We start from the raw sequence: 98,558 nt of genomic DNA, 5'->3' as shown, positions 1-98,558 counted from the left end.
GACAAGATTAAGCCTCCTGCACGTTTCAATATCGTGGGTTACGGCGTAAATTGGGACTGGTGGTTTATACTTTGCAACTGCCAGAGCAGAAGCACCACTTCTTGTGAATGGAACAATCGCTTTTACTTTTACCTCTCTTGAGAGATTACAGGCAGACTTTGCAAGGGAATCCTGTAAGGTTTTAGCAGGCATATCCATGTAACGTTTGTATAGATAGATTTTCTCAGCTTCAGATGCGACTTTTGCCATAGTTCTTATAACTCTGACTGGATACTTTCCAACTGCTGTCTCTTCTGAAAGCATTAAAGCATCAGTTCCATCCAAAACGGCATTTGCTATGTCTGTAACTTCAGCTCTTGTTGGGGATGGAAGGTCAACCATCGATTTGAGCATCTGAGTTGCAGTTATAACAGGTTTTCCTGCTTCGTTCGCCTTTCTTATGAGCTGTTTCTGAATGACTGGAACTTTTTCAATAGGAAGCTCCACTCCCAAGTCTCCCCTTGCAACCATTATTCCATCTGCAACTTTCAGAATTGAATCAATGTTCTTAACTGCCTCAGGCTTCTCTATCTTTGCAATAATGGGAATGTTTTTCCCAAGACTTCTGATTAACTCCTTCAGCTCAACAACGTCTTCGGCTTTTCTAACAAAAGAGAGGGCAATGATATCAACACCGTTTTCAATCCCAAACTTTACGTCTTCTTTGTCCTTTTCAGTTAGGGCTGGAACTGAGAGTTTCGAATGGGGAAGATTCACTCCCTTGTGAGAAGTTAAAGGACCTCCAACCAGCACCTCGCAGATGATATCCTCTCCTCTGACTTCTTTCACCTTCAGCCTAAAAGCTCCATCTGCAAGGAGAATCGTCTCTCCCTTTCTGACCTCTCTGTGAAGATCGGGATAGTTAACGGTGATCTTGTTCTTAGCAGGTTTTCCTGTTGTCAGAACGATTCTATCCCCTCTGTGAAGGAAAAGTGGTTCTTTTGGAATCTTTCCAATTCTTATCTTTGGACCGCAGAGATCCATCAAAATTGGAATCGGTCTGCCGGTCTCCTTTTCGATTTCCCTAACAAGTTCTATCCTTGCTTTATGCTCATCGTGGGTGCCGTGGGACATGTTGAGTCTTACAACGTTTAAACCACTTTCAACCATCCTTTTTAAAATCTTTTTATCTGAAGAGGCTGGTCCCAGAGTTGCCACTATTTTTGTTCTCTTCTTCATCGCTCAATCCCCCAAACTGGTAGTTTATTCAAAAATTTGCTCTTATCCATTAAAAGATGTTTTTTTCTTACCCCCTAACCTCCTTACCAGGACGAAATATTCAGACTTTTTCTTTTCTCAAAGAAGCTGGAGGAAGTTTAACTCTCTACAGTTGATTATAATTAAATTCGTAGGAGGTCGGATGGCAAAGAAAAGACTTTTTGTTGGAACTCTTACCTCTGTTTCTGGAATAGAAATTGTGAGGGAGAAGATAGAGTCCTTAAAGATTTCAGGAAAGTGGGTTGAAAAGGAAAATATCCACTTTACCTACAGGTTTCTTGGAGACGTTGAAGAAGAGAAAATCTCCCAGATTGGACAGATGCTAAGGAACAGACTTAAAGGAGTAAAGGCCCCTGTAATCAGCTACAGAGGACTTGGAGTCTTCCCGAACCTGAAGTTTCCCAGAGTCCTCTGGGTCGGCATGGAATCTGAAGGAATCGAAGAGATAAAAAGGAAAATTGACCAGGCTCTAATGCCCTTTGGATTTCCACTTGAAGAGAACTTTAAACCCCATTTGACACTTTTAAGGATAAAGAAACTACGACATGCAACAAAATTTAAAAGCTATCTTTTTCAGATGAAAGAGTACCTCTTTGATGAAAAGATTGAACCAAAGGTATGTCTCATCGAGAGTAAACTAACCACAGAAGGCCCCATCTACAGAGTTTTAGAGGAGATAGTCCTTGATTGAGCTCTTTGTCCCTCCAATTGTCGGTGCAGCTATTGGATATTTCACAAACTACGTTGCTATTAAGATGCTCTTTAGACCCGTGAAGACTTACTACATCTTTGGCTGGAAGGTTCCTTTTACCCCCGGACTTATCCCATCAAAGAGAGAAAAGCTTGCAGAAGCCATTGCAAAAGTCGTTAAGGAAAACCTGCTGACAGAAGAAGTCTTGAGGAAAAGACTCAACGAAGAAAAGATAAGAGAAAACCTGAAACAGCTCGTTGAAAGATTACTTGATGAGTTTGTAAAAAGTGGAGATAGGTACATTGAAGAGTTTCTGGAAAACATTGGAGATGAAAGGCTTGAAGTCCTTGTAAATTTTAACCTCGTTGAAGAGAAGCTCTCTGAGCTCATTGATAAACTCTTTGAGTTTTTGAATGGAAAGAAAGTTGAAGAACTTCTGCCACATAACTTAAAGAAAGAACTGGAAAAATTCATTGATGAGAAGATAGACGAAATAACGGAGCAGATTTTAGAGCTAACAAGAAAGCCAGAGTTCAAAGATATCATCTACTACGGAGTGAAGAACAACCTCCTAAGGTTTAAGACATACTTCCCACTTTTAACAGAAAAGACTGTTGACAGCTTTTCAGAGAAAATCTCTGACGTGGTTATAAGGTTCATTGAGAATTCCACCTCCGATCCACAGTTCAAGATTAAGATCTCAAAGATTGTCTGGGAAAAGACAAGGGAGATCCTCAACAGAGAAATCAACTTTTCAGAAGAAAGAGGCGAAAATGTCAAAAGAATAGTCAAAGATTCAATTTTGGAGATTATCAACCCTTACAGAAAAAAGAGAATTTCAGAAATTTCTGGACTGAAGGAAGAGATTGTTCCCCAGATCATTAATCTGTTAAAGGAACTTGTTCAAAAGAAAAAAGACTACATATCAAAAGTTGCAACGGAAAAGCTTCTCCAGGTAATTGAGATTGAGCTCCCCGTGATAATGGAATCTGTTGACGTTGAAACTCTCGTTAAAGACAGAATCAACTCACTTCCCATTGAAGATCTTGAAGCAATAGTCCTAAAGCTGATAGAAGAGGAACTTCGCTACATCACCCTCTTGGGTGGAGTTCTAGGATTCATCATTGGTGGACTACAGGTTCTTTTCTTTATTTAACTTTCCATAGTGCCACTCAATCATCTTTTTAAAGAGAAAACAGACAAAGGGACCAATTAAATTCTGAACAACGCTGTAGGTAACTGCCGGAAGTGCTGCAACTGCTCCCCACTGAGAAAGGGCTAAAACAGTTGCAAGTCCAGAGTTCTGCATTGCCGTTTCAATGGAAATCGTTATCCTTTCTCTCTTCTCAATTCTAGAAAACCTCGAGATTACATATCCAAACCAGTAACCAAAGAGTAGATGAAATGTGGAAGCCAAGACAAGCATAAAGACAGAGCTCACCGGCAGTGAAAGGATCTTCTTGTGTCCGGCTGCAACAACAAATCCAACAATTAGAACAACTGCAACCGTTGAATAGACAGGAAGAATTGGCTTTATCCTTTCAACCTTATCGCTGAAATAGTAGTTAATTCCTATTCCAATCAGAACTGGAATCAGAGTGACCTGAATCATGTCAATAAAGAGCTTTAAAACATCAACGTGGACAATCTTTGAAACGAGAGCTCCCGTAAAAATCGGAGTTAAAACAGGAGAGACAAGTGTGTTGACTGCAGAAAGGGAAATTGAGAGTGCAACGTTTGCACCGGCAAGAAAATTATAGACGTTTGAAACAACACCGGTCGGACAGGAACCTGTGAGAACCTGACCAGCTATGAAGTCCTTCGGGAGACTTTTAAAGAAGAGCAGGCCAACGACAAGCCCCAGAATCGGCATTACAGTGTACTGAGAAAAGAGTCCGACAATTATCAGTTTTGGCTTTCTGAAAACAACTCTAAAATCTTCAAGTCGTAAAGTCATTCCCATTGCAAGTATCACAGTCCCGAGGAGTGGTTTGATATAGGGTTTCAGAGGATAGAAAAGCTCAGGCTGGTAGAGACCAACAGGAACGATTAAAAGTGTCCAGAGCCACAGGAAGTTGGGAAACCAGCTCATTCCTTTAACCTCTCAATCAACGAGAGAGCTCCGTTTATTCCATCAATCGCAGAGCTTGTTATACCACCTGCATAACCTGCTCCCTCTCCAATCGGAAAGAGGTTATCGGCAGAAATAGAGGAATAGTCCTCTCTTCTCACAATTCTCAGTGGAGAAGAGGTTCTTGTCTCAACCCCAACAAAGGTTGCATTTCCTGGAACGAAGAAAGGAATCTTTTTACTCCAGTAGAGGAAAGCCTCTTTTATGTGTTCGGCTATCGGTTCTGGAAGGAGTCTATCCAGCCGTGCACTCTTTATCTCAGGAATGTATCCACCTTCAATGAGCTTGCTTGAGCTCTGACCCTCTATGAAATCCCACACTTTCTGGGCTGGCATTGTGTAGTTGCTGCCCCCCATCACAAAGGCTGCTCTTTCAAGAGCTCTCTGAAAATCAATTGCTTTAAACGGATCGTTCTCAAAATCTTCAGGGAAAACCTGAACAACAATTGCACTGTTTGCGTAACCGCTGTCCCTCTTATAGTCACTCATTCCGTTACAGACAACACTGTTCTCTTCAGATGATGCACAGATGACGTAACCACCCGGACACATGCAAAAAGAGAAAACATTCCTTTCCCTACCTCTGTAGGTCAACGAGTAATCTGCTGGTGGAAGGTTGGGATGTTTGAAGAATTTCCCATACTGCATTCTATCTATTGTCCTCTGCCTGTGAACAACCCGGAGACCAACCGCAAAAGGCTTGGATTCTAAAGCAATTCCTTCTCTTCTTAACATCTCAAAAGTGTCCCTTGCACTGTTTCCTATGGCAAGGAAGATGTAGTCGAACTTCTCAACAGTTTCAATTCCTGTCTTCAAGTCCTTCAGATGAACCTCTTCAACCTTTCCATCCCTGATTTTTAGTCTTTCAAGCCTTGTCGAAAACCTAAGGACAACACCCAAATCCTGAAGTTTTTTTCTAAGATTCGGAATAACCTCCTGGAGTTTATCTGTTCCTATATGAGGTTTATTTTCATAAAGGATTTCAGGTGGTGCTCCACACTCAACGAAAACTCTGTAAACAAAGTGTTTCTTTTTATCCTTAACTCTTGTTGTTAGCTTTCCATCCGAAAATGTTCCTGCTCCACCCTCTCCAAACTGAACATTCGAGTTTTCATCAAGTTTTCTCTCCTTCCAGAAACGGGAAACGTCCTTAACCCTCTCTTCCACAGGTTTACCTCTCTCAACCACTGTAACATCAAAACCAGCCTCAGCAAGTATCAGTGCAGCAAAAAGTCCTGCCGGTCCCGTTCCAACAATTAAAACGCTCTTCTTAGTTGAAATAACAGGAATCGAAAGCTCTTCAACTCCTTTATACTCCCTTACCTTTCCCTCTTTTATCAGTTTCTCTGCAACCTCTTCTGGAAGGTCAATAACAATTCTGTAGAGATAGTATGGCTTCTTCCTCGCATCCAAGGATTTTCTAACTATCTCAAACTCCACCTCAATTCCTAACTTCTTCAGCTCCTCTTCAAGGGTGCTATCAATCGGAACTCTTACATCTAACTCCACTCTCATTGGGCAACTCCAGTTTTAATTTCTTTAAGAATTCAAAGAACTCTTTTGGAAGCTCTTCAACCTCTTTCTCATGAATCTTCCTGTCAGAATCCGAAAGTTCCTCAATCTCAATAATAACTATTTCATCAAATCCCTTTATACCGAGCCTCTTCTCCACCCTCTCCTTTACGTAAATCAGAGAATCCCTCTTCAAAACTTCTGCTTTTTCAAGGATATCTCCAACAAATTTTTCAGCATTATCTATGTCCCTCTGTTTTACCCGTCCGGAAAGGAGAAAAGAAATAGAAACCTTCACAGGTTTCTCTATCGGAAATTTCTCAATCCCGTAGGATAGTTTCTGAAGGTGAAGCTGATATATGGCTTCTTTCTGAGACGAAATGACTTGCGGATTGTTGATGATAAATGGCTTCATTTCACCTTTTATCCGCCTGTGAGAGATCTTCTTATAGTTTGCCTTGCTTGGAATTTTTCCGACAAAGAAAAACTTGAACTTCATCATCTGCTCCTATAATATATTCTGATAATGAAAACTCGTCAGTAAACGGAAAAAACTATGCTATTTTCTAAACATAAGAAAAAAACAGCAGAAGCAGAAACTATCAGAAAATTTACAAATATTCTTTCCTTTTTACTTCTCCTCATCACCTTTTCAACTGTCGGAATAGTGTACATAGAAGGCTGGTCCTTTCTGGATGCCCTATGGCACACAATAATAACTATCTCAACGGTAGGTTATGGAGAAGTCCATCCACTCTCTACTGCAGGAAAAATTTTTACAATGTTTGTAATTATTGTTGCTTTTGCCGTTTTTGCTTACGGTGCTTCTACAGTTGCAGCAATGATTTTTGAAGGGGAACTGCGGAAAATATTTATAATAAAGAGGATTGAAAAGATGGTTTCAAAGCTTAAGGACCATACGATTGTTTGCGGGCTTGGGAGAACGGGACAAGCTGCTATCAAAGAGCTGTGGAGAGAAAAAATTCCCTTTGTCGTTATTGAGAAAGACGAGTCAAGGATAGAAGAAGCTAAGGAAAAGTACCCTAACCTTATTTACATTCTCGGAGATGCAACTCAAGATGAAACTCTTATTAAGGCTGGTATAAAATCAGCAGCTAACTTGATTGTTGCAACAGCAGACGATGCAGACAACCTTTTCATAACGCTTTCTGCAAAGAACTTAAATCCCAATCTGAGAATTGTTACGAGAGCGAACAGAGAAGAAAACGTTCTTAAGCTTAAAAGGGCAGGAGCTACAGAGGTTATCCTTCCAAACGTTATAGGTGGCTTAAGAATGGCCTCACTTGCAATAAGGCCAAGTGTGGTAACGTTCCTCGACATTGTCACCCACCATGGAGAGATAGACCTGAGACTCGAGGAAGTAAAGGTACTAAAAGGATCTCCTTTCCACGGGAAACTCTTAAAAGACCTTGAAATACCTAAAAAAACTGGCGTTATTGTAATTGGTGTAAAGAGAAAAGACGGCTCGTTCATTTTAAATCCTACATCCACAACTATGATTCTTGAGGGTGATTCGCTAATCATAATCGGTACAAGAGAACAAGCTGAAAAGTTAAAAACTTTCGTAAAAGGCAAAGAGTCAGCATAAATTTATCTGTAGTCCTTTCTAAGGATGCTATTTATAGTCATTCTGGGAACGAAGTCCGAAGAATCTCAGTGGCTGGAACTGAGTGAGTAATTGAGCAGTTGAATGGAAAAATATGGGTTCAGAATTTAGAGGGAAAGTGAGATTAAGAAATGAATTGCGAGTAACTTAAACTCCTGAAACTCGGATGGAAACTCATGATTGAGTGTGGTGCGGGAGGCGGGATTTGAACCCGCACGCCCGTAAAGGGCACTGCCCCCTCAAGACAGCGCGTCTGCCGATTCCGCCACTCCCGCGCTAACCTGACGGGTCATAATATAGGACAACCGCTCATCATTGTCAACGGTGTTCGAGTTCAATACATGGTGGACACCTTGATAACTTCTAATATAGTCCTCAAACTTCTCAGCAGGAGTCTTATAATTCAAAGACTGATGGGGTCTTAGAAAGTTGTAAACCTTTAAATACTCAAAGAGTTTCTTATTCATCTCTTCAAGTGTTGGCTCTGTCCCTTCTATCATCCACAGTTCATTCTCTGTCGTCTGAATAAACCTTTCTACGTGTGCATTAGTCTTCGGGGACTTCGGATAACTAAAGTAGTGTTCTATCCCTCTTTTTCTAAGGTATTCATCCAGTTCTCCTAAAAATTCGCTTCCATTATCGGTCTGAACCCTCTCTATCTTAAAGAGAAGATATCCTTCAAGTTCCTGGAAAAACCTCCCTGTTGCCTCACGTAAGAATCTGTACGAAACCATATACGATACCTCATGTTAAAAACCTATACAAAATCATCATTCCACCCTCACAGCCAGATTAAACAATTTCCTCTGCAAAACAGCAATCTCTTTCCTTAACTGAGCAGGGTTCAGAGACTCGTAAACCCTGGTAAGCTCTCTCTTCACATCATCCGAAACTTCTGGACTCTCAAGAACCCTTTCAAAAGGAGTTTTAGGAGTGTCGTATTCTTACGCACTTTAGAACCTACTCTTCCCTTCTCTATGAGCTTCATAGAAGGCTGAAAAAAGTTATGTAAAGCCTAAGCCTCCTGTACAAATCGTTCAAAACCAAAAGAGAGTCAGACTCATACCTGAATGAAATAACCAGCGTACCTTCTGACTATAAACCAATTCTTCTGTTCTACGTGACAGTTATCGTTCTTTTTGTAAGGTCTTGAGCGAGTAAAAGTTATTTCCCTTTCCTCACACCACTTAGGGAGATGAACGTTTATGAATGCCGTGTCATTATCGTAGTCTATTCCGAGTATGGGAAATGGAAATCTCTTTACGGCTTCTTGAAGTGCTTTAAGAGTCCAGACTTGAACGCGATTTTGGATTGCTATGGGTTCTATCCATTGAGTCTTAACATCGGTCATCATGAAGGTATAACAGAAGTCTCCTTTGAGTTTTCCTCCGTCGTGCCCCACAAGTCTATCTCTATGAATCCAGCTCTGTTTTTTCCAATCGGCCAATGTTCTTATCGGTATCTGGTGCTTGATAGGTGTGCCGGGCTTTTCCTGCTTTTACATTTTAGGTTTATTTTCTTCTTCTCATCGGCAAGCATTCTGTTTATCGTTGCAGGAGAAATTCATATCAGTTTTTCTTTGATCTCTTCCTCAAAACGAGGTTTCCAGTTTCTATAAGTTTGGGAACTATTTTAGGAAGCACAGGAGCAAGTTTTGCTACAAAGGTAATCCATGATACGCCAGACCTTTACTAAAGCGAGGGTGTTTGAAAATTGCCAAGACAAATAAAAAAGCCTATCCTCTCTCCCTATGAGAGCAAAAAAACTAAACCCCAAGAAGATACTCAAAATAATCAAAGCATACCTCAAGGAGAGAGGACAGGCTCTAATAAATTTATGTTCAAAACCCAAAAGTATAGGAAGACCAGAGGAATGTCCAGGTGAAATCATCCTAACAATGCTATTCCTCCAGAAAGCCTGGAAACTTTCATTCAGAGAAATTGAAGACTTTGAAAAAGCTATCTTTGGAGAAGAAAGTATTCCAGACCATTCAACGTACTACTATGTCTAAAACAGCTTCCTTTCCTACTCCTTGAAGACCTGATTGACTACCTGTTCTGGAGGTGTATAAAGGGAAAAGAGAAAAACATCTCTTACTTCATCATTGACGGAACAGGCTTTAAGTATGAGGAGCTTTACCCTCTCAAAATACTGAGAGGAACAGAGATAGAGAAGATAAGGAATCACGTGAAAGTGGTAGCTCTCTCCGTTCATTTCAAAAATGGTAAAAGAGTTGTTGTCGGTGCAGTAGCTGGTAAAGGGTATTCAAATGAGATCAAGCTTGGGGGACAGATTATTCAATGGATAAGCTTTGAAGAAGCTTTCAGAAGAATAGTAGAAGGTAAAACTCTTTTAGCTGATAAGGGTTATGACAGTGAAGATTTTATCTGCCAGGTTCTTTCTGCTGGTTTTAAACCTTATGTGAAGATTAGGAATCAGGGAATTGTCAGGAGTGAGTTTAGGAAGGTTGCTCAGCAATTTGTTGATTCTGATGATCTTTACAAACAGAGAGACGGGATTGAGGTTCTGTTTGGTGAGGTGAAGCAGGCTCTTGGTAGTTATGAGAGAACTGAGAGTTTTCATATTGCTATGTTGTTTGTTCTTGCAAAGTTTATTCTGTTTAATCTATGTGCTGTGCTTGTTGTAATGATTTTTCAAACACCTACATTCGCTTTGTTTTCCTTTCTATCTCTTGCTGATAAAATAGAAAAAGAAACTACAAGTCAGGAGGGTACAATGGCTGTTCCATTTACAGCATACCTTTTAACAGCAAAAGAGGAGATTCCGCATCTTGATGACGATTTAATTCTTCTTCTCAACGAAATCGTTTCAGCTACGAAGGAAATTGCTGGAAAAGTTAGGAAAGCTGGACTTTTGAGCATTCTTGGAAGTACTGGTAAGACAAACATTCAGGGAGAAGAGGTTCAAAAGCTTGATGAGCTCGCAAATGAGATACTCCTTGAAAACCTGAAAAACTGCGGGAAAGCTTGTCAGATAGCCTCTGAGGAGATTGAGGATTGTTTGATAGTTTCTGAATCTGGGTACACTGTTGCATTTGATCCACTTGATGGTTCTTCAAACATTGACGTTAACGTTAGCATTGGAACGATTTTTTCCATTCATAAAGACTCTCTCATAAAGCCGGGAAGAGAACAGCTTGCGGCAGGATACGTTATCTACGGTCCAAGTACAATGCTTATAATGTCCCTTGGAAAAGGAGTTGTTGGATTCACATTCGATCCAGAATCTGGAAACTTTATCCTTTCCCATCCTGAGATTAAACTGCCAGAGAAAGGAAAGATTTACTCAATCAATGAAGCCAACAGGGATAAGTGGACAAGTGAAGGTCTGAGAAAGTTTGTAGATTCTCTGAAAGGAGAGAAATACACCCTCAGGTATGTTGGTTCAATGGTTGCAGATGTTCACAGAACTCTCCTGAAAGGGGGAATCTTCATCTATCCGGCAGATAAGAAGAATACAAATGGAAAGTTGAGACTACTCTACGAGGCAAGTCCAATGTCATTTCTCATAGAACAGGCAGGGGGAATTGGTACTACTGGAAGAGAGAGGATTCTCGATATTGTTCCAGAAGATCTTCATCAGAGAGTTCCGGTAATTATCGGAAGTAAATGGGAAGTTGAAAAGTGTCTTGAATTTTTAAAGGAGTATGATTCATAAAATTAAGCTCAATCTACACTTCTAATTTCTTTTCCTTAAAATGGGAGGGTGGGGGATGTAAACCAAATTTGAGGTAAGCCATGAAGAAGTTTGATGTTATTATTGTGGGAGGAGGACCTGCTGGATTTAATGCTGCTAAAACTATCAGAACTCTCTATCCCGAAAAAAGGATTCTTCTCATAAATGACAAGGAAAACTTTCAGATTCCCTGTTCTATCCCTTATATTGTAGGTGGGAGGATTCCTGCTGAGAAGAATGTTTATCCTCTTTCAAAGGTTAAAGATTTAGGAGTTGAGCTCCTTATTTCTAAAGTTACATCGATCAATCCTTCGGAATCACAGGTCTTTCTTGAAGATGGAAGTTCCTACCGTTACGAGAGGTTGATTCTGGCAACCGGCTGGATTCCAAATACGTTGATGGTTGAAAATAGTCATCTTGATGGAATCTACTACATCTCAACAGAGACAGAGTACATTCAGAAACTTGTTGATGAAGTAAGGAATGCTGAAAGAATTGTTCTTATCGGTGCAGGTTTCATAAGCCTCGGATTTGCGGATCAAATAAGCAAAGGATATCCAGACAAGGAAATAACTATCATTGAAGCCTCTGATCGTATAGCCTCTGGAATTTTCTCCGAAGATTTTGAGAGAGAGATTGAAAAGGAACTTAAAATCCAGAATGTAAGAATTGTAAAGAATACGAGAGTAGTTGGTTTTGAGGGGAATGGAAGAGTAAGAGAAGTTGTTTTTAAAGGTGGCGAGAAGATGGAAGCTGATCTTGTCTTCGTCTTCATAGGTTTTAAGCCCAACTCAAAGCTTGCAGTTGATGCTGGACTTTCAACTTCAGAAAGAGGAGAGATTATTGTTGATGAGTTCCTGAGAACCTCCGAGGACAACATCCTTGCAGCAGGAAACTGTATGCTTCACAGATCTGCAATAGACGGAGAGCCTGTTCCTGGAATGCTTGCTTTCATTTCGGCAAGGGATGGAAGGATAGCAGGTTTAAATGTTGTTGGTCCTGAAGTTAAAGATTCTGGAATTGTTCCGGCAGGTGTGACAGAGGCTGGCAGAAAGTATTTCGGTTTCTCTGGCTATACAGAAAAGGTCTTAAAGAGAAAAGGAATAGAGTTTGTAGTTTCAGAAATTGATACAACAGACGCCTACCCGGGAGCCATTGAAGGGTGTAAACCTTTAAAAATCAAACTCTACTTTTCAAAGTCTGGTAAAGTTCTAGGTGGAGAAATTATTGGAAGCAGTAAGTATGTGTCTCCGTTGGTTGATTTCATCTCAAGGCTAATAGCTGATAAATTGGATATTTCGCAGATTGCTGCCATTGAGACAGTGGCGTTTCCACCTGTTACACCACCACCTCTTCTTCAGCCCGTCCAGATGGCAGCCCTTGAGTTTTTTAAGTCAGGTAATCGGAAGTTGTAAATGATTTCTACCGTGCCGTTTGGGAATACCTTTATTTCTTTGATTAGGAGCTTGTAGATGCTTTTTCTGAGCTCGTAAGGGATAACTTCTCTATCCTGAACTATGTTTTTAAGATGCTGCAGGCTCTTCATTACGATTTCTACTAAATCTTGTTCTGAATGGTTTTGAGATAGGAGTTCCTTGAGAGTTCCTATCTCTTCTCTTAGTTTACTCTCTTGAATTTCAAGGTCAGCTATAATGTCCCGATAGGCTTTTTCTGTAAGGAATCCATTAATGAAAGTATAAGTTGCTCTTTCTTTTTTCTTCTCTAACGATTCAAGTTCTTTTTGAAGTTGCTGAAGTCTCTTAGCCTGCTCACTACTTTCTTTTAGGAGCTCCTTTTCTTTTTCTATTAGCTCGTTAACGGCTTCTTGTGGATTTTCCAGCCAATTCCGAATGTCCTCCCAGACTTTTTTATCTAAGAAAGTTTCTTGAATGATGGTTTTGTTAGAACAGCTTTTACCATAATGACGGTAGTTGTTCTTTACTTTGCACCTGTAGTATTTCTTTTCTCCTGATTTTGTTTTGTAAAAAGTTCCGATAAGAATGTGTCCACAATCTTGACATTTAATTAAACCGCTAAAGAGATAAGGGCGGTGGTCTTTTCTGTTGACGTTTCTGTTTTTCCTGATGTTCTCTATCGCTAACTGCCAAGTTTCAGGGTCAACTAAGGGAGGGACTTTTCTAAGAATTTCTCCTTTGCTCTTCTTTTCTTTCTTAGAGTTTCGTTTTCCCCAATAGTGAATCCCTTTATAGAATTCGTTTTTAACGAGCCTGCCTATGTGATTAGCTCTCCAAAAACAGGAAGGTTTTAGGCTTTTACCTTTTCTTAGCTCTCTTAGCTCGTAGCTTGTGGGAATTCCCATCTTTTCAAGTTTTTCTGCTATCCAGTAGAGGGTCTTATCTTCATAAGCAAGCCAATAGTAGATTTTTCTAACAACTTCGGCAGGCGATATGTCTAAGCCTGGTATGGGTTCTTCGTCTGGTTCATAGTAGCCTTGTTCATTTACCTTGTAGCCAAAAGGGATGACTCCCCCTGTATATTTCCCTTCCTTGGCTATTCTTTCCATTCCAGCTTTAGAGCGTTCAATAATCAATCCCCTTTCAAAACCTGCAAATACTCCTAAGAGCTCCATAAAGCTTTTTCCTAAGGTTGTAGATGTGTCAAAAGGTTCTGTTACGCTTTTAAATGCGATTTCGTATTTGGCTAAGGTGTCAAGAAAGTTTCGGATCACTACTATGTCTCTTCCTATTCTATCCAGCTTGTAAACCACTACTGTGGAAAACAAGCCTTTAGATGCATCTTCTAAGAGTCTTTTGCCAGCTGGTCTTTCTTCAAAAGGAGTTACTCCTGAAATTCCCTCGTCAAGATAGAAGTCGTAAATTTGGAGGTCGTGTAATTTGCAGAAGTCCTTAGCTTTTTCTATCTGAGTTTCTATTGTCTGCTTTTCCCTCTGTTCGTCCGTGCTTACTCTTCCATAGACTGCAACTTTCAAGCCCTTCATACCTGCCCCCTGAGCTACTCAAGAATCTCTAAAGCTATGTGATAGGGTTTAGGTTCTACTCCCTTAATGTTGGGGTTGTTGCTGTGGATTGTTTGATAGTAGAGAATATCAAGAAGTTTTCTTCTAACACGGCGGTTAATTTCCTCTGGAGGTAGTCCTTGTTTTCTGTATGGTCCACTAATTGATTTCAGGAGGTGGATAGCTTTTCTGGTATCTTTATCCTGACACTTCACAGCTCACCTCTTCCGTTTCAACTTCTGTAGTGAAGTCTGGAATGAGCTTAGAACATGCTTTTTCCATAGCCTCCTTTAGGAGCTCCTTGGCTTTTTCTTTATCCTTTTCGCTGCATTCAACGACAATCTCGTCATGTACAAGGTTGATTATTTGAGCGTCAATGCCTTCTTCTTTAACTGCCCTGCTGAAGAAAACAGAAGCCATTTTCAGCATGTCAGCCCCAGAACCCTGAACGGGGGAGTTAAGAGCATTGGTCAGCTTATTAACTGCTACAGGTCTTTTTAGGCGTGTCAAGACTGTTATCTGTCCTGTGTCTGATAGATTGAGTCTGTCAGCGGTTTTTCTATGCCATTCAGCTATTCCAGAGTAGGCTTCAAAGAATTTCCTTCTGAATTCCTCAGCTTCTTCTTTCGAGAGCTCTACGCCGTAGTTGGTGAAAGCGTATTCTCTAAAGGTTTCTGCACTCATGCCGTAGATAAATCCGAAGTTAAGGGCTTTAGCTCTCTGCCTTTCCTCTTTTGTTACTTCTTCTAAAGGCTTGCCAGAAATGAGACTTGCAGTAAACTTGTGTAGGTCTTTGCCTGCCTTGAATGCTTCAATCATTGTTTTGTCTGGAGCTACTACAGAGGCAAGCCTTAATTCGATTGCTGGGTAGTCAGCTTTTATAATTGCCCTGCCTTGAGGAGCTTTATAGAAATTCCCTTTTATGTCTCTTGGAACCTGCTGAACATTAGGATTACGGCAGGACATACGTCCGGAGTGAGCTTCAAGCTGGTTAAATTCAGGGTAAAGTCTGCCGTTGCGTAAGCTTAAATACTTCTCTATGAGGTCAGCCTTCTTCTTTGCTTTTCTAAGCTGGATAATCTTTTCTACTACTTCATTATCCTTGTGCTTTACGAGCTCCTTGTTTGAGGTGCTTTCAATCTCTAATCCCAACCTGTTTTTGAGGAATGAAAGAAGCTGCTTAGGACTCTGAGGATCAAACAGGTATTTTGTTTTGATCTCTGTGTAAAACTTCTCAAAGGTTTTCCTGTTCTTTTGAAGTTCCTCTTTTAAGTAGTCAGCATTTACAGGTATTCCCGCAAGTTCTATTTCCACTAAAACAGGGAGGAATGCCATTTCAAGTTTTACAACAGGAGCTCTCAGTCCAAATTCGTTAGGTTTAGGTGGATTCTTTGACTTTCCAATAATGAGGTCGTTTAGGATCTCTACCTGCTTTTTGGCTATCTCTGGAAGGACTCTGATATCTTCTAAAGCATAGGTGATCTGGGATTCTGTAAGGTCTTTCCCAAAGTCGGATGTCTGCTCAGTCTTATCAAGCTTCCTGCCTGTGTATTTTTCTGCTAAAGCAGATAGAGATAAAGCTCCTTTTGGAGGTCTTTGAGGATGCTTAGCGTTCCAGATAAGCCTCTCTGCTATGTAAGTATCAAAAGTTTTCTTGGGAAGTATCCAGGTGCCGTATTTAGCAGCTAAGGTTTTGAGGTCAAATTTGAGGTTGTGTCCTACTATGAGCTTTTCTGAAATAAGCTCTAAAACGGCATTAATGGTTTCAGAATTCAGCTTCTGAACGTCGAAAGTGTAGAAATGCTCTCCATCTCCCAAGGAGATTAACCTGACCTGATTCCTGAATGGATCTAAAGCAGGCTCGTCTTTTCTGTCTTTTGGGAGTTCTTCAGAATAGGTTTCTATGTCAAGATATAGAACAGGAGTTTTTTGGAGCTCCTCTATAGCTTTAACTGCTTCTGAATCGCTGAAAATGTAACCTTTTGGTGCATCAGCAGAGTTCTCTTCTTTTTCTCCTTCGAGCTCCTTCTCCAGCTCTTCCCATTCGCTAATCTCCTCATCAGAATTCCAGTTTCCTATGAAGTCAGCTTCTACTTCTGGAGGAATGTCACAGGTGTCACAGGTGTCACAGGTAGTTTGAGGTTGCTCCTTATATTCCTTAAAGCTTTGACCTTTACCTACTTGTGATACTTGTGACAAAGATAAAGAAGAAGTATTATTAGTATAAGTAACACAACGAGTTTCGCCTGTCACAAGATTGTCACAAGTTGTCACAGGTGTCACAAGTTTCGAATCATGTTTATCGTCTTTCCACTTAATTCCTATCCATGCCCAGTATCTTTTATTTTCTCCTCCAGCGGAAACTCTTATCTGTTTGGCTTCATAGCCTAAGTTCTTCATTCTTTTACCTATAACTTCATTACTAAGCTTCGTAAATCCTTTTTTCTCCAGCCATTCATTAAGCTTTTCAGCAAACTCATACTTCCAGATGTAACCCTCAGGGTCTTTTATGCAGAACTCATCTATGAACTGAGTAATTGGATTAGATAACCTTTCGTAGGTCTTTCTTATTTCCTCAGGATTAGGATCGTTGGTAAATGTGAAACCTCTGTTCAGGAGTTCTTTTAGTACCTGGATACTCTTATAAGCTAATCCCTCAAACTCTTCTGGACTGTTTTTTAGCTTCCATTCTAAGGTTTTATCTGCTTTGCTTCCTGTAAATTGGTAGGGAAACTCAATTAGGAAAACTCTCCTGAAAAAAGCGTAAGTTGTATCATGGGAAATGGGAACTTGATTAGTTAGAAAAATCAACTTGGCGTAATTCTGGAAAGAGATAGGCTCTTTGTTCTTGCGGTCTGCAAAGATATAGTCTTCTCCTGTTAGCTGCTTAATCAGTCGTGTATTCTTAAGGTCGTCATAGGAGACTTCTCCCGTAATGTTGGCAAGTTTCTTATAGAGGCTGATAGTGTAGAAGCCTCCTTTTTGGAGCTCCTCTAAAGAAACTTCTGAAATGTTATGCTTTCCGAGAAACGTTGTTAGAATCTTTCCATATAAGCTTTTACCGTTAGAACCTTTCCCGTAAATTATGAAAAACTTATGATAGGGGTAACCTCTCCATAAGCAGTAGGCTATTAGCTCGTAAAGGTCTATAACTCTTTCTTTAGGCACTAAGGAACAGAGAATAGAATCAATTAATGGACATTCAGCTTCTTCCTTGTAGCTCCAGGGAAGTTTGAAAGTGAAGTAATCTTCTTTTCGGAAGTCTCTAAAAATGTCATTTTCAAGGTCATATACACCGTTTTTAAACGGAATCAGGAAAGGAGAAGGTTCTGGTAAAGGTTTTCCTTTATGGAAAGAGGAATACTTGACATATTCAACTATCTCGTTGACTTGATGATTTTTCTTGATAGTAGGGTCTAAAAGCTTCTCTTTATAGAGGAAATCCCTGATGAAGTCCTTAGCTTTATTTTTCCAGATTCCTTCATCTTTATCATAAAACCAGAACTCCTGTTTTTCTCCCTCATACCAGAAACTAAACCTGTTTAAGATTTCTTTTGCAAAAGGCTCTGGGTAAAATTTTGACAGGGTTATTATCTGCCGTGGTTTATCTCTCTCTTTCAGCCTCTTGATAACCTCACAATCCCCATCACATACAGGAACAGCTACCGTTATCTCGGCGTTCTTTCCCTTTAGAATGGAGCATCCCGCTGGCTTATCCTGTTCATAAGTTCTGTAAACGGCAGTTTTCCTGAGCTTAAGCTCTTCATCTCCTTTAGCTTCTGCTATGGCAAGGATTATCTCTTCAGCTTCCTCTTCTGAGATATTAAGAATCTTCTTACAAACTCCAGCCAAACCGCAAGCGTATCCGTTTCTGCTACCTTCTTTCCAGTTTTCATAAGCTCTCAAAAAGCAGGGAGGAAGATTTTTTAGTTTTTCTAAAAGCTCTATTGTTTTAGTGTTTTCCACGGCGTACTCCTCAAATAGAGATGTCCAGTTTGAGAAATACTGATTGAAGTTTTCAGGCTTCAGGACGGCGTTTTTCTTTTCCCGTAGAAATTCCTTTTTTAGTGATTCATCAGGATTGAAGGAGTTAAACATTGGTAGGAATAAAGCAGTTCCTTTTGGGAATACTTCTAAAAGCCTTTTATTTGGATAGCTGGAAGTGTTAACTACATATTCAAGAATCCAGCGTAAGGTTTCTTTCTTGACGGGTTCACTAAAGAAAATCCAAACGTGGTAGCCTTTAGACTTGGATTTCTCTATGAATGGTCTGAATCCAAGCTTAACAAGCTTTTTATAGATTTCCAGAGTGTAAAACTGTCTTTTCTCTTCAGGCTCTTCTTTCAGGTCAAGGTCAACAGCTCCGAAGGTTATCTTTCCATTCTCTACTTCAGGATAGAGTCCTATACGAATTGAACCAGTAACATGGCGGTATGCAAGCTCTTTGGAAGGAAGTTTTAGGGATTTAACTTCTTTGGTGGTAATTCTGCCTGTTTTTACACTCTGAAGGTTTACTCGCTGGACTTTATCTATCAAGGAGGATATAATTTTAATAGCAGGATTTCCGCTCAAATTGAGCCTCCTATGTAGGATTTTTTAGGGATAGAAACCCGGGAGGAATCCCGGGCTTTTAAACTTCCAATTCTGCAGCTTCTGCCAGCTCTATCAATTGATGAGCCGTTTCGTCCCCCAGGGCGTAAAGTCCATCAAGACCGTTCCTGAGAAACGCCTGCCGATGAGTTGTGTGATGGTTCAAGAGGTTCCAGAAATGTTCCTCTGCCCGTTGAGCAGTCATTTTTGCTATTCTTTCTGTAGCATGCATGATTAAGCTCCTTAATTTTGTTCTCTTGTTGGGCCTCCTTTTGGAGGCTCTCTTTTTTCTTCTGCTCTGCCCACTTTAAAAGCCTGAGCAGTGCTTTAGCAGATTTAGATAGACCTTCTTCCTCGAGAGTACTAAGCATGTTTAGCCTCCTCTGGTATGGGATAACCCTTTTGCTTGAGGAATCTCTTAAGTCCTTTTTCATCTTTCACCAAATAGCGATACCGTAAGCCAACTCTTTTAACACTTATAAACTGCTGCATTTCAGGGAATTTCCAGACCCACGTAAACACTGACGTTTTGGCAATTCCCAACTCCTTACAGAATCCTGCTAAGGTCTTCATGACTACCTCCTGATAACTGTTTACTTTTAGTCTATTCGAATTTTGAACTCCTTTTTGTGAAAAAATAAAGATCCCAGCAAAAACCTCCTGTACGAGATGATAGCCAAAAAAATCCATTCCAGATGGAATAGTTGTTGAAGGTAGCTCTCATTCTTCAGGACTTCTCTGGCTTTTTAAAACTTTCCAGAAAAAGAATCCCCACGGGTCTTTAGGAGTCCAGTTCACTTTTACGGGAGGCTTGTATATACGCTCGTAGAAAAAGCGTATTTCTCTTTCTCTGCTTTTTTCTTCTCTCTTAAAGCCAGCATGGAGCGTTAAAAAGAATGTGAATATTTTTCTTCCCAAATGGGTTTTCAGTTTCTTTTGTAGTTCCCTTACTTTAGAACATTCAAAACAGCTCTGTCCTATCTGCAGGTTACAGGTTTGGCACTCCTTCTTGAACAGGTTGTGGAGCTCATTTATTACAGGCTTATCCTCAGGTGGTAGTTCTTCCAGGCGTGGAACGGAAAACTCTTTACTATAATCAACCTCAATACCGTTAGCCTTGCAGTAAGTTTCAGCTTTAACAAACTGGAGAATCTGATAAAGCACTCTTTTAGCGATCCAGAAGAAGTCTGAATGTTCTTTAGCTTTTGACAGAGTGTCTCTTAAAACTCTGCACCTTTTAAGACAATAGGCATAATCCACAACCTTGCACGGCTCACAAGCTTGAATCTGTTCTAAAAGCAGGTCTAACAATCTGCTTTCAGCTTTCAGATACTCTTTCTTAAACTCTTCATAAGTAGGCTTATGCATCGCTCCCCTCCTTCGGTAGAACATAGCCAGCCTGTTTTAGAGCTTTCTTAGCTTCTTCAGGATTAGTAACAAAGTAGTAAGTTCTCTTTCCCTTACGGACCACCCTCACGTGTCTGGCAAACTCAGGCTCTAAAAGCCAATTTTTGGCTCCAGACAGCGTAAATCCGAGACTTTTCGCAAACTGGTTTAAGCTCATTTCCTTAGCTTGTGTCATGGCATGCCTCCTTTAAAGTGGTTTTAAAGTGCTAAAGTCTGATAGATTTCATCTACAAGCTCAAAAGCTTCTCTCACCTGTCCTGCAAGATGCTCCAAACCCTTCACATAATCAGAAAAAAGGCATAAATCTCCATCGTGAGGAACGTCAGGAATGCTGAAAAGGAATGCTAAAGAGAATGCCGTAAAGTTTTTTACCTTCTTTCTTAGAAGTTCAACAGCTTCTTTATAGTTCCCTTTGAAAACAGGATAGTTCTCTACAACTTCTCCTAAACCAAGCTTTTTAGCCTCTTCTACAATCCTCTGATTATCCTTACCCGCAATAAGAAATTCTGCCCCACTTTTCTTTTCTTCATCCCATAACCTAACAAGGTTAGCCTGTAAGACTTGCTCAGCTCTGGCATTTACTTTATATTGAATTTGAAGAGGTGGTTCTTCATACCTGTTACTACGGGAAGCTCTCCTTTTAGCGGCTTCTCGTATCTCTTCCAGCATTTCAAGTTCTTTCTTTAGTTCTCTTACCCTCTCTTTAGCCCCTACCATCTTTGACCTCCTCAGGATTGTTTTGTATCCTTTTGGTGTTTATACAGTTGTTTGGTTCTCTACTCATCAATATAAACAATTGTTTAGAAAGTGTCAAGATTTACTATACAATTGTTGAGGTGTGCTATGGACAATAAGACAGAAATAGGTAAACGTATCAAGGAATTGCGGGAATACTTGGGACTTTCACAGAAAGAATTTGCTGAGGCTTTAGGCATACATCCTTTAAGTGTTTCCAGATATGAATTAGGGAAAAGTAACCCTTCACCTTCAATATTGAAACTTATAGAGGATAAGTTTGGCGTTAATTCTGAATGGTTAAAGAAAGGTAAGGGGAATCCTTTTAAAAGGCAGAGGGATTCAGACAATTTCAATTTTAAATTCAACAAACGTTGGAAAGAGGTAAAAGCCAATTTAGAGAATAGCGCTGAAATAATAGCTGACCTATGCTTAGAAATTTTCACTTCCAAGAAGCAAAAAGAGAAGCTAAATATTGAAGCTTTAAGAGCATATCTAAAAAACAAAGTTAGAAAACATTTGTTAAATGAGGTTAATAGGTCTCTTGAGGAGGTCTTAACTATACTTTCGTGCTTAGAGAATTCGCCTCCTTTTAACGAGTTTAAGGCTAAGTAAATAGGTTGTGATTCTAAAGAAAAGGATTTATATTTAGAATTGTCTTGACTATCAGCGTTCTCTTTGAGCGTTTGGAATGGGGCAGGGGAAAATCCCCGTCCCTCACCCTTAAGCTCCAACCCTAATCCTGACATCTCTTCTCTCCTTAGCTTTTTTCTGGATAGAAGCTCCAAGCTCCAAAGCCCTTACAATCTCCCCTGCCTCGGTGTCTGTATAGCTCCAGCTAACACTTCCGATTACTTCACCGTTCTTTCTAATCGGTCTCCAGGTGATTCTTTCCTCAGGTGGGAGCTCCACATCCGTATAAAGACAACCTAAACTGACCCCTTGTGTTAGAAGAAGATAGAGAGCTGTTATTGCCTTGTTTCCTTTAGCTGTTTTGCCGTTTGCCTTGACTTCCAGCGTTCTCATCAGTTATCCTCCTGATAAGTAATTCACTTACCTTGCACTTATGAATATAAGTAGTTTGCTTATAGGTGTCAAGATTAATTGAGTAACTTATAAGTAAAACGCTTACTTAACAGGAGAGGCTATGAGTGATAACCAAAAATCTGCAATAGGTGAAAGGCTGAAACAGGTAAGACGCAGGTTAGGGATGACTCAAAAGGAGTTTGCAGAAGCTTTAGGCGTTCATCCTATGACTTTATCCAAGTATGAATCAGGTAAATGGAATCCTTCTGAGAAGTTTCTAAGGCTTATAGAAGCCAAATTTGATGTTAACTACAATTGGCTTCTGAAGGGTGAAGGAACAATGTTTAATTTCGGTATTCAAGCCGTAAAAGAAAGGACAGCCACTATAAGCAAATTGCTTGATTTAGCGGAAACTGATGTTGCACTAAAAGTATTAACTGACAAACTTATAGAGTCTTTACAGCAAGAAGGAATTATAAGTAAGCAAGATAAGAAATTGGTTAAAGTTTTGAAGAGTTTTATATATCGTAGATTAGCGTTGAAAACTCTTGACATTTATACGGAAGTCTTGACTCAGTTGGCAATAACAAAAACCGATGCTATAGAGGAAGAAGACCTTATCTCAGGAGGGAATATAGCCAAAGAACTTTTGAAACATTCTGCTTTAATAATGCTGGAAATGCAAAAAGAGTTAGTTAAAAGGGAAAAGGAGAAAGAAGAAAACGAGGAAAACTAAAATTTGTAGTGTAGTTTGTAAGATGGAAGGTATAGGAAAAAGGCTAAAAGAGTTAAGAAAAGCCTTGAGGTTAAGCCAGCGGGAATTTGGTGAAAAGGAATCTTCATTGTTCTTAAAATTGGTTTACGGATACGGCACATTTCTACTCTCTAATAGTTATCGGTAACAATCCATAGCCATCAATAACAATCCATACTTTATGGTAACTGCTGATAACGATACATACTTTACACTATTTATAGTGATTGTTACCATAAGTTAAAGTAATGTATGGGTTGATATAGTAAGGTACTGTAGGTAATGGATAGTTATGGATACACGATTCTACCTGCCTTCAGTATACGCCATCTGGAACAGATGAAAGGACTTAAAACGATCCATATGGAATAGTGCCGTAGGAATCTCCGGGGAAATTTTGCACAGTCATACAAGTTTTCCTTTCTCGTTCAAGGATTCGGCTTCTGTGCAGGTTTTTGATGGTTGTTAATGGGGATAAATATGAGGTAATAATTGGCGTATTTTGAGATTTTAATGACTGGCAGGTGGGTTACGGAGTTGGAGGTGAGGAAAGGGTAAAGTCCCACTCAACAAGTAAGGCAGAACCGGGGATTACATCTTCCCAACATACTTCTATATGATGGTTGTCAATTGGTATCTCTCTATAGTTTTCAGAATTTCTTACATTCTTGAAAGAAATTGGATGAATCTGGATATGTTGCTGGATATCAGAAACAGTAAATCTTTCAAGGATGTTATTGTCAAATAGTAACTGTAATCTAAAAGATTTACAAAATGTCCTAAATAATGTGTAATAGCCATCTCGATTTTTATAAGTGTGCGACGTTTTCATTTTTAGGATTGGAACGCGGAATGATTCAAGTAATTTCTCTATCGGTATAGAAACAGTAAAGAAATATAAGAGAAAGTTTTTCTTTCTTTCCAAGCTCTCATTAAATATGGAGATAGTATTACTTTCGTTTAGGGTTATAACAACTTGTCTTTTGAGTTTCCTCAGTATATCTTCATCATTTTGATAAGTTTCTAAAATGTGTTTAATCGCTTCTTCTGGAAAGGATAACATAAAGTTTTTTATAATTTCTTTCCTACTCCGGGAAAGTAGTTTTAAGTGTTCTCTATCATATGAGGTTTGATAAATTGTAGTAATCTTAAGTAAGTCATGGGTATCATTATCTGCCAGCTCGAAACGAAGAACAAGTTCTCTGCTCCTTTCATAAGGTAAAGCAGAAGAATTCAGATGAGTTAGAAATTCTTTAACAGGTGCACGAACTTCTTCAAAGTTTGGTACCGTTATCTTGTGAAAATACTCATCAAGTTTGCTAAATAACGCTTCTCTTGTCTTGTTGTCAAAATAAACAGAGATGGCAACAATGGAGAAAAGAGTAAAAGCAGGATCTAAAACATAACCTGCTTTTATTCCAAAATATTCCAGCATATATTTACCGAAGAAAGAGAATAGTGCTAAAATAGTGCTACCAATGACTAAAATATTAGGTTTCATCCCCCTCCCTCAGAGTTAAAAAGCAGCTCCTCCTCCTCTCTTCATCTTATCCTCCTGTATCGCAAGATTTTAATCTTTGTATTAGCATTTGCTTTAACATCTGTATAACTAAATATATCAGGTATACTGTTTATGCGTCAATATGTATTCCTTTTTCAGATTTCTTTCTTTTTTATTATTTTCAAAATATTCATTCGATTTAGCAGCAAGTATAAAGTAAATCTTAGCTTTATGTCTAAAATGAACTGCTACTAAAAAAGATAAAGCAGTTATGTAGTTCAAAATAACCAGCAGATCGAAGATATACTGTTGAATAGAGAGAGCTCCGTCTTTTTCTACATTTAAAAAGCCTAAAACCCATTGTAATATACCGATAGCACCTATAAGGGACATAATTAGTAAACAAAACTTCACATAGATCTTGAATTGTTTTGTAAACCATGTTATTGTTTTGATAAGCTTATAGCCTCTAATCTTAAGTATGTACTCTCTAACTTCCCTTTTCTTCCAGAATCTATGATTCTGTAACCTTCGGTAAAGGAACTTAATGCCCCCAAATATCTCTAGAAGAATAAAAGGAAGAGCTAAATAAATTGCTAAAGAGAGCATAACCTTAGTAATATTACTGTTACAGGCAAAAATAGAAAAGAAGCTCTTGTTTTTAATATTAAACCCCTGAATCAATAGAAAGGTGAGTATTGAAAACCAAAAGGTTGAAAAGGAAGCTGCATAAAGTGCCCCAAAAAATAAGCTTAATCCAAGATACTTATTACTTTGATCTACCCAAACATTTTGATCCTTAGCATAGATAAAGTCAATTATTCTTATCCCTTTTTCTATTTCGAGAAAAAGTTGCTTTTTCTTTAACGCTTTAGATATTTCTTCCAAAGAAAAATTAGAATTTGTTTCTCGAGACAATATAGTTCCTGTAAAAGAATCACTCAAGGCATACGCAAAAGCACCTAAGATATAGAAGATGGCTAACAAAGGGAAAAGTAAAAGAACAAAAAAAGCAGTTATCATGATGCTGTGATATTTAATGAAATAGATGACCTGATTAACATAAAAAAGGAAGGTTTGGAATTTTTCTAATATCTGTTCTTTACCGAAAGGATTTACAATTAACAAAAGCAAAGCAAAATAAAAGAAAAGGAATAGAGTAGCCATTATACCTACAATAAAAAACTGAAAGAAAGTTCCACTTGGATGTTTTATACTAAAACTCATCTATTCTATCCGTTAAGTTTTCTTACTATTCTCAAATTCTGTTCTTGACTGCATCTTTACTTACTGATAAGTTTACATATAAACAACTACTCAATCAACAATATGCTTTCAATCTAATAGTGGGAACAGTCATGCAGAGGTATGATATAGAGAAAGTAGCTAATGCCATCATATTAGCCCTTGACTTAGGAGTTAAAAACTTAGGCAAAACCAAGTTAATGAAGCTCCTCTTCTTTGCTGATAGAGAACATCTCAGAAGATACGGTAGGCCTATTTTTTACGACAACTATATCAAGGAAAAAATGGGACCAGTACCTTCCATAACCTATGGCATTATCAGCTCATACAACGATAAAGAGCAAGATGACTTTAGGGAGGAGGTTAAGGAGCTCCTCCAGTGGGTTGAAATAGAGGAAAAGGACGTTGGACATTCCTGTCCGATGATGCAGTTTAGAAAGAAGAAAAAGTTTGATCCTGATATTTTCAGTAAATCAGAGCTAAGGATTCTTAGAGAAGTCTTTACCAGATTCAAGGAAACGACCGCTGGGGAGATTTCTGAACTATCTCATGAGCTCCCAGAATACCGTTTAGCTTTCATGTATGATCCTATCTCTTATGAGGATATGGCTGGAGATATGGCCGATTACGTTAAGTTCTGGGAAGAGGAAAAAGAAGCTTTTGAGAGGGTCTTGAGGGGTATGTAGCTTGTTCAAATATCTTCCGATATACCGCTGGGGTGTCTACCATTGGGAAGATTTCAGGTTCAAAGACGGAAACTCTAAAAACAAGTTTTGGATAGCTTTAGTTTGCCGTATCACAGACCCTAAGGACGGTTCAGAGAAAGAGCTCCCTTCATTACTGCCTACGTCTCAGTGGGAAAAGTATAAAGACAATCTAAAACAGCTTGTAGATACGGTTGTTCTGGAGCCCGGGGAATCACGATTCTTTTCAAAGAAAACAGTTCTGGACTTAAATAACATTCAGTGGGTTAAGGAAAAGGACATTTATGTAGCAATCCACTCAGGCCGTTTGACTTATAAGGGAAAGCTGGAGGACGAGATTTGTAAGAGAGTAGAATTAGCAATTGAACAGGCTGAAACTCTAAGCCCAAGGGATATTAGGATTCTTCTTTGTAGGGAGACGGAATGAGCAAGTTCATAGACTTCTAGAAGGAGCTCACTAAGAGAACTAAAGAGAAGGCTTTAGACGTTCTCTTAACCTGTGCAGAGTGTCCTAACGGCCCTATTAACCGCTCCTGCCGAGCCTGCCCCGTCTTTAGGGACTTCTTTAAGAGCCTGAGCAAGGAAGACCTGAACTTTCTTTTTGACGTTCTGGAAGAGGATACGCCATCGTGAACTTGAGGGTCCTTCTGGCCTTTCCTCTTGCGGGAGCAAGCCGCAGGAAACGAGCGAATTTTGTGCTGAGTTTTGCCGTGTCGTCGTCGGGTTCTAATGAACTCAGCGATAGCGTTCTATACGATGAAACATAGAACAGAATTTATACAGAATTGAACAATAAGTACACAGATATACACTATTAGTACTCTTCAAAACTCCCTTCTATTGCTATGATCTATTTCGTTGAACAGTTCCAAATCCAGCTTCAGAAATTTTCAAAGTCTAAATGGGTTATAGCATTAACTATATCTATTCCGTATTCTTGAGTAAAACCTACAAAGAGAGTTGTAAAATAATCTATTAGTACTTCTATACACTCGTTTCGGCGTTTGGGGAGAAGTTCCCTCTCTAGGGGAAAATGAACCTTTAAGATATAGTAAGGTTTGCCTAAATAAGTACTTTCATCAATCCAAGCAAATTTATATTTCTCCAATATCTGTAGTTCTTCTAATAAAGTCTTATCAGAAATTCCAAGCTTTCTCTGTAATATCATTAAGTCTATATTTACAACACCATCCCAAAGTTCAGGATTCGAAGAAAGCGCTACTCCTAAGAAGTTACGTGATACTCTGGGCAATTCCTTAAGCTTATGGGCAAACGCTTTAAATACTTGTTCTATGGCTTTTCTATCTCTCTTTCTTTTACAGTCATCATCCTGTCTTAAGTATCTTAGAAAGTTCTCGAAACTTCCCATTCTTTCATGGGGAATTTTCTCTAAGTATTTCCTATAGTCTTCAGAAAGCATTCCCATTTCATCAGGAACTTCCAGTTCTAATTTAACTTGTCTTGATTCCTTTTCTATAAACTCATATAAGTCTTTCAGTATGTCAAAATCTAAGTCCAAAATATCCTTAGCTATATCATTTAAATCAAGAACTTTGCAATGAAAGGGAATTTCAAGTTTTATATTTTTAGATGTTTGCCATCCAGCTATGCTTATAATCCAAAGTTCATTTAGAGTAATATTGGTATTTTCTACATTTTCAATAGTCTTCTTTATCTTTTTCTTATCGGTTCTTATGGTTATTTGAACACCTATATTGTTTTTTTCATCTATTAAATCGATACCAGGGTAGTTTACCTTTTCTTTGTTGAGGTTCCTGAAAGTATATCCTTTAGGAGAATAAACCCTATTTAAGAAATGCAACATGAAATCTTCTAAATGTCTAGCAATATCATAAAGTCCGAGCTTAGCTCTGAATTTAGCTTTACTTGAAATTTCCGATAAAATGTCTAAAACAGCTCCTATGTAATAGCCTCGAGTCATAAACCTTCCCTTCTACAGCTTGACCGCATCTTTACATCTTGGTAAGTTTACATATGAACATTCACATCTGCAATAACTAGAGCATCAATTATTTGTAGAAGCATATATAGTTTTAAGATAGGAGCTTTAGATGCCTGGAAGTGCTTTGACGTTGTTTAAGTTCGCTACTCTCGAGAACCACATAATTAAGAGTCCGAAAGCTAAGAGAAGGCTTATTGCCTTTGGATGGTATGGAGGTAAGTTTAGCCATTTAAATTGGATTCTGCCTTTATTACCTTATACACCACAGTACTGTGAACCATTTGGGGGTTCGGCTGCAATACTTATAAACAGATTGCCTGTTCCTATTGAAACTTATAACGATATAGATGGAGAAGTCGTTAACTTCTTTAGAGTTCTACGAGATAAGACAGAGGAACTTATAAAAGCTATTTCCCTAACTCCATTTTCCAGGGAAGAGTTTAGGAAGGCTATAGAAGAACCTACTGAGAATCTATCTGATGTAGAAAGAGCAAGGAGATTCTACATAAGGGCAAGGCAGGTTAGAACAGGATTAGCACAAACTGCTACTCCAGGAAGATGGGCATACTGTGTGAAAGCTAAAAGTAGTAGAAGAGGAATGGCTGGTGCAGTATCCCGGTGGCTGGGAGGAATAGAGGATTTAGAACTGATAGCTGAAAGGCTTTTGAGAGTTCAGATAGAAAATGATGATGCTTTTGAGGTTATCAAGCGATATGACGATGAGGATACCCTCTTTTATTGTGATCCTCCATATCCTCATTCATCAAGAAAGGATAAGAATGCTTATGCTTATGAGATGACAGAAGAGGAGCATGTAAAGCTTGCTGATTTATTACATTCTGTAAAAGGTAAGGTGGCTATTTCTGGTTATCATTGTGACTTGATGGATGAACTATACAAAGATTGGTATTGTGTTGAAGCTCCTGTTAAAAAATGTCATAGCAGTAAGGGGTTAAGACAGGAAGTATTGTGGATGAATTATGATCCAAGAGAAGTTTTAGATGGTAGGTTAGATTATGGCATTCAGGATAGATAAGAAGAAATGTTTAGAAGTCTTAGAACAACTTTATAAGAAAGCTGAAGAAATACAAGCTCCTGTTGCATTGCCTGAAGATATTGGCGAACAACTGGAGGTTTTGATAAGAAGTTCAGTAGGAGCTCCTCTCCGAGTTCTTTTAGCTTTACTTATGGCTAAAATAATCAATCCTCAGGTAAACATTCTTTATCCCTCGACAAATGCTAAGGAAGTTCCTGAGGCTTTTTCTGGAAGAACAGTAGATGAACACTGCATACAAGCTTTAATAGACATCTTCAAATTACCCCTTATGCAAACTACAGGATTTTTGACTCCGACTTTTAGAACTCCAGCTCTTCCTATACCTGAGAATCTGGGAGATGTTATCCAGAAGAATGTAACAATTTATAATGCTTTTTCTAACATTATTCATAGAATTCAAAATGGTGACCTAAAAGCTGAAGATGTTCTAATTGAAACTCTACGTAGACTTATTAACTTGAAAAAAGAAAGAGAAGCTGAGATAAAAGGAAAATTGAACCAGCTTAGTAAGGAAGATTTAGATTTTTCTGCAGAGGATATTGTATCTATTATCAGCCAACTTTTATCTATTCCTAAGCACAAAACAAGTCGTATTCCTGTTCTCGTTATAGCTGCTTTGCATAAAACGCTTGAGGAATGCTTGCAAGAAAGACTCAAACCTTTAGAAAATCACACAGCTGCTGATAGTAAAACTGGTGCTTTAGGAGATATAGAACTTGTTGTTGATGATGGATATGTAGTCAGAGTTTACGAGATAAAGGACAAAGTAATAACAGAAACTGATATTAATAAAGCTTTAAAGAAAATATTAAAATTGAATAACGATAAAAGAGCAAAATTAAGACAATATCTGTTTGTTACCACAAAGAGTATAGAAGATTCCATACTATCAAAGGCGCATGAAATTTATAAAGACTTAGGTGTTGAAATGACTATCTTAGACTGTCTTGGATTTACCCGTCACTTTCTACATTTATTTTTCCCGTTTAGATTGATGTTTATTAATAACTTAACAGAATTTGTGATGAGAGAACCAGACAGTTCAGTTAGTCATGCTCTTAAAGAGTATTACATAAGTTTACTTAATATTTACAAACATAAAGACCATTAGCATGAATCCTATTGCAGAAGCTAAATTTACATAAGACACGTCCTAAAAAAACGAAGAGAAGATACTGGAGTTTCTGGAAGTTCTGAATGATTCTAATGCTGGGATTACCATTGGTGAAGAAGAAGTAAGAAAGACTATGCAGGAGCTTTAGGAAGGGGAGGGGCTTATAGAAAAGTGGATAGATATACCAATACTTACGTTCCGAGGGGCTTTAAAGAGCTTAACCTTATAGAGATGGCTGATAAAAAACTTCTTAGGTTGTATCTTATTTTGCAACTGAAAATTAAGGAGATCTCTAATGGTTAAGATTATAAATTTTGAAGATGAATAGTTTAGAAAGGCAGTCCAGAGAACCTTTGAACTTATGGAGATTTGCAAGGAATGTCCTCACTTTGGAGTTCCTGATAAAGTCTGTAAAGCCTGCCCTCATATGCGGGAGTACCTTTCACATTCAAGTTTGAGCAAGGAAGATATTGATTTCTTTTTCAGTATTACGGAATAGGAGAAGAGAGCGGTGAGATTGCTTTTGACACTTATTCTTAGTTTTCTGCTGATTATTCCAGGATATGCTAAAGAGTGTTACAAGCTTCTTTACGTCATTGATGGAGACACTATAAAAATCCTTTATCACGGTAAAAAAACATCTGTAAGGCTTTTAGGTATTGATACCCCAGAAAGCAGGAAAAACAGAAGGGCTTATTACCAGGCAAGAAGGAATCATCAGGATGTAGAAACTATCGTCTATTTAGGGAAGCAAGCTAAAAGACACCTTAAAGAGCTCCTTGCTGGTTACAAGCAAGTCTGTCTTGTCTATGACCAGAACAATGTCTATCACAATCATAGAGACAGATACGGGCGGATCCTGGCTTATGTCTACACTCCAGATGGGAAGTTCATTAATAAGCTAATGTTAGAGGATGGTTGTGCCTACCTGTTTACTCGGTATCCTTTAGAGCCAAAATATGAGAAAACCCTAAGACAGGCTTTTAAAAAAGCGATTGAAGAAGGAAAATGACTTTGGAGATAAATTAGATGGAGGGGAGAGATGAAAATCCATATTAGACCTTTAGATGAAATTGGCATAAGGTATGATATTTTTCTTCATGTTAACGATGCTCAAAAAATTGTGGATGCTATTAACACAGGCAGGACAGAGCATATACCTTTAACAAAAACTGAGGAAAATGCTTGGGCTTGTGTAAATGGAAACAAAGTTGCCATAAGGATTCCCTCACAAGGAGGAGGAACGGGATATTTTAACAAGGATGAAGTTTTAGAACAGATTATAGAGAAGCTCAGTAATTTGGAAGATATAGATTATTAATCTTCAACTTAAGAACTTGCACTTAAACATCAGAGTTCTTTGTTGATGCGTAGAACAACGAAGAAAATTAAAGCAATTTTTATGATAAAGCACCCGTCTTTTGTGCGATTTAGCCTTGATCATGTTATCGTAAAGTATTCCTTTTATTTGTTCTTATATTAATTCAGGTGAAGTGTTATAATCGAAATAAAGATAAGGTAGAGGAGTTTATTAGTAAGCCGGTTACAAAGATAACTTTAAGCTAAGCTAATAGGGGGAGAGTAGTGGGTTTACGAATGAGGGAGGATTTTAAAGTTTTTAGAGATCCAATACATGATTTGATTTCTTTTGATAAGCAAGAAGAAAAAGTTTTACTGGACATTATTAATACCCCTACTTTCCAAAGATTGAGAAGGATAAAGCAATTAGGATTCTCCGAGTATACTTATCCCACAGCAACTCATAATAGATTTTCTCATTCTATAGGTGTATCTCATTTAATAGGGAAATTTTTTGATAATCTTGGATATGTACCTGAGAAAGTAAAATTTAAAGTAGTAGTTGATGAGGAAGAAAAAGAAGTTAATTTGGGGAAAGACGAACTCAAACTTATTTTGAAGATTGTCGGATTACTTCATGATATTGGACATGGGCCATTTTCTCATGCTTTTGAAAGACTAATGAAAGAAGGTTTTTCGCATGAGACTATGACTATCAGAATCATAGAAAACACAGAAATAAGAAGTCATATAGAGGAGTATTTTGGGGAAGATGGAAAGTTCATCGTTAAACTCATAACAGATATAATAGAAGGGAAAATATCCAGTGAACATTATTGGGTCAAGGAGATTATTTCAAGCCAGCTTGATGCAGATAGAATGGATTATTTACTGAGGGATGCCTATATGTGTGGTGTATCTTATGCTTCATTTGAGCCTGATTGGTTAATTATGCACATGGAAGTTAATGAAATACCTCAAGAAAACAACAGATTAGGGATAGTAATAAATGCGAAAAAAGGATTACATTCCGTAGAGTCTTTCATAATCTCCAGATATCATATGTACGAGCGTGTTTATTTCCATAAAACTACAAGGGCATTCGAAAGTGTTCTTGTCAAACTTTTTGAAAGATTGAAAGAACTAAAGGACGAGTGGGAAGATCTCTTTGTTGACGATTATTTAATAAGGTTTGTAGAAAATCCAGAGAAAAATCTTGAATATTTCTACTTTTTAGATGATGCGTATATGGTATCATACTTTAATAGATGGATTCAATGCAAAGATGAAATACTTTCAAAACTGTCCCAAGCTCTTGTCTATCGTATACCTCCAAAACTTAGAAAAGAAATATCTTTTGAGAACCATGATGAACTTCAGGAATATCATGAGCTTATAAAAAATCTTGAAGGAAACAGAGGAACATACTTTTTCTATGTAGATAATTACAAACTAGTAGCTTATAAGGATCCTTACCTGCTGGGGGAAAAATCCGCTGAAAGGGCAGAGCATATATGGGTGAAGTACAGGAATCAAATTCAGGACTTGGCAGAAGTTTCCCACCTGGTAAAAGGTTTAAGAAACAAAACTCTCAGAAGAACAAGAGTTTATGAATATAGAGAAGAGATAGCGTAAATTATTTGGATGCAAAAGGAGGTTGATAATGAATCTTGTTCTTTACGATAAGGATCTAAACAGGATAGCTTCTTTAGTAAAACTTTGTTCAGAAATAGTAGGAAGAAAAAAACTACAAAAGTTAGTTTTTGTACTAAAGTCATTAGATATTCCATTTACCGAAAGATTTAAACTGCACTATTTTGGTCCGTACTCTTCGGATCTTCAATTGGAACTAGATGAGTTAGTTTTGTTAGATGTACTAGAAGAAGATAAGAGAAACATGTCATATGTTTACACTGTCAAAGATGAATCAGTTATTGAAATTCCAGAGGATCTTAGGAAAGTAAAGGAAATTATACATTTACTAAACAGTCAGCCCGCGGATCTTCTAGAACTTCTGGCCACTTATCTATATTTACTCAAGACAGAAAGTAGCGAGTCAATAGCAAGAAAAAAATTAGGAATTTTAAAACCACACCTTATAGACAAACTTGAAGAGGCACTAAAACTTTGGGAAGAAATTAGATCGAAGTATCAAACTTAACTATCTGATATTCTTGCATTAACATATTTTCAGAGGGCTAAGACTCCCAGTCGGTCTTAGCCCTTATTTTATTTTGGAGTCTTTTACCCCTCCCAACGCCTTCAGGGTGGTTGTAGTAGTTGGTGTAGTCAATCAAGAAGAAGATTTTGATCCTGAAAAGCTTCTCTAATACCGATACGACTAAATCCATTCCTGCGTATATTTTGAGTAGTTATACTCATCTATTAGTTTTAACACTGGTTCTGTGTAAGGCAATTGGAGGGATTTCACGTATAGAGCAAACCGTTTCATAACTTTCATAAATTTAAGATATTTTTCTCCAGCTTTCTCTGCTTTATACCAAGTGCATTTGTAGGCTTTGCTTATCTTATCATCCCACAGAGGAAAGAAGTTAGGAGCCAACAAATGTAGAGCTTTAACAACTGATACCGGAGATCTTTTTTCTTTTCCATTTGAGCTGATTTTTGTGGCCTCTAAAAGGCTATCAAAGATTTCTTTCACTATTCTCTCATTATGAGGGGAGCAAAAAGTAATATCTTTTTCCCTAAATTCGTTTAATTTATCTAAGTTATTCCTTATAAATTCTTCTAAAGAATCAAAGTCAAGCTGACCATATCTATAAAAAGGTGAGTTCCAGGTGAGCAATAATACTCCTAGAGAATTTGCCATATTTTCTGCATCTCCCCAGAATTGCTTCATCAAACAAGAAGAGACTTTATACATTGCATTTCTTTTCTCATATTGTCTATAAGCTTCTATTCCTTTTATAAACTCATCTTTTGTAGGAAATGTACACATTTTCCCGCCTCCAAGTTTTATAAGATAAATGTATCATAGCTTATAAGACTCCCAGTTGTCTTATCATCGACAGTCCCAACCCGGTTTCTTAACCCCTTCCCCTCCCAACCTTTCCTGCCAAAGCCTTTAGTCTGATCATCTAAATTCCCTTAGGTTGAGTTTGTACCCTTAGGGGGAATCTCTCAATCATTAAGAACAGTTCTAACCTTATGATTGATCTCCAACTCAGGAGCCTGCACTAACCATTCCCAAGGCGTAACCCATACATAAGTTCTTTCGCATTTCCTTAAATCAACGTTAGCTCTCAGCCATTCTAAAGCCTTCTTCTCATTAGAAGCTATACGCCCTTCCATTTCTCTTTCAGAAAGCTCCTCTTCGGGCTCAAATTGGAGTTCCATATTATTGTTCTCCTCGTCTTCAAAGATTACCTGATCTGATTTGTGAAGAGGAGCTAAAAGCTGAATGATTACAATCTTTTCTTCTTCGTTAACTGGACTGGTGAGATTTTTAATCTCCTTTTCGAGACTTTCCAGCTTTCTCTTAAGATTCAACTTTTCCTCCTTTAGCCTACATTCCCACCGGAAAGGTCTATTTGACCTCTTCTAATGACTTTCTCTAATTCAACCGATAAGTTTTCTATATGCTTACGTATTTTGACGTCTATTGTTATCTCCTTAACCTCGTCAAGCTTTCGTTTTATCTTTTCTATAATTGGTGTAGCTTCATCTTTAGCCTTAATCTCAATAGTTTTTCCAGTAAGCTTGTTGAGCTTATCGGCTATATCTGAAAGCTCGGAAACATCTCCATCAATACTTAGAGTAATTCCTTGGTTTTTAAGTTCGTCTATTGCAAACTTTAGGTTGTTAATCTCGGTCTTTATCTGGTTGATAGTTTCAGTAGTCTTATTTACTACCTTAAGTTCTATGGGCATTAAAGCTTTGATATAGTTTATCTCTGTTTCGATGAACTGAAACTTTTCCTTTGCATCTCGGAAGTTTTGATCTGAAATCAGCTTATCAGACTTAGAACCACTAAGAAGTTTCTTCTTCTTTTCTTCAAAGTAGTCTGAGTTAAAAACTCTTGAGAGCTCTTCTAAGTCATCTCTAAATTGCTCTAAAACACTTTCCTTACCTTCAAATTGAGAGAGCAAATCAAGGTAATTCTGGAAGGTCTCTACATATTCCTCGGCAGCCTTGACATCTTCGTTGCTCCAAGCTTCGTTCCATAAATCCTGAAGTTTGTCTTTAACATAATTGTATTGTTGCTCTGGTGTCATTAATTGCCAGTTAACCTTTTCCATTATTCCTTGCAGTTCTTTCTGAAAGCTTTCAGCTGCCTTTTTCTGTTTATCCAGTGCAGAAAGCGTTTTCTGTAAAGCAGAGCTAAGATTATTCTGAGCATTGGCAAACTGATTAGTTGTATTCGTAGCTCCTGACATTGTTTGTTGAAAGACGTCAGTCTTTTTATAAGCTTCTTCAAGAATACTTTTAAGCTCGTTATAACCATTTTCTAACTTTTTTATAGTATTAGTGGTTTCCTGTATAGCTTGTTCAAACTCTTTAGATTTCCCCTCAAAAGCATTTAAAGCTTTAGCGGCTCCAAAGAGTGAAACAGCCATTCCAGGTTTTCTTGAAAGTAAAGCTACGGATCCCCCTATTCCAAGTAAGCCAGAGAGAGTTTTTCTATGGTCTGCAATAAACTTGGAGGTTTCCAAAAAGCTCAGCTTTGCCTGTTCCATTAGAATTGGAATTCTTGCAAGAGTAAGAGTAGCTCCTTCAAAAGCTGTGGTAATGGCTTCACCTGTTTTTTTCGCCCATTTATCAAAATCACCTGTCTTTTTTAATTGCTCTATCTTTTGCAGGGTTAATTCCAAAACATTTTCTAAATACTGGAAAACTCCGGACTGCATTACTTCGTTTTTGAATTGAGTCCAATAATCGGCAAGATTGGAAACCATGCCTTGGAATGTATGAGACAATCTTTCCATACCGCCTGCAAACTTATCGCTCCATATCTCCATAAGGGCCTTTTGAATTTCTTCAGCAGACTTCCGAACAGTTATAGATACTTCTTTTCCAGCCTTCATGTAGTAAAAGGTTATTTGATCAGCAGTAGTCTTAGCTCTTACACCAAATTCTTTCAGTCTCTCAAATTCACCGTTTATGGCGTCAGCTAAGGCTTCTACTGCCTGGTCAAGAGATTTACCCATTGCCGAGGCTGTATCACCAAGAACCCTCAGAGCTCCACTTGTTGGATCTATCCCGTAGGCTTGGAGCTTAATGAAGGCTTGTGTAACCTCTTCAAGCTCGTAAGGTGTCTTAGCGGTAAAATCCGAAATCCATCTCATAGCCATTTGGGCTTTTTGAATAGAACCGGTAGTTGTTTCCAACTGAACTCGGAACTGCTCAAAAGCAGAGGCAGTGTCAATAAAAGACTTAGCGAGCATTCCAAAGCCAGCAGTTCCACCAACAAAAGCAAGTGTTTTTTGTAGGGAATTAAAAGGATTAAGTACATCGAATGTCTTTTTTGTTAAAGAGGAGATTTCATTGGAAAGCTTTTTGAAGGTAGAGCTCGCTAAATCTTGAGCCTCTATAATGATTTTTAATTCCTGTTCACTAAACTGCATTATTTCCTCCCAAGTAACCTTTTAGTGAGTGGTATCCTCTTTTGAGGATTCTTTTACTCCCAGCTCAGGAATCTCAATTTCCCAGCCTTTAGGAGTAACCACGGCAATAACTATTTTGGCGTTGGGATATTCTTTTAACCTTTCAAGGAGCTCCTTTTCCTTCTGTTCTAAAGCTCTTTCCTCACTTTTAGAGAAAGTTGTTTCTCTAACAAGAACTACAAGCTTGTTATCATCTCCAGAGTGCTTTTTCAGTTCCTTTTCCAGCTTCTCAATTCTTCTCCTTAAGTCCATCCAATAACTCCTCTAACTGCTTTACTTTCTTTTCAAGTTCAAGGGTTTCGTGTGCTTTTAGAGCCGTTTGAATTGCGTAGACAATGGCATTAGCTTGTTGAGGTTTCATTCTTTCGTTCCTGACATCTTCAACTACTTGTTCCAGGATAAGGAAGATGTGCTTAGGTTTAGATAGCTTCAGCCTCTTAGGCTTGTAATTGCTCGGCATTTTCTACTCTCCTGACATCTCTCTACTTCTAAAGGTAACCCGGATTTCAGAATGCTTTTGTGAAAAAAGTGAAATAACACTTAATTTTTTACTCTGTTTTTCCCCGAAATTTCCCAATTTTTCCCTGTTCTGTATTAAAGATTTACCCTTGAAGCTTTTGGAATGGTATTAGTTGGCACTTCCAGGGGCTATCAGTCCCCCTCTCCCCTGCTGACCTCTTTTAATGTGGGTCCTTCTGACGGGTTTCAGGTGCGGGTGGGCGAGCCGCAAAAAGAGAGAGAATTTTGGTGTCGTCGTCGCCGTGTCGTCGTCAAGAACTTCAATGACTTTGTTAAGCCTAACAGAGAATTCAAAAGACTTTCCTCTTAGGGATAAGCCAATTTTTCCCATAGAATACAGCAGGTATCTTTCCTTCTTTGATGAGTTTTCTAACATATGCAACCTTGACCCCTTTTAGCTGGGCATATTCTGTGGTAGTGTAAAAGCAACTTTTCAGCTTCTTAGATATGTGATTACTTAGCGTCTTATAGTTAACTCCTAAAATTTCCGCTATCTTTTCCAGAGTTCTACCTTCTTCAATAATCCTCTCCAGTTCTCTACACGATATTTCCTGTATAATCCTTTTAGTAGGCAAAGAAATAACTTGTATTTTTCTCTCGACATTAAGGTTTCGCATTTTTTGACTCAAAGAACACACCCCAGCTCTTGCAGTGAGGAAAGAGTTGTGAAAAAAGTTGCGGTTGTGGATATAGGTTCAAATACTGTTAAACTGGTTGTTTACAGGGTAAAGGGAAAAAAGATAGAGAAGATCTACTCAGATTCCATCTATGTAAGACTTCTGAACTATTTGAAGAATGGGAAACTGACCGAAGAAGGTATTCTGAAGTTGGAGATAGTTCTCAAAGATTTTAGAGAAAAAGTTGAAGAGTTCCAGCCGAACTGCACGATAGCTTTTGCAACGTACGTTGTAAGAGCTGCTGAAAACAGAAAAGAGCTTTTAGAGAGAATTGAAGAGTATTTTAATGTTGAAGTTCTTTCTGGAGAAGAGGAAGCTTACTATTCTGCTCTTGGAGCTCTTTTAGACGTGAAGGTGAAGAAAGGACTTCTATTTGACATTGGTGGTGGGAGCCTTGAGATTTGTGAGATAGTTGACTCAAAGCCAGAAAGCTGTAAAAGTTACCCTCTTGGGACGCTTTCTTTTAAAGATTACGTGAAAAATGGATATGTAGAAGATGAGATCGGGATCAGGCGACAGATCAGGGTACTGGTGAACCCTTACGACTTCAAGATTTATGAGAGTGAGATTCTAATCGGTGTTGGAGGAAGTATCAGGCCTCTAAGGAAGATTGCTGGAAAGAGACGTATCAAGAGGAAGCAGCTTAAGGAAGTTGTTGAGAAGATTAAAAAGATGAAGCCCATTGAGATTACAGAAAGTTATGGGATTCCCGTGGAGAGGGCAAAAACAGTTACCGTTGCTGCTATAGTTGTTCTTGAGCTGATGGATATATTCAAAGTAAAAGAGTTGGTTATCTCTAAATCTGGAATCAGAGAAGGAATTGTGTTCAAAAGGGTGATTGAAGATGGAGTCTGTTAAGGAGAAAAAGGAGATAAACCTTGACAATACGAAGCTTTACATAAACAGAGAACTTAGCTGGCTTGAGTTTAACAGAAGGGTTCTGGAAGAGGCTGAGGATTTGAACAATCCTCTCCTTGAGAGGCTCAAATTCATTGCCATATTTTTCACAAACCTTGATGAGTTCTTCATGATAAGGGTGGCAGGACTCAAGAAGATGGTCTCTGCCAACATCAACAGACCTTCCTTTGATGGGTTAACCCCTAAGGAGCAGTTGAGGAAGATAGCTCAAAAGACGAAACAGCTTTTGAAAGAGACAGAAACTCAGTACAGGAAGCTTATATCGGAACTGAAGGCTGAGAAAATTTACATTCACAAGTACTCTAACCTGCCAAAAACTCTGAAGAGAAGAGCGGATAAGTACTTTGAGGAATTTGTCTATCCTGTTCTAACTCCTTTAGCAGTTGATCTGACCCATCCATTTCCTCATCTCCCATCCCTCAGCTTTAACATCATTGTTGAGATAATCTCTGAGGAGCTCAAGTTCGGCCTCATTCCTATTCCGAAAGTTCTTCCAAGGTTTGTAAAGTTGAAGGAAAAGGACAGAGAAGAGCACTATCTCTACCTTGAAGACTTAATCATTAATCACATTGGAAAGCTCTTTCCTGATCAGGAGATAAGAAGCGTTGCAACGTTCAGGGTAACGAGAGATGCGGATATCATCATTCAGGAAGACGAGGCAGATGACCTCCTTGAGGAGATAGAGAAAGGACTGAGGAAGAGGAGATTCGGAAAGCCAGTCAGACTTGAAATAAATGGTGGTTCAAACTTTATACTGAACTTCCTGAAAGATGAACTTGAGATAAAGGATTACGACATCTATAAGCTGGATATTCCCCTCAATCTTTCAGACCTCTGGAGTCTTTACAGAGAGATAGATAGATCGGATCTGAAGTTTTCACCTTATGTTCCCTACTATCCACCTCAGTTTAACATAGAGATATTCAACGCTTTAAAAAGTCATGAGTTCATTCTCTTCCATCCTTACGAATCCTTTGATCCTGTTGTTGAACTGGTTGAGGAGGCGGCGGAGGATCCCAACGTTCTTGCAATCAAACAGACTCTTTACAGAGCTGGAAGAAATTCGCCGATAGTTGAAGCTCTCAGTAAGGCTGCACAGAAAGGGAAGGAAGTAACAGCTGTTGTTGAAATAAAGGCGCGGTTTGACGAAGAGAGTAATATAGTTTGGGCAAAGAGGCTTGAGGAAGAAGGTGTCCATGTTATCTATGGAATTCCAGGGCTTAAGACCCATGCAAAGCTGTTGATGATTGTTAGAAAAGAGGAAAACGGAATAAAGAGATACGTTCACCTTGGAACGGGGAATTACAACGTTGAGACTGCAAAAATCTACTCAGATGTAAGTTATCTAACTTCTGATCCAGAGATTGGTGAGGACGTTTCAAGGATTTTCAATGTTCTTACCGGTTACTTCCACCCGCCTGAGCTCAGTAAACTCTTCATCTCTCCGGTTGACCTGAAGAAGAAAATCCTCGAAATGATAGAGGAAGAGGCAGAGCTCGGTGAAAGGGGAAGGATAATTGCAAAGATGAACTCCCTTGTGGATCCCGATGTTATTAAGGCTCTCTACAGAGCTTCTCAGGCCAGTGTGAAAATTGACCTGATAGTGAGGGGGATCTGCTGTTTGAGACCTGGAATTGAAGGAGTGAGTGAGAACATAAGAGTAATCAGTATCGTTGGAAAGTATCTTGAACATGCAAGGATTTTCTACTTCGGGGCTGGTGGTGAAGAAAAGGTCTTCATAAGCAGTGCCGACTGGATGCCGAGGAACTTCCACAGAAGAGTAGAAACCCTTGTCCCGATAGAAGATAGAGAGTTGAAAGAGAAACTGAAAACAATTCTTGAAATCCAGTTAAGAGATACTGTAAAGGCCAGAATTCTCCTTCCAACAGGAGAGTACACAAGGCCAGAAGAGAGAGAATTCAATTCCCAGGAGTACTTTGAGAGATGGGTAAGACGGATAAAGTGAGGAGAATCTTCCTGATAAGGCATGGAAAGGCAGAAAAGAGGGAGAGGTGGAAAGGAGATGACTGTGAAAGGCCTCTTACCGAAAAAGGGATAAAGGAGTTTAAGAAATTTTCTGAGTGGCTTATGCAGATTTTTCCTGAAGATTTGATCATCATTTCAAGTCCTTGTGAAAGAGCTCTAAAAACTGCCGAAATTCTGGCTGAGCTCCTAAGAAAAGAGGTTGTAGTTGAGAAAAGACTTTCTCCGGATGCTGAGCCTGAAGCCTACATGAAGGTAATAAAGAAGCATAAGGGAAATATTGCTCTGGTTGGTCATGAGCCGGATCTGAGTCTATTTCTTAATGAAATTACCTGTCTCAGTCCAAACAGAATTGCTTTTAAGAAGGGAGCGGTTGCTGAAATCTGGCAGAAAAAGGATAAATTTCTCCTTTCTGGATTTTACAGTCCGAAAATAATTCTGAAGCTGTAGTGAGGAGATGCTGGAGAGGGAAAAAATAGAGAGAATAGAAAAGGAGCTTGTAGCCTTAGATAAGAAAATTTCAAGAGTAGCAGAGACTCTTGAAAATAGAAAGCAGAACTTAGGTTTCAGTGATCTAATTCAGGAATTAACTGGAGCTGTTATCTTAGCTTTTCCCTTTGCTGCCAATGCCGATATATGGGAAATCTCAAAGAACATGTCCGATTTGCACGCTTTTGCTCTTTTAGTTTCTATGGTTTTCGGACTTTTTGTCTTTATCAGGTACTCAAACCTTGGAAACTGGAAAGTTCAAAACCTTGCAGGATTTCTTCCTCTTAGGCTTGTAACAAGTTTCTTTATCTCTCTTCTTATCTCTGCCTTTTCTCTTTTGATTTTGGGCATTTATCCAGGTATCATTGACAATACCAATTGGTTTGTAAAGACGGTTATTCTCGTTACACTCTTCTCGGTTATAGGAAGTATTGGACTTGATGCAGCAAAATAATCAGGAGGGAAAATGGAAGAGTTAAAAGGAAAGGTTGTTCTGGTGACCGGGGGAACGAGAGGAATAGGAAGGGCAATAGCTGAGAGATTTAAAGACGTTGGAGCAGTTGTTTACATCACAGGAACAAATGAGGAGAAGACAAAGGCGGTTGCAGAGGAGATTGGGGTTAACGGTGTGAAGATGGACGTTACAGATAGAGAAGAAGTAAAAAGAGTAGTTTCCGAGATTCTGGAGAAAGAGGGGCAGATAGATGTCCTTATTAATAACGCTGGAATAACTAAGGATACCCTTTTTATGAGGATGAAGGACGAGGATTGGGACAGCGTTATTAACACAAACCTTAACGGTGTTTATAACGTTACAAGGGCTGTTGTTCCAGCAATGGTAAAGAAGAGATCCGGAAACATAATAAACATCTCCTCTGTTGTTGGTTTTACAGGGAATGTTGGTCAGGTCAACTATTCCGCAACAAAATCCGCTCTTATAGGGTTTACAAAGTCCTTAGCGAAGGAACTCGGTGGTAGAGGAATAAGGGTTAACTGCATTGCTCCCGGTTACATAACAACAGATATGACTGAGAAGATCCCAGCAAAGATAAAGGAAGAGCTCCTTAAATCGATTCCTCTGAAAAGAGAGGGAGAGCCGAAAGAAATTGCAGATGTCTGTCTCTTTTTAGCTTCAAACATGGCGTCTTACATTACTGGAACGGTCATCCATGTTAATGGTGGACTTTTCTAACGGTTAGACTATAATTCCAGATTCAGCTAAAAACTTATAGGAGGTTCAAGGATGGAAAACATCGAACAGAAAGTGAAAGAGATCGTAGCTGATAGACTTGGAGTTGATCCAGATGAGGTGACACCAGAGGCTTCATTTATCGAGGACCTTGGTGCAGATTCTCTCGACACAGTTGAACTGGTTATGGCTCTTGAAGAGGAGTTTGGTATCGAGATTCCAGACGAAGACGCTGAAAAGATCCAGACAGTAGGCGACGCAATCGAATACATTCAAAAGCATCTTTAATTCCTGTTTCCTGCCCCCCAATCAGGGGGCTTTTCTGTTGATCTATCTCATTCCTACCGGTAGCCTCCTTAAATACTTTTAGTAATAGCTAAGATTTTTAAAGGAGGCTACTATGCTAATCCAAAGAGACCAATTACCTCTTGTGAACTATCAAGGAATGAATCAGGTTCACCAGAGGGAGCTTGATATTCTAAATGAGCTCTATGGGGCCATTGTTTCAGAAAAACCAGAAGAAGAGATCTCAAAACTCTTTAATGAATTTATTGAAGACGTGAAGGAACACTTTGCTTATGAAGAAGATTTGATGAAAAAGACCTATTTCTTTGCCTATGAGTGTCACTCTAATGAACACAAGAGAGTTCTGGAAGAACTCGAAAACGTGAGGAAAACCTGGGAAAAAACAGAGAACGTAAACTTTTTGAGGAATTACTTTGAAAATACGTTTAAGCCTTGGATAGTTGAACATATTTTGACAATGGACACGGTTACAGGTGAATATCTATCAAAGGTTTTAATGGGAGCTGGTGTTCTTATTCCTCAGTCTTAAAAACGTTAACAACGGCAATTGCAAACTCTCTTTCATGGGATATGCTGTAAATAAATTTCAATTTCTCACAGTTCTTAATGTTGATTGTCAGATTCTTTCCGCCGCCGGTTACAGTTATATCCCTGAAACCGACCTCTTTTCCTATGGATGAGAGCGCTTTAATAACTGCTTCCTTTAATGCAAATCGGGCTGCAATGCAGCCCGCAAATTCTCCTTTCCTTTTCTTCTGACAGTATTCAACTCCTTCAGGAAAAACCTTTTTTAGAAATCGGTCTCCATATCTGTCAAGGATTTCCTCAATTCTTCTAACCGATACTATGTCGATTCCGCAGGATAGAAGCATGGCCTATGAGTTGATTATCTTTATCATTTCTTGAACAGCTTCCTTCAGTCCTTTCAGGACTGCATTGGCAACTATTGAGTGGCCTATGTTGAGCTCTTCAATTTCTGGAATCTCTGCAACCGGTTTAACGTTTTTGTAAGTCAGGCCATGTCCGGCGTAAACCTTTAATCCTATTTCTTTCCCGAATCTTGCAGCTTTTCTGAGTCTTTCGAGTTCTTCTTTAGTCTCTTTTTCTTTTTTATCGTTAAAAGCTTCTGCATATCTTCCGGTGTGGAGCTCAATGGCGTCTGCTCCGACTTCTTTTGCTGCCCTTATCTGTTCTTCATCTGGATCTATGAAGAGGTTGACCACTATTCCAGCCTCTTTTAACCTTTCAACAGCTTCTTTTATTTTGTCTTTCTGACCTGCAACGTCGAGTCCCCCTTCCGTTGTTATCTCCTCTCTCCTCTCAGGGACAAGGGTTACCTGATGGGGTTTTACCTCAATCGCCAGATTTATCATCTCTTCAGTTGCTGCCATCTCAAGGTTTACTCTGGAATGGATGACTTCCTTTATAAGCTTTAGATCTCTTTCATTTACGTGCCTTCTATCTTCCCTCACGTGGAGAGTTATCTGATCGGCTCCGGCAAGGTCTGCAATTACTGCTGCGTGGACAGGATCTGGCTCAAAAGTTCTCCTTGCATTTCTGACTGTTGCAACGTGGTCTATGTTAACACCAAGTCTGATTCTCTTTTTCATTTTTGCCTCCAGATAGAAGTTCACTGGAAGTATAATTATAACTGCACAATCCTTCAGGGGCATTTATGATCAGGAAAGATATTGTATCCATTTTTTCTAAAGGTTTTACTCTTCTTGAAGTTATCATTGCCGTTGCGATAGCTGGTATGGCTTTCTCTGCATTTATTCTTCTCTCTGGCAAGACAGCGGAAACGACAACAATTTCTTTAAAGACAACCCTTTCAACCGTTGCTGCCCACAACGCCATAGATGAAGCAATTTACATGGGGAAGAACAAGAATGATGAAAAGGAGGATATTCTTAACTACGAAATCGAACTAAGACAGGATTTTGAAGAGTTAATGGGATACAGAATTGTGAAGGTTCAGGCAGGAACAGAAGATACTGGAATGGTGGTGGAGCTCTATGAAGCTCGTTAAAGGATTTACCCTTGTTGAACTTCTCATTGCAGTTGCGCTAACGGCTTTTGTTATCACGGTTTCATACTCGTTTTTTAACCTGATTGAGAAATCGGGCAGATTTTCTGCTGAAAACAGCGAACTGCAATCGACAATCGTTCCACTTTTCTACACATTTTTGAGAGATCTCGAATCGGTCGATAAGCGTTATGGAACGATTTCCGTAAAGAAAGATGGTAATGATAGAGAAACCTTAGAGTTTTATACAAATTCTTGCTACTACTTCAAAGGGATCTGTAAAGTGAAGTACTGGATTTATGAGAATGAAGAAAAAAAGACCCACTACTTAATAAGGAGTGAATACAGGATAAATTCTCTCTCTCCTTCCGGAATTGACATCCCCATTACATCTAAGGTTTCGGATTTCCAGGTTTTGTTTTCTCGATCTGGTGATTGGTACAATGGAACGACAGAGTCAAATCCCTATCTTTTAAAGATTGTTCTAAAGCTTAAAAAAGAGGGAGGCGAGCTCCCTCTTGTGTTTAAACTTAGAAATTGAACATTCTGCTTATTGACTCTCCAAAGTGAATTCTTCTTATTGCCTCTGCGATCATTCCTGCAACTGTTAGGACTTTAACACCTTCAAACTTCTCTCTCAGTGGAATTGTGTCTGTTACAACAACCTCTTTTATAACACCTTCTTCTACTGCTTTTGAAAGTCTCTCTATTGCAGGACCAGAAAAGACCGGATGGGTACAGGCTGCATAGACTTCTTCTGCTCCCTTTTCTTTGATAGCTCTTGCAGCGTTAACGATTGTTCCTGCTGTATCTATGATGTCGTCAATGATTATCGCCTTTTTGCCTTTCACCTCACCAATGATGTTCATAACCTCTGCAACGTTTGGTCTTGGTCTTCTCTTGTCTATTATTGCAATAGGGGAGCCTAAGACTTTTGCAAAGTTTCTTGCTCTTGTAACACCACCGATATCTGGAGAAACCACGACAGTATCTTCTCCGCCAAGTCCTTCGGAGAGGAAGTATTCTGTGAGAACAGGTCTCGCCTGAAGGTGATCAACTGGAATGTCAAAGAATCCTTCCACCTGCTTTGCGTGGAGGTCTATGACAACAATGTGGTTGATTCCAGAAACAGTAATTATGTCTGCAAGAAGTTTAGCACTGATGGGATCTCTTGGATTTACCTTCCTGTCCTGTCTTCCATAGGCGTAGTAAGGTATAACTGCTGTAATTCTTCCGGCAGAGGCTCTTTTGAGAGCATCAGCTATAAGAAGAAGTTCCATAATATTCTCATTGGCAGGGTGGCAAAGAGACTGAATGATGTAAACATCACAATCTCTTACACTTTCGTTTATTACTACCTGAACTTCTCCATCACTAAATCTCCCAACTGTTACGTCTGCAAGAGGTATTCCAAGATTTCCGGAAATGGCCCTTGCAAGTTGTGGGTTTGAACTTCCGGTCATCAATTTAACCTGTTTCATTTCTCCTCCGGATAGAGTTTAATAGTGAAGTTTCCTCCTTTCCTGAAGGAGGTAGGGGGATTTTAACATCCACAGATTAAAGATAAAACTAACGGTAGAGTTTGAATTTTTCCTTGAAAGCCTTTACGTTCTCGGCGATGTTACCTTTGAAGACTGCTGAACCTGCAACGATTATTTCTGCTCCAGCGTTGAGAACTTCCTGGACGTTATCTACTTTGATTCCTCCATCAACTTCTATACTAACATTTAAGTCTCTTTCTTTGATCATTTTCCGAAGTTTTTCTATTTTTTCTACAGAAGTCTCTATAAACTTCTGTCCTCCAAATCCAGGATTAACAGACATAACCAGTACAAAATCCACAAACGGAAGAATCTCCTCAAGTAGAGATACAGGTGTGGATGGGTTGATGACAATTCCAGCTTTCTTTCCCAGTTCCTTAATCAGAGAGATAATCCTGTGGTGGTGAACTGCTGCTTCAAAATGAAAAGAAATCCAGTCGGCTCCAGCCTTTGCAAAATCAGGGATGTACTTTTCAGGTTCAACGATCATCAGGTGAACATCAAGGGGTAAATCGGTCACTTTCCTTATACTTTCAACAACGCAAGGCCCAATTGTTATGTTTGGAACAAACCTTCCATCCATTACATCAACGTGTAAAAGGTCTGCTCCTGCAGATTCAGCCTCTTTTATGTCCCTTTCAAGGTTTGCAAAGTTTGCTGAGAGAATTGAAGGGGCAAGAAGCGGCATGTGAAATCCTCCAGAAGAGTTCACGGAATTCTACCAAATAAAAAAAGGGGGCAAAGCCCCCCGAATTATATCAAGTAACAGTTAAGGAGTTAGTTTTCTTTTCTTCTCCTGAGGAATGCAAGCGGTAGCAGTCCAAGAAGACCGGAGATTGCTCCGCCCGGTCCTGCAGATGGAGTCATAGAACATCCACCACCTCCACTACTTGTTGAAGAATCCGCTGTTAAAGGTTCTTCTACAAGAGCAACGGTAACTGTGTTATCTGCTCTGTTTGGATCAATCGTTACAAATAGAGTATTTCCTGAAACATCCTTATTAATTACACTTCCTTTATCTGTTGTGACGGTAAGCTTAGCTGAGTCGAGTCCTGTTATGTCAAACTCTACTGTAAATGTAGAATTTGCAACCACCTTAATGGCTGCAATTACTTTTGTTTCTTTTGGAAGAGAAAGTGCTTCTACAACCTGTAGCAATTCATCCTTAGTATCTGGTACATCGGTAATATCGATTGTTGCGTTTTCGACTTTTACTTTGATCTCAACGTTCTCTGAAGGAATTTCTATAGTTGCGTTCGTTTCACTTACGTTGGCCGTTATTTCTTCAGGAACTTCTACAGCAGGAAATTCTGTTTCAGCAGTAGTTGTTTCCTCTCCATACCCGGCTTCAATGAGCTCTGCTTTTACGTGTTCGGCATACTCTTCTAAGGTTGGAGCTCTGTCAATCTTCTTGTCAAAGTAAGTTGCGTTTTCAACCTCAGCATCGTATGGGAAGTATAAAGGTGTTGTGCTTGTAAAGAGGGGACCTTCAAGTTCTGTTGCCTTGATTCCATGACATTCACTGCAGGTGAGAGCCTCCTCAGCAGGTCTTATGTTGTGGCTCATTCCAAAAGCATCTGTTGTTGCAACGAGTTTGACCTCAACATTTTCTTTTCCAGTTGCAGAAGAAATAACTTTCTTAAGAGTATTTATTGCGGCTTCTACTTCTTCCTTCGTGTTAAGCTCCGGATCACCATCTTGATCGAGAACTCCATTCTTATTGTAATCAATAGGTTCTGTATCATCGGTAATCTGAACATCTACTCCTTCGGTGTACGTGCCGTCTAAATCCACATCTATGTAGTTAGGAATAGCTCTCCAGAGGGTGTAGTTCCCACTATTCAGGTCTTCATCATCTGCGATAATTCCGCCTTTGACAACCTTAATGTTAAGGATGTTTAATGTTTCTCCAGTGTTTGTAGTCGCTGGACTATACTTAGGTTGTCCAGTTAAAGGATCTATCTCTACCTTCATGTATTTGGTTGGTAGGTTAGGATTAACCTTGAACGCTTTTGCAAGATACCTTGCAAGAACAGGCTTGAATTCTCCTGAAGAGTTATCCACAAAGAGCAGAACTCCCATTGCGTTTACTGGTTTGATTTTCCACTTAACCTCTCCAGTCTCAAAGTCTCTTTCTGGAAGCCATGCAATATCTTCATACTTACCATTAACAGGATCGCCGTAGAGATATCCATGCTTGTCAAGTCCCCAGAATGTGATTGAATCTGCGTTGCCAGTAACAACAAACATTGGCAATGACCAGTCTATGAGTTTAACCCTGTAGAAGTATTTTTTACCAATGTGACAGGTTGTACAGGCAACTTTGTCTATGTGAATTCCAGCAGCAGGACCAAAGTACGCCGAATGGAAATTGGCAGCATCTTCATGACATTTTTCACAGGTCAGGCTTCCCCCAACCTGGTTCCACATTACACTAAATGCAGGTCCACAGCTACCTTTTGCAAAGTCGTGAGATGGGACTAAAGTCGTGGAGGATGGGAAATATCCATCTCCGATATATTCATGGCTAACAGGCTGGTGACACTCAACACATCCTTTTCCTGCTACTTTGTGAACATCTATATTCTTGCTATCTTCAGCAAACTGCCATACAAGTGCTTCTTTCATAAAGTCCGGATGCATGAATTTTAAGTCTTTAACCTGAAGGACAAAGTCAAGTGGATTTACTCCATCGTTGTTTATGTCTTCAAATCCCTTAGAACCGTGACAGTGACCACAGTGTTTATCTGTTGCTGAACCAATTACATCATCTCCAATAGTTCCATTGTTTATATATGTGATAGTTAAATCAGTTGCATTTACAGATGCAATTCCTCCTCCAACAGCATCCGCTGCAGCAAAGTAAGGTTTTCCAACAGCTTTACCGTTTAAAGTTGTTCTGAACTTTAAAGTTCCAGTTGCTGCTGTATCCCAGCTCTCGATCAGTTTTTTAGAGTGACAGTAAAAACAGGTAGGAGCCATTGTATTGTTCACTTTTTGTCCATTTACTTCTAATTTCCATTCAAAAGGTAAAAATTCCTTATTTTGGGTTTCTGGATTTACTCCAAATGTGGCGTAATCACCCGGAATTTTTCCAGCCTCAAAGTCGGCTTGAATTTCCGAAAGGGCTTTTTGATGGAGAAATACGTCATTTCTGTCCTTTTCCATGGGACCACCACCTGGGTGGCACATACCACATTTCTTTGCATAATCTGGAGTTGTGAGATCTATAAGTCCAGGATTGGTTCCTTCTTGTGGCGCCAACTGGCGGTATGCAGGTGGTCAGAGCTTTCCATACATACCCATGTCGAGCTTTGTTAATTCTTTTGGAAGACCCTTTGTGAACTGAGTGTCACCGTACTTGTTGTAGTAGTTCTTTTCGTAAATTTCTTTTGAGAGAATTGCGACTCTTCCCTGCTGGAAGTGGTAGGCTGTGGCGATGAAATCAATGTCGTGACAGGCACTACAGCTTTTCCTGATGTCTACAGGTAGTCCCGATTCTGACACGGGGTTCCCAAATTGGTCTTTAAGGGTTACGTCTGGGTGAGTTGCTATGGCGCTAATAGTAGATGATAGTATAAAGACCAGCGCCATACCAAGGATTTTCCTCATGACTCCCCTCCTTAATTTAGGTTCATTAATTCCATTATAGAATATTTTATAAAATTGTCAATATCGAAATAACTTTTATTATTATGAAAGTATTAAGTTTTTTGAATATATTTATTGATTCGTTAGTAAAGGTAAAAAGGAAAGTGGTGATAAAATTCGACAGAAACACGGATCTGGAGGTGCTGAATTGATTAAGCCATTCAAGGATCTAAAGCCAAAGATTGGAAAAAGAGTTTTTGTTGCTGAAAATGCGGTAGTGGTTGGAGATGTTGAAATAGGTGACGACAGCAGTGTTTGGTTTGGAGCAATTTTGAGAGGAGATGTTAACTACATCCGGATAGGAAAATGCACTTCTATACAAGATGGGACTGTAGTTCATGTAACAAGGAAAACACATCCAACAATTGTTGGGAACTATGTTACTGTAGGGCATGCTGTTAATCTTCATGGTTGTGTTATAAAGGATAACTGTCTGATTGGAATAGGAGCCATAATTCTGGATGGTGCTGTGGTTAATGAGAACTCCATAGTTGCAGCTGGAACTCTTGTTCCTCCTGGTAAGGAGTTTCCTCCGGGTAGTTTGATTATGGGATTTCCTGCAAAGGTTGTAAGACAGCTGACGGAAGAAGAGATTGCTGGTTTGAAGGAACATGCTGAGAGATATGTTAAGTACAAGGATGAATATTTGAAGTATTTTAAATAGGTTTATATTTTATCTTGAACTTTGATTAAGGAAGCGATGGTGAAGAATTCTGAGAAAAGAAGCATTTTGGAAAGTTTAACGGAAAGAGAGAGGGATATTCTCCTGAAGGTAGCAGAGCTATATATAAAAACAGGAGAACCTGTTGGTTCCCGAACGGTGCAAAAGGTTTATGGTTTAGAGATTAGCCCTGCTACCATCAGGAATGTAATGGCTGATCTTGAAGATAAAGGTTATCTTTATCAACCCCATACGTCGGCAGGGAGAGTTCCAACAGACGAGGGATTGAAAGTTTATATCAATCACCTTTTCTTAGCACTTGGGGAAGAGGATAGCTCTCTTGTTAACAGGCTTCTTGACTATGTCAGATCTTCAGGAGTTTGCGAAATTGAAGATATCCTTTCAACTGTTCTGGATTTTCTCCAAAATTCTACAGGTTACCTTGGTTTTGGAATAAGCCTTGTTGAAAACCTCACTGTTAGTAGTATAACTCTTGTAAAAGTAGCCTACGGTAAAGTGCTGATTGTTATCAACTTTTCTCCTGACTACATCATTCACAGGGTAATCGATGTAGAGATTTCAGATCTTGAACTTCCAAGGTTTTCCCGGGAGCTCTCAAAACGCTTTAGGGGAAAAACCCTTTCTGAGATTAAACGGGAATTAGTAGAGGAGATAGATACAGTCAGGAAGGAGTTCGCTGACCTTTCCTTTAAAGTGAATTCTCAGATACTTTCAACCCTTAATGGTGTCAATCAGTTAAAACTTCAGGGAACCTCAAACATAGTTAATATACTTGCCAACGATATTGAAAGATTAAAGGAAATTTTGAGAATCTTAGAGGAGAGGAATCTCCTTTTAGAAATCTTTTCAAAATTCATAGAAGAGAACAAAAGGGTTGATGTTATCCTCGGATCTGAAACAGAAGTGGAGCCCTTTGAGCCTTTTTGTTTTGTTCTTGGAAAGTTCCAGATTGGATACAGAAACAGCGGAGTAGTTGGAATTATAGGACCAAAGAGAATGGATTACTCTCAGGTTATTCCAATTGTTGAGAACGTTGCTAAAGCTCTTTCTTTCATTCTCAACGAGGAAGATATTTAGAGCCGGACCCTTCCCACACACGTCCTTCAGGCTTACCGTTGCTCCCTTCCGGGCCTGGCGGGGTTCACCTTCCGGACGTTGTGGAGGACCCGGCAGATTGATTTCTTTTATGAGGACTTAATTTGTGGCGGAGGGGGCGGGATTCGAACCCGCGGTACCCCTTTTTGGGGGTACACACGATTTCCAGTCGTGCCCCTTCAGCCAGACTCGGGCACCCCTCCGTGTAGAAAGTTAATATAGTCTTTTGACAGAGATTGACAACGTTTTTTTTTCTTTATCTGTCTGGCATTTTGAATATTTCGCCTCTGAAATTTTTGAAGATAAAGTAGTTTCCTTCTTTTCTGTATCTTTCGGGAAGCATCTGAACCTTTCCCTTTCCTCCCGGTCCATCAACTGCATAGTATGGGATGGCAAGGGGTGAAATTCTTTTGAAGAGGTTCTCTACAATTTCCAGTCCTTTTGATATGGGAGTTGAGAAATGCATTACTCCCTTTACCGGATCACAGTGGAAGAGGTAGTAGGGTCTTACCTTTATCTTTTGAAGTTCTCTGAAGAGTCTTTCTAAGGTTTCCACTGAGTCATTAACATCCTTTAGCAGAACGGTTTGGTTATTTACAGGTATTCCAGCTTTCAGGAGTTTTCTTACTGCTTCTTTTGAGGCTTCAGTAATCTCATCAGGATGATTGAAGTGGGTGTTTATCCAAACCTTTTCTGCTCTCTCCAGTATTTCAAGGAGTTCCTCATCGAAAAGTCTCTGAGGGAGAATAACTGGAGCTCGAGTTCCTATTCTTACAACCTCAACGTGATCAATCTCTTTCAGCTTAAAGAGCAACTTTTTCAGTTTTTCTACTGGTAAAAAGAGAGGATCCCCTCCAGATATTAGAACATCTCTTATCTTTTCATTTCTCTTTATGTAGTCAACAGCTTTTTCTATTTCAGGATCTTCAATGAAGAATGTAGGTCTCTTCCAGTTTCTTTTCCTCATACAGAAACGGCACAGAACCGGACAGAAGTTGGTTGTAACAATTAGAACCCTGTCAGGATACCTGTGGGTCAGGTGGAATGTTTTTTTATCCCTTTCCTCACATAAAGGATCGTCTTCCCCTATTGACTGGATAAATTCATCAATCTCCCTTAAATCTGGAAAGATCATCTTTCTAATTGCTGGACTTTCTGCTGCAAGGGAAAGATAATAGGAAGTGGAGAGGAAAGGATAAACAGAAGTCACTTCTTTAAAGGCTTTTTTCTCCTCTTCAGATAAAGGGAAAAATTTTTCTATGCTTTCAACATCTCTAACTAAGTTTTTAAGCTCTTCCAACCACTCCTTCAATCAAGGCTCCACTTAGAGCTGTTAAGCTCTTCGTAAATTGTCTCCCTTGGACCAAATCTGTGAAACTTGATGGTGTCGGACGAAATCTTTGTATAAATTGCTCTGAACTCCCCATAGGGAGAGGTAACTCTTATGCGGTAGATATCCTTCTTGTCCCTTTTCAAAAGTCTTGAAGTTGTGTCTATCCTTGAAAGTGCAGAAATAAAGTTTTCAAAGAGAAATGGCTTTACCGAGACCTCTTTTACCATATCTTTTCTAAACCTTTTGGAAAAGAGAACTTTAAGGTTGTTCTTTCCAGCCGCAATTGAGGAAAGAGAATTTAGTGCTACCTCGATGAATAGTTCAACTCTTGGTTTTGGAATCTCTGCTGCCTTTAACGATTCAATCTTTTTCTCTTTTTCAGCAAGTTCTCCCTTTAATTGAGCCACTTCCTGAACGAGGGAATCGATTCTGTTTCTGTACTCTTCCAACTTCTTGATCTCTTTGCTCTGGAGCTCCAGTGTTTCTTTCTCTTTTTTGAGTTCCTCTATCTGACTTCTCAACGCGGAAATCTCTCCGTACAGTTCTTTTATCTTTCTATCTTTCCCTTTGAGCTTCTCGTTAAGGTTTTTAATCTGATTTATTAAGTTTTCCCTGTTTTTCTGAGGAGGTCTCTTCGTTTTCTCCTGAATCCGTCTTGCTTCCGCCTGTAGAAAGTACTCCTCTATATCTCTAAATCCCTTTTTCATTGGCTTACTCCAGAAAGTAGTATAAATTGGCTAACATGGGTACGTTAGAAGATCAGAGAAAAATCCACATAGAAAATTTAGGGCATTCTACCTTTCTCGTAAAGAAGGATGGTCTGAAGATACTTACAGATCCTTTTCTTACAGACTCTGCAGGAGGTATCAGAAGAGTTCTGCCTCCTCCTGTTTCTCCGCAAGATATCTTTCCCGATATTGTTTTAATCTCTCATGCCCACTATGACCACCTTGACCTTAAAACCCTGAAGAGGTTGGGTGGAAACTTTGTCATCGTAACATCGGAAAACTGTAAAAAAGTAGTAAAGGTAGAGAAAGAAGTCATTGAGCTCAAAAACTTTGAGTCAACTACAGTAAAAGGAGTCAGAATCACGAAAGTTCCAGCTTTTCACAATAAGGGAAGGAATCTTCTCTATTCTGATACAGGTGTTGGAGGGTTTATTTTTGAAATAGACAGTTTGAAGTTCTACTTTGCAGGGGATACAGCATTTTCCTGTTCACTCTATGGATCGATTTCAGAAAAATTTCCCGACATAGATTTTGCAATGCTTCCCATTGGAGGTTTTATGCCCTTTCCATTCAGAAAATTTCACCAGACTCCAGAAGAGGCAATCAGGGGTTTTAGAATTTTGAGGGCGAAATATCTGATTCCAATACACTTTGGAACCTGGCACCTGATTCCTTTCTATCTGAAAAAGGAGAAAGCTGTTGAAAGGCTGAAAATCTACAGTTATATTTGTAATCTACAAGAGAATATCAGGGTTATAGAACCGGGGTGCGGTCTGATTTTTGACTTTTAAAAGGGAATTTAGTAATCTTTGACCATGAAATTGAAAAAACTATTTGTTGGAATAATTTTTATAACGGCTTTCATTTACGGTTATCCTCAAACAGAAGGTGTTCTCTTCCAGAAACCTGTTGAACACCATCGCGTAGAGTTATCCCTTTCTACCGTTTCTCAGAAAAAGGAAGTAAAAGAGTTAGAAGAAACAAAAATTTGCTTTGAGAAAGAGTCCTTTAAGGAAACAATTGAATATACAAAGAAAATAGATTCCCGCTTTGTTTCTTCTCCCCCCCGAGCATCACCCACGCTCTAACCCTTTAATCTTCTAACTTTTTACTAATTAACCGTTTAACAGGGAGGAAATAATGCTCAATGCTGTATTGACAAAAATTTTTGGAAGCAAAAATGAGAGAGAGATTAAAAAGTTAAAGCCGTTGGTTGAAAAAATAAATGCTCTTGAGCCTGAGTTTGAGAAAAAGTCCAAGGAAGAGCTGAGAGCTTTAACTGCAAAGTGGAGAGAGGAAATCTCAAAGATTGAGGATGATAGAGAAAAATTTAAATATATGGACAAAATTCTTCCTGAAGCCTTTGCCGCAGTAAGGGAAGCAGCAAAGAGAACCCTTGGAATGCGTCACTACGATGTTCAGCTTATCGGTGGAATGGTTCTCCATCAGGGAAAAATTGCTGAAATGAAAACAGGTGAGGGTAAAACCCTTGTGGCAACTCTTCCAGTCTATCTCAATGCCCTTGCCGGAAAAGGTGTTCATGTTGTAACTGTAAACGACTATTTAGCGAAGAGGGACGCTGAGTGGATGGGTCCCGTTTATAACTACCTTGGGCTCTCTGTTGGTTACCTCCAAAATGATATGGAAAAAGAACAAAGAAAAGAAATGTATAAAAGGGATATTACTTATGGTACAAACAGCGAGTTTGGCTTTGACTACCTCAGGGACAACATGGCTTTCTCGAAAGACGAAAAAGTCCAGAGGGAGCTCTTCTACGCCATTGTTGACGAGGCAGATTCCATTCTCATTGATGAGGCAAGGACTCCTCTAATCATATCTGGACCATCTGAAGAAAATGTTGACGTTTACTACATAGCAGATGCCATTGTGAGGCAGCTCACGAAAGATAAACACTTTGAAGTTGATGAAAAGACAAAAACTGCTGTCCTAACAGATGAAGGGATCAGGAAAGTTGAAGAGATCGTTTCAAATATGACGGGACTGAAGGACTTTAACCTTTACGACCCGAAGTTTTCAGATCTTCTCCATGCAATTATCCAGTCCTTAAGAGCACACCACCTCTTCAAGAAGGACGTTGACTACGTTGTGAAAGATGGGAAGGTTGTAATCGTTGATGAGTTTACTGGAAGAGTTATGCCTGGTAGACGCTGGAGTGATGGTCTTCACCAGGCTGTTGAGGCAAAAGAGGGAGTTAAGATAGAGGCTGAAAACCAGACTCTTGCAACGATAACCTTGCAAAACTATTTCAGACTCTACTCAAAACTTGCTGGAATGACCGGTACTGCTGAAACTGAAGCTGCAGAACTAAAGGAGATCTATGGTCTTGATGTTGTTGTAATTCCAACAAACAGGCCTGTCATAAGGAAAGACCATCCTGATTTGATATTTAAAACAATGAGGGCAAAATACAACGCTGTTGTTAAGGAGATTGAGGAGAACTACAAAAAGGGAAGACCAGTTCTTGTTGGAACCAACTCCATTGAAGCTTCTGAATACCTCTCAAAACTTCTGAAAAAGAAGGGAATTCCCCATCAGGTTCTCAATGCCAAACACCACGAGAAAGAGGCAGAGATAGTTGCTCAGGCTGGAAGACTTGGGGCAGTAACAATTGCGACGAACATGGCTGGTCGTGGTACGGACATTCTTCTTGGTGGAAACCCTGAATTCATGGCAAAGAAAGAACTTGAAAAGAAAGGAATTACCCCTGAAAAGGTTGGAGAGGAAAAGTACGAAGAGATCTATAGAGAAACCTTAGAGAAGTATAAGAAGATAACAGAGGAAGAGAAGAAGAAGGTTATTGAACTTGGTGGTCTCTACATCATTGGAACAGAGAGAAACGAATCAAGGCGTATAGACAATCAATTGAGGGGTCGTGCAGGAAGACAGGGGGACCCTGGAGAGTCACGATTCTTCCTGTCTCTTGAGGATAACCTATTGAGACTTTTTGGTTCAGACAGAATTAAGAAGATGATGGAAATGATGAACGTTCCAGAAGATGAACCGATAACCCATAAGATGGTTTCAAAAGCCCTCGAAAATGCCCAGAGAAGAGTTGAGCAGCAAAACTTCCAGATTAGAAAAAGACTCCTTGAGTATGATGAAGTTTACAACGTTCAAAGAAAAGTTATCTACGACCAGAGAAACAAAATTCTTGAGGGAGAAGACTTCAAGGAGGATGTACTCTACTTCATGGAAGAAGTTGCAAGGGAAATGGTGGAAAACTATGCTCCCGAAAACGTTCTGCCTGATGAATGGGATCTTGAAGGGCTGAAAAAATCTCTTGAGGCAAGGTTTGGCTTTGAATTCAACATCCCGGTAAGCTACGATGAGCTGATGAACTTAGATGTGGAAGATGCTCACGACGATAGAGAAAAACTTGTTAAGCTAATCTATAGTAGGCTTGTTGAAGAGTATGAAAAAATGGAAAAACTTGTTGGTGAAGGGCAGCTCAGAGAGATAGAAAGAATGATCATGCTCCAGACCCTTGACCACTACTGGAGACAGCACCTTCTGGCTCTTGATCACATTAAGGAAAGCATAGGTTGGAGAGGTTACGGTCAGAGGGATCCAATTGTAGAATTCAAGAAGGAAGCTTTCCAGCTCTTTGAGGAGCTCATATCCAACATAGAAAACGGTACAGTAGATGGACTCTTCAACTATTACAGGTACGTTCAGAGCCAGATTCAAGAAGAAGTAGTGTGATAAAATTAGAATTCAAGGGGTTATGGAGAGTGAGAGGTGAAGAAGCTTTCGATAGCTTTTCTAACGTTAATACTATTCTTTTCGCAGGCACGTGCAGATCTCTATACCGTAAAGAAAGGAGATTCTCTTTACAGAATTGCCAAAAAGTTTCATACGACAGTTAAGAAAATAAAGAGACTTAATGGTTTAAGGAGCAATATTCTTCGCCCAGGTCAAAAATTGATTGTTCCCGGAAGGAGGTTTAAGCCGAAAAAGAGTCTTGAAACCATAACATTTATTGAGAAAAAGTCTGATAACCTGTCTTCAAAAGCTGTAGTCAAAGCAGGGAATGAAATTTATCCTATAACAAACGTTGTATTTGAGGAAGGAGAGAAATTAGCTGATGTTCTTTCTACTCCCCTTGATGTTCCTTACGATAACTGGAGTCTTTCCATTCTGGAAGATCCTGAGTACAAAAGTGCAATTCTGAAAATGCTTGCTGGGGTATTTAAAAGGCTAAAGAATACTCCTTACGTTTTCGGTGGAGGCAATCCAAAGTACGGGCTGGATTGTTCTTCATTTACAATGTACGTTTACCGAAAGCTTGGGATTAACCTTCCAAGAACCGCAAGGGCTCAGTTTAACATAGGTGTTCCTGTTTCAAAAAGAGAGTTGAAGGTAGGAGATCTTGTCTTTTTCATGACCTATGCAAGGTTTCCATCCCACGTAGGGATTTATATTGGGAATGGTAAGTTTGTTCATTTCTCCTCAATGTTTCATGGACTTGCTATATCATCTCTTGACAGTCGCTATTTTAAGAGACGTTACATTGGAGCAAAAAGGGTTTTAAGTGAGAAGCTTGTTAGGAAAATAGTTCTGGCAAACAACAAAAATTAATTGCAAGGAGGAGTGCGATGAACACAAGACAACTTCTAAAGAGGGTAACATTGTCTCTAACCGCCATAATGCTTTTTTCAACTCCTTCTTTTGGAGAAAAGGTTCAACCGACATCACGGGACTATAGACTCGTAGAGTCACTTGAAAGGGTCTTTGAAAGTGTTGCAGAGAAGGTTAAGCCAGCAGTTGTTAACATCAGCACTGTGTCCGAAGTGAAGATAAAACACCCACCAATTCCCCCAGAATTTAAGGACTTCTTTCACCACTTTGGAATTCCGTTCCCCTTTAATGAGATGCCAGAGGAGTTTAAGACAAGATCCTTAGGATCTGGTTTTATTGTCAAAGTAGAAAATGGATGGGCTTACATCCTTACAAACAATCATGTTGTAGATAAAGCTACCAAAATAAAAGTGAAACTGAGTGACGGTTCTGTTTACAAGGCCAAGGTGGTTGGGAAGGATCCAAAAACAGATGTAGCTCTCATTAAGATTAAAGTGGGAGATAAAAAAGTACCAACGGTGGAGCTGGGAGATTCAGATGACATAAAAGTTGGAGAGTTCGTAATAGCGGTTGGGAACCCCTATGGGCTTAACTGGACAGTTACACATGGAATTATTTCTGCTAAAGGAAGACATGGGCTTGGTTTAAATCCTATTGAAAACTTCATTCAGACAGACGCTGCCATCAACCCTGGTAACAGTGGTGGACCCCTTTGTGATATCTACGGAAAGGTCATAGGGATCAATACAGCTATAGTTAGAAACGCTCAGGGACTTGGATTTGCCGTACCTATTAACATTGCGAAGAAAGTTATGCACGATCTCCTGAAATACGGAAAAGTTATCAGAGGCTGGCTTGGAGTTTATATTGAAGATCTTTCACCTGAGATTGCTCAGAAGTTTGGGGTCAAGCAGGGTGTTCTAATTACAAAGGTCATGAAGGATAGTCCTGCCGAAAAAGGAGGACTCAAGAGTGGAGATGTTATTGTTGAGTTTAACGGAAAGCCCGTGAAGAGTGTATCTGATCTCCAGCTAAAGGTTATTAATACAAAACCTGGAGAAAATGTTAAGGTAAAAGTGATAAGAGATGGTCAGGAAAAGGTTCTCACAGTGAAAATTGGTCAGATGCCTGGTTCAAAACAGGTAGCAATGGAAGATCTTATTTCCAAGTTCGGTTTCTCGGTTCAAGAGCTTTCTCCCGAGCTCAGGAAGAGAATCGGGATTCCCAAATGGATCAAAAATGGTGTTATTGTTACCGAGGTTAAGCCAGGTTCTCCTGCTGATGATTCAGGTCTCAGAGAAGGAGATGTTATCGTTAAGGCTGGAACAACTCCAAGAAATATGAAAGCAGTGAAAAGTGTGGATGATCTGGTTTCTATTTTCAGGAAGTCGACTGGTTCTGGAGTTTTGCTCAAAGTAGTGAGAGGAGAAAATGTCCTTTATCTGGTTTTAAATCCTGAAGAATAGGAGTGGAGAGATGGAAGAAAGAGAATTTTTCCTTGAAGACGAAGAGAATTTTAATCTTGATGAGCATATTGATTCTTTGGAGGAGGGTCTACCTTCAGAAGTAGACCTGTTTAGCCAACAAATTGATCCCTCACTAATTGAATCCTTTGTTCCAGATAAGGATTCCCTTGATGCATTTTTAAAGTCCATTTCAAAAATACCTCTTCTATCACGGGAAGAAGAGATAGAGTATGCAAAGAGAGCAAAGGAGGGAGATAAAGAGGCGCTTAAAAAGCTTGTGGAGTCAAACCTGAGATTTGTTGTAAGCGTTGCAAAGAAATACCTCGGTTGTGGACTTCCTCTTCATGACCTTATTGCAGAAGGGATCTTAGGACTTATTGAAGCAGCCAGAAGGTTTGATCCGGATAAAGGAGTAAAATTCATTTCCTATGCTGTCTGGTGGATAAGACAGTCGATCATGCAGGCTCTTGCTCAGCAGACGGGAGCGGTAAAGATCCCGGTTAAGCAGGCCGTTCTTGTTAATAAGATTACCCGTTCCTATGGGGAGCTTCTCAAAAAACTTGGCAGAGAACCTACAACTGAAGAACTTGCAGAGTATGTTGGAATGGAGCCTAAGGAGGTAGAGAGACTTTTAACTGTTTGCCAGGTTCCACTTTCCTTAGATACACCAATTGGTGACGAAGAGGATACAACGTTCAAAGATTTCCTTAAAGGAGAGGGAACAGCAGAAGTGGAGGAAAAAGTTGTTCAGGAGGAGCTGAAACAGAGTATTCAGGAGATGCTGGAACAGCTTACTCCTCAGGAGAAAAAGATCATAATAATGAGATTTGGTCTTGACGGTAATGAGCCCAAAACTCTGAGAGAAATTGGAGAAAAGCTCGGTATTAGTCGTGAAAGGGTCAGACAGCTTGAGACTCGCGCAAAGAAGAAGATGAAAGAATATGCTCTCAGGAAAAAGCTTAACGTCTTTTTAAATTAATCTTCCCCGGTTCTCCCCCCTACGAGGGGGAGTTAGAGGGGAGATTTCACAGATCGAAAATCTTACCTGGGTTGAGAATGTTATTGGGATCAAGAGCTTTCTTAATAGCTTTCATCTTTTCAAGGGCATCGCCAACTTCAAGTGGCAAGAACTCCTTTTTCATCCATCCAATGCCGTGTTCTCCGGAGACAGAACCTTCCAACTCGAGAGTAAGCAAGAAAACTTCTCTTACGGCTTCTTCCACTCTTTCTTCTTCCTCCGGTTCATACATGAAGTTTACGTGAATGTTACCATCGCCGGCATGACCAAAGTTAACAACCATCAAGTTATACTTATTGGCAATTTTATAGACATTTTTAATCAAATCTGGAATCCTACTTCTTGGTACAACAACATCTTCATTAATCTTCTTAGGTTTTAATTGAACAATTGCTGGGGACACTGCCCTTCGCGCCATCCAGATGGCTTCTCTCTCAGATGGATCTGATGCAATTTTTATCTCTTCAGCGCCTGCCTTTTTACAAACTTCTGCTGTTCTGTTTATTAACTCATCAACAATGGCTTCGTATCCGTCTACTTCAATAATCAGTAATCCTTCAGCATGGGTTGGAAGACCTATCTTGGCGTAATTTTCAACGGCTATGATAGAGTTTCTGTCGAGGAATTCACATGCGGTAGGAATCACTTTAGCCTTGAACATATCAGCAACAGCCTGTGCAGCCTGTTCCACTTTCGGGAAAATAGCCATGGCAGTTCTTACTGCTTCAGGAGCAGGAATTAGTTTTAGGTAAGCTTTAGTAATGAATGCAAGAGTCCCTTCAGATCCTACAATTAGATCCTTCAGGTTGTAGCCAGCCACAGATTTGACAGCTTTTGAACCTACATTTGCAACAGTTCCATCAGCAAAGACAACTTCTAACTGCATTACGTAATCTTTTGTGACACCATACTTAACACACCTTGGACCGCCGGCATTTTCTGCAATGTTTCCACCGATTGTTGAATACTTATAGCTTGAAGGATCGGGTGGATAGAAGAGTCCTATCTTTTCAACTTCTTTCTGGAGATCATAGGTTACAACTCCTGGTTCTGTAAGAACGGCAAGGTTATCCTCATCTATTTCAAGGATTTTGTTCATTTTCTCTGTTGTAACAACAATTCCTCCTTCTAAGGGAGCAGCGCCGCCGGTAAGTCCTGAACCGGCTCCTCTCGGATATACAGGAATCCTCTCTTTGTTTGCGAAAGCAAGAATCTTTGATACGTCCTCTGTTGTCTCTGGAAAAACAACAACATCAGGAATCCCCTTGTAACCTGTTGGTGTTCCATCGTAGGAGTAAACAAGCCTCCAGTCAAGGGATGCTTTGACCTTATCCTTACCAATCAATTGTTTGAGTTCTTTCTCTATGTTGGTTTTCTTCATCGTATCTATACCTCCTGATGAAAAATATTACCATTCTTTTAATCCCTACTAGAAGCTCCGTCCTTAAGGGTGGAGTAGTTCACTACTGTTACTATCATTTTCTATCATTTACAGTGGTTGCAACAGCTACCTTAAACATTTATACATAAATATAGCTGTTGTTTTTGAGCTTTCCCTTAGATAACTTCAGGGAAGTCTCGGGGTAGACTACAGACTTCCTTTCTCTACCTGCATATAGCAAGTGGGACAGGTAAAGAAAGTGCTGATTAAACACTGCATTACATTAGCATTGACCTGATACCTATAAGCTGGACACCTGAATAGTGCAGTAGAACCAGAAGGAGAAAGTCTCTCTCTCTTTAGCTCCACAAAGACTGCATCTCTTTGATCTCCAGCGTAGATACACGAAGTCAACGCTGAATCCTTCTTCTATAGAAGGGAGATGATATAAAAGATGTCACCTATCCAAATAGCACCTAACTCATCTTAACTTAACCTATGCAAGCATAACTAAGGTTAACTTTTGTTGACTTTAGTTAATTTCACTTAGCTCAAGTTAACTGTTGTCATAACTACCTGTAATTATCTATGTTATCTATTATGTGATTAGCTGTTGTTATAATTACCTATAGCTACCCATAACTATACAATAAATAATAGATAAGACTCTCTCTACTTCCCTTGAACCCTTCCAGATGACCTATAGTGTGAGTAGGTAGGAAATGTTATATGCAATTGTATATTGCTCCCCTATAAAATGGGACATAATCAAAGTTTAGGGAAATCCATCTACAGGAGGGGAGCATGAATCGCAGAAAATTTGATCCAGAAACGAAAGTTGCCATCGTCCTCGAAGGACTCAAGGGAAACACCACAGTGGCAGAACTGTGTAGAAAATATCAGATAAGCGAAACCCTATACTACAAATGGCGGGATAAATTCTTAGAGGGAGGAAGAAAAGCTTTCCTCTCTCCTGAAAGCAATAGAGAGAAAGAACTTGAGAGAAGAATAGAAGAACTTGAAAAAATCATAGGACGTCAAACCGTTCAGATAGAGATTTTAAAAAAAACCTTCCAGATAGCCAAATAGAGAGGATAGAAAGAGCGATGGAACTGGTGGGAGAATATCCTAAAACCCTTGTGATTGATACTCTTGAGATAAAGAAGAGTACCTTCTACAGGCATCTTAACAATCGGGAAACAGCCGTTGATACCTCAAACGAAAGAAAAGAAGGACAATTGAACCAGGAACTGATAAGAGAAATAAAAGCCATACTTAAAGAGCATCCATTATGGGGATACAGGAGAGTATGGGCATACTTGAGATATGTACGAAATTATCAGGTGAATCGGAAGAGGATTTACAGGCTAATGAAACAGGAAGGCTTACTCCAGAAGAAGAGATTGACTCTCAAAGCCAAGAGAACTCCCAAGAAGAAGCCGAAAGCTACAAAGCCGAGGGAAATACTTGGGATAGATGGCACAAAGTTCTGGATAGAGGAACTTGGGTGGGCGAACTTGATAATAATAGTTGATTGGTACACGAAAGAAATACTTGGATATGAAATTTCTTTAAGGAACAAGAGCGGTCAATGGATAGCTGCTCTGCAAGAAGCACTTTTCAACGGTTATCCTGAAGGAGCCAGGGATAAAGGGATAAAACTTGTCAGTGACCATGGGAGTCAACCTACGAGTAAAAGCTTTATGAAATTCTGTTCAGAACTTGGGATAAAGCAAATATTTGCGAGCTATAACAATCCGAAAGGAAATGCTGAGACTGAAAGGATGATAAGGACTATTAAGGAAGAAGTTATCTGGGTTCATGAATTTGAGAGCTTGGAAGAAGCAAAGGGAAAGATAAAAGAATTCATAAAGTTTTACAACAGGGAGTATCCTCATTCAGCTATAGGTTATAAGTCTCCTTCTATGTGTTTCAGGGAGTGGATGGAAGGAGAAGGAGGCAAAAAAGTTGCATAGGGGACTTAACAAATTTTCCGAATCTTTGGTCTTGATTTTTGGGGAGGGGAGTGTCCACCCAAGTGTGTAAAAATTAAACCTAAAGGAGGGTGGACACATGAAAAAGAAATATGATCCAGAACTCATTAAGGATGATCTTAGGAAGCTCATCCAACAAACATTAAAAGAAGCATTAGAAGCAGAGCTTGAAGAGTTCCTTGGCTATTCAAAGTATGAGCGTACTAATTCTAACAACTCCAGAAACGGCTATATCTCCAAGACTGTTAAAACCGCAGCTGGAGAAGTAGAGATTGAAACTCCAAGAGATAGAAAGGGAGATTTTGAACCCAAAATAGTCAAAAAACGCCAGACAGTCCTTGAAGACCTGGAGAACAAGATAATAGCCCTATATTCAAAGGGAATGACAGTAAGAGACATTCAGGAATTACTCTCCGACATGTATGGAATGGACATAAGTCCTTCTTTGATTTCAAAGATTACCGACAGACTAACTCCGAGAATAGAAGAATGGCAGTCAAGACCACTTGAAAGAATTTACGTTATCCTTTATATAGACTGCATCTTTTACAAAGTACGACAAGATGGCAAGGTAGTAGATAAAGCAGTTTACGTGGTCATAGGGGTAAATAAAGAGGGACGAAAGGAACTCCTTGGTTTTTGGATAAATGAGAGCGAAAGTGCCAGCTTCTGGTTCAAGGTACTAAATGACCTAAAAAGTAGAGGAGTCAAAGACGTTCTGATATTTAGCGTGGATAATCTGTCAGGAATAGGGAAAGCCATAAAAGGAGTATATCCTCAAGCAGAAATACAAAAATGTGTAGTTCACCAGATAAGGAACTCATTAAGATATGTATCGTGGAAAGACAAAAAAGAATTATCATCGGATCTCAAGAGGGTTTATGGAGCAGCTACACTTGAGGAAGCAGAACTTAGGATGAACGAGTTTGAAGAGAAATGGGGAAGTAAATACCCACACGTAGTAAGGAGTTGGAGAGCTAATTGGGAAGAGCTTATGGCTTACTTTAAGTATCCGCTTGAACTCAGGAAACTTATGTACACGACGAACATCATAGAGAGTATTAATAGTAAGTTCAGGAAGGTAACAGATGGAAAGAGGGTATTTCCGAGTGATATGTCAGTTCTTAAGAACCTCTATTTAGCTGCTTTGGAACTTGCGAAAAAATGGAACAGAAGTGTTATCAAGGATTGGGGTATTATTTACGGGCAGCTGTCAATAATTTTCGAGGAGAGGTTAGAGGCATGATAGAATTTACACAGTTCTATGGACACTCCCTAATACAACTTAACTTATCTTGAATTGTATTGGCTTAATGGATATGTCAACTGCCGTCAACTACATATTCAAACAGTACTTAACTTAATGTGTTAACTTGTATTAACTTAACCTATATCAATCTAACTTGAGTTAACTGTTATTGTAATCACCTATAACTGTCAATAATAGATATATCAATAATCATGTCACGACCCCCTGGCGCTTGTCAAGAAAAGTGTGTCTTTACCCATATAGGACATAGAGAAGATGTTTAACCCTAACAACAACAGTTATTTTCCTGTTCCACTTACTGGAAAAGAGTTCTTTAAAAAAGAGAGACAACCTAACTTCAAGATTCCTGATAGAGTGGAAATACCCACCACTCATCTGTTCAGCATCCTCTATCTTCCTGTTAACACTCTCAACAAGATTTGTTGAATACAAGGACTTTCTCAACTCCTTAGGATACTTAAGAAACGACGGGTAATAAACCTTTTTCCTTTCAACCTCCTGAGCATAAGAGAGATTTTTTTCTCTCATTATTTCCAACATCTCCTCAAAAAGCGTTAATCCATGCTCATAAGAAACCGCACTCTTAATGGAATCAAGGAACTCCTTGGTTTTCCTAAAACTTTCAGGAGTCAGGTGTTTTTTGAGATTCCTCACAAAGTGAACAATACAAAGCTGGACATCTGTCTTGGGAAAGTAGCTCTCAACAACTCCAGAAAGACCAGGATAGTCATCGTGGGTAACTACTAAAACCCTTCTTATGCCCCTTGAAAGAAGGTTCTTTAGGACATCTTTCCAACCTTGCAAGTTCTCGTTTCCCTCTTTTATCATTGAGACAAGGACTTTTCTCTCTCCATCAAGGGAAGTTCCAACAATTATGTAAACTGTGTAAGGTGTGATTACTCCATCAACCATGATAGACGTATGCTTTGCATCAAGAGAGAGAGAAAACCAATCAGGAGGAAGAGGAGAATTGTTTAAGGCTTTAAATTCCTTCTGAAGCTCTTGTAAGACTCTTTCAAAGTATTCCTCACTAACTGGAAGGTCTAAATCTCTTATTGCTCTCTTTGCAGCTTCTATGGATTTTGAAGAAAGTATCAGGGAGTATGCAAGGTTGGTAAAATCAGAGGGAACACATCTTTTCTACTTTTCGGGCAGGAAAGATGGACGGAAAACTCCCATTCTTGTTCGTGGAATTGAGAGGTTGTAGGTCTGAGAACCTGCGTGGAGTTTTCTATGTCTGAATCCGTTTCCTTTATTCACTGACCTTACGCAAGGAAAAGTGTTACTATTAACTGATACTACATTAAACTAACTAAAAGAGGAAAAGCTACAAGCTATGATAAGTTACGAAGAATTAGTTGAACTATATACAGATTACCTTATAGTAGTAAACGGACAGGCAACAGCGACAGGATTATCGGCTATCCTGGATACTGACTATGCCCCATATTTTCATAAGTACTTGAAATACAAAGTCTTAAGAATGGAATGGATTGAAAGAACAGTTGGCTCAATAAGTTGAGAGATGATTGGACAGAAAAAATATAGCTTTTACAAAGGAATTTACAGTATCCATGATGGCTTAAGCCTAAGTGTTAAGCGTTCTTGCAGGTTTTTGTCTGGTAAATGCCTATAGGACAAAGGTTTGGAGACTTGTGGGGTATATTCAGATCCTGGATAATGAAATCAGCCATGACAGATTTACTCGAATGCTTGCAAGCGGGGAATTCAATTCGAAATACCTATGGAAAAAAGTTAAAAAGACTGTTCGACAGATAGAATCGGAGGATGGATGTTTGATAATAGATGACACAATAGTAGAGAAACCATGGACTGATGAAAATGAAATTGTATGCTGGCACTATGACCACACTAAAGGGAGAAACGTAAAAGGTTTCAACATTCTCAATTTACTTTACCATTCCAATGGTATTTCCATTCCCGTTGGATTTGAAGTAGTAAAAAAACCAATTGAATTTGTTAATGAAAACGGAAAGAAGAAACGTCGTTCGAAAGTAACGAAAAATGAACTGATGCGTGGGTTGATTCAAATAGCAATTCAAAATCGAATACCTTTCAGGTATGTACTAATGGACAGTTGGTTCGCATCTAAGGAGAACTTTGAATTCATTACTGGACACGGAAAGCATTTTATCGCTGCTGTCAAGAGTAACCGGCTTTTTGCCAGGAGTTTAGAGGATAAGCTAAATGGTCGCTTTGAAAAGGTAGGCGCATTGGGGCTAAGAGACAAAGAATCTGTGCGTGGCTATGTAAGAGGATATGACAAAGAAGTTATTTTGATATGCCGAGTCTTCACAAACAAAGATGGAAGCACAGGAACGCTTTATCTTGTATGCTCCGATACGTCACTTTCGAGTGGCTATATATCCACAATCTATCAAAAAAGATGGAAAGTGGAGGAGTATCACAAATCTCTTAAATCAAATGCAGCATTGGCAAAGTCGCCCACTAAAAGGATAACAACACAGATAAGTCATTTAGTTATGTCGATGATTGCTGTATTTAAGCTGGAATGCTTAAAAATTAAACATCATTTGAATCATTTTGCACTCAGAGCTAAGGTGCTTATCAAAGCTAATTTTGCTGCTATGACGGAGTTGAAAAAGTTGCGATGTGCGTAACATCAGTTATTCAGACGACGGAAAGTGAACTGTGGATGATAGAAGGGACAAAGCCAACGACTGAAGAGATGAATAAGAAACTCTTTGAGTATTTAAAGGTTTACAACTTTCTCAGACCCCATCAGTCTTTAAATTACAAGACTCCCGCTGAGAAGTTTGAGGACTATATTAGAAGTCATCAAGGTGTCCACCATGTATTGAACTCGAACAATTCTTGAAATAGAAATTTTCCAGGAGTAAATTGAGGAAAGAGATAGTTTTAACGTGTTTGTGGAGGAAAGGTGAAGATTTTAGCAGAAGATAGAAGTAAAAAAACAAGGAAAGGAATTCCGAAAGAGCTCATTTACGAAATGAGATATGGAAAACCAATTTATTATAGAGACTACGACAAGGTTTTATCTGGTGAGAAAACTCTGGAGGAGGTTTTGGGAAGTAGTAAACTGCAGGCTATATTAGTGGTACTTATAGCAACTTTTTTGATGCAGGAGTTCCGAAATAGATTTAAAGGGAATTATATTGTAACTTCAAATGAACTTGGATTTTCGTTTGCTCCTCGTTCCTGGAGAAATCTGGATATAGCAGTATTTGAGAAAGAGAAGTTAATAAAAGAAGGTATAGATGATAAATACGTGAAAACTCCTCCAGAGGTTGTCATAGAAATAGATACAAAAGCTGATCTTAGAAAGTTTTCTACTCCTCATAACTATTTTTATCAGAAAATAGATGATCTTCTTAATGCAGGTGTTAAAAAGGTAGTGTGGATATTTACTACAGATAGGAAAATCTTGATAGCTGATAAAGATCAGGATTGGATAATACAGCCGTGGAATAAAAGTTTCCAGGTTTTAGAAAATATCGAGATTAATGTTGAAAAGCTTTTACACGAAGAAGGGATATATCCTGGAGATAAAACTACTCTCACAAAAGGTAATGATGGCTGAGCAGCCACGGTTATTCATAAATTGCAGTTCCTGCTTTTAATGTCTATATTTTATTTAAGTTTGCTTCATATAGGCTCGATACTTGACAAATCTATGGCGGTAGCGTGTCTTTTTTTAAATTAACTTAAAAATTGATAACCCAACTAATCCTGCTTAGAAAATAAAAAGTTTAAGGATTCTTGAAATAGAAATTTTCCAGGAGTAAATTGAGGAAAGAGATAGTTTTAACGTGTTTGTGGAGGAAAGGTGAAAATTTTAGCAGAAGATAGAAGTAAAAAAACAAGGAAAGGAATTCCAAGAGAGCTCATTTATGAAATGAGATATGGGAAGCCGATTTATTATAGAGACTACGACAAGGTTTTATCTGGTGAGAAAACTCTGGAGGAGATAGTGGGAAGCAGTAAATTGCAGAGTTTTTTGATTTCAATCATTTTACGCTTTTTGTTTAGTAAACTGGATGAAAGGAAATACGTAATTTTATCCAGCGAAGCAGGTTTCCAGTGGGCACCAAGGACGTGGAGGAATCTTGACATAGCAATTTTTGAAAGGGAGAAAATACTAAAAGAAGGTATTAATGAAAGGTACGCTAAAACTCCTCCAGAGGTTGTTATAGAGATTGATACGAAAGCAGATTTACGAAAATATGGTGATTTTATGAACTATGCGAGAGAAAAAACACAAGATCTACTTGATGCTGGGGTAAAAAGAGTGATCTGGTACACAACTTTTGATAAAAAGGTAATGGTAGCTGAAAGAGGGGAAAGATGGTTTATTACAAGCTGGGATGAAGAGGTTGGAGTCATTGATGGTATAAGTTTTAATCTTGGGGCAAAATTAAAGGAAGAAGGAATTGGTTGAAAGGTTTTCTGGAGGTTAGATATGCCAGCAGTTTTAGAAAAAGAGAAAAATACAGTTAAGAAAAAGGGACGTCCTAAGATTCCAGACTATTTGGTCTATGAAATACTTGGAAATAAGAAAATCTACTATAGAGGATACGAGAAGGTCTTGTCTGGAGAGCTCCCACCAGAGGCAATAATGGGAAATAGTAGTCTACAAGCCTGGATAGTTGATTTGATTGTTAGGTTTTTGCACCTTACACTTGATTATAGAAAATATAAAGTTCTCTCTAATGAAGTAGGCTACTTCTATACTCCTCAGAGGAAGAATAAATGGTTAAACCTTGATATAGCTATAGTGGATAGAAAAAAACTGGAACAGCCTTCTAACACATATCTTAAGATTCCTCCAGAAGTTGTTATTGAAATAGATACAAAAGCTGATTTATCAAAAATAGGAGATAGCTACTACATAGAAAAAACAAAAAAGTTTTTAGAAAGCGGGGTTAAAAAGGTTGTATGGATATTTACCGAACAAAAGAAAATTCAAATAGCGGAAAAAGATTCTCCTTGGCTTATTGTTGATTTTGACTATGAATTTGAAATAATTGATGGTATCAAGTTTAACCTGAAGAAACTTTTAAAAGAGGATGGAGTTAGGCTCTAGAATGATAAAAAGTGGGAACGGTCGTAGAGGTAAACTAGAAAGGATAGAGGAACTCAAAGATTTCTTAAAAGAATTCTTCCTAAAGAAGAACAAAAAAGTCAAAGTGTTCCTATTTGGCTCAAGGGCTAGAGGAACCCACACGGAGCATTCAGATGTAGACATAGCAATTTTCAGTAATGAAGATATTACTTGGGAAATTGTAGAATTAAAGGATATACTGGAAAGTTCTCTTTTACCTCAGAAAGTGGATATAGTTGATTTTGAAAAAGCACCAGAAAGCTTAAAGAAAGAAATTCTTAAAGAAGGGAAACTATGGATAGATTTGACAAAATAGTTGAAGACTTTAAGAAATCTATATCTCGTTTTGAAGAAGCAGTTTTAAAGTCGCAAGAACTAAAGAATACATCCGAATACCCTTTCTACCGAGACTCAGCAATCCAGCGATTCGAATTTACTTTTGAAATTATGTGGAAAACTATAAAAGTCTTTCTTGAAATGGAAGGTATAATCTGTAGAAGCCCTAGAAGCTGTATAAGAGAACTATTTTCTGCTGGTTTCATTTCTGAGGAGGAAGCAAGACATTTATTGAAAATGCTAGAAGATAGAAATTTAACAGTACACACTTATAGGGAATCGGTTGCAGAAGAGATTTTTGAAAGACTTCCTTCGCATGTAAATATTCTTAAAAGGATTTTAACTTTGCTTTTTTCTTCTGAGCGTTGAAATAGAAATTTTGAAGTAGTAGATTGAGAAGGTGAAAAGGTTATATTAAGGAGAAAGGATGAGAATAGTAGTCTTACTAATAGCTTTACTAATTCCCTCCATAGCTTTTTCTGCTACATCTAAGGAATTTAAAGTAACAAATGAGATGATATATCAAAAGCTTGTTGAGATAGAACACAGAGTAGTAGAAATTGAGAAAAAACAGAGCGTGTTTGAGGAAAAGTTTAAGACGATCAATAAACGATTTGAAGACGTTGACAAGCGTTTTGAAGAACTGAGAGAGGATATGAACAGGCGATTTGAGGATATGAATAAACGATTTGACGATATGAACAAACGGTTTGACCAGCTCTATACCTTTTTATGGATTATAACAGGGATATTCACAGCAATAATGGTGGGAGCCTTTGGGTTTGCCTACTGGGACAGGAGAACGATAATAGCTGAGGCTAAAAGGCAGACCTTAGAAAAGCTTGAAAGAGATGTAAAACCGGAGAAACTAAGGAAACTTTTAAACGTTGTAAGAGAGTTTGCAAAAGAAAATGAAAAGCTTAGAGAAATTTTAAAGAAAGAAGGATTACTTTAATCCGGAGGAAAAGAAATGAAAAGTACTTTAATATTTCTGTTATAACGAAATTGGAAATATTAGGTTGGAAAGGACTCTTAACTACGCTGGATTTGTAAAGACAGTGTTTGAGGAGATGTGGAAAGCTGTTAAGGATTCGGGATTGTCTGTTGAGTTTAGCTGTGATAGTGGAAGTGGGAAACTAACAGTCCACTAATTTCTTAACAATAGTTGATACTTTATGTATGAGGATATAAGCTCAATGCTACTATGAGAGGTTACAAGATAGGGAAAGCTTCCAGAATACGAGGAACTGAATGAGTGCTGAGGTAGTTACGCTTACCTATGATGTAACACTTCCGAAATTCCTATGGAAGTATCTACACAAACTTTTTGAAACGGGTAAAATTGAGGTAAATCAGATAATTCGCAATCTATGGAATGAAGAAGGTTTCTCTCTCTTAAAGCAGAAAGGAGAAGCATCAGCAATACTGAAAAGGAAGATAAACAGACCTGATAACTTACCATCAAGAGTTTTCAGGAACGTTTTAGAATGTGCGGGAAGAATAATCAGAAGTCAGATAGAGAGAAAGGAAACATTTGAGGAACTGGTGGAATACTTTGTAAAGGAAGATTTCAATGTCAGGAAATATGTAAAAGATACTGGTAAGAATCTTCTTCTTGTAGAAAATATTTTGAGACAGATAGAGAACCTTAGAAAGAGAGGAAAGCTTCCAGAAAGTTACTTTCAACTCCCAGTTCCAGATTTTAAAGGAGAGGTATTTTTAACAAGTGCGGACGATAGCATTGGAAAAGGACAGTTTAAGAAGCTAAAGGTAGGAAAAGAAAACATAGAACTTGAAATAAAGCTACCTGTAAGTGGGAGAAAGTGGAAATGGTTTAAAACGAAAGTGAAAACTCCAGAAAAGATTAAGGAAGCTCTTTCAGAAGGGGAAGTAAAAGCACCGCTTTTAAAGAGGGTGAAAAACAAAAACAACAGGTATGTTTACGTTCTTTCCATACCAATAGAGTTCAAAATAGAGAAAGAGACGGGACTGGAAGAGAAGGTATTAGGGATAGACCTATCTCCATCAATCAGCAGATTAGCGGTGGGAATTATAAAGGAAGGAAAAAAGAAAAGCAGACCGATATACTTCAAAGCAGAAAGACTTGTCAAGAAGATACTCAGGATAAGAAAAGAGGTAAGCTGTCTTGAAAGGAAAATAGATAACATAAGGAATCAGATAGAAGAAACAAAGAGTAGGAAACACAAAGAAAGACTTAAAAATAGACTGAAACACCTATTTGCTGAGCAGAAACTGAGACAGAAAAAGTTGAAAAACATAAGAAAGCAAATACTTGAAGTTCTGACGAAAGAAATAACAGAAATAGCAAAGCTAACAGGGACTTCCCTTGTAGCGATAGAAAAGCTGGAATTTAAAGACATACCTGAATGGAAGGATAAGACTCTCAGATGGTTATTTTCGAGCTGGTTTTACTCAAAGTTTTCAGAAAGGTTAGAACAGAAGCTGAAACTTAGCGGAATAAGATTGAGGAGAGTCAATCCAGCTTACACGAGTAAGAAGTGTCATGTATGCGGTTCAAAGCTAAAAGGAGAAGGACTTTATCTGGTATGTGAAAACTGTAAAAAAGTATGGGACAGAGACTACAATGCAAGCATAAACATAGCAGAGAGAGGATTGAGGATTCTAAAGAAAATCAAAGAGAAACTAATAAACAAACTTTCCAGACTCCAGAAGGAGAGGAAACCTAAAGGACTTGTTCCGAAGGGTGTCAGGGAGATAACCGTTCCCCCTGACTCTCTCCTTCGTGCGTGGAGCGAAGTTGTTGAGGTTAGCTGTTCTGCTTTACAACCTCATAAGGAAGCAGTAAGTAGTGTTAAGAAAAATGGAACGGAAATGATTTTGCAAAGTTTAAGAAGATATAAATCTCTCTTAGAAAATAAGTATGGAGTTTCTAAATTGGGAATCTTTGGTTCTGTAGCAAGAGGAGATATAAAGGAAACGAGTGATGTAGACGTGGTTATAGAAATAAGAAATGCGGATCCTTTTGTTTTACTGGATATTAAAGAAGAGCTTACTAAGTTGCTCGGCTGTAAAGTTGATCTAATCAGATTGAGAGAAAATATGAACAGGTTTTTGAAGAAGAGAATTGAAAAGGAAGCAATATATGTATGACAAAGAACTGGTTTTGGAAATACTAAGAACAGATAATTATTGATATTGTTTTGAAAAAGAATTTTCAAGACCAGAAGTTGCAGATATATTAATAAATAGAGTGGGCAAGCGGTAAATAATGTTTCAGGAGGTTGATTATGAAACTTATGGAAAAGTTGAATCTTGAAGTATTACCTGAAGAAGCGAAAAAAGAATTAATAGAATTTTATAATTCACTCCTGCAAAAATACAGGATAAGAAAACAGAAAGGTTTACCTCAAGGGTTCTACCATCCCATAAAAGTAGCATCTTATTCAATGATTGCCAGAAGAGAGGAAATTTATGGAAGATAGAGTATTTGTAGATACTAACATATGGATTTATGCTTTAACAGAGAGTAAAGTAGAAACCGATAAAAAGAAAAGGAAGGTTTCCTTATCTTTATTCGAAAGTTTGATAGCACAAGAAAAGACTTTATTAAGGAGGAGTTTGATGTTAAGAACTGATGTTACGCACATCGCAACTTTTTCAACGGGAGTGTCCACCCAAGTGTGTAAAAATTAAACCTAAAGGAGGGTGGACACATGAAAAAGAAATATGATCCAGAACTCATTAAGGATGATCTTAAAAAGCTCATCCAACAAACATTAAAAGAAGCCTTAGAAGCAGAGCTTGAAGAGTTCCTTGGCTATTCAAAGTATGAGCGTACTAATTCTAACAACTCCAGAAACGGCTATATCTCCAAGACTGTTAAAACCGCAGCTGGAGAAGTAGAGATTGAAACTCCAAGAGATAGAAAGGGAGATTTTGAACCCAAAATAGTCAAAAAACGCCAGACAGTCCTTGAAGACCTGGAGAACAAGATAATAGCCCTATATTCAAAGGGAATGACAGTAAGAGACATTCAGGAATTACTCTCCGACATGTATGGAATGGACATAAGTCCTTCTTTGATTTCAAAGATTACCGACAGACTAACTCCGAGAATAGAAGAATGGCAGTCAAGACCACTTGAAAGAATTTACGTTATCCTTTATATAGACTGCATCTTTTACAAAGTACGACAAGATGGCAAGGTAGTAGATAAAGCAGTTTACGTGGTCATAGGGGTAAATAAAGAGGGACGAAAGGAACTCCTTGGTTTTTGGATAAATGAGAGCGAAAGTGCCAGCTTCTGGTTCAAGGTACTAAATGACCTAAAAAGTAGAGGAGTCAAAGACGTTCTGATATTTAGCGTGGATAATCTGTCAGGAATAGGGAAAGCCATAAAAGGAGTATATCCTCAAGCAGAAATACAAAAATGTGTAGTTCACCAGATAAGGAACTCATTAAGATATGTATCGTGGAAAGACAAAAAAGAATTATCATCGGATCTCAAGAGGGTTTATGGAGCAGCTACACTTGAGGAAGCAGAACTTAGGATGAACGAGTTTGAAGAGAAATGGGGAAGTAAATACCCACACGTAGTAAGGAGTTGGAGAGCTAATTGGGAAGAGCTTATGGCTTACTTTAAGTATCCGCTTGAACTCAGGAAACTTATGTACACGACGAACATCATAGAGAGTATTAATAGTAAGTTCAGGAAGGTAACAGATGGAAAGAGGGTATTTCCGAGTGATATGTCAGTTCTTAAGAACCTCTATTTAGCTGCTTTGGAACTTGCGAAAAAATGGAACAGAAGTGTTATCAAGGATTGGGGTATTATTTACGGGCAGCTGTCAATAATTTTCGAGGAGAGGTTAGAGGCATGATAGAATTTACACAGTTCTATGGACACTCCCTTTTCAACTCCGTCATAGCAGCAAAATTAGCTTTGATAAGCACCTTAGCTCTGAGTGCAAAATGATTCAAATGATGTTTAATTTTTAAGCATTCCAGCTTAAATACAGCAATCATCGACATAACTAAATGACTTATCTGTGTTGTTATCCTTTTAGTGGGCGACTTTGCCAATGCTGCATTTGATTTAAGAGATTTGTGATACTCCTCCACTTTCCATCTTTTTTGATAGATTGTGGATATATAGCCACTCGAAAGTGACGTATCGGAGCATACAAGATAAAGCGTTCCTGTGCTTCCATCTTTGTTTGTAAAGACTCGGCATATCAAGATAACTTCTTTGTCATATCCTCTTACATAGCCACGCACAGATTCTTTGTCTCTTAGCCCCAATGCGCCTACCTTTTCAAAGCAACCATTTAGCTTATCCTGCAAGCTCCTGGCAAAAAGCCGGTTACTCTTGACGGCAGCGATAAAATGCTTTCCGTGTCCAGTAATGAATTCAAAGTTCTCCTTAGATGCGAACCAACTGTCCATTAGTACATACCTGAAAGGTATTCGATTTTGAATTGCTATTTGAATCAACCCACGCATCAGTTCATTTTTCGTTACTTTCGAACGACGTTTCTTCTTTCCGTTTTCATTAACAAATTCAATTGGTTTTTTTACTACTTCAAATCCAACGGGAATGGAAATACCATTGGAATGGTAAAGTAAATTGAGAATGTTGAAACCTTTTACGTTTCTCCCTTTAGTGTGGTCATAGTGCCAGCATACAATTTCATTTTCATCAGTCCATGGTTTCTCTACTATTGTGTCATCTATTATTAAACATCCATCCTCCGATTCTATCTGTCGAACAGTCTTTTTAACTTTTTTCCATAGGTATTTCGAATTGAATCCCCCGCTTGCAAGCATTCGAGTGAATCTGTCATGGCTGATTTCATTATCCAGGATAGCCGATAATCCTGTCGCTGTTGCCTGTCCGTTTACTACTATAAGGTAATCTGTATATAGTTCAACTAATTCTTCGTAACTTATCATAGCTTGTAGCTTTTCCTCTTTTAGTTAGTTTAATGTAGTATCAGTTAATAGTAACACTTTTCCTTGCGTAAGGTCAGTTAAGAATTATGGAGCTTGTAGAAAAGTTGTCTCCAAATTTGCAAGAAGAAGTAGTTGACTTTATAGAGTTTTTAATGAGGAAAAAGGCTAAGACTGAAAAAGAAAAATCAGAAGAAGCTATAGATATAATGAAGCTAAAAGGGGTTTTTCATAGTTATGCTGATGCTTCAAAGGTGGAATTAGAAAAAGAAGCATGGAAGTCTTATGTAGTGAAAAGATGGAGGTTCACAACAGTTGCTGAATAGTAAACATTAGCATATATTTATGCGTATGATGAGTTCAATGTTATTGAGTGCACAGCAGATAAAAGAACTTTTTGGTATTCACAGGAATACTTTGTTGAAGTGGGAGAAAGAGGGTTTACTATAACCTGTAAAAACTCCAGGGGGTAGAAGGAGATACAGGAGAAGTGATATAGAAGGATTGCTTGGAATTTGTGAAGAAAAGACAGAGAGAGCTGATGTAATTTTGTATGCACGTGTATCAACAAAAAAGCAGGAAGAATACCTGAAGAATCAAATAGAAAGACTTGAATCTTTTGCAAGAGAAAAAGGATGGAGTTACGAGGTAATATCGGAAATAGCGAGTGGAGTCAACGAAAAGAGGAGGGGATTAAAGAAGCTTTTAAACAAAGTTAGAAGAGGAGAAGTCAAGAAAGTAGTAATTGAATACCCTGATAGATTAGCAAGATTTGGTTATGAGTATTTGAAGTTTTTCTTAGAAAGCTTTGGAGTGGAACTTGTGATAGTTAACGGGAAAGAAAATGAAGAGGATAGACATAGAGAACTTGCTGAGGACTTAATAGCTATAGTAACTTCTTTTGCAACAAGAGTTTACGGTTCTCGTGGAGGAAAGAAAAAGAATGATAACACTCCAGTGCAGACTGGAATTTAAAACACCAGAAGACGGAAAAGAAGTATTAAAACTTATGCAGAATTTTTCGTCATGTGTTAGGTATGCATACAACAGACTTTTAGAAGGAGCAAACAGAAAAGAACTCAAAAAACATCTACAATCAGTATTCCCTCTCAATTCAAGATACTGTGACGATGCTATTATGAAAGCTAATGAAGTTCTGAAAAGCTGTAAGGAAAGGGGACAGAACCCAAAGAAAGTTATATTCGGAAGCAGGAAACTGTTTGAGAAACTGAAGAAGAAACACTTAACAGGAAAAAGGAAAGAGAAACTAAAAAAGGAATGGAAAGAGAAAAGACAGGGAACAGCATATTCAAGAGGAGATAAAAGCAAAAAAGGAAACTTAAACCTGAGATTTGTCCTCATAGACGGGAAACTGTATTTAAGAGTAAACACGGGTAAAGGAAGATACGTTTATGCTGAAGTTCACAGGAATGTTCAGAAAGGGAGAATAGAAAGAGATAAGTGGATTAATTTCATTGAGAACCTGCTTGTAGGAGAGACTACAGGAAAGCACATTCCTTATTCAGTTGAGCTTAAAAAGAGGGATGGAAAGACTTATGCGTTTATCAGTTTTGAAGAAAAGATTCCTGAAATCTCAATAACAAGAATGAATGGAGTAATAGGAATAGACGTTAATGCGAGTCCGTTTCACATAGCGTATGCAGAAGTAAAAGAAGATGGGAATCTTAAAAGTTTTGGAAGAATATCCCTTGAAGAACTTATCGGGAAAAGCAGAGGAGAAAGAGAAATACTCTCCTGGAAAGTTGCTCACGAGATAGTCAACTTAGCAAAAGAAAAAAAGAGAGCGATAGCGATAGAGGACATAAAGAAATTACCGAAAGGTAGCAGAGGAGATGGAAGGAAGAAACTGAGGAAGAGATTACAGCAGTTTATTTACAAAGGGATACTTCAAAAGATAGAAGTATTAGCAAGGAGAGAAGGGATAGAGGTAGTTAAGGTAAATCCAGCGTTTACATCAGTAATAGGACAGCTCAAGTATGCTCCTCAATATCTCCTTGACAAAGATGTTGCAGGAGCGTTTGTGATAGGAAGGAGGGGAATAGGATTTAAAGAAGAAATACCCGAAAACTATCTAAAGCTTCTTGAAAAAGAGGAGTTCCTTAACTACTCTCTTTACAGGTTGGAAGAAAAGAAAAAGGAACTGAAAGAGAAACTGGAAGAAGAAACCAATAAGTGGAAGAGGAAAGCTTTAAAAGGAGAGCTGAAAAGGATAAATTCAGACATAAAAGCTGTAAAGAAGGAGATAATAACACTTGAAAGCTCTGGGAGTGATTCAGCTACCCGACAGCAGACCTCTGGAGGGAACAAGTCTGTGAGGGGTCTCTCGAAGGAGAGACGAAAAAGCTGGAGAGTTCTCAGAGCAGTCCTCACCTTCCCTCTTCTCGGGAAGTTTTTTGTGAGGGACTTCTCACCCTTGAGAACAGTACTGTTCTCAGGGGACTGGGAGAGGGTGGTGAAAGGATTAGTTCCTGTACCTGGTGCAGGGACGACTGCACGTTTCACTAATGTGCAGTTTTGTTAACCAGGTTTTAAGGAGCTTAAAGTCTGGCAGAAGAGTAAGGAATTGGCGGTTTATATCTATCAGGTTACAGATAAGGAACCGTTTTCAAAAGATTATGGTTTACGAGATCAGATCAGGCGAGCGGCTGTATCAATAGCAAGCAATATAGCGGAAGGCGATGAAAGAGAAACAGATAGAGAAGCTGTGCGTTATTTTTATATTGCTAAAGGATCTTCTGCTGAAGTGTTAACACAGGTAACAATTGCTTTTGAAATAGGCTATATTGAAAAGGAAACTTTTGAGGAGATAGAGAGGAGATGTATAGAAATATCGAGTATGCTTTCGAGGCTGATTTCCGCCCGATCAAAAACCTTCCGTCCATAGCCTTTTGCCTTCCTCCCTTCGCCTTTTGCCCTTTGCCCTTCGCCCTTTATCTTTCGCCTTTTGCCTTTAACCAAGGTTTTATGAGGAAATAGGACAATAAAGGTAAGGGGGAATATGTTGAAGATACTATTTATTTTTGGAACTCGACCAGAAGCTATTAAAATGGCTCCTTTGATAAAAGAGTTTAAAAAACATCCTGATAAATTTGAAGTTAAAGTATGTGTAACTGCTCAGCATAGGGAAATGCTTGATCAGGTTTTGGAGTTTTTTGAAATAAAGCCTGATTACGACCTTAATATTATGAAATCAAATCAATCCCTTTTTGAATTAACAGCAAATTTGATTAAAGGAGTTGAATCTGTGTTGGAAGATTTTGAACCTGACTTAATTTTTGTTCAAGGGGATACTACAACAGCTTTTGTAGGAGCATTGGCTGGATTTTATAAGAAAATAGAGGTTGCACACATAGAAGCAGGACTTAGGAGTAACAATAAGTATTTTCCTTTTCCAGAAGAGATGAATAGAGTTTTAATAAGCAGATTAACAGATTACCACTTTGTACCAACGGAAAGGTCAAAGAAAAATCTTTTTAGAGAAGGTGTAAAGGAGAATATATGGGTAGTAGGAAATACCGTCATAGATGCTCTATTCTTGGGTATCAGGATCATAGAGGAAGGTGGAGAAGAGGAATACTATCAATATTTTGACTTTGTGGATTTTTCTAAGAAAATTATTTTGGTCACAGGCCATAGAAGAGAAAGTTTTGGAGGACCTTTTAAAAATATTTGTTTTGCTTTGAAAGAAATTGCAGACTCTTTTGAAGATGTTGAAATAGTTTATCCAGTCCATCTTAATCCGAATGTAAGAAAACCTGTAAATGAAATATTAAAAGGTCATCCTCGAATTCATTTAATAGAACCATTAAAATATCCGCACTTGATATGGCTTATGAGTAAATCGTATTTAGTGTTGACAGATTCTGGAGGAATTCAGGAAGAGGCACCTTCTTTAGGTAAGCCTGTTTTGGTGATGAGAGATGTAACAGAAAGGATAGAAGGTATAGAAGCGGGAACAGCTAAGCTTGTAGGAACGAGTAGAGAGAGAATAGTGTCTGAAACGGCAAAACTTCTTGAAAATTTTGGAGAATACAATAAAATGGCTAAAGCAATTAATCCTTATGGAGATGGAACAGCTTCGCAAAAGGTACTAAAAGTCATCAAGAAAGAGTATGAGAAGAAATGAGAAGAGATTTAAAAGTCGTGGTTAGAGAAATTAAAGGGAATTGTCCAGTCTTCAAAGAAGGAGATGAATTTTTCATTTACGATGGTTATTTACTAAAAACAAACCTTCCGTTATGTTTACATGCTCTTTCTTCTTTAATGCCGTACTATGTTGCATTAAGTAGAGGAATTGAACCTGAAGAGCTTAATTTAGGTAAGCATAATAAGGCTTATGTTCAGTGTTTAGACCCTTGCGAATATACAGGTGGAGGAACAGTAATTTTTGAAATTCACGTAAAAGAAACATAGGAGGATTAAACAATGAAGTTAGAATTTCCTAAGGTTGTAGTTATGGGTTTGGGATATATTGGATTACCTACATCCGCCCTTATAGCAAGTAAGGGTGTTAGTGTTCACGGAGTAGATGTTAATGAAAATGTTGTAAATACTATAAACGAAGGGAAAATTCATATTGTAGAACCAGATCTGGACGGCCTTGTTCATGAAGTGGTTAGAAAAGGTTTACTTAAAGCCTCTACTAATCCAGTTAAGGCTGATGTTTTTTTAATAGCAGTTCCAACACCGTTTAAAGATGAGTATGTTCCTGATATTTCTTACGTAGAGTCAGCTACTAGGATGATTTTGCCATATCTCGAAGAAGATAATCTCGTTATTATTGAATCAACGAGTCCAATAGGAACTACAGAGAGAATGTATGACCTGATAATTAGTGAAAGACCCGAACTAAAAGGGAAAATATACATGGCTTACTGTCCTGAAAGGGTGCTTCCTGGGAAAATCCTTTACGAACTTCAGTATAATGATAGAGTTATAGGTGGAATAAATCAGGAATCAGCTAAAAAAGCCAAGGAATTTTATTCACTTTTTGTTAAAGGAGAACTTCATGAAACAAATGCAAAAACAGCTGAAATGTGCAAACTTGTGGAAAATGCCTACCGTGATGTAAACATAGCGTTTGCTAATGAGCTTTCTCTTATTTGTGATAAGGCAGGTATAAATGTATGGGAGCTTATAGAGCTTGCTAATAAACATCCTAGAGTTAATATTCTGCAACCTGGCGTAGGAGTCGGAGGGCATTGTATAGCTGTTGATCCTTGGTTTTTGATTACCCATTACCCAGAAGAATCTAAGTTAATGCAAACCGCAAGAAAAGTGAATACTTATAAAACAGAATGGGTAATTAGCAAAATTGAAGAAGAAGTCAAAAATTTCGAAAAAAAATTCAGTAGAAAACCTATAATAGCTTGCTTAGGACTTGCTTATAAACCTGATATTGATGATCTGAGGGAAAGTCCAGCACTTCATATTGTTAAAAGACTAATTTCAAAAGGATATGATGTTCTTCCTGTAGAACCTAATATTAAAAAATTCCGAGAGTTTAAGATCTATAGCTTGCAAGAAGCTTTAAAAATAGCTGATATAATCGTTGCTTTAGTAAAGCATAGAGAATTCTTAAAATTAAAAGTAGACAAAGAGTTTATAGATTTTTGTGGATTAAATAAAAACTAATTCTGAACGATGGAAGAGAGCGATACTTTATTGTTTAGTCTTACGATCCTATATAAGGAGCCATCAGATATGAAAGTTCTAATAATACAACGTGTGCTAACGAAATACAGGTATGACTTACTAAAAGAACTTGCTCCTTATGTTGATGAATTGGGTTTTGTTACTTCTCAGGGTGAAAAGAGTGGAACATTAAAGGTTTATATCCCTGAAAAGAACACTTACCCTAATATTCGCTTGTATAAACTCTATAGCTTGAGACTAAGATTAAAGGGAAACTCACGAAGAACATGTGTTTTCTTTTATCCTCAGGTTTCAAAAATAATTAGGAATTATGACATTATTGTTTTAGAAGGAACTACCAATTTACTAAACAATTTCTATATTGTTCCTCTTGCCAGGGCTCTTAAGAAAAAAATAGTATGGTGGGATGCTGGTTACTCTGGAAATTTGAGAACTGTGAAAAGAAAGGTTATAGATAATATAGTAAAACCTTTGATTCAAATGACAGATGTTCAGTTTGCATACTCTACAAAAGCTTTAAAGTATATGAAAACATACATGGGGGCAAAAAATTGTTTTCTTCTTCTTAATACTATTAATACAGGATACTTTTTTAAGATAAAAGATCAAGTAATAAAGAACCTACGTTCCTATTCCTTTAATCCGAATAAAGTCAAATTACTTTATGTGGGTGCTGTCGAAGAACGAAAGAAAATTAAAGAATTAATAGATATCTTGGAGGTAGCTAACAAAGTTTACAAAAAGAATTATTATTTGACAATAGTAGGAGATGGTTACTTTCTTCCCTTTTTAAAACGATATGTTAAAGAAAAAAGGATAGATGAATTCATAAGGTTTGTAGGAGCTATCTATGACAAAGAAGTTCTAAAAAACTACTATTTTAATTCTGATCTTTTTGTTTTACCTGGGGATGGTGGACTTGGAATACTTCAAGCACTACTGTATGGCTTGCCAGCTGTGTGTGTTTCCGCGGATGGAACAGAGGAGGATTACTTATCTAAGGATTTTATATTGAAAGATCTCAAAGAAATACTTAATCTAGATATTATAAAATTAAGAGAGAAATTTGATTATATAGCCATTCTAAACAAAGCTGATCATAGGCGATTTATAGAAAATTTCTTGAAATTTGTGGGGGAATAATTGGCTGTAATTGCAGATATTATAACTTTTTTACTTTTATTTGTGAGTTCAACACAAGTTTTTGGTTTATTTTCTAAATCATATACTTTGCTTGATGAAATCATGCTTTTAATAGCTTGCATGTATGTATTGTTTTTTTCTTTATTAAAAAAGAAAAGGTTTAAGGTTAGAATTTACCTTATATTGCTTTCTTTATTATTAATCAGCGTAATCAATCTATCTTTTATTATAAATTTCTTTTCCATAAAATCCTTCTTTATGGAGCTATTTTTGTATACAAAAATAATAACTGTTATCTTTATTCTTGCTATTCTAAGGAAATATAGTTCAGAAAAACTAGAAAACTGTATTTTCTTGTTCTTAACATTTATAGCTCTAATAGCTATATTTGAGTGGCTGTACGTCGAATTTCTTGGAGGCAGTGTTTTAAAATATCTAGTCTACTTGAAATATAGAGATGGGATTTATAGAGCATCATCCTTAACTGGTCACCCAATTTCCCTAGGGATGCTATCATTTTTAATGTTTTTATACGCCAAAGAAAAGAAGAACAGCAAAGTATCTTCAGTTATTTTTGTAATTTCGATGATTTTATCAGGAAGTAGAATACCAATTGTTTTGTTTATTTCTTATTGGCTCTGGAAGTATAGGAATACAAAATTATTCACTGTAAAATTAAAATATATTATAGCTGAGATCACTCTATTATCACTTGCCGTTATATTATCAACAGGAATGATTAGTAAATTTATAAAATATGAAGAAAGTAGCATAAGATACCAAGGGTTAGTTTTTTCCTTTAAGGTTTTAAGCGAGATAGATAATTTTTTAATAGGTACTTCCATCGGTAGTTATGGAAATAGCAATTCTTTTGTAGAAATAGAATCTCCGATTTACAAAAAATATAAATTCCCAGAAAGTTATCTTGATATTGTGAATACTTCTTCAGGAACTGAGTCTTTTCTATTTAATTCTTTGGTTGAGTTAGGCGTAACAGGTACTTTGCTCTATTACTTAATTTTATTCCTATCCTTAAAGCAAGTTCTAGAAAGAAAATTTAGAAGTTTTTTTATTAGCATTGTGCTTTTATATTCAATCTTCTATCCCTTATATACATTACCGTTTATATACCTCGTACCTTACTTTTTTAGCAAATACAAAAATAAAGTTGCCGAACCATGAAACTTACAGGATTTGCATTTCCTATTATTCCACTAGTTGAATTAGCTGCAAGATTCTTTTCCTTTTTGACAATATTTCTTTTGGCAAGACTTTTATCGCCTGATGATTTTGGCCTTTATAATTACATTGTTTCCTTTGTTTTAATTATCTCTGTTTTCATGGATGGTGGAATAAATACTTTTATTTTTACTAAAAGTCTAAAAAGAGAGTTACAAAATATACACTTATATTTTTCTGGAAAAATATTTCTATCTTTGGTTATTCTACTCATATTTTCTCTATTTGTTTTCATAGTCGATAGAAAATATTTTATACCTATATTCTTTTATTCTGTTTTCGTTTTTTTTAACAGTTCCATTGCCTTCTTCAAAATGTTAGCAAGAGGACAAGAATGTTCGAAAATTGATATCCAAGCTATTATATTAGATCCATTTTTCAGATTTTTACTCCTATCTCTGTTGTTTGTATTTCATCACAAAAAACTCACTGTAATCAGCATAGACATAATATTACCAATATTTGCAATATTAGAAATATTTATATTCCTGTATATCTTCAGCAACCTAAGGAAAACACTAAAGATTTCCTTATTTATCAGCTTTAACAAGACAGTTATTAGAAATACAGTACTAATTGTATTAGAATCAAAGTTTTTTTTGCTTTACTATTTTTGCTTTGTTTGTTTTCAGAGGATAGATATTTTATTTATCAAAGCATTTTTAGGAAACAAAACAGTTGGCTTTTTTACCTCAGCATATAACCTATATATGATTACTCTTCTTTTCTTTTCCTCCTATATCACAAGCGAATTCAGGAGAATATTAAGAAATCCTAGGAAATATACTACAATTATGTTATTAGTATACTTACTCATCGCTCTCCTCTTTGTTAAGTATTCGGCATTTATCTACAAAATAATATACCCCCGCGAATACCTGTGTAGTTCCATCTATCTCAAGTATTTTGCCATATCCCTACCCTTTTCTATTCTTTCATACTTCATCATCCATTATATGAACTTTAAAGGTAGAACTTTAGTTAATGCAGCAGTAATAGGAATACTCCTATTGATTAAAATCTTATGTTTAAATGCACTTCATCCAACAAATATTACTACCTTCATAAGAATTCTAGTAGTACTGGAAATACTAATGGGAACTATTTTTTTCCTGACATTAATAGTATATAACTTTCCTGATACTTTTAACTTCCGGAGACGAAGATGAAACTAAAGGTTTTAATGGTTAATAAGTATTTATATCCTAAAGGTGGTGCTGAAACTTATATGTTCGCTCTTGCGGATGCTTTAAAACAAAAGGGTATAGAAGTGGAATTTTGGGGAATGAGACATAAAAATAACATCATTGTTGATAAATATAATTCTTTTGTAAGTGAAAAAGATTTTAGCAATTTGTCTTCTTTAGACAAATTTAAGTATGCAGTATCTGCAATATATTCAATAGAAAGTAAAAAGAAAATTTCCAAAGTTTTGGATGTATTTAGACCTGATATTGTACATTTGCATAATTTCAATTATCAACTTACTCCTAGTATTCTACCAGAAGTAAAAAAGAGAGATATCAAGATTGTATACACTGCTCATGATAGCCAACTGGTGTGTCCTTATCACAGATTGTATAATTTTGAAAAGGATTCAACATGTACGGATTGTCTATTTGGTAGATACTATAAATGTCTATTAAATAAGTGTTTTGAAGGTTCAGTTTCTGGGAGTTTAATAGGATGCTTAGAAGCCTACTTTTACCATATTATGGATTATTATAATAGATATATAGATCTAATAATTTCTCCTAGTAATTTTTTAGCAGAACTACTAAGAAAAGTCTACAAAAGAAAGATAGTGATTATTCCAAACTTTATTGATGCTCCATCTTTTAATAAGACTACGGAAAGCCAAGCTTACCTTCTCTATATTGGAAGAATTTCAAAAGAAAAGGGAATCATAGACATATTAAGCTTTTTCGATAAGTACAAAGTTCCGCTTAAAATTATAGGAACTGGAAGTGAGGTGTCTAAAATAAGAGGAAGTAAGTATATAGAATATTTAGGACCCAAGTTCGGGAAAGAAAAATTTAAATATATTGCAAAAGCTAAATTCACAATACAACCATCAAAGTGGTATGAAAATTGTCCAATGACAGTAATAGAATCTTTTGCTGTTGGAACACCCGTTATTGCTAGCAATCAAGGAGGATTTATAGAAATGATAGAGCAAGGGAAAAACGGCTTTCTTATTGATTTTAAGTCTAGAAATTGGGAAGTAGATCTTTTAAACTCCATAAAAAATTACAACAGTATAATGAGAGAATGTGCTTATAGAACTTATTTGACAAAATTCAGAAAAGATGTTCATGTTAAAAAAATCTTAGAAATTTATAAGGAGGTTTTAAATGAAGCCTCATAAGTTAGTAGAAAGAGTAATAAGAAAGATAAAGAATGAAGAGTATAACATAGAGTATCCTTTCTCATTAAGAGAGTTTGTGGAGATAGGGACAAGGAAGTTTTTTGCCTTGTTAAGAGGAATGCTTTTTATTAAGCCATTTATTAATTCTAAAGGGTTGGTGTTTGCTGAAAGGGGAGCGAAAGTTATGTTTGGTCATAAAATAAAATGTGGGAGAAACTTATATTTGATGGAGAACAGCTTGATTAATGCTTTGAGTTATAAGGGGGTTGAAATAGGAGATAATTTTACTCTTGGGAAGGGTGCTATTATTGAATGTACAGGTGTCTTGAGAAACGTTGGAGGATATCTTAAGATAGGAAATAATGTAGGAATTAATCACTATTCCTACATAGGAGCTATGGGAGAAATTATAATCGGTGATAACGTTATCATGGGACCAGGAGTTAGGATTCTTTCGGAAAATCACAATTTTGATAGATTAGATATACCTATAAAGTATCAAGGGGTAACCAAGAAAAAAACTGTTATAGGAAACGATGTGTGGATAGGAACTAATGCTTGCATATTAGCTGGAGTCAAGATAGGAGATGGATGTGTTATTGCTGCTGGTGCTGTTGTTACAAAAGACATAGAACCGTATAGTGTAGTTGCAGGTGTTCCTGCTAAAATTATAAAAAAAAGAGGAGAATAAACATGGTTGTTAAAGGAAACTTACCAACGGATGCTTCTATAATTCTTACCTATCGTTGTCAGATGCGTTGTAAAATGTGTAATATTTGGAAGTTTCCCACTGATAAATCTAAGGAAATAACTCCAAGAGATTTGGAGAAATTGCCAAAGTTAAAATTTATTAATCTAACAGGTGGAGAACCTTTCCTAAGAGAAGATATAGATGAAATTATTGATATTTCTTTGAAAAAAGCAGATAGAGTAGTAATATCAACTTCGGGCTGGCATGTGGATAGAATTTTAAAAGTTGCAGAGAAGTTTAAAAATACTCATCTGGGAATTAGAGTGAGTATAGAAGGATTATCCCAAAAAAATGATTATTTAAGAGGGCGAGCTGGAGGATTTGATAGAGGTTTAAAGGTTTTGTTGGGGTTAAGAAATCTGGGATTTAAAGATATTGGCTTTGGGATAACTGTATCAAATGATACTTCTGAAGATATGCTGTGGCTTTATGAGTTGGCTAAAAGTTTAAAAATGGAGTTTGCTACTGCTATAATTCACAATTCTTACTACTTTCACAAATATGATAATAAAATAGAGAATATGGATGAGGTGATTTCCAATTTCCGCGAGATTATTCGAAGACAGCTTGGAGAAAAAAATCCGAAAAGCTGGTTTAGAGCTTTCTTTAATCTGGGAATTATAAACTATATTCGTGGTGGAAAGAGAATGCTACCGTGTGAGGCAGGTACTATTAACTTTTTTGTGGATCCTTATGGTGAAGTTTATCCGTGTAATGGTTTAGAAGAAGCTGTCTGGAAAGTAAGTATGGGCAATATTCGTGATTTTGATACTTTTGAAGAATTATGGTTTAGTGAAAGAGCGGATAGAGTTAGAGAATTGGTAAGAGCCTGTCCTAAAAATTGCTGGATGATAGGAACCGCTGCTCCTGTAATCAAGAAATATGTTAGACATGTCTTGCCGTGGGTATTGAAAAATAAACTTAAAGTAATGTTAGGTAGAGATATAGATATCGGTTGTATTCCCTATTACAATGTTGGAAATAGGGATCCTATGCAGGGTAGTTGGGATATAGAAGGTTTTAAAAAGAGGTTTGGAAAGTGGATAGAAGAATTAAAATCGCAGCATTAGGCACGAGAGGATTCCCGCATGTGCAAGGTGGAGTTGAAAAACACTGTGAAGAACTATATCCAAGATTGGTTCAACTTGGTTGTGATGTTACGGTTTTTGTAAGAACTCCTTATGTGCCTAAGGAGAAACGCATAAAAGAATGGAAGGGAGTGAAGTTTGAATATTTGTGGTGTCCAAGAAAGAAATCTCTGGAGGCGATAACACACACTTTTTTGGGTGTTTTACAAGCAAAAAAATTATTGCCAGACATTCTTCACATCCATGCAGTAGGACCTGCGTTAATGGTTCCACTGGCTGGAGCTTTGGAAATGAAAGTTATAATGACGCATCACGGACCTGATTATGAAAGAGCAAAATGGGGAAGATTGGCAAAGAAGGTTTTAGAACTTGGAGAAAAAGTAGGAGTTCTCTTTAGTGATAAAATAATTGCAATATCCAGAGGAATCCAAAAATTAATAAGAGAGAAGTACGGAAAAGACTCTGTTTTTATTCCAAATGGGGTTTCTATACCTGAAGTTTTGCCTCCTGGTGAAACTTTAAAGAAATTTGGCTTGGAACCTCGTAAGTATGTTTTTACTGCTTGCAGGTTTGTGCCGGAAAAGGGTTTACATGACTTAATAGAGGCTTTTAGGATTATAAAAAATCCACCTTTTAAACTTGTCATAGCGGGAAATGCTGACCATGAAACCGAGTATAGTAAGAGAATAAAAAAATTGGCTTCACAAACTAAAGGAGTTGTTCTTACAGGCTTTTTAAGTGGCAAACCTTTACAGGAACTATTTTCCAATGCAGGACTTTTTGTATTGCCTTCTTATTATGAAGGACTTCCTATAGCTTTGTTGGAAGCTTTAAGTTATAGATTGTCTGTTCTTGTAACAGATATTCCTCCACATAGAGAGATAGAGTTAGAGAAATTTAGATATTTTGAACTAGGGAATGTAAGAGAGTTGTCTGCCCTTATGGTGAAACTTTTTAAGGAGGGTATATCAAAGTTAGAAACGGAGAGATATATGTCTATGCTAAAGGAAATGTATAATTGGGATACAATAGCTTTAAAAACACTTGAGGTTTATAAAGAAGTTTGCAAAGCCAAACAATGAAAACAGGAAGTCTTTTTTAGTTTGAGAAAACACGGTGTACTTTTCGGAGAGTGGTATATTTTTTCCTCAATAGTTTTCTATACAAATGGCATGACAGGTTCTCAGAGGAAAGAAAAGTTTTCCTCTCTCCTGAGAACAACGGTTATCCTGAAGGAAACAAAGGTAAGGGGATATATCAGTAATCATGGGAGTCAACCTACGAGTAGAAGCTCTATGAAATGTGGGTATTTGCGAGCTGTGGTAATTCCGGTAGAAAAGCTGAAACAGAAATTTTAGTCTCGTTTTTTGAGGAGCAATACAGAAATGATTAGGTTATTTTTCTACCTATATTCAATTATCCTTACTGTACTATCTGTTATTCCAGCTTCGCCTCAGATTGGAAAAACAGATAAATTAAACCATTTTTTAGCTTTTTTCTTGTTTGTGATTTTATTGCGATCTTCTTATAAAGTAACTTCTTTGCAGGGAATTATACTTTCTATAACTTTTGGAGCAGTTATAGAGATCATTCAACTTTTTATTCCATATAGATCAGGTGAAGTCTTAGATTTAGTCGCTGATGGAATTGGAGCAATTTTAGGCAGTACTTTATTTTCTATTTTAATTAGAATTAAAAAAGTCAACAAATTTGACAGAGGGAACAAAGGTGAGAAACATTAAAAACTTCCGCTGGAAAAGGATCTTCGATATTGTATTTGCTACATTTGCTATATTAATTACTCTTCCTCTGATGATTCCGATAGCTATAGCAATAAAGCTAACGGATGGAGGAAACATTCTATTTAAACAGAAAAGACCGGGATTGGGTGGAAAAGAGTTTACAGTCTATAAGTTTAGAACTATGTACCTCAATAATGAAGAGGTTCTAAAAGAGTACTTAAAGAAAAATCCCAAAGCAAGAAAGGAATGGGAACTTTATAGAAAGCTCAAGAGTTATGATCCAAGAGTTACTCCTATTGGTAGATTTTTAAGAAAGTATAGTCTTGATGAACTTCCGCAGTTTTTCAATGTTTTGAAAGGTGATATGAGCGTTGTAGGACCAAGGCCATATATATGGGAGGAGTTTGAAGAATACAGAATTCCTGAAGATATTAGAAAAAAACTTTTGTCTGTAAAGCCTGGTGTAACAGGTCTTTGGCAGGTAGAAGGAAGAAATGAAGCCACTTTTGAAGATAGAATTAAGATGGATTTAAAATACATTGATAGTCTTTCATTTTGGAATGATATAAAAATTATTCTCAAAACCGTTTGGGTAATGTTTACAGGAAAAGGGGCTTATTAATTAATATTAAGACAGTAGAGGAAAAAAGAATGTGTGGGATAGTAGGCTATATTGGTAGTGATGAGGCGAAGGAAAAGATATTGGATGGATTTGAGACATGGAGGATATAAATTTTTCATATAAGCTTTTCCTGAGTTTTGAGGTATAAATTTTTTTGGGAGACTAAGATGGGTTATGAAAATAGGATTGTGAGAAATCCTGAAGTGTTAGGTGGTAAACCAGTAATAAAGGGAACAAGAATTCCTGTAGAGATTATCCTCAGAAAATTGGGAGATGGTTTATCCTTTGAAGATCTTTTGAAGGCTTATCCGACTTTGAAAAAGGAAGATATTTTAGCTGCTATTTCTTATTCAGCCGATATTATTAAAGAAGAGGAGTTAGTTGAATATTAGGATTCTGGCTGATGAAAATGTTGATTATAGAATTGTAGAGGTTTTACGAAGGGAAGGAATTGAAGTAGTAGCGTTGGTAGAAGAGAGTCCAGGGATTACTGATCTTGAAGTTATAGAATTGGCGGTCAAGTTAGATGCTATACTTCTCACTGAGGATGCAGATTTTGGGAGATTAGTGTTTGCCCACGGAAAGAAAATGAAGGGGGTTATATATCTTCGCTATCCGGCCATAGAATACTTAAAAGTAGCTGAGGTTTTGACAAGGTTCTTGAGGGAAAGTCGGAACGACATTCAAGGTAAGTTTGTAGTTCTTACTCCTAGAAAGATTAGAATTAGAAGTATATAAGTCGAATTTTCAGGAGGGAGTCTAATGGAAAGAATTATTTCAGCTATTAATGATCCAATCAATATTAAGAGGCAGATTGTTAAAGATGAAGCTTTATAGAAAGCTCAAGAGTTATGATCCAAGAGTTACTCCTGTTGGTAGATTTTTAAGAAAGTATAGTCTTGATGAACTTCCTCAGTTTTTCAATGTTTTGAAAGGTGATATGAGCGTTGTAGGACCGAGGCCATATATATGGGAGGCTGACTATGCCCCACATTTTCATAAGTACTTGAAATACAAAGTCTTAAGAATGGAATGGATTGAAAGAACAGTTGGCTCAATAAGTTGAGAGATGATTGGACAGAAAAAATATAGCTTTTACAAAGGAATTTACAGTATCCATGATGGCTTAAGCCTAAGTGTTAAGCGTTCTTGCAGGTTTTTGTCTGGTAAATGCCTATAGGACAAAGGTTTGGAGACTTGTGGGGTATATTCAGATATGGGAGGAGTTTGAAGAATACAGAATTCCTGAAGATATTAGAAAAAAACTTTTGTCTGTAAAGCCCGGTGTAACAGGACTCTGGCAGGTGGAAGGAAGAAATGAAGCCACTTTTGAAGGTAGAATTAGAATGGATTTGGAATATATCAATAGTCTTTCATTCTGGAATGATATTAAAATTATTCTCAAAACCATCTGGGTAATGTTTACAGGAAAAGGGGCTTATTAATTAATGTTAAGACAGTAGAGGAAAAAAATGTGTGGGATAGTAGGCTATATTGGCAGTGATGAGGCGAAGGAAAAGATATTAGATGGTTTGAGAAGACTTGAATATAGAGGATACGATTCTGCTGGAATAGCTCTGGTAGTGAATGAAGAATTAAAAATATTCAAGAAAGAAGGAAAGATAAGAAACCTTGAAATAGAACTCAATAAACTTAACCTTTTTTCTAATATCGGCATTGGTCATACTCGATGGGCAACCCACGGTAGGCCCGTGGACGAAAATGCTCATCCCCATGTTGATTGTTCTAAAAGGATAGCCCTTGTCCATAATGGAATAATAGAAAACTATGCTGAATTAAAAAAGGAGCTCCTGTCAAAAGGCCACACATTTGTATCTGATACAGATACTGAAGTAATTGTCCACCTGATAGAAGAAGAACTCTTTAGCTCTTCTGATTTCTTTGAAGCCTTTAGAAGAGCGATCTCACGCCTCAAAGGTTCTTACGCGATAGGAGTTATCACTACTCTTGAACCGGACAAAATCTTTGCAGCCAGGAAAGATAGCCCACTGGTCATTGGCTGTGGAGAAGGAGAAAACTTTATAGCCTCAGATATTCCGGCTTTTCTACCATACACCAATAGAGCTATTTTTCTTGATGATTTTGAACTGGCAATAGTTAAAAAAGATAGCGTTGAAGTATTTGACTTTGAAGGAAAAAAGAAAGAGAAAAAAATCAACCTGATTCCCTGGTCTATAGCCCAGGCTGAAAAAGCAGGTTATAAGCACTTTATGATAAAGGAAATCTTTGAACAACCAAGAGCAATTGCAGACACAATCAGCGGCAACATGGCATGGTTTAAAGGAGAAACTGAACTTGAAGGAATTAATCCTAAAAGCTTCAACAGGATTCACATCATTGCCTGTGGAACCTCATACCATGCAGGACTCATAGGGAAGTTCTACTTTGAGAACTTTACCAATATTCCTGTAGAAGTGGATTATGCATCTGAATACAGGTACAGAAATCCTGTATTAGACGAAAAGGTTCTCGTTATAGTAATAACCCAGTCAGGAGAAACAGCAGACACACTTGCAGCAATGAAACTTGCAAAAGAGAAAGGAGCAAAGACTCTTGCAATTTGTAATGTCATAGGCTCCACAGCTACCAGAGAGGCCGACACCACTATCTACACTTATGCAGGTCCTGAGATAAGTGTAGCATCAACAAAGGCATTTACAACTCAACTTACAGCACTTTTCATTTTCTCCCTATGGCTTGGGAAGAAAAGGAATGTTCTAAACAATGAAGAAGTAGAAAACCTCTTCAAACATCTAATGAAACTTCCCTCCAAGATAGAAGAATTTCTGAACAACGAAAAAGAAAAAGAAACTGTCAAGAAAATAGCCCTTGAATTTTATAAAGCTTCTGATGCTCTCTACCTTGGAAGACACGTCAATTATCCGATAGCCCTTGAGGGGGCATTGAAACTGAAAGAGATTTCCTACATACATGCAGAAGGATATCCTGCTGGTGAGATGAAGCATGGTCCAATTGCTCTGATAGATGAAACAATGCCAGTTATTGTTGTGGCGACAAGTGGTAGGGTACGAGAAAAAGTACTTTCAAATATAGAAGAAGTTAAAGCGAGGAAAGGGAAAGTTATTTCTATAATCAATCATGGAGACGAGGAGATAAGGAAACTTTCTGAATTTTACATAGAAGTTCCAGAAGTTGATGAGTTTCTGTCACCAATTGTCAATGTTGTTCCACTTCAGCTTTTTGCCTACTACATTGCAGACTTTCTTGGTTACGATGTTGATCAGCCGAGGAATCTTGCAAAGAGTGTAACAGTGGAGTGAATAGTGATGGTGAATAGTTAAATGGTTGAATAGTTGAATAGGGGAATGGGTGAATGGGAAAGGCGAATGGAGAAGTGGATTGCAGAAATGGGATTGGGAGAGTAAAATACGTTTGGAAAATTTGTGAGGTTTTGGGTTGGTTCTGGAGTTATTAAGTGGAGAGGATGCGTTTAAAGAATCTGGTTTTGATAGTTTTTGATCTTTTCTCTTACTATATTTGTCTGGTTCTTGCCTATTTGACCAGAGATTTTCTCGGCCATTCTATTCTTCCTGTTTATTTAATGAAATTAGAACATCTTTTGTCTTTCTGGTGGTTTCCTGTAATCTTTGTTTTGTTTATAGCGCTGGAAAAGCTTTATACTTTCAGATTCCCATTCTGGGAAGAAGCAAGGAGGTTGACGAGAACTCTAACAATAGCCACTGTTGTAATATTCGCTATTGTTTCCTTAGGAAAAATGTCAGAGGAAGTTTCTCGTCTTACTTTGATCTTTCTCTGGTTGTATGCTCTCTTTTTGTTTCCTTCTGTTCGTTACATTGTAAAAAGTTTGCTCTACAAAATTCCTAAATGGAGAGAACCCGTTACCTTAATAGGAGATACTAAACTTATTGGAGAATTGGAAAGTGTTCTGGAAAACAATAAGTTTGTAGGTTATGAAGTAGTTAAAAAAATTCTGTTAAGAGATAGGAGTTCCTTACTGGAAGATGTCTCGAGCAAGATTGGCACCCAAGCTGTTATTATTTCCATTCCACTTAGCTGGATAGATGATGCTGAAAGATTTCTTGCGAAGATTCAGAAGACAGTCAGGCGCGTTCTTTTTGTACCAAACATTAGGGGACTTGCTTTTTTAAATTCAGAGCTCTACCCGATACCTTTTAGCGAGATTTTCTTTTTATCTATAAAAAATAATCTAAAATCAAAACTCAATAAAACTCTAAAAAGAGCCTTTGATTTATCAATTTCTCTTATGTTGCTGCCAATGTTAATTCCCTTGATTCTGATTATAGCAATTCTTATAAAGTTAGATTCAAAAGGTCCTGTATTTTTTGTCCATGAAAGAATTGGAGAAAATGGAAAAACTATAAAGGTTATAAAATTTAGAACTATGTATCATGATGCAAAAGAGCGACTTGAAAAGTTACTAAGAGAAGATGAAGAAGCCAGAAAAGAATGGGAAACAAATTTTAAACTAAAAAATGATCCAAGAGTTACGAAAATAGGCAAACTCTTAAGGAAGACTTCTCTTGATGAACTTCCACAAATTTTTAACGTTTTAAAGGGAGATATGAGTCTTGTTGGTCCCCGTCCTGTTGTAAAAGAAGAAATAGAAAAGTATTATGGGGATTTTGCTCAGTACTACTATATGGTAAAACCTGGAATAACAGGATTATGGCAGGTTAGTGGGAGAAGCGATACAGACTATGATAGAAGAGTAAGGCTCGATACATGGTACGTACTGAATTGGTCATTGTGGTTTGATCTGGTTATACTGATAAAGACCGTGGAAGCAGTCTTAAAAGGAAAAGGAGCTTATTGATTCAGGAGAGAGGATTGCCTTTGGACTTGGGGCTTGATTCGGATAAGAAAAGGCTTTTAGAAAACTTTTTTTCTCTGTCAGTCCTTCAGGGAGCGAATTACATCCTTCCTTTAATTACCTTACCTTATCTTGTGAGGGTTTTAGGACCTGAAAAGTTCGGACTTATAGCGTTTGCACAGGCATTTATTCAGTACTTTAATATTTTAACAGATTACGGTTTTAACTTATCCGCTACAAGGGAAATTTCCATACATCGAGAGAATAAAGAAAAAGTTTCTGAGATATTTAGTTCTGTAATGATTATAAAATTAGGGTTGCTTGTTTTATCCTTTTTAATTATGACGATTATTGTCTTTTCTTTTGAAAAGTTTAAGAGAGATTGGTTAATTTACTACCTAACTTTTGGAATGGTGGTGGGACAAGCTTTATTTCCTGTGTGGTTTTTTCAAGGAATGGAAAGGATGAAATATATTACCTTCCTGAATATTACTGCTAAATTGATTTTTGCTATTTCTATCTTTGTTTTTGTTCATGAAGTTTCGGATTATATCTATGTACCGTTGATAAACTCCTTAGGTTTTTTTATATCTGGAATCCTGGCGATCTGGATTGTGGTTAAAGACTTTAATATACGAATTTATGTTCCCAGGACATCTACTTTAGTTGAATATCTACGAGATAGTTCTCAGTTCTTTTTATCAAGAGTTTCAGTTTCTATATATACTTCTACGAACGCTTTTGTATTAGGATTGTTCACAAATAACAGGATGGTAGGCTATTATTCTATAGCGGAGAAACTGTATATAGCCCTTCAACAGATTTATCATCCATTGGTAAATACTTTATATCCTTATGTAGCACATAAAAAAAATGTACATTTATATAAAAAGGTATTTAAACTTGTAACTTTTGCTAATGTTATTTTAGTATTGGTCTTATTTATGTTATCTGATCAAATTATAAAAATAATTTTTGGGGATGGATTAGAGGTATCTGTGAACATCTTTAAAATACTGTTGTTATCAACAATGATAGTAGTTCCTTCCATACTTTTAGGTTATCCGTTTTTAGCAGCAATGGGATTTGCAGGTTATGCGAATGTAAGTGTTATACTTGGTTCCTTTCTCCATTTGGTGGGGTTGGTAATCTTGTCAGTTTTGAATATGGTTAATGTTTATAGTGTGGCTCTAATGGTTATAGTAACGGAAAGTTTTGTTCTGATCATTAGATTGTATGGAGTCATTAAGAATAGATTGTGGAGGACAAGTTGAAAGCAGTGATTTTAGCTGCGGGAGTAGGTAGTAGATTAGGAAAACAGTTACCCAAAAGTTTAACAATATTGCCAGACGGAAAAACACTTTTAGAGAATCAAATAAACATATTAAAAAGATTGAATATTAAGGAGATAATAGTTGTTGTAGGATTCAAGAAAGAGTTGATCATGGAGAAGTATCCTGAAGTGATGTATGTTTATAATCCTATTTTTCATACAACCAACACTGCTAAAAGTTTGGAAAAAGCTTTGGAATTAATTTATCCAGATGATGTAGTATGGATTAATGGGGATGTTTTCTTGGAGGAAGGGGTGCTGGAGAAAGTTATAAGGGAAAGTGGTAATGCTATAGCAGTTAATAGATTGGATTGTGGAGAAGAGGAAGTTAAATACAGGATGAATAGTAGCTGTGAGATAATAGAGATATCTAAGGAAGTTGTTAATGCAGATGGGGAAGCAGTTGGCGTTAATAAGATTACAAAAGAAGATTTTCAGGTATTCTTGCATAATTTAAAAAGATGTACAATGCAAGATTATTTTGAAAAAGCAATAGAGATGTCTATTAAAGAGAGTGGTATCGTTTTTAAAGCTGTTGACGTTTCAATGTATAAATGTATAGAAATTGATTTCCAAGAAGACTTAGACTATATGAGGAAGCTATTCTAAAATGCCTA

General features: G+C 37.8%; 103 protein-coding genes, 2 tRNA genes, 1 other RNA gene and 8 pseudogenes (1 of these 114 running past the window's edge). 74 read left to right on the top strand and 40 right to left on the bottom strand.

Annotated elements, in window-relative coordinates:
* The coding region (gene pyk, locus ACYQ3A_RS11260) for a pyruvate kinase (protein WP_459897420.1) at positions 1–1,218 on the bottom strand (1,218 nt) is incomplete at its 3' end.
* A gap of 181 nt (positions 1,219–1,399) precedes the next feature.
* Between pyk and thpR the strand changes: the two genes are divergently transcribed.
* Both thpR and ACYQ3A_RS11250 read left to right on the top strand, forming a co-directional pair.
* Complete coding sequence (thpR, locus tag ACYQ3A_RS11255; RefSeq protein WP_459897419.1) at positions 1,400–1,948, top strand: RNA 2',3'-cyclic phosphodiesterase; 549 nt, start codon at positions 1,400–1,402, stop codon at positions 1,946–1,948.
* Positions 1,941–3,104 carry a DUF445 family protein gene (locus ACYQ3A_RS11250; RefSeq protein WP_459897418.1) on the top strand — a complete coding sequence of 388 codons (1,164 nt, stop codon included), beginning with the start codon at positions 1,941–1,943 and terminating at the stop codon, positions 3,102–3,104. Before thpR ends, ACYQ3A_RS11250 begins: the two co-directional genes overlap by 8 nt.
* Here ACYQ3A_RS11250 and ACYQ3A_RS11245 read toward each other — a convergent pair.
* The 3 genes from ACYQ3A_RS11245 to ACYQ3A_RS11235 are packed head-to-tail and all read right to left on the bottom strand — an operon-like array spanning position 3,081 to position 6,089.
* Positions 3,081–4,040, bottom strand: coding sequence for a bile acid:sodium symporter family protein (locus tag ACYQ3A_RS11245; RefSeq protein ID WP_459897417.1), 960 nt, complete (start codon positions 4,038–4,040; stop codon positions 3,081–3,083). The two genes, ACYQ3A_RS11250 and ACYQ3A_RS11245, sit on opposite strands and share 24 nt — an antisense overlap.
* Entirely contained in the window at positions 4,037–5,593 is a 1,557-nt protein-coding gene (locus tag ACYQ3A_RS11240; protein ID WP_459897416.1) for an NAD(P)/FAD-dependent oxidoreductase, read from the bottom strand. Before ACYQ3A_RS11240 ends, ACYQ3A_RS11245 begins: the two co-directional genes overlap by 4 nt.
* Positions 5,559–6,089: a RusA family crossover junction endodeoxyribonuclease gene (locus ACYQ3A_RS11235; protein ID WP_459897415.1), complete on the bottom strand. Its 531-nt coding sequence runs from the start codon at positions 6,087–6,089 to the stop codon at positions 5,559–5,561. Before ACYQ3A_RS11235 ends, ACYQ3A_RS11240 begins: the two co-directional genes overlap by 35 nt.
* A 57-nt stretch (positions 6,090–6,146) precedes the next feature.
* On the opposite strand from ACYQ3A_RS11235, the gene ACYQ3A_RS11230 reads away from it, so the two are divergent.
* Positions 6,147–7,199 (top strand): potassium channel family protein, encoded by a 1,053-nt coding sequence (locus tag ACYQ3A_RS11230; protein ID WP_459897414.1) that lies wholly within the window; start codon positions 6,147–6,149, stop codon positions 7,197–7,199.
* 205 nt (positions 7,200–7,404) lie between these two features.
* Here ACYQ3A_RS11230 and ACYQ3A_RS11225 read toward each other — a convergent pair.
* The 3 genes and pseudogenes from ACYQ3A_RS11225 to ACYQ3A_RS11215 all read right to left on the bottom strand — a co-directional run bounded on the left by ACYQ3A_RS11225 (position 7,405) and on the right by ACYQ3A_RS11215 (position 8,664).
* Positions 7,405–7,492, bottom strand: a tRNA-Leu gene (locus ACYQ3A_RS11225).
* Positions 7,457–7,915: pseudogene (locus ACYQ3A_RS11220) on the bottom strand (integrase core domain-containing protein); the annotation flags it as partial. The pseudogene ACYQ3A_RS11220 and the gene ACYQ3A_RS11225, both read right to left, overlap by 36 nt.
* Positions 7,916–8,277: 362 nt before the next feature.
* Entirely contained in the window at positions 8,278–8,664 is a 387-nt protein-coding gene (locus ACYQ3A_RS11215; RefSeq protein WP_459897413.1) for an integrase catalytic domain-containing protein, read from the bottom strand.
* Between the two features lie 266 nt (positions 8,665–8,930).
* Here ACYQ3A_RS11215 and ACYQ3A_RS11210 point away from each other — a divergent pair.
* The 3 genes and pseudogenes from ACYQ3A_RS11210 to ACYQ3A_RS11200 form a co-directional block, all read left to right on the top strand.
* Positions 8,931–9,878, top strand: a pseudogene (locus ACYQ3A_RS11210) (transposase); the annotation flags it as partial.
* 75 nt (positions 9,879–9,953) lie between these two features.
* Positions 9,954–10,895, top strand: a complete 942-nt coding sequence (gene fbp, locus ACYQ3A_RS11205; protein WP_459897456.1) for a class 1 fructose-bisphosphatase — start codon at positions 9,954–9,956, stop codon at positions 10,893–10,895.
* A gap of 80 nt (positions 10,896–10,975) precedes the next feature.
* On the top strand, positions 10,976–12,328 hold the full coding sequence (locus ACYQ3A_RS11200) for an FAD-dependent oxidoreductase (protein WP_459897412.1): 1,353 nt from the start codon (positions 10,976–10,978) through the stop codon (positions 12,326–12,328).
* Here the strand turns inward: ACYQ3A_RS11200 and ACYQ3A_RS11195 are convergent.
* From ACYQ3A_RS11195 to ACYQ3A_RS11160, 8 genes are all read right to left on the bottom strand, one after another.
* Positions 12,271–13,872, bottom strand: coding sequence for a recombinase family protein (locus ACYQ3A_RS11195; protein ID WP_459897411.1), 1,602 nt, complete (start codon positions 13,870–13,872; stop codon positions 12,271–12,273). The two genes, ACYQ3A_RS11200 and ACYQ3A_RS11195, sit on opposite strands and share 58 nt — an antisense overlap.
* Positions 13,873–13,886: 14 nt before the next feature.
* Positions 13,887–14,105, bottom strand: a complete 219-nt coding sequence (locus ACYQ3A_RS11190; RefSeq protein WP_459897410.1) for a hypothetical protein — start codon at positions 14,103–14,105, stop codon at positions 13,887–13,889.
* The gene (locus ACYQ3A_RS11185; protein ID WP_459897409.1) at positions 14,089–18,462 is read right to left on the bottom strand and encodes a DNA polymerase; all 4,374 of its coding nucleotides are present in this window, start codon (positions 18,460–18,462) and stop codon (positions 14,089–14,091) included. The genes ACYQ3A_RS11190 and ACYQ3A_RS11185 overlap by 17 nt, the downstream gene beginning before the upstream one ends.
* A 58-nt stretch (positions 18,463–18,520) precedes the next feature.
* Positions 18,521–18,712 carry a hypothetical protein gene (locus ACYQ3A_RS11180; RefSeq protein ID WP_459897408.1) on the bottom strand — a complete coding sequence of 64 codons (192 nt, stop codon included), beginning with the start codon at positions 18,710–18,712 and terminating at the stop codon, positions 18,521–18,523.
* Positions 18,713–18,843: 131 nt separating this feature from the next.
* On the bottom strand, positions 18,844–19,053 hold the full coding sequence (locus ACYQ3A_RS11175; protein ID WP_459897407.1) for a hypothetical protein: 210 nt from the start codon (positions 19,051–19,053) through the stop codon (positions 18,844–18,846).
* 147 nt (positions 19,054–19,200) lie between these two features.
* Positions 19,201–19,848, bottom strand: a complete 648-nt coding sequence (locus ACYQ3A_RS11170) for a hypothetical protein (protein ID WP_459897406.1) — start codon at positions 19,846–19,848, stop codon at positions 19,201–19,203.
* Positions 19,841–20,062 (bottom strand): hypothetical protein, encoded by a 222-nt coding sequence (locus ACYQ3A_RS11165; protein ID WP_459897405.1) that lies wholly within the window; start codon positions 20,060–20,062, stop codon positions 19,841–19,843. The genes ACYQ3A_RS11170 and ACYQ3A_RS11165 overlap by 8 nt, the downstream gene beginning before the upstream one ends.
* Before the next feature lie 23 nt (positions 20,063–20,085).
* Complete coding sequence (locus ACYQ3A_RS11160; protein WP_459897404.1) at positions 20,086–20,604, bottom strand: hypothetical protein; 519 nt, start codon at positions 20,602–20,604, stop codon at positions 20,086–20,088.
* Between the two features lie 126 nt (positions 20,605–20,730).
* Between ACYQ3A_RS11160 and ACYQ3A_RS11155 the strand changes: the two genes are divergently transcribed.
* Positions 20,731–21,237 (top strand): helix-turn-helix domain-containing protein, encoded by a 507-nt coding sequence (locus ACYQ3A_RS11155; protein ID WP_459897403.1) that lies wholly within the window; start codon positions 20,731–20,733, stop codon positions 21,235–21,237.
* Between the two features lie 108 nt (positions 21,238–21,345).
* On the opposite strand, the gene ACYQ3A_RS11150 is transcribed toward ACYQ3A_RS11155, so the two are convergent.
* The gene (locus tag ACYQ3A_RS11150) at positions 21,346–21,648 is read right to left on the bottom strand and encodes a hypothetical protein (RefSeq protein ID WP_459897402.1); all 303 of its coding nucleotides are present in this window, start codon (positions 21,646–21,648) and stop codon (positions 21,346–21,348) included.
* Positions 21,649–21,769: 121 nt separating this feature from the next.
* Here ACYQ3A_RS11150 and ACYQ3A_RS11145 point away from each other — a divergent pair, with 121 nt between their 5' ends.
* Entirely contained in the window at positions 21,770–22,384 is a 615-nt protein-coding gene (locus ACYQ3A_RS11145) for a helix-turn-helix domain-containing protein (protein WP_459897401.1), read from the top strand.
* A 547-nt stretch (positions 22,385–22,931) separates the two neighbouring features.
* Here the strand turns inward: ACYQ3A_RS11145 and ACYQ3A_RS11140 are convergent.
* Together ACYQ3A_RS11140 and ACYQ3A_RS11135 are read right to left on the bottom strand one after the other, a co-directional pair.
* Positions 22,932–23,903, bottom strand: coding sequence for a hypothetical protein (locus tag ACYQ3A_RS11140; protein WP_459897400.1), 972 nt, complete (start codon positions 23,901–23,903; stop codon positions 22,932–22,934).
* 117 nt (positions 23,904–24,020) lie between these two features.
* Positions 24,021–25,070, bottom strand: coding sequence for a hypothetical protein (locus ACYQ3A_RS11135; RefSeq protein WP_459897399.1), 1,050 nt, complete (start codon positions 25,068–25,070; stop codon positions 24,021–24,023).
* A gap of 191 nt (positions 25,071–25,261) precedes the next feature.
* Between ACYQ3A_RS11135 and ACYQ3A_RS11130 the strand changes: the two genes are divergently transcribed.
* Together ACYQ3A_RS11130 and ACYQ3A_RS11125 are read left to right on the top strand one after the other, a co-directional pair.
* Positions 25,262–25,834 (top strand): Panacea domain-containing protein, encoded by a 573-nt coding sequence (locus ACYQ3A_RS11130; protein ID WP_459897398.1) that lies wholly within the window; start codon positions 25,262–25,264, stop codon positions 25,832–25,834.
* 1 nt (position 25,835) lies between these two features.
* A complete protein-coding gene (locus ACYQ3A_RS11125; protein WP_459897397.1) occupies positions 25,836–26,279 on the top strand; it encodes a hypothetical protein in 444 nt (147 codons plus the stop codon).
* Between the two features lie 453 nt (positions 26,280–26,732).
* Here ACYQ3A_RS11125 and ACYQ3A_RS11120 read toward each other — a convergent pair whose 3' ends face one another.
* Complete coding sequence (locus tag ACYQ3A_RS11120) at positions 26,733–27,794, bottom strand: SMEK domain-containing protein (RefSeq protein WP_459897396.1); 1,062 nt, start codon at positions 27,792–27,794, stop codon at positions 26,733–26,735.
* Between the two features lie 130 nt (positions 27,795–27,924).
* Between ACYQ3A_RS11120 and ACYQ3A_RS11115 the strand changes: the two genes are divergently transcribed.
* The 7 genes from ACYQ3A_RS11115 (at position 27,925) to ACYQ3A_RS11085 (ending at position 33,446) form a co-directional block, all read left to right on the top strand.
* Positions 27,925–28,851: a DNA adenine methylase gene (locus tag ACYQ3A_RS11115; protein ID WP_459897395.1), complete on the top strand. Its 927-nt coding sequence runs from the start codon at positions 27,925–27,927 to the stop codon at positions 28,849–28,851.
* A complete protein-coding gene (locus ACYQ3A_RS11110; RefSeq protein WP_459897394.1) occupies positions 28,832–29,983 on the top strand; it encodes a restriction endonuclease, SacI family in 1,152 nt (383 codons plus the stop codon). Before ACYQ3A_RS11115 ends, ACYQ3A_RS11110 begins: the two co-directional genes overlap by 20 nt.
* Positions 29,984–30,157: 174 nt before the next feature.
* Positions 30,158–30,289, top strand: coding sequence for a hypothetical protein (locus ACYQ3A_RS11105; RefSeq protein WP_459897393.1), 132 nt, complete (start codon positions 30,158–30,160; stop codon positions 30,287–30,289).
* 208 nt (positions 30,290–30,497) lie between these two features.
* On the top strand, positions 30,498–30,998 hold the full coding sequence (locus tag ACYQ3A_RS11100) for a thermonuclease family protein (RefSeq protein WP_459897392.1): 501 nt from the start codon (positions 30,498–30,500) through the stop codon (positions 30,996–30,998).
* A 30-nt stretch (positions 30,999–31,028) separates the two neighbouring features.
* Complete coding sequence (locus ACYQ3A_RS11095; RefSeq protein WP_459897391.1) at positions 31,029–31,307, top strand: hypothetical protein; 279 nt, start codon at positions 31,029–31,031, stop codon at positions 31,305–31,307.
* A 263-nt stretch (positions 31,308–31,570) separates the two neighbouring features.
* Positions 31,571–32,920: an HD domain-containing protein gene (locus tag ACYQ3A_RS11090; RefSeq protein ID WP_459897390.1), complete on the top strand. Its 1,350-nt coding sequence runs from the start codon at positions 31,571–31,573 to the stop codon at positions 32,918–32,920.
* Positions 32,921–32,948: 28 nt separating this feature from the next.
* Entirely contained in the window at positions 32,949–33,446 is a 498-nt protein-coding gene (locus ACYQ3A_RS11085) for a YwgA family protein (RefSeq protein WP_459897389.1), read from the top strand.
* Positions 33,447–33,483: 37 nt separating this feature from the next.
* Here ACYQ3A_RS11085 and ACYQ3A_RS11080 read toward each other — a convergent pair whose 3' ends face one another.
* The 7 genes from ACYQ3A_RS11080 to ACYQ3A_RS11050 all read right to left on the bottom strand — a co-directional run bounded on the left by ACYQ3A_RS11080 (position 33,484) and on the right by ACYQ3A_RS11050 (position 38,045).
* On the bottom strand, positions 33,484–33,636 hold the full coding sequence (locus ACYQ3A_RS11080; protein WP_459897388.1) for a hypothetical protein: 153 nt from the start codon (positions 33,634–33,636) through the stop codon (positions 33,484–33,486).
* Positions 33,627–34,244, bottom strand: coding sequence for a hypothetical protein (locus ACYQ3A_RS11075; RefSeq protein WP_459897387.1), 618 nt, complete (start codon positions 34,242–34,244; stop codon positions 33,627–33,629). Before ACYQ3A_RS11075 ends, ACYQ3A_RS11080 begins: the two co-directional genes overlap by 10 nt.
* A 182-nt stretch (positions 34,245–34,426) precedes the next feature.
* Positions 34,427–34,795 carry a hypothetical protein gene (locus ACYQ3A_RS11070; RefSeq protein WP_459897386.1) on the bottom strand — a complete coding sequence of 123 codons (369 nt, stop codon included), beginning with the start codon at positions 34,793–34,795 and terminating at the stop codon, positions 34,427–34,429.
* Between the two features lie 11 nt (positions 34,796–34,806).
* Positions 34,807–36,870 (bottom strand): tape measure protein, encoded by a 2,064-nt coding sequence (locus ACYQ3A_RS11065; RefSeq protein WP_459897385.1) that lies wholly within the window; start codon positions 36,868–36,870, stop codon positions 34,807–34,809.
* Between the two features lie 21 nt (positions 36,871–36,891).
* Positions 36,892–37,161 (bottom strand): hypothetical protein, encoded by a 270-nt coding sequence (locus ACYQ3A_RS11060; protein WP_459897384.1) that lies wholly within the window; start codon positions 37,159–37,161, stop codon positions 36,892–36,894.
* Positions 37,139–37,369: a hypothetical protein gene (locus tag ACYQ3A_RS11055; protein ID WP_459897383.1), complete on the bottom strand. Its 231-nt coding sequence runs from the start codon at positions 37,367–37,369 to the stop codon at positions 37,139–37,141. The genes ACYQ3A_RS11060 and ACYQ3A_RS11055 overlap by 23 nt, the downstream gene beginning before the upstream one ends.
* A gap of 349 nt (positions 37,370–37,718) precedes the next feature.
* Positions 37,719–38,045 (bottom strand): helix-turn-helix domain-containing protein, encoded by a 327-nt coding sequence (locus ACYQ3A_RS11050; RefSeq protein WP_459897382.1) that lies wholly within the window; start codon positions 38,043–38,045, stop codon positions 37,719–37,721.
* Between the two features lie 48 nt (positions 38,046–38,093).
* On the opposite strand from ACYQ3A_RS11050, the gene ACYQ3A_RS11045 reads away from it, so the two are divergent.
* The 7 genes from ACYQ3A_RS11045 to ACYQ3A_RS11015 all read left to right on the top strand — a co-directional run bounded on the left by ACYQ3A_RS11045 (position 38,094) and on the right by ACYQ3A_RS11015 (position 43,519).
* A complete protein-coding gene (locus ACYQ3A_RS11045; protein WP_459897381.1) occupies positions 38,094–38,963 on the top strand; it encodes a Ppx/GppA phosphatase family protein in 870 nt (289 codons plus the stop codon).
* Entirely contained in the window at positions 38,950–40,989 is a 2,040-nt protein-coding gene (gene ppk1, locus ACYQ3A_RS11040) for a polyphosphate kinase 1 (protein WP_459897380.1), read from the top strand. Before ACYQ3A_RS11045 ends, ppk1 begins: the two co-directional genes overlap by 14 nt.
* Positions 40,968–41,456 (top strand): phosphohistidine phosphatase SixA, encoded by a 489-nt coding sequence (gene sixA / locus ACYQ3A_RS11035; RefSeq protein ID WP_459897379.1) that lies wholly within the window; start codon positions 40,968–40,970, stop codon positions 41,454–41,456. The genes ppk1 and sixA overlap by 22 nt, the downstream gene beginning before the upstream one ends.
* Positions 41,457–41,463: 7 nt before the next feature.
* The gene (locus ACYQ3A_RS11030) at positions 41,464–41,949 is read left to right on the top strand and encodes a DUF2391 family protein (protein ID WP_459897378.1); all 486 of its coding nucleotides are present in this window, start codon (positions 41,464–41,466) and stop codon (positions 41,947–41,949) included.
* A 12-nt stretch (positions 41,950–41,961) separates the two neighbouring features.
* Entirely contained in the window at positions 41,962–42,687 is a 726-nt protein-coding gene (fabG, locus tag ACYQ3A_RS11025; protein ID WP_459897377.1) for a 3-oxoacyl-[acyl-carrier-protein] reductase, read from the top strand.
* A gap of 51 nt (positions 42,688–42,738) precedes the next feature.
* The gene (gene acpP / locus ACYQ3A_RS11020; protein WP_121169529.1) at positions 42,739–42,972 is read left to right on the top strand and encodes an acyl carrier protein; all 234 of its coding nucleotides are present in this window, start codon (positions 42,739–42,741) and stop codon (positions 42,970–42,972) included.
* A 112-nt stretch (positions 42,973–43,084) separates the two neighbouring features.
* A complete protein-coding gene (locus tag ACYQ3A_RS11015) occupies positions 43,085–43,519 on the top strand; it encodes a bacteriohemerythrin (RefSeq protein WP_459897376.1) in 435 nt (144 codons plus the stop codon).
* Here the strand turns inward: ACYQ3A_RS11015 and acpS are convergent.
* Both acpS and pdxJ read right to left on the bottom strand, forming a co-directional pair.
* Positions 43,503–43,862 (bottom strand): holo-ACP synthase, encoded by a 360-nt coding sequence (gene acpS / locus ACYQ3A_RS11010; protein ID WP_459897375.1) that lies wholly within the window; start codon positions 43,860–43,862, stop codon positions 43,503–43,505. The genes ACYQ3A_RS11015 and acpS overlap by 17 nt on opposite strands.
* A 3-nt stretch (positions 43,863–43,865) precedes the next feature.
* Positions 43,866–44,600, bottom strand: a complete 735-nt coding sequence (gene pdxJ / locus ACYQ3A_RS11005; protein ID WP_459897374.1) for a pyridoxine 5'-phosphate synthase — start codon at positions 44,598–44,600, stop codon at positions 43,866–43,868.
* A 65-nt stretch (positions 44,601–44,665) separates the two neighbouring features.
* On the opposite strand from pdxJ, the gene ACYQ3A_RS11000 reads away from it, so the two are divergent.
* Positions 44,666–45,019, top strand: coding sequence for a type IV pilus modification PilV family protein (locus ACYQ3A_RS11000; RefSeq protein WP_459897373.1), 354 nt, complete (start codon positions 44,666–44,668; stop codon positions 45,017–45,019).
* Positions 45,006–45,557, top strand: a complete 552-nt coding sequence (locus tag ACYQ3A_RS10995; RefSeq protein WP_459897372.1) for a prepilin-type N-terminal cleavage/methylation domain-containing protein — start codon at positions 45,006–45,008, stop codon at positions 45,555–45,557. The genes ACYQ3A_RS11000 and ACYQ3A_RS10995 overlap by 14 nt, the downstream gene beginning before the upstream one ends.
* On the opposite strand, the gene ACYQ3A_RS10990 is transcribed toward ACYQ3A_RS10995, so the two are convergent.
* The 4 genes from ACYQ3A_RS10990 to ACYQ3A_RS10975 all read right to left on the bottom strand — a co-directional run bounded on the left by ACYQ3A_RS10990 (position 45,547) and on the right by ACYQ3A_RS10975 (position 50,169).
* Entirely contained in the window at positions 45,547–46,497 is a 951-nt protein-coding gene (locus ACYQ3A_RS10990) for a ribose-phosphate diphosphokinase (RefSeq protein WP_459897371.1), read from the bottom strand. The genes ACYQ3A_RS10995 and ACYQ3A_RS10990 overlap by 11 nt on opposite strands.
* Positions 46,498–46,585: 88 nt before the next feature.
* Positions 46,586–47,245 (bottom strand): ribulose-phosphate 3-epimerase, encoded by a 660-nt coding sequence (gene rpe / locus ACYQ3A_RS10985; RefSeq protein ID WP_459897370.1) that lies wholly within the window; start codon positions 47,243–47,245, stop codon positions 46,586–46,588.
* Positions 47,246–47,334: 89 nt separating this feature from the next.
* Positions 47,335–49,821 carry a cytochrome c3 family protein gene (locus ACYQ3A_RS10980; RefSeq protein ID WP_459897369.1) on the bottom strand — a complete coding sequence of 829 codons (2,487 nt, stop codon included), beginning with the start codon at positions 49,819–49,821 and terminating at the stop codon, positions 47,335–47,337.
* A gap of 18 nt (positions 49,822–49,839) precedes the next feature.
* Entirely contained in the window at positions 49,840–50,169 is a 330-nt protein-coding gene (locus ACYQ3A_RS10975; protein ID WP_459897368.1) for a hypothetical protein, read from the bottom strand.
* 187 nt (positions 50,170–50,356) lie between these two features.
* Between ACYQ3A_RS10975 and ACYQ3A_RS10970 the strand changes: the two genes are divergently transcribed.
* Both ACYQ3A_RS10970 and hrcA read left to right on the top strand, forming a co-directional pair.
* Positions 50,357–50,872 carry a gamma carbonic anhydrase family protein gene (locus ACYQ3A_RS10970; RefSeq protein WP_459897367.1) on the top strand — a complete coding sequence of 172 codons (516 nt, stop codon included), beginning with the start codon at positions 50,357–50,359 and terminating at the stop codon, positions 50,870–50,872.
* A gap of 39 nt (positions 50,873–50,911) precedes the next feature.
* Positions 50,912–51,967, top strand: coding sequence for a heat-inducible transcriptional repressor HrcA (gene hrcA, locus ACYQ3A_RS10965; protein WP_459897366.1), 1,056 nt, complete (start codon positions 50,912–50,914; stop codon positions 51,965–51,967).
* On the opposite strand, the gene ffs is transcribed toward hrcA, so the two are convergent.
* From ffs to ACYQ3A_RS10945, 4 genes are all read right to left on the bottom strand, one after another.
* An RNA gene (gene ffs / locus ACYQ3A_RS10960) (signal recognition particle sRNA small type) lies at positions 51,965–52,062 on the bottom strand. The genes hrcA and ffs overlap by 3 nt on opposite strands.
* 30 nt (positions 52,063–52,092) lie before the next feature.
* A tRNA-Ser gene (locus ACYQ3A_RS10955) sits at positions 52,093–52,188 on the bottom strand.
* A 53-nt stretch (positions 52,189–52,241) separates the two neighbouring features.
* Positions 52,242–53,297: a KamA family radical SAM protein gene (locus ACYQ3A_RS10950; RefSeq protein WP_459897365.1), complete on the bottom strand. Its 1,056-nt coding sequence runs from the start codon at positions 53,295–53,297 to the stop codon at positions 52,242–52,244.
* On the bottom strand, positions 53,294–54,025 hold the full coding sequence (locus tag ACYQ3A_RS10945; RefSeq protein ID WP_459897364.1) for a type II toxin-antitoxin system RelE family toxin: 732 nt from the start codon (positions 54,023–54,025) through the stop codon (positions 53,294–53,296). The genes ACYQ3A_RS10950 and ACYQ3A_RS10945 overlap by 4 nt, the downstream gene beginning before the upstream one ends.
* A gap of 35 nt (positions 54,026–54,060) precedes the next feature.
* Here ACYQ3A_RS10945 and ACYQ3A_RS10940 point away from each other — a divergent pair, with 35 nt between their 5' ends.
* The 6 genes from ACYQ3A_RS10940 to ACYQ3A_RS10915 are packed head-to-tail and all read left to right on the top strand — an operon-like array spanning position 54,061 to position 61,090.
* Complete coding sequence (locus tag ACYQ3A_RS10940; protein ID WP_459897455.1) at positions 54,061–54,837, top strand: MBL fold metallo-hydrolase; 777 nt, start codon at positions 54,061–54,063, stop codon at positions 54,835–54,837.
* A 24-nt stretch (positions 54,838–54,861) separates the two neighbouring features.
* A complete protein-coding gene (locus ACYQ3A_RS10935; RefSeq protein ID WP_459897363.1) occupies positions 54,862–55,134 on the top strand; it encodes a hypothetical protein in 273 nt (90 codons plus the stop codon).
* 52 nt (positions 55,135–55,186) lie between these two features.
* Positions 55,187–57,769, top strand: a complete 2,583-nt coding sequence (gene secA, locus ACYQ3A_RS10930; protein WP_459897362.1) for a preprotein translocase subunit SecA — start codon at positions 55,187–55,189, stop codon at positions 57,767–57,769.
* Positions 57,770–57,805: 36 nt separating this feature from the next.
* Positions 57,806–58,645, top strand: a complete 840-nt coding sequence (locus tag ACYQ3A_RS10925; protein WP_459897361.1) for a C40 family peptidase — start codon at positions 57,806–57,808, stop codon at positions 58,643–58,645.
* Between the two features lie 17 nt (positions 58,646–58,662).
* A complete protein-coding gene (locus ACYQ3A_RS10920) occupies positions 58,663–60,111 on the top strand; it encodes a DegQ family serine endoprotease (RefSeq protein ID WP_459897360.1) in 1,449 nt (482 codons plus the stop codon).
* Between the two features lie 10 nt (positions 60,112–60,121).
* Complete coding sequence (locus tag ACYQ3A_RS10915; RefSeq protein ID WP_459897359.1) at positions 60,122–61,090, top strand: sigma-70 family RNA polymerase sigma factor; 969 nt, start codon at positions 60,122–60,124, stop codon at positions 61,088–61,090.
* A gap of 46 nt (positions 61,091–61,136) precedes the next feature.
* Here the strand turns inward: ACYQ3A_RS10915 and ACYQ3A_RS10910 are convergent, their stop codons facing one another.
* The gene (locus ACYQ3A_RS10910; RefSeq protein ID WP_459897358.1) at positions 61,137–62,510 is read right to left on the bottom strand and encodes an FAD-binding oxidoreductase; all 1,374 of its coding nucleotides are present in this window, start codon (positions 62,508–62,510) and stop codon (positions 61,137–61,139) included.
* A 207-nt stretch (positions 62,511–62,717) separates the two neighbouring features.
* The gene (locus tag ACYQ3A_RS10905) at positions 62,718–62,924 is read right to left on the bottom strand and encodes a hypothetical protein (RefSeq protein WP_459897357.1); all 207 of its coding nucleotides are present in this window, start codon (positions 62,922–62,924) and stop codon (positions 62,718–62,720) included.
* Between the two features lie 390 nt (positions 62,925–63,314).
* Here ACYQ3A_RS10905 and ACYQ3A_RS10900 point away from each other — a divergent pair.
* A protein-coding gene (locus ACYQ3A_RS10900) for an IS3 family transposase (protein ID WP_459897356.1) occupies positions 63,315–64,486 on the top strand; the annotation gives its coding sequence in 2 pieces (ribosomal slippage) (positions 63,315–63,596 and positions 63,599–64,486; 1,170 coding nt in all).
* Positions 64,487–64,583: 97 nt separating this feature from the next.
* Positions 64,584–65,750: an IS256 family transposase gene (locus ACYQ3A_RS10895; protein WP_459894592.1), complete on the top strand. Its 1,167-nt coding sequence runs from the start codon at positions 64,584–64,586 to the stop codon at positions 65,748–65,750.
* Positions 65,751–66,005: 255 nt separating this feature from the next.
* On the opposite strand, the pseudogene ACYQ3A_RS10890 reads toward ACYQ3A_RS10895, so the two are convergent.
* Positions 66,006–67,034, bottom strand: a pseudogene (locus tag ACYQ3A_RS10890) (IS256 family transposase).
* A gap of 359 nt (positions 67,035–67,393) precedes the next feature.
* Here ACYQ3A_RS10890 and ACYQ3A_RS10885 point away from each other — a divergent pair.
* From ACYQ3A_RS10885 to ACYQ3A_RS10825, 13 genes and pseudogenes are all read left to right on the top strand, one after another.
* Positions 67,394–68,416 (top strand): IS701 family transposase, encoded by a 1,023-nt coding sequence (locus ACYQ3A_RS10885; RefSeq protein ID WP_459897454.1) that lies wholly within the window; start codon positions 67,394–67,396, stop codon positions 68,414–68,416.
* Positions 68,413–68,634 (top strand): annotated as a pseudogene (locus tag ACYQ3A_RS10880) (integrase core domain-containing protein); the annotation flags it as partial. The gene ACYQ3A_RS10885 and the pseudogene ACYQ3A_RS10880, both read left to right, overlap by 4 nt.
* Before the next feature lie 63 nt (positions 68,635–68,697).
* Positions 68,698–69,357: a PDDEXK family nuclease gene (locus ACYQ3A_RS10875; protein WP_459897355.1), complete on the top strand. Its 660-nt coding sequence runs from the start codon at positions 68,698–68,700 to the stop codon at positions 69,355–69,357.
* Positions 69,358–69,603: 246 nt separating this feature from the next.
* Positions 69,604–70,215 carry a PDDEXK family nuclease gene (locus ACYQ3A_RS10870; RefSeq protein ID WP_459897354.1) on the top strand — a complete coding sequence of 204 codons (612 nt, stop codon included), beginning with the start codon at positions 69,604–69,606 and terminating at the stop codon, positions 70,213–70,215.
* A 21-nt stretch (positions 70,216–70,236) separates the two neighbouring features.
* Positions 70,237–70,860, top strand: a complete 624-nt coding sequence (locus ACYQ3A_RS10865; RefSeq protein WP_459897353.1) for a Uma2 family endonuclease — start codon at positions 70,237–70,239, stop codon at positions 70,858–70,860.
* A gap of 1 nt (position 70,861) precedes the next feature.
* Positions 70,862–71,194: a type VII toxin-antitoxin system MntA family adenylyltransferase antitoxin gene (gene mntA, locus ACYQ3A_RS10860; RefSeq protein WP_459897352.1), complete on the top strand. Its 333-nt coding sequence runs from the start codon at positions 70,862–70,864 to the stop codon at positions 71,192–71,194.
* Positions 71,173–71,583, top strand: coding sequence for an HI0074 family nucleotidyltransferase substrate-binding subunit (locus ACYQ3A_RS10855; RefSeq protein WP_459897351.1), 411 nt, complete (start codon positions 71,173–71,175; stop codon positions 71,581–71,583). The genes mntA and ACYQ3A_RS10855 overlap by 22 nt, the downstream gene beginning before the upstream one ends.
* 58 nt (positions 71,584–71,641) lie before the next feature.
* A complete protein-coding gene (locus ACYQ3A_RS10850) occupies positions 71,642–72,169 on the top strand; it encodes a hypothetical protein (protein ID WP_459897350.1) in 528 nt (175 codons plus the stop codon).
* 64 nt (positions 72,170–72,233) lie between these two features.
* The gene (locus tag ACYQ3A_RS10845; RefSeq protein WP_459897349.1) at positions 72,234–72,365 is read left to right on the top strand and encodes a hypothetical protein; all 132 of its coding nucleotides are present in this window, start codon (positions 72,234–72,236) and stop codon (positions 72,363–72,365) included.
* 100 nt (positions 72,366–72,465) lie between these two features.
* Positions 72,466–74,346 carry an RNA-guided endonuclease TnpB family protein gene (locus ACYQ3A_RS10840; protein ID WP_459897348.1) on the top strand — a complete coding sequence of 627 codons (1,881 nt, stop codon included), beginning with the start codon at positions 72,466–72,468 and terminating at the stop codon, positions 74,344–74,346.
* 137 nt (positions 74,347–74,483) lie between these two features.
* The gene (locus ACYQ3A_RS10835) at positions 74,484–74,678 is read left to right on the top strand and encodes a hypothetical protein (protein WP_459897347.1); all 195 of its coding nucleotides are present in this window, start codon (positions 74,484–74,486) and stop codon (positions 74,676–74,678) included.
* Entirely contained in the window at positions 74,668–74,889 is a 222-nt protein-coding gene (locus ACYQ3A_RS10830) for a hypothetical protein (protein ID WP_459897346.1), read from the top strand. Before ACYQ3A_RS10835 ends, ACYQ3A_RS10830 begins: the two co-directional genes overlap by 11 nt.
* Before the next feature lie 20 nt (positions 74,890–74,909).
* On the top strand, positions 74,910–76,076 hold the full coding sequence (locus tag ACYQ3A_RS10825; protein ID WP_459896368.1) for an IS256 family transposase: 1,167 nt from the start codon (positions 74,910–74,912) through the stop codon (positions 76,074–76,076).
* A gap of 16 nt (positions 76,077–76,092) precedes the next feature.
* Here the strand turns inward: ACYQ3A_RS10825 and ACYQ3A_RS10820 are convergent, their stop codons facing one another.
* Positions 76,093–77,148, bottom strand: a complete 1,056-nt coding sequence (locus tag ACYQ3A_RS10820) for an IS701 family transposase (protein WP_459897345.1) — start codon at positions 77,146–77,148, stop codon at positions 76,093–76,095.
* An 86-nt stretch (positions 77,149–77,234) separates the two neighbouring features.
* Between ACYQ3A_RS10820 and ACYQ3A_RS10815 the strand changes: the two genes are divergently transcribed.
* The 25 genes and pseudogenes from ACYQ3A_RS10815 to ACYQ3A_RS10695 form a co-directional block, all read left to right on the top strand.
* On the top strand, positions 77,235–77,471 hold the full coding sequence (locus ACYQ3A_RS10815; protein ID WP_459897344.1) for a DUF2281 domain-containing protein: 237 nt from the start codon (positions 77,235–77,237) through the stop codon (positions 77,469–77,471).
* Positions 77,472–77,508: 37 nt separating this feature from the next.
* A pseudogene (locus ACYQ3A_RS10810) lies at positions 77,509–78,120 on the top strand (IS607 family transposase).
* On the top strand, positions 78,089–79,687 hold the full coding sequence (locus tag ACYQ3A_RS10805; RefSeq protein ID WP_459897343.1) for an IS200/IS605 family accessory protein TnpB-related protein: 1,599 nt from the start codon (positions 78,089–78,091) through the stop codon (positions 79,685–79,687). Before ACYQ3A_RS10810 ends, ACYQ3A_RS10805 begins: the two are co-directional and overlap by 32 nt.
* Positions 79,688–79,708: 21 nt before the next feature.
* Positions 79,709–80,050 (top strand): annotated as a pseudogene (locus ACYQ3A_RS10800) (four helix bundle protein); the annotation flags it as partial.
* A 114-nt stretch (positions 80,051–80,164) separates the two neighbouring features.
* Positions 80,165–81,292: a non-hydrolyzing UDP-N-acetylglucosamine 2-epimerase gene (gene wecB / locus ACYQ3A_RS10795; protein ID WP_459897342.1), complete on the top strand. Its 1,128-nt coding sequence runs from the start codon at positions 80,165–80,167 to the stop codon at positions 81,290–81,292.
* Entirely contained in the window at positions 81,289–81,579 is a 291-nt protein-coding gene (locus ACYQ3A_RS10790; RefSeq protein WP_459897341.1) for a TIGR04076 family protein, read from the top strand. Before wecB ends, ACYQ3A_RS10790 begins: the two co-directional genes overlap by 4 nt.
* A gap of 12 nt (positions 81,580–81,591) precedes the next feature.
* Positions 81,592–82,800, top strand: coding sequence for a UDP-N-acetyl-D-mannosamine dehydrogenase (wecC, locus tag ACYQ3A_RS10785; RefSeq protein ID WP_459897340.1), 1,209 nt, complete (start codon positions 81,592–81,594; stop codon positions 82,798–82,800).
* A 69-nt stretch (positions 82,801–82,869) separates the two neighbouring features.
* Positions 82,870–83,964 (top strand): glycosyltransferase, encoded by a 1,095-nt coding sequence (locus ACYQ3A_RS10780; protein ID WP_459897339.1) that lies wholly within the window; start codon positions 82,870–82,872, stop codon positions 83,962–83,964.
* Positions 83,965–85,146 (top strand): hypothetical protein, encoded by a 1,182-nt coding sequence (locus ACYQ3A_RS10775; RefSeq protein WP_459897338.1) that lies wholly within the window; start codon positions 83,965–83,967, stop codon positions 85,144–85,146.
* The gene (locus ACYQ3A_RS10770) at positions 85,143–86,372 is read left to right on the top strand and encodes an oligosaccharide flippase family protein (protein WP_459897337.1); all 1,230 of its coding nucleotides are present in this window, start codon (positions 85,143–85,145) and stop codon (positions 86,370–86,372) included. The genes ACYQ3A_RS10775 and ACYQ3A_RS10770 overlap by 4 nt, the downstream gene beginning before the upstream one ends.
* Entirely contained in the window at positions 86,369–87,571 is a 1,203-nt protein-coding gene (locus ACYQ3A_RS10765; protein WP_459897336.1) for a glycosyltransferase, read from the top strand. The genes ACYQ3A_RS10770 and ACYQ3A_RS10765 overlap by 4 nt, the downstream gene beginning before the upstream one ends.
* Positions 87,572–88,091: 520 nt before the next feature.
* Positions 88,092–88,253, top strand: a pseudogene (locus ACYQ3A_RS10760) (DapH/DapD/GlmU-related protein); the annotation flags it as partial.
* Between the two features lie 11 nt (positions 88,254–88,264).
* A complete protein-coding gene (locus ACYQ3A_RS10755; RefSeq protein WP_459897335.1) occupies positions 88,265–89,392 on the top strand; it encodes a radical SAM protein in 1,128 nt (375 codons plus the stop codon).
* Positions 89,362–90,492, top strand: a complete 1,131-nt coding sequence (locus ACYQ3A_RS10750; RefSeq protein ID WP_459897334.1) for a glycosyltransferase family 4 protein — start codon at positions 89,362–89,364, stop codon at positions 90,490–90,492. Before ACYQ3A_RS10755 ends, ACYQ3A_RS10750 begins: the two co-directional genes overlap by 31 nt.
* A gap of 303 nt (positions 90,493–90,795) precedes the next feature.
* Positions 90,796–91,152, top strand: coding sequence for a VanZ family protein (locus ACYQ3A_RS10745; RefSeq protein WP_459897333.1), 357 nt, complete (start codon positions 90,796–90,798; stop codon positions 91,150–91,152).
* Entirely contained in the window at positions 91,139–91,774 is a 636-nt protein-coding gene (locus tag ACYQ3A_RS10740; protein ID WP_459897332.1) for a sugar transferase, read from the top strand. The genes ACYQ3A_RS10745 and ACYQ3A_RS10740 overlap by 14 nt, the downstream gene beginning before the upstream one ends.
* A gap of 167 nt (positions 91,775–91,941) precedes the next feature.
* Positions 91,942–92,166 carry a DUF433 domain-containing protein gene (locus ACYQ3A_RS10735; RefSeq protein ID WP_459897331.1) on the top strand — a complete coding sequence of 75 codons (225 nt, stop codon included), beginning with the start codon at positions 91,942–91,944 and terminating at the stop codon, positions 92,164–92,166.
* Positions 92,156–92,512, top strand: coding sequence for a DUF5615 family PIN-like protein (locus tag ACYQ3A_RS10730; RefSeq protein ID WP_459897330.1), 357 nt, complete (start codon positions 92,156–92,158; stop codon positions 92,510–92,512). Before ACYQ3A_RS10735 ends, ACYQ3A_RS10730 begins: the two co-directional genes overlap by 11 nt.
* 115 nt (positions 92,513–92,627) lie before the next feature.
* A pseudogene (locus ACYQ3A_RS10725) lies at positions 92,628–92,750 on the top strand (sugar transferase); the annotation flags it as partial.
* A 160-nt stretch (positions 92,751–92,910) separates the two neighbouring features.
* Positions 92,911–93,219, top strand: coding sequence for a sugar transferase (locus ACYQ3A_RS10720; RefSeq protein WP_459897329.1), 309 nt, complete (start codon positions 92,911–92,913; stop codon positions 93,217–93,219).
* A gap of 27 nt (positions 93,220–93,246) precedes the next feature.
* Positions 93,247–95,076, top strand: coding sequence for a glutamine--fructose-6-phosphate transaminase (isomerizing) (gene glmS, locus ACYQ3A_RS10715; RefSeq protein WP_459897328.1), 1,830 nt, complete (start codon positions 93,247–93,249; stop codon positions 95,074–95,076).
* Positions 95,077–95,240: 164 nt separating this feature from the next.
* Positions 95,241–96,611: an undecaprenyl-phosphate galactose phosphotransferase WbaP gene (wbaP, locus tag ACYQ3A_RS10710; RefSeq protein WP_459897453.1), complete on the top strand. Its 1,371-nt coding sequence runs from the start codon at positions 95,241–95,243 to the stop codon at positions 96,609–96,611.
* Positions 96,608–97,882 (top strand): flippase, encoded by a 1,275-nt coding sequence (locus tag ACYQ3A_RS10705; RefSeq protein ID WP_459897327.1) that lies wholly within the window; start codon positions 96,608–96,610, stop codon positions 97,880–97,882. The genes wbaP and ACYQ3A_RS10705 overlap by 4 nt, the downstream gene beginning before the upstream one ends.
* 5 nt (positions 97,883–97,887) lie before the next feature.
* Positions 97,888–98,550, top strand: coding sequence for a phosphocholine cytidylyltransferase family protein (locus tag ACYQ3A_RS10700; RefSeq protein ID WP_459897452.1), 663 nt, complete (start codon positions 97,888–97,890; stop codon positions 98,548–98,550).
* 1 nt (position 98,551) lies between these two features.
* A protein-coding gene (locus tag ACYQ3A_RS10695; RefSeq protein WP_459897326.1) for an NAD(P)H-dependent glycerol-3-phosphate dehydrogenase crosses the window boundary here: on the top strand, positions 98,552–98,558 show its 5' end (the start). Its footprint extends 965 nt past the window's final position; 7 of the gene's 972 nt are visible here — the first part of the coding sequence; the start codon lies at positions 98,552–98,554; its stop codon lies beyond the right edge, outside the window.

This window comes from Desulfurobacterium crinifex, from assembly GCF_054656775.1.
Note: the sequence above shows the minus strand (reverse complement) of the source record. Positions and strands in the feature narration are given on the sequence as shown.

Excerpts from the sequence above, each read along its gene's own strand:
- ACYQ3A_RS11015 (WP_459897376.1), top strand. The coding sequence starts at position 43,085 with ATGCTAATCCAAAGAGACCAATTACCTCTTGTGAACTATCAAGGAATG.
- ACYQ3A_RS11145 (WP_459897401.1), top strand. The coding sequence starts at position 21,770 with ATGAGTGATAACCAAAAATCTGCAATAGGTGAAAGGCTGAAACAGGTA.
- ACYQ3A_RS11170 (WP_459897406.1), bottom strand. The coding sequence starts at position 19,848 with ATGCATAAGCCTACTTATGAAGAGTTTAAGAAAGAGTATCTGAAAGCT.
- ACYQ3A_RS10735 (WP_459897331.1), top strand. The coding sequence starts at position 91,942 with ATGGGTTATGAAAATAGGATTGTGAGAAATCCTGAAGTGTTAGGTGGT.
- fabG (WP_459897377.1), top strand. The coding sequence starts at position 41,962 with ATGGAAGAGTTAAAAGGAAAGGTTGTTCTGGTGACCGGGGGAACGAGA.
- ACYQ3A_RS10895 (WP_459894592.1), top strand. The coding sequence starts at position 64,584 with ATGAAAAAGAAATATGATCCAGAACTCATTAAGGATGATCTTAGGAAG.
- ACYQ3A_RS11175 (WP_459897407.1), bottom strand. The coding sequence starts at position 19,053 with ATGAAGACCTTAGCAGGATTCTGTAAGGAGTTGGGAATTGCCAAAACG.
- ACYQ3A_RS10780 (WP_459897339.1), top strand. The coding sequence starts at position 82,870 with ATGAAAGTTCTAATAATACAACGTGTGCTAACGAAATACAGGTATGAC.
- ACYQ3A_RS11085 (WP_459897389.1), top strand. The coding sequence starts at position 32,949 with ATGAATCTTGTTCTTTACGATAAGGATCTAAACAGGATAGCTTCTTTA.
- ACYQ3A_RS10865 (WP_459897353.1), top strand. The coding sequence starts at position 70,237 with ATGCCAGCAGTTTTAGAAAAAGAGAAAAATACAGTTAAGAAAAAGGGA.
- ACYQ3A_RS11150 (WP_459897402.1), bottom strand. The coding sequence starts at position 21,648 with ATGAGAACGCTGGAAGTCAAGGCAAACGGCAAAACAGCTAAAGGAAAC.
- ACYQ3A_RS11235 (WP_459897415.1), bottom strand. The coding sequence starts at position 6,089 with ATGAAGTTCAAGTTTTTCTTTGTCGGAAAAATTCCAAGCAAGGCAAAC.
- ACYQ3A_RS11195 (WP_459897411.1), bottom strand. The coding sequence starts at position 13,872 with ATGAAGGGCTTGAAAGTTGCAGTCTATGGAAGAGTAAGCACGGACGAA.
- ACYQ3A_RS11110 (WP_459897394.1), top strand. The coding sequence starts at position 28,832 with ATGGCATTCAGGATAGATAAGAAGAAATGTTTAGAAGTCTTAGAACAA.
- fbp (WP_459897456.1), top strand. The coding sequence starts at position 9,954 with ATGGCTGTTCCATTTACAGCATACCTTTTAACAGCAAAAGAGGAGATT.
- ACYQ3A_RS11245 (WP_459897417.1), bottom strand. The coding sequence starts at position 4,040 with ATGAGCTGGTTTCCCAACTTCCTGTGGCTCTGGACACTTTTAATCGTT.
- ACYQ3A_RS11160 (WP_459897404.1), bottom strand. The coding sequence starts at position 20,604 with ATGGTAGGGGCTAAAGAGAGGGTAAGAGAACTAAAGAAAGAACTTGAA.
- ACYQ3A_RS11050 (WP_459897382.1), bottom strand. The coding sequence starts at position 38,045 with ATGCGAAACCTTAATGTCGAGAGAAAAATACAAGTTATTTCTTTGCCT.
- ACYQ3A_RS11135 (WP_459897399.1), bottom strand. The coding sequence starts at position 25,070 with ATGGCTACTCTATTCCTTTTCTTTTATTTTGCTTTGCTTTTGTTAATT.
- rpe (WP_459897370.1), bottom strand. The coding sequence starts at position 47,245 with ATGCCGCTTCTTGCCCCTTCAATTCTCTCAGCAAACTTTGCAAACCTT.
- ACYQ3A_RS10805 (WP_459897343.1), top strand. The coding sequence starts at position 78,089 with ATGATAACACTCCAGTGCAGACTGGAATTTAAAACACCAGAAGACGGA.
- ACYQ3A_RS11095 (WP_459897391.1), top strand. The coding sequence starts at position 31,029 with ATGAAAATCCATATTAGACCTTTAGATGAAATTGGCATAAGGTATGAT.
- ACYQ3A_RS11030 (WP_459897378.1), top strand. The coding sequence starts at position 41,464 with ATGCTGGAGAGGGAAAAAATAGAGAGAATAGAAAAGGAGCTTGTAGCC.
- ACYQ3A_RS10830 (WP_459897346.1), top strand. The coding sequence starts at position 74,668 with ATGGAAGATAGAGTATTTGTAGATACTAACATATGGATTTATGCTTTA.
- acpP (WP_121169529.1), top strand. The coding sequence starts at position 42,739 with ATGGAAAACATCGAACAGAAAGTGAAAGAGATCGTAGCTGATAGACTT.
- ACYQ3A_RS11200 (WP_459897412.1), top strand. The coding sequence starts at position 10,976 with ATGAAGAAGTTTGATGTTATTATTGTGGGAGGAGGACCTGCTGGATTT.
- ACYQ3A_RS11240 (WP_459897416.1), bottom strand. The coding sequence starts at position 5,593 with ATGAGAGTGGAGTTAGATGTAAGAGTTCCGATTGATAGCACCCTTGAA.
- ACYQ3A_RS11055 (WP_459897383.1), bottom strand. The coding sequence starts at position 37,369 with ATGCCGAGCAATTACAAGCCTAAGAGGCTGAAGCTATCTAAACCTAAG.
- ACYQ3A_RS10945 (WP_459897364.1), bottom strand. The coding sequence starts at position 54,025 with ATGAAAAAGGGATTTAGAGATATAGAGGAGTACTTTCTACAGGCGGAA.
- ACYQ3A_RS10920 (WP_459897360.1), top strand. The coding sequence starts at position 58,663 with ATGAACACAAGACAACTTCTAAAGAGGGTAACATTGTCTCTAACCGCC.
- ACYQ3A_RS10815 (WP_459897344.1), top strand. The coding sequence starts at position 77,235 with ATGGAGCTTGTAGAAAAGTTGTCTCCAAATTTGCAAGAAGAAGTAGTT.
- ACYQ3A_RS11130 (WP_459897398.1), top strand. The coding sequence starts at position 25,262 with ATGCAGAGGTATGATATAGAGAAAGTAGCTAATGCCATCATATTAGCC.
- ACYQ3A_RS10935 (WP_459897363.1), top strand. The coding sequence starts at position 54,862 with ATGAAATTGAAAAAACTATTTGTTGGAATAATTTTTATAACGGCTTTC.
- ACYQ3A_RS11115 (WP_459897395.1), top strand. The coding sequence starts at position 27,925 with ATGCCTGGAAGTGCTTTGACGTTGTTTAAGTTCGCTACTCTCGAGAAC.
- ACYQ3A_RS10855 (WP_459897351.1), top strand. The coding sequence starts at position 71,173 with ATGGATAGATTTGACAAAATAGTTGAAGACTTTAAGAAATCTATATCT.
- wbaP (WP_459897453.1), top strand. The coding sequence starts at position 95,241 with ATGCGTTTAAAGAATCTGGTTTTGATAGTTTTTGATCTTTTCTCTTAC.
- sixA (WP_459897379.1), top strand. The coding sequence starts at position 40,968 with ATGGGTAAGACGGATAAAGTGAGGAGAATCTTCCTGATAAGGCATGGA.
- ACYQ3A_RS11060 (WP_459897384.1), bottom strand. The coding sequence starts at position 37,161 with ATGGACTTAAGGAGAAGAATTGAGAAGCTGGAAAAGGAACTGAAAAAG.
- ACYQ3A_RS10835 (WP_459897347.1), top strand. The coding sequence starts at position 74,484 with ATGAAACTTATGGAAAAGTTGAATCTTGAAGTATTACCTGAAGAAGCG.
- ppk1 (WP_459897380.1), top strand. The coding sequence starts at position 38,950 with ATGGAGTCTGTTAAGGAGAAAAAGGAGATAAACCTTGACAATACGAAG.
- acpS (WP_459897375.1), bottom strand. The coding sequence starts at position 43,862 with ATGCTTCTATCCTGCGGAATCGACATAGTATCGGTTAGAAGAATTGAG.
- ACYQ3A_RS11230 (WP_459897414.1), top strand. The coding sequence starts at position 6,147 with ATGCTATTTTCTAAACATAAGAAAAAAACAGCAGAAGCAGAAACTATC.
- ACYQ3A_RS10825 (WP_459896368.1), top strand. The coding sequence starts at position 74,910 with ATGAAAAAGAAATATGATCCAGAACTCATTAAGGATGATCTTAAAAAG.
- ACYQ3A_RS11180 (WP_459897408.1), bottom strand. The coding sequence starts at position 18,712 with ATGCATGCTACAGAAAGAATAGCAAAAATGACTGCTCAACGGGCAGAG.
- ACYQ3A_RS10850 (WP_459897350.1), top strand. The coding sequence starts at position 71,642 with ATGAGAATAGTAGTCTTACTAATAGCTTTACTAATTCCCTCCATAGCT.
- ACYQ3A_RS10790 (WP_459897341.1), top strand. The coding sequence starts at position 81,289 with ATGAGAAGAGATTTAAAAGTCGTGGTTAGAGAAATTAAAGGGAATTGT.
- ACYQ3A_RS11140 (WP_459897400.1), bottom strand. The coding sequence starts at position 23,903 with ATGAAACCTAATATTTTAGTCATTGGTAGCACTATTTTAGCACTATTC.
- ACYQ3A_RS10765 (WP_459897336.1), top strand. The coding sequence starts at position 86,369 with ATGAAACTAAAGGTTTTAATGGTTAATAAGTATTTATATCCTAAAGGT.
- wecC (WP_459897340.1), top strand. The coding sequence starts at position 81,592 with ATGAAGTTAGAATTTCCTAAGGTTGTAGTTATGGGTTTGGGATATATT.
- ACYQ3A_RS11075 (WP_459897387.1), bottom strand. The coding sequence starts at position 34,244 with ATGTGTACATTTCCTACAAAAGATGAGTTTATAAAAGGAATAGAAGCT.
- ACYQ3A_RS10995 (WP_459897372.1), top strand. The coding sequence starts at position 45,006 with ATGAAGCTCGTTAAAGGATTTACCCTTGTTGAACTTCTCATTGCAGTT.
- ACYQ3A_RS11155 (WP_459897403.1), top strand. The coding sequence starts at position 20,731 with ATGGACAATAAGACAGAAATAGGTAAACGTATCAAGGAATTGCGGGAA.
- ACYQ3A_RS10770 (WP_459897337.1), top strand. The coding sequence starts at position 85,143 with ATGAAACTTACAGGATTTGCATTTCCTATTATTCCACTAGTTGAATTA.
- ACYQ3A_RS10820 (WP_459897345.1), bottom strand. The coding sequence starts at position 77,148 with ATGATAAGTTACGAAGAATTAGTTGAACTATATACAGATTACCTTATA.
- ACYQ3A_RS10990 (WP_459897371.1), bottom strand. The coding sequence starts at position 46,497 with ATGAAACAGGTTAAATTGATGACCGGAAGTTCAAACCCACAACTTGCA.
- ACYQ3A_RS11080 (WP_459897388.1), bottom strand. The coding sequence starts at position 33,636 with ATGGATTTAGTCGTATCGGTATTAGAGAAGCTTTTCAGGATCAAAATC.
- ACYQ3A_RS10755 (WP_459897335.1), top strand. The coding sequence starts at position 88,265 with ATGGTTGTTAAAGGAAACTTACCAACGGATGCTTCTATAATTCTTACC.
- ACYQ3A_RS10915 (WP_459897359.1), top strand. The coding sequence starts at position 60,122 with ATGGAAGAAAGAGAATTTTTCCTTGAAGACGAAGAGAATTTTAATCTT.
- ACYQ3A_RS11000 (WP_459897373.1), top strand. The coding sequence starts at position 44,666 with ATGATCAGGAAAGATATTGTATCCATTTTTTCTAAAGGTTTTACTCTT.
- ACYQ3A_RS11165 (WP_459897405.1), bottom strand. The coding sequence starts at position 20,062 with ATGACACAAGCTAAGGAAATGAGCTTAAACCAGTTTGCGAAAAGTCTC.
- ACYQ3A_RS10975 (WP_459897368.1), bottom strand. The coding sequence starts at position 50,169 with ATGAGGAAAATCCTTGGTATGGCGCTGGTCTTTATACTATCATCTACT.
- secA (WP_459897362.1), top strand. The coding sequence starts at position 55,187 with ATGCTCAATGCTGTATTGACAAAAATTTTTGGAAGCAAAAATGAGAGA.
- pdxJ (WP_459897374.1), bottom strand. The coding sequence starts at position 44,600 with ATGAAAAAGAGAATCAGACTTGGTGTTAACATAGACCACGTTGCAACA.
- glmS (WP_459897328.1), top strand. The coding sequence starts at position 93,247 with ATGTGTGGGATAGTAGGCTATATTGGCAGTGATGAGGCGAAGGAAAAG.
- mntA (WP_459897352.1), top strand. The coding sequence starts at position 70,862 with ATGATAAAAAGTGGGAACGGTCGTAGAGGTAAACTAGAAAGGATAGAG.
- wecB (WP_459897342.1), top strand. The coding sequence starts at position 80,165 with ATGTTGAAGATACTATTTATTTTTGGAACTCGACCAGAAGCTATTAAA.
- ACYQ3A_RS10745 (WP_459897333.1), top strand. The coding sequence starts at position 90,796 with ATGATTAGGTTATTTTTCTACCTATATTCAATTATCCTTACTGTACTA.
- ACYQ3A_RS11120 (WP_459897396.1), bottom strand. The coding sequence starts at position 27,794 with ATGACTCGAGGCTATTACATAGGAGCTGTTTTAGACATTTTATCGGAA.
- thpR (WP_459897419.1), top strand. The coding sequence starts at position 1,400 with ATGGCAAAGAAAAGACTTTTTGTTGGAACTCTTACCTCTGTTTCTGGA.
- ACYQ3A_RS10940 (WP_459897455.1), top strand. The coding sequence starts at position 54,061 with ATGGGTACGTTAGAAGATCAGAGAAAAATCCACATAGAAAATTTAGGG.
- ACYQ3A_RS10910 (WP_459897358.1), bottom strand. The coding sequence starts at position 62,510 with ATGAAGAAAACCAACATAGAGAAAGAACTCAAACAATTGATTGGTAAG.
- ACYQ3A_RS10840 (WP_459897348.1), top strand. The coding sequence starts at position 72,466 with ATGAGTGCTGAGGTAGTTACGCTTACCTATGATGTAACACTTCCGAAA.
- ACYQ3A_RS11065 (WP_459897385.1), bottom strand. The coding sequence starts at position 36,870 with ATGCAGTTTAGTGAACAGGAATTAAAAATCATTATAGAGGCTCAAGAT.